The organism is Proteus sp. PR00224 (assembly GCF_016238105.1).
Classification (GTDB): domain Bacteria; phylum Pseudomonadota; class Gammaproteobacteria; order Enterobacterales; family Enterobacteriaceae; genus Proteus.
This window is the reverse complement of record NZ_JAEHQU010000007.1, coordinates 57,672-173,014: the sequence shown is the minus strand read 5'-3', so window position 1 is coordinate 173,014 and position 115,343 is coordinate 57,672. Positions and strand designations below refer to the sequence as shown.

The following is a 115,343-nucleotide window of genomic DNA, read 5'->3' as shown; positions in this document are numbered from 1 at the left end:
GTGGCTAATTTTTTAGTTAACCGAGCAGAACAAAGTCAATCTGAAAGAAATAACTATGCGGTATCAACAGGTAAATGGTTTCCACTGCCATTTATCCTTAATGTGTTAACACATAGCCATGAGCGATATCGCCGGTATTTACGTTATTATGCTGATTTTCCAGAACTACGATTAGGCGGACCGACTTATCATTGGATGGGAGAAAGTCTAAAAATGGGAGATTGGTTAATTGAACATGCGGGAGAGATTAATACCCCTCTATTAGTGCTCGAAGCAGAGCATGATAAGGTGGTAGATAATCAAGAGCTAAGGGCTTTCTGTGAACGTTATAGTCAGTCCAGAACAAGAGAAGAAAAGCAAAAATTGCCACTGGTGATTGAGGGTGCGCATCATGAAATCTTGTTCGAAATAGATAAGCTACGCTCACAAGCATTAAATGAAATCTGTGAGTTTTATGATAAGCATTTATTTTAATCAGGAATGTGTATGTATTCGATAGTCGCTTCAGATCTTGATGGCACACTGTTATCACCTAATCATGTATTAACTCCCTATACGCAAGAAACCCTGCATCTACTTATTAATAAAGGCGTGCATTTTGTATTCGCAACAGGTCGTCATCATGTTGATGTTGCTCAAATTCGTGATGGATTAGGCATTAACGCTTATATGATAACCTCTAATGGTGCACGAGTGCATAACACTCATGGCGACCTTATTTTTAGCCAAGATCTTGAGCCTGAAATTGCTTATGACTTGTCTTTGTGTGTTTTTGATCACCCTGAAATTGAAACTAATATTTACGCTGGCGACTATTGGTATGTTAATAAAGAAATGCCAGGAGCTTGTGAGTTCTTCCGAGAATCGGATTTTAATTATGAGCTGTTTTGTAAAACAGGGTTTCCGACCACCAATGTCTGTAAGGTCTTCTTCACCTCTGATGATCATGAACTGTTGCTGACACTGGAAAGTGAAATTAATCAGCGCTGGGGTGATAAGGTCAATGTGAGTTTCTCACTGCGTAATTGCTTAGAGGTGATGGCGGGTGGTGTATCTAAAGGTGAAGCTCTCGAGAAAGTGGCTAAATTGATGCAACACACTGCCAAAGATGCGATTGCGTTTGGTGATGGTATGAATGACAAAGAGATGCTACAGATAGCTGGTAAAGGTTGCATTATGGAAAATGCGCATCAGACATTAAAAGATTTACTCCCAAATATGGAAGTGATCGGAACTAATGCTGATGAAGCTGTGCCTCATTATTTACGTAAATTATACCAAGTGTGATCCTCCCTAAAAGAAAAGGCGAACAACGTGATATTGTTCGCCTTTTTTATATTCCAATGGAATAGATTAATTACAATCCACCGACTTCTCTTGGTGTTGCACGCATAGAGCTGCGGATTGTATTGCCCATCATATCCACTCTGGCTTGGAATGGTGGGAACGGTAATGGGATGCCATGCTCTGCAAAGGCTAAGAGAATATTTTGATGAATTTCATGTCTTGCTGGCATTCTGTGTCCCATCTCTGCGGCATAAACACGTAATTCAAAAATCTGAATACCTTGCTGTAAATCGACCAGATAAACCTCTGGTGCTGGGTTTTCTAAAATCATTGTAGAGCGTTTTGAGGCTTCTAATAACACATTTGTTACTTGCTCACTGTTACAGTCTGCTGGAGCAGGGATGGTCATTACGATACGAGTGACTGAATCTGAGAGTGACCAGTTAATAAATTGCTCTGTAATAAAAGCTTTGTTCGGTACGATAATTTCTTTTCTATCCCAGTCGGTTAAGGTAGTTGCCCGAGTGTTGATCTTAGAAATATTTCCAGTCAAATTCCGAATAGTGACGGTATCGCCAATACGGATTGGTTTTTCAAATAAGATCATCAAACCTGAAATGATGTTGGCAAAAATTTCTTGTAAGCCAAAACCTAATCCAACACCCATTGCCGCCACTAGCCACTGTAATTTTGACCACTCAATCCCTAATAAAGAGAAACCCACAATACTCCCAATTAAGGTGATGGTGTATTTGGTCATCGTGGTAATGGCGTAACCTGTACCCGGTGTTAAATCAAGGTGCTGTAAAATGGCCAACTCAAGTAAAGCAGGGAGATTTCGTACTAATTGGGTTGTAATAATAATGACAAGGATTGCCACTAAAATAGAACCCATCGTAATAGGTTGCACCGTGTTAACACCATTTACCGATGAGGTGACGTCCCAAAGTCGGATATTATCAACGAAAGAGAACGCGGTGTTTAATTCAGACCACAATAAGATCATCGAGACTAATGCAATCATCGTTAGAATAGAGCGAACTAAACCAATGGATTGCGCACTGATAGTATCAAGGTCTATTTCTTGAGCTTCAATTTCAAGCCCTACTGTGCTCTCACCACTGCTCCCAACAATCGTATTTTCATCTTCACCTTTTGCACGCTGAGCCAGAATTTCTGCACGCTTTTGTTTAGCTCGTTCAAAGGCTAATTTTCGGCGCTGAATAAGCATCCATCGCTGAATAATGTGGTAGATAATCAGTAGAGCAAACCAAATGGCGACAGACATTTCTAAACGACCGAGTAAGACAATCGATGTAGAAAGGTAACCTAAGACGGCGGCTAAACCTGCAATAACCGGAGCAAGCAGTAAGAACCACCATAAAATGGTATTGATAAGGTTATCGCCAGATCCATGTTTATCTAGATAAAGTGGGACGTGAGCTTTTTTAAGGCTAGAGGTAATAAAGCTTAGGGCGATACAGAGCAGTAAGAAACAGAAACGACCAACCGTTGGCGCAAATTCTCTATCGCTATAATATTCAAAGGTAACTAATGACATCATCAGCGGAACGATGACAAAAATAGAAAGCTGGTAAAAGCGCATCGCTTTTTTAACACGGCTCTCTTTCCATTTAAATTGAGCAATAAATAGACCGTTATGACGTGCAAAGGTTGCACTTATCATAAATAACCACAGCACAGGTGCTGCTGCTGTGACTCCATATCCAATCGCTCCCGCCATTGGATAACGCCATTCAACACTTTGTAAGCCATAACCTACAGCAGACCATAACAGAGGTAATGGCAACGCAATTAAAATAGACCAAAAAACCGTGCGTATCGTCAGTGAAAAGTGATCTTGTGTGACTTTACCAATACGGTTGCTGACTCTTTCAAGAAATGCGTTGTAGTGTTTTCGAGTGCGCAGACTAAAGCCCACAATAGATAAAGTGACAAATAGGAACAAAAAGGTATCTTGATTTTTAAGCATGCTGACAGCCGCATGACCTAACTGTGAAAAGGTATCTAGCGAAAGCAATCGAGTGATATCTTTGACTAATAAAACCGGATAATTAAATTTGATGGGGCTGATATCAGCAACCCAGAACATATAACGGTTTGTGGCGTCTTTTGTCTCTTTTAATGCATCCGCTAATTGTGTTGTCGCCACTTTTAGTTTTGTTAACTCAAGAATTTGAGAGTCATAACCGGATAACAACGAATTCAATAATTCATGACGTGCTTGGATAAGAGAATCAAAAATATATTGCTGAGCTTCAGGCAATTTAGAGCCATCTGCGGTTTCTGGCGGCTGGATCTTACTTAAGTTTTCCAGCATATCCTCATAGCCTAAACGCTCGACACGTAACTGAATAATATCTCTATCAAGTTCTTGTGAACGAGGCATTTCAGGTAAGCGGGAAAGCTGTGTTCTTAATGCTTCGCCTAATGCTGTTGAGCCACTTAACCACTGTGCTTGCTCTCGAATAGTGGTAAGCGTTTGGCGAACTTGTTGTGTCTGCTGGGTGGTAATGCGTTGTTTTTCTGATAACTCACTCATTTCCTGTGTTTGTTTATTCAGGATTTGAGAGAGTTCACGGTTAGTTTGGATCTGTTTTGTCAGAAACTCAGGGAGCTCACCACCTTTCTCCGCTAACATCTCTGTTTTTTCTAATGCCAGATCAGCCACTTCTTGGCGCTTTATATTTAATAAGCTACGCAATTGTTGTAGTTGCACATCAAGACGCTGATAGCGTTTTTTAAATAATTCTAAGCGAAGGCGAGCAATTTCTTGGCGGTTATTAGCCGAAAGTTGTGCCATTTCAAGCTCATTAACCATTGCTTTACGTGCGGTGACTTCAGCTTGTGTTAGCTTATTTTGTGCCTCTGTTAACGGTGTTGTTGACGCACTGGCAGCCGCGAGTCTTGCTGTTGCATCGCTGAGTAAACGGCGCGCTTCAGAAAGCTGTTGGGGTAATAAGTTTAAAGATTCGCTAATTTCTCGGCTTTTATCTTGCTCTTGTTGCTGAAGCCTTGCTTGTTCCATTAATTGGCTACTGATTTGAATAATTTTCTGTTCTAAATCAGGGATGCTAATTTTTTCTGGAATAGTAGGAACAGCATGGCTTTCTTCTAGAAGTTTAGTTCTTAGCTCTTGCGTGATTTGAGGGTAATCATCAATGGTTTTTTGATAATTATCTGCATTCGTTTGCGCTTTTTCACCATCATTAATCCAATTGATAGTGCCTTGTAGCGCCTGAACTGCCTCAATATCTTGAGGATTGGTACTTCCTTCAAGTTGTTTAATATCTTGACGTAATTTCTCTACATCCGCTGATATTGCAGATGTGCTTAACGAAAGCGTCAAAAAGAGCGAGAAGAAAAGACTGATTATCAGGCGCACAAAGGTTACTCCGAATTACGTGTTATTCACTGATGGCATTATTGTCATTACCAGCGACATTGATGATGGAACCCAATTGTTCCCCCATTAATGTAACGGAGCCATTCATAAGATCTTTATTCAGTTGAACGGTATTTTCTGGGAAAAGGTTGATGACCGTTGAGCCTAACTTAAATCGACCCATTTCTTCACCTTTTTTCAAGAATATCGCTCCTGCTTTATCCGCTTGAGGATATGTCCAACGTTTAATAATACCTTCACGAGGTGGCGTTACCATGCCACACCAAACCGTTTCAATACTACCAACAATTGTTGCACCAACTAGAATTTGTATCATTGGACCAAATTGAGTTTCAAAGAGGCAAATAATACGTTCATTACGTGCAAATAAGTTAGGGACATTAGCCGCTGTTAATGGATTAACAGAGAAGAGATCGCCTGGAACATAAATCATCTCTTTTAATAAACCATCACAAGGCATGTGAACGCGGTGGTAATCACGAGGTGAAAGATAAGTCGTAATAAACTGACCATTACGGAATTTATCTGCCAGCATAAAATTACCTGCAAGTAACGCTTCAAGGGTGTAATGATGTCCTTTGGCTTGCAGAATTTGATCGTCTTGAATAAGACCGAGTTGGCTTACTGCGCCATCAGCAGGCAATGCGAGTTGGTCATCACCTTCGATAATAGGACGAGCGCCGTCTTTTAATGCACGAATAAAGAAATCGTTGAATGAAGAATAAGCTTGGAACTGGCTATCTTTTGCTTCATTCATATCGACTTTATAGGCTTTAGCAAAGGCTTTGATCGCAAATTGGGTAATTACACCCGCTTTTTTGTTTGCAAACCAACCTGCTAGCTGTGTGAGCCATAATTTAGGCAATAAATACTGTAGTTTAATTTTTAGCTTGTCCAAAATGGCAACCTCTGGGATTGAACGATAAAAAATAGACAAAAGGGGTCTATTGTACCTACCCTTAATAGGGTTGTCAGTGAATCAATTATTAAGAGTCTAAATTAATGTTCTTACGAACTTTCACCTGACTCATACTTTCTAAAATACGATGGTAATTTTCAAAGCGCGTTTCTGAGATCTCACCGTTATTTACGGCTTCACTAATTAGGCAACCTGGATCGTCTAAGTGCTTACAATCGCGGAATTTACAACCACCAAGGTACGGTCTGAATTCAATAAACCCTTTTGTTACTTGCTCTGGCGTTAAGTGCCATAAACCAAATTCACGTACACCTGGAGAGTCAATGACATCTCCTCCTTGTGGGAAATGGTAAAGGCGTGATGCTGTTGTGGTATGCTGGCCTAAACCCGAGTTATCAGACACCTGATTAACTAGAATACTTTCTTCCATTGGTGGTAATAAGGTATTGAGTAAGCTTGATTTTCCGACCCCAGATTGCCCCGCAAAAATGGAGATACGGTCAATCAACTCTTGTGTCAATGCATCAAGACCTTCTTTGGTGTAGCTAGAGACTTCAAGAACACGATAACCAATATCTTTATAAGTTTGCATCCATTCACTGACAGTCTTACGGCTTTCCTCGTCTAACATATCGATTTTATTGAGTACAATCAGAGGCTCAACGTTTAAAGTCTCACATGCGACAAGGTAACGGTCGATAATATTTAAAGAAAGTTCAGGCAAAATAGCCGAAACGATAATAATTTGATCAATATTAGCAGCAATAGGCTTAATGCCATCATAATAGTCAGGACGAGTAAGTACTGAAGTTCGTTCGTGTACAGCTTCTACAATACCATTTACGCGGACATTTTCTTGTGTTTGTAGCGCAGGACGCCAAACAACTTTATCACCCGTTACCAGTGATGAAATTGTGCGTCGAATATTGCATCGTGTAATAGTGCCGTCAGTAGCTTCGATATCTGCATGTTGACCAAAACGGCTGATCACTAAGCCTTCGGTCGCTTCGCCTAATTGCGTATCGTCTAATTCAACGTGGTTTTTTTTCTCTTTGCTCTGCAAACGCTTTTTATGATTTTCTTGTACTCGGCGTTGCTGGCCTTTAGATAATTTACGTTTTGTCACCGATCCTCACTTGTATTATTCGGTTAGATGTTCTTCTGTCGTGCTTATTGAGTAAACGCGCTATGATAAACGCTAAAATATCATGTCTCACACTTAGAAACAGCTAGGATATATTATGTCAAAAAGCGAGAACAATCTGATCTGGATAGATCTGGAAATGACAGGTCTTGATCCTGAATGTGACCGTATCATCGAAATTGCCACTATCGTGACAGATCCTCAACTTAATATTTTAGCCGAAGGCCCTGTAATTGCAGTACACCAATCTGATGAACAATTAAGTTTAATGGATGAATGGAATACACGTACCCATACTGGTAGTGGCTTAATTGAGCGCGTAAAAAACAGTTCATATGATGACAATTCAGCACAAAAAGCGACAATTGAATTCCTAGAAAAATGGGTACCAAAAGGCGTATCACCTATCTGTGGTAATAGTGTGGGGCAAGATAGGCGTTTTCTATACCGTTACATGCCAGAGCTAGAGCAATATTTTCACTACCGTTATCTTGATGTGAGTACATTAAAAGAATTAGCACGTCGTTGGAAACCTGAAATTTTAGAAGGTTTTGAGAAAAAGAATACTCATCAGGCATTGGATGATATTCGTGAGTCCATTGCAGAGCTAGCTTATTATCGTAAAACCTTTATTAAAGAGTAAAAAGCGTGCATTCATGATTGATATTGCATCATTGTGATGATTTTATCGGCATGTAATCAAAAAAACGTATTTTTTTGTTGATAAGGGCTTGCGGTTAAGCATTTTTCTCGTATAATGCGCTTCCCGTACCGATGAAGAATTTCGTTTGTACGGGTGTAAGAAAGACGCGGGAATAGCTCAGTTGGTAGAGCACAACCTTGCCAAGGTTGGGGTCGCGAGTTCGAGTCTCGTTTCCCGCTCCAATCTTTCTTAGACAGTTATGAGTAGTGTTATGCGACGCGGGAATAGCTCAGTTGGTAGAGCACAACCTTGCCAAGGTTGGGGTCGCGAGTTCGAGTCTCGTTTCCCGCTCCAAATCTTTCACTTATAATTGTCAAAACTTACCAAATGCGGGAATAGCTCAGTTGGTAGAGCACAACCTTGCCAAGGTTGGGGTCGCGAGTTCGAGTCTCGTTTCCCGCTCCAAGTTTTTCTCTTCTAGTTTTATTCTTCTAATCAAAAATCAATACGTTATCCTAATAGTCTACGGCTAAGTAGCGCTTTCATATCTCGTCTACCATCAGTAATAACGTAAATAATAATTTGCCGAAATTTATGAATACCTAAAGTTTGTAACTCATAAGGTACAGTTGCTTTATTCGCTAGTCTAAAATATAACCAAAAAATCTTTATTTTTTCTCTCGCTTTTTTAAATATCGACTACACTGTTTTAGGGTGCAGATTAGGGAATTTTACTTAATACTCGTAAAGAGAGTGTGTTGGATTATTGTTCAAAAAAGAAAATGTCATTAATACATGTAAGATCAAGCTATTTTTTTGTGATCTATCTTTGATCTTTGCTTGCATTTCTATTTTGACAGCACTAGAATGTGCGCCTTTCCTCATTTAGAGGGGAAATTAGAGGCAAGATCATTTTTTAGGTTTTAGGCCTTTATTCTGTTAAACATGCATTGAATAGTATTTTAGAAAAAGAAAAGGGTTTCTCAGGCTTTTCTTTAAAAAAATGTGATATATATTCTACTATTCTTAAAATCTTCCCAAATCGATTTATCCACAGTGAGATGCTAATAACCACCGCATCTAAGCACTATTTATTTTTTTACTGCACAGAGTTATCCACAAGCACGTATCCTTAAGTGATAAGGATATTATTCTCTTCAACAAATTGATTGGATTTTATATCTAATTGATAACTAAGTTTATTTTAATTTTTTTAAATTTTGAGTCTTAGTTCGCTTGAATTTTTTTTTCATGTTGATAGGCAAGGGATTTTTATTTTATTCACAGAGGAAATTAATGGTTATTCGTAATGCGTTTATCCTGTTAAAAATTAAGCGTCACGAGGTAAGCCTTTAGTTATCGCCCTTACTAAGCGTTTTTGTTGTGAAGTCTGTATTTTTACTTCTTTTTCATTTCTCTTCGCTGTCTGCTGTGCAATCGCCCAGTTTAAATGTTCATCTAAAACATCACTCAATCCAAAGCGTTCTTGCAAGGCAAGTATAATTTTATCTTGATAAGGTGCATTTCCTAACGCCACGCTAATATTTCTAAGCCAACGTAAATAACCAATACGACGGATCGGCGAACCTTCAGTGATACGCAAAAATTTATCTTCATTCCATTGAAAGAGATCGAGTAATTCTGGAGTATGAAGTGCTCTTCTTGGTGAAAAATCTTCTTCGTCAGTCAGTGATGAAAAACGATTCCAAGGACAGATAAGCTGGCAATCATCACAACCATAAATGCGATTACCCATTAGAGGGCGAAATTCTTCAGGAATAGCACCATCGAGTTCGATAGTGAGATAAGAAATACAGCGACGAGCATCAATAGTATAAGGTTCAACAATGGCACCTGTCGGACAGGTTGTCATACAGGCGACACATTTACCGCATTGCTCTTCAACTGGGCTATCAATAGGTAACGGCAAATCAATCAGTAGTTCACCAAGGAAAAACCAAGAGCCTGCTTGATTATTAATAACAAGTGAGTGTTTACCAACCCAGCCAAGTCCTGCCTTAACAGCTAATGGGCGTTCCATAATAGGGGCTGAATCAACGAAAGGACGAAAGTTGACTACCCCTTGATATTCAAATTGCTGACAATATTGTGAAATTTTTTCGCCGAGTTTTTTAAGACGCTGCCTTAATACTTTGTGATAATCCCGACCAAGCGCATAACGGCTGATATAGCCTTGTTCTGGGTTATTTAAGGTTCGTGCAAAAGCCGCATCCGTGGGGAGATAATTCATTCTGACACTGATAACGCGTAATGTACCCGGAACCAGTTCATGAGGTCTGGCTCGAGTCATTCCATACTTTTCCATCCATGCCATTTCACCATGATATTGCTTATCTAACCAAGCTTGCAGGCGAGGTTCTTCAAGTGATAAGTCAGTATCACATATCCCTGTTTGTTGAAAACCTAGCTCAGAACCCCATAATTTAATGTTTTGAGCGAGAAGATTAAGATCGAGTGATGACATGAATAAACCGAATCAGTAGGTAAGAGGTGAGTCCTAAGAGCGCGCAGTGTATCATAGTGAGGCGGTAGGAAAAATCCTCGCAATAAATAGATTTATGGTATGGTTATTTGATAGTAATTTCGATAACTATTTGCCTTAAGAAAACATATAAAGCTTAGTATTTGATGTTCTCCAACGATCTCTCTTTATTAAGCCGTTATAACTTAACAATAGATTATATAAATATGAAAGAATGGGTTGTTACATTAGAAGATGAAGCGGCAACAGTTGAACTAGGGCGTACTGTTGCAATAGCGACGGATCATAGCGGATTGATCATTTATTTATATGGCGATCTTGGTGCTGGAAAAACAACCTTTAGCCGAGGCTTTTTACAAGCGCTTGGTCATCAAGGGCATGTTAAAAGCCCAACATATACATTAGTTGAGCCTTATATGCTTTCGCCAAATCCCGTTTATCATTTTGATCTCTATCGTTTAGCTTCCGCTGAAGAGCTGGAATTTATGGGAATACGCGACTATTTTGAACAAGATGCGTTATGTCTTGTTGAATGGCCATCTCAAGGCGAAGGCTTTTTACCTAACGCAGATTTAGAACTTCATTTAAGCTACGAAGATGAAGGTCGAAAAGCGCGTTTTGTTGCCCTTTCACCAAGAGGGAACACTGTTTTATCCCGTATTCAGTCTGCATAAAGGAATATTGATTATGTCGAGTCTCATCACTACTGTGAGTCAAAGTCAGCGCTATGTTGTTGCCTTTCTGTTGGTTGTTTTGTCTTTATTTTTTGTGCAAATAGCACAAGCCGCTACTGTGACAGAAGTAAAAGCAGAAAACGGTATTTCAGCAACAACCCTTACATTTACTTTTAGTGATGGGAAGCCTAGTTATCGATATTACTCATTAAAAAGTCCTGACCGTTTGGTGATGGACTTTAAACAGAGCACAAAAATCACGGGATTACCAGTAACATTAGGCAATGGGCAGTTAGTCCATAAAATTCGCTCAACGCAATCAAAAGATAGCCAATACCAAAGTATGGTCGTGGAGCTTGCTCAGCCTGTTGTGGTGACTGAAAGTTTGATGAATGTAAGTGGTGGCTATAAGTTAGTGCTTACTATCAAAGCTATGAATGCTCGACAAAATAGCAATGCCCAATCGACAGTAAGTGTTGTTGCGTTATCACCAACTGCAACTGCAACTGCAACTGCAACTGCAACTGCAACTGCAACAGCAACGACATCACATTCAAGTGCAAATACAAATCGGGAAATGGCGCCTTTAATGACTAAGCCAGTAACCGAGGTTACGCCTGTTGTTCCCATTGCAAAACCACGCACCACACCTTCAAAACCGCAAGCAGGCTCTCGCCAAATTATTATTGCGATAGATGCGGGTCATGGTGGGCAAGATCCCGGTGCGATTGGTCAGAAAGGTAATCGTGAAAAAGACGTGACGCTAAGTGTGGCAAGAAAGTTAGAAGCTCGCTTACGTAATGATCCTATGTTTAAGCCTGTTCTAACACGCAGCGGCGATTATTTTATCTCAGTTGCGGGGCGTTCTGAAGTCGCCCGTAAGCAAAGTGCAAATATGTTAGTGTCTATTCATGCAGACTCAGCACCCAATCGTAGTGCAAGAGGCGCTTCTGTATGGGTGCTTTCTAATCGTCGTGCAAACAGTGAATTAGGTAAGTGGCTTGAGCAAAGCGAGAAACAATCTGAATTACTCGGTGGTGCTGGTGATGCATTAGACGGGGCTGATCCTTATTTAAGCCAAACAGTACTCGATTTACAGTTTGGTAATTCACAGCGAGTGGGTTATGACGTTGCCGTTGCTGTATTGTCTGAACTAAGAAAAGTGGGTTCACTACATAAGAAAACACCAGAGCATGCAAGCTTAGGTGTTTTACGTTCACCCGATATCCCTTCAATTTTAGTTGAAACAGGCTTTATCAGTCATGCGTCAGAAGAGCAATTACTGATTTCTGATGCTTATCAAGAGAAACTTGCGGCATCTATTCACGCTGGTTTAAGAAATTATTTTCTGGCTCACCCTTTACAAAACGCGCCTAATTGATTGAGTAGAATGGAATAAAGGTAATGGCGATAAATTTATTACCTCCTCAGCTTGCAAACCAAATTGCCGCAGGGGAAGTTGTTGAAAGACCCGCCTCTGTTGTTAAAGAGTTGCTGGAAAATAGTTTAGACGCAGGCGCGACCTCAATTGATATTGATATCGATAAAGGTGGCGCCAAGCTAATTCGCATTCGTGATAATGGATGCGGTATCAATCGTGATGATTTGAAGTTAGCACTTGCTCGCCATGCAACTAGCAAAATATCAAGTCTTGATGATCTCGAAGCCATAATGAGTATGGGTTTTCGTGGAGAAGCATTAGCGAGCATTAGCTCAGTTTCTCGTTTAACGCTGACATCGCGTACTCAAGATCAAGAAGAGGCATGGCAAGCTTACGCCGAAGGCCGAGATATGGCTGTGACGGTTAAGCCTGCGGCTCATCCCGTAGGAAGTACGGTTGAAGTCCTTGATCTGTTTTATAACACGCCAGCAAGGCGTAAGTTTTTACGTACTGAAAAAACAGAGTTTGCACATATTGATGAAGTGGTGCGCCGCATTGCGTTATCGCGCTTTGATGTCTCCATCAATCTTACTCATAACGGTAAACGTGTTCGGCAATACCGTGCAGTGAAAGATGAAAGTCAGCAAAATCGCCGTTTGAGTGCGATTTGTGGTAATAATTTTGTCAACCAATCAATGCAGTTATCGTGGGAACATGGTGATTTAGCGATAAAAGGTTGGGTAGAACATCCTTTATCACCTGTGCAAAGTAGTGAAATTCAGTATTGTTATGTGAATGGACGAATGATGCGTGATAGATTGATTAATCATGCTATTCGTCAAGCCTATGATGGGTATTTACAAGGAGAGCAGCAACCCTCTTACATCTTGTATTTAAGCGTTGATCCTCACCAAGTTGATGTTAACGTCCATCCTGCTAAACATGAAGTTCGCTTCCATGAGTCTCGTTTGGTTCATGATTTTATCTATCAAGGTGTGCTGAGTGTTTTACGACAAGCAACGCAAGAGTCTTTATCACTCACTTCAGATGATGAAGAAGAACACGAAACAGCGTTAAACTTTCCTGAAAATCGTCAAGTTGCGGGTGAAAACGTATTTTCTCAGCCTTATCAAGCACCCGTAGCTCAAACTCCGAAAAATACATCATCATCACACCAATTCAGTGAACGAGAGCACAACAATAACTCACCTCAAAAGCAAGCCTCTCAATTTGGAGATCGTCGTCAGTTTGGTGAGAGCTATCAACGGACACAAGGCGCGCTTTATCAAAAAATGATGCAAGAAAGTATCTCTACATCAAAAGATAAAGAGAAAATACCACTATTTCCTGACCGTGCCCCATTGAATTTAGGTGAAATCGTTCATACAACTAATAATATCGAAGAAGATACTATTTCGGTGATGCCTCGTTCTGTCAATGCGAAAGATGGACGAACTGATTATACTTTTGGGCGAGTATTGGCAATTTATCAGCACAAATATGCGTTAATAGAATCTTCACAAGGTCTTGGGTTGTTATCATTGGAAGAAGCAGATTTTCTGTTAAAATGTGCGCAATTACTGCCTAAAGATGAAACATTGAAGCCACAACCTTTGCTAGTGCCTTTAAAGTTGGCATTGAGTAAAGAGGAGATTAGCGTATTCAATCAGTTTCAATCGCTAATCAGTCATTTCGGGATCGTTATCGAAATTTCTCACGGTAAAGCAACAATACATGCTGTGTCGTTACCTTTGCGCCAGCAAAATTTACCTGTGTTACTGACAGCATTATTAGCCTATTTGTCAGCAGAGCAATCTTGTACCGAGCAACAACTTGGACAGTGGTTTGCAAAACAATTAGGTGCAGAGCAAGCACAGTGGTCGCAAGCTCAAGCAGTAGGACTATTGGCTGATATTGAAAGACTTTGTCCGCAATATGTCAGACGGCCAGCAAAAAACTTATTACAATTAATAGAATTACAACCGGTGGTAGCGGCATTAAATAATGAGCGAAGTAAACACGCAAATAAAACCTAAAGCAATTTTCCTAATGGGGCCTACAGCGTCAGGTAAAACGGCATTAGCAATTGCACTAAGACAAAAGTTGCCTGTAGATATTATTAGTGTGGACTCTGCGCTTATCTATCGTGGTATGGATATTGGTACTGCAAAGCCAGATGCGACAGAGCAATCGCTTGCGCCACATCGATTAATTGATATTCTAGACCCCGCATTACCCTATTCCGCAGCTGATTTTCGACGTGATGCATTAAATGCCATGGAAGAAATTACCGCAGCTGGGCGAATTCCACTATTAGTGGGCGGGACTATGCTATATTTTAAAGCGTTACTTGAAGGTCTATCGCCTTTACCCAGTGCAAATCCTGATGTTCGTGCTGAAATAGAGAAAAAAGCAGCAGAACAAGGGTGGGAGGCAATACATAAAGAGTTAGCATTAGTTGATCCTGTTGCAGCACAACGGATCCATCCTAATGATCCTCAACGACTTTCTCGTGCACTAGAAGTTTACCTGATTTCAGGTAAGACAATGACAGAATTGACAAAAATATCAGGCGAGTCTTTGCCCTATGATGTTTATCAATTTGCGATTGCTCCGAAAGATAGAAATGTTCTTCACCAACGCATTGAAGCTCGTTTTAAACAGATGTTAACGTGTGGATTTGAAGATGAAGTAAAATCATTATATGAACGGGGCGATCTGCATGAAGATTTACCTTCTGTACGTTGTGTCGGTTATCGCCAGATGTGGTCATATTTATCTGGCGAAATAGATTATGATGAGATGGTTTATCGAGGGATCTGCGCTACCCGGCAATTAGCGAAGCGACAAATCACCTGGTTAAGAGGTTGGAATGACATTCACTGGCTTGATAGTGAAGATCCAAAACAATCTCTTGACACTGTTTTGCAGGTAGTTAGTGCATAGATGGTAGGTTTGTGTAAAATTGATAGTTGCCAAAGCGCAATTTTTGAGTAGTTCATTTTTCGAACCAATTGGGTTCTAATATAAAACAACAAAATAAGGAAAACATAGAATGGCTAAGGGGCAATCTTTGCAAGATCCTTTCCTGAACGCATTACGTCGTGAAAGGGTTCCCGTTTCTATCTATTTGGTAAACGGCATTAAATTGCAGGGTCAGATCGAATCTTTTGACCAATTTGTTATTTTGCTGAAAAACACAGTAAGTCAGATGGTATACAAACATGCTATCTCTACCGTGGTACCTTCGCGTCCTGTTTCTCATCATAGCAATACAGGCTCGAACCAAACTGGTACAGGCTACAATGGTGGCGCTGCTCAGCAGGATGATGTTGCAGAGTAATAATTCAATATTATTCTTGATATAAGAAAAACATAGGTAGGGAGACTTTACCTATGTTTTTTCCTGTTTTTATAAAGTCCAAGAGGTTTCGCCTTTGTTTGATCGTTATGAAGGTGGCGAATTAGCCGTTTTAGTGCACGTCTTCTTTTCTCAAGAAAAGAACGTTGATGATTTGCAAGAATTTGAATCTTTGGTGACATCTGCGGGTGTTAAACCGGTTCAGATTATTACAGGAAATCGTAAAGCACCTCATCCTAAATATTATGTGGGTGAAGGTAAGGCAGAAGAAATTGCCGAGGCTGTAAAAGCAAGTGGTGCAGATGTTGTTTTATTTAATCATGCACTGACACCTGCACAAGAGCGAAATCTGGAGAGACTTTGTGAATGCCGTGTGGTTGATCGCACGGGAGTTATCCTTGATATCTTTGCTCAAAGAGCAAGAACTCATGAAGGAAAGCTACAGGTAGAACTCGCCCAGTTACGTCACTTATCAACCCGTTTAGTCAGAGGGTGGACTCACCTTGAAAGACAAAAAGGGGGGATCGGGTTACGAGGACCAGGCGAAACTCAGCTAGAAACAGACCGCCGCTTACTCCGAGGTAAAATTAGTCAAATTCTAATGCGATTGGGTAGGGTTGAGCGTCAGCGTGAACAAGGACGGCAAGCGCGGAGTAAAGCTGATATTCCAACATTATCCCTTGTTGGTTACACGAATGCAGGGAAATCGAGTTTATTTAATCACATTACCTGTTCTGATGTGTATGCAGCAGATCAGCTCTTTGCAACATTAGATCCGACACTAAGACGTATTCAAGTTGATGATGTGGGAACCGTTGTATTAGCCGATACTGTTGGATTTATTCGACATTTACCTCACGATCTTGTTGCTGCTTTTAAAGCGACTTTGCAAGAAACACGAGAAGCGACCTTACTTCTTCATGTTATTGATGCAGCAGATAGCCGTTTTGAGGAAAATATTCATGCCGTTGAAAGTGTATTAGAAGAGATTGATGCTCAAGAAATACCAACACTGCATGTTATGAACAAAATTGATCTTCTTGAAGACTTCACTCCAAGAATTGATCGAAATGAAGAAAACTTACCCGTTAGGGTTTGGGTTTCTGCACAAACAGGCGAAGGTATTCCTCTGTTGTATCAGGCGTTGACAGAACGTCTTTCAGGTGAGATCGCACACTTTGAATTACGTTTACCGCCAGAAAATACAGGGCGCTTACGTAGTCGTTTTTATCAATTACAGTCGATAGAACGTGAATGGATTGAAAAAGACGGTAAAGTTGGGCTAATCATACGTATGCCTATGGTAGACTGGCGCCGCCTTTGCAAGCAGGAACCAAATTTATTGGATTACGTGGTCTGAAACTCGGCCATAATAATGAACATTAACTGAGAGCTGGCGACGAAATCGGCTCTTAAGCCTGATAAATCTAATCATAATAATGGAGCTAGAACATGGCGTGGAATCAGCCCGGTAACAACGGACAAGACCGCGACCCGTGGGGTAACCGAAACAGCGGCAATAATAATGGCGATGGCAACGGTAACTCTAACGGCAATCAAGGAGGTCGGAATCGCGGAGCATCAGATCTCGATGATATGTTCCGTAAACTGAGTGAAAAGCTTGGTGGTTTCGGCGGTAAAAAAGGTGGAAACTCCTCTTCTGGGCAAAATGGCGGTCCTCGTAGTAATGCTGGAAATCTTTTGATTTCTCTTGCATTAGGTGCGGTAGTCGTGGTTTGGGCTGCAAGTGGTTTTTATACCATCAAAGAGGCAGAACAAGGCGTAGTGACTCGTTTTGGTAAATTTTACCAAATCGTTGAACCTGGTCTGAACTGGAAACCGACTTTCATTGATGAAGTTCAGCCTGTTAACGTAAAAACTATCCGTGATTTAACTACGGGTGGCATGATGTTAACGTCAGATGAAAACATGGTTCAAGTTGAGATAAACGTGCAGTATGTTGTCTCCGATCCAGAAACATTCCTGTTTAACCTGACAACACCAATTAACAGCTTAGGTCAGGCAACTGACAGCGCAGTACGTGGCGTTATTGGTCGTTCAGAAATGGAAAAAATTCTGACTTCTAACCGTTCAGAAATTCGTGACCAAACACGTCAAGAATTAGAAGAGACTATCCGTCCTTATAACATGGGTATCTCGATTGTGGACGTCAACTTCCAAGTTGCTCGCCCACCAGAAGCGGTAAAAGCGGCATTCGATGACGTAATCGCTGCCCGTGAAGAAGAACAAAAAACAATTCGTCAAGCTGAAGCGTATAAAAACGAAGTGTTACCGTTAGCAAAAGGTAACGCGCAACGTATGATTGAAGAAGCGACGGCTTATAAAACCAGTGTGGTGATGAAAGCAGAAGGTGAGGTAGCAAGCTTTGCTAAAATCTTACCTGAATATCGTGCTGCTCCTGAAATTACTCGCGAGCGTCTTTACATTGAAACGATGGAAAAAGTGCTATCAAAAACACGTAAAGTTATCGCTAATGATAAAGGTAACAGCATGTTAGTGCTGCCTTTAGAGCAAATGTTACGTCAGCAACCTCAATCTACACCATCGAATACGTTTGAGGCGCCAGCTCGTGTAACGGCACCTGCTCCAGCTGCAAATCCAGCACCGACACAAAAACCAGCGACAACGACTTATGGTAATGGTGGATATGGTAGTAATAATGGCGGTTATGGTCAGCCTTACGGCAATAATCAAGGAGGACAATAATCATGCGTAAAGTTATCGCTGTTGTTGCAGTTATTATTTTAGCGTTGTTGTACTCTTCTGTATTTGTCGTTCAACAGTATGAGCGTGGTATTATTTTACGCTTTGCGAAAGTTGTACGTGATGCTGAAAATAAACCTGTTGTTTATGAACCTGGTCTTCACTTTAAAATTCCATTTATTGAGAATGTGAAAAAACTGGATGCGCGTATTCAAACTATGAATATCCAGCAAGACCGTTTCTTATCAGGCGAGAATAAAGACTTATTAGTCGACTCTTATCTGAAATGGCGTATCAGTGATTTCAGCACCTACTATCTGGCAACAGGTGGTGGTAATACAACGCAAGCGGAAACATTACTGCGTCGTAAATTCAGTGACCGCTTACGTTCTGAGATTGGTCGTATGAGCGTAAACCAAATTATTACGGATTCTCGTGGTCGTTTAACCATTGATGTTCGTAATGCACTGAATGAAGGTACTCCATCTCGTGATTCAAGTGCTGCTGATGATGCGATTGCCATTGCTGCGAAGAAAGTAGCTGAAGAAACCAAAGGTCAAGCGCCTGCTATCAATATGAACAGTATGGCGGCTTTAGGTATTGAAGTGATTGACGTTCGAATCAAGCAAATCAACTTACCTATGGAAGTTTCTGAGGCGATTTATCAGCGTATGCGTGCAGAGCGTGAAGCCGTTGCTCGTCGTCACCGCTCACAAGGTCAAGAGCAAGCTGTGAAAATTCGCGCAGCTGCGGATAAGACCGTAACAGAGACACTTGCTGAATCTGAGCGTGAATCATTACGTCTTCGCGGTGAAGGTGATGCTCAAGCGACTAAACTGTTTGCTGATGCGTTCAACCAAGATCCAGACTTCTATGCCTTCATTCGTAGCTTACGTGCTTATGAAAAGAGCTTTAACCAAGATGGCAATGACGTCATGGTGTTAAGCCCAGATAGCGATTTCTTACGCTATATGAAAGCACCAACAAAAGCGCGAGCGATTGAAGAGTAATTTCCAAACGTATTAAACCGTTTGAGTAAATAATAAAATCCTCCACCTTAAAAAGTGGGGGATTTTTTTTGATATCAATAAGATAAAGCGAGTAATCTAGCTAAGAAATAAATAATTGTGCATAAAAAGATGAAAATTTACGCTTAATGGTTTCCAAAATGGTTTTAGCTGGGATAGTATAAAGTGAAAATTGCATTTCAAGATAAACCTTCGGCAATTCCGAAGCGTCTTCTTCGCCATTTTCACTTTTATGTCACTCTGCTTCCTGTTTTTGCGATCAAAACTGTTGATAAAATTCACAATACGTTTGTGATGCGGATTTTTCGGGCAAAAATATTGACAATGGCAAGGTAATCTATTGCTTAAAAGCGGGGATGACATAATTAGATAAAATCTACTGTAACTCTTGAATTGAGATGGTAGAATCCTTTTTTAAGCAACCGAGTGTATTTTGAAATGAGTAATAACGTTGTCGTATTGGGCACCCAGTGGGGTGACGAAGGCAAAGGCAAGATAGTCGATTTGCTGACAGAACGCGCTAAATATGTTGTTCGCTACCAAGGTGGCCATAACGCAGGCCACACTCTAGTCATCGACGGTGAAAAAACCGTTCTTCATTTAATCCCATCAGGCATTCTCCGTGAAAATGTTGTTAGCATCATAGCAAACGGTGTCGTTTTATCGCCAGAAGCCCTGATGAAGGAAATGACTCAACTTGAAGATCGTGGCATTCCTGTTCGTTCTCGTTTACTTCTGTCTGAAGCTTGCCCATTAATCCTTCCTTATCACATCGCATTAGACAATGCGCGTGAAAAAGCGCGTGGCGAAAAAGCTATCGGTACAACAGGTCGTGGTATCGGTCCTGCTTACGAAGATAAAGTTGCTCGTCGCGGTTTACGTGTTGGCGATCTGTTTGATAAAAAAGCGTTTGCACAAAAACTCAAAGAAATCATCGAATACCATAACTTCCAACTGGTGAACTACTACAAAGTTGAACCTGTTGATTACCAAAAAACCTTAGACGATATCATGGCAATCGCTGATATTCTGACAGGTATGGTTGTTGATGTTTCAGACTTACTGTACAAAGCAACACAAAACGGTGAGTTAGTGATGTTTGAAGGTGCACAAGGTACTTTATTAGACATCGACCACGGTACTTATCCGTATGTAACCTCTTCAAACACAACCGCTGGTGGTGTGGCAACAGGTTCAGGTTTAGGCCCTCGCTATGTTGGTTACGTATTAGGGATCATCAAAGCTTACTCTACTCGTGTAGGTGCAGGTCCATTCCCAACTGAATTGTTTGATGAAGTGGGTGACTTCTTACGTGAGAAAGGCCAAGAATTTGGTGCAACTACAGGCCGTAGCCGTCGTACTGGCTGGTTAGATATCATCGCTATTCGTCGCGCTGTTCAAATCAACTCACTGTCTGGTTTCTGTATGACTAAACTGGATGTGTTAGATGGTCTGAAAGAAGTGAAACTGTGTGTTGGTTATCGTTTACCAAATGGTGAAGTGATTGATACAACACCTTTAGCAGCTGATGATTGGGAAGGTATCGAGCCTATCTACGAATCAATGCCAGGTTGGAACGAAAGTACTTTTGGTGTGAAAGATCATGCTCAACTGCCACAAGCAGCGCTGAACTACATCAAACGTGTAGAAGAACTGACAGGTGTTCCTGTTGATATCGTTTCTACTGGTCCAGACCGTTCAGAAACCATCATTCTCCGTCATCCATTTGATGCATAATTTGCATTAAATTGGTTTGATGTGAACATCGTCCCTGAAAATGACAGGGGCGATTTTTTCGTATCTGTTTGTTGGTTAAATTGAGATAAAAATACGTGTTACACATAAGATAAGACAGCTTTACACTCGGTTTTGCTTCTGTTCTATCAGTAACGCGTAAAAAACAGTAAGACAATGTTATTGTTGTAATATCAGAAATAAGAAAGCGATCTGTTGAAAATCGACAGTATCGCTTTTTCTTTGTCTGTGATATCGCTATTATTTTGTTAATAGTCAAGTGAGAGACGGAAATAACTCACTTTTGAGCATATCTTTGCTAAATGTCCAAAAATTAAACATAATATTGCTTAATAAAATGATATTCTCATTAATAATTACTGATCCCTTAACGACTTTAATAGGGAAAACCACTTTTCAGAGGTCATTGTGCAATTAACCAGTTTTACAGATTATGGATTGCGGGCATTGATATATATGGCTTCACTGCCAGAAGGCAAAATGACGAGTATCACTGAAGTGACACAAGTCTATGGTGTCTCGCGTAACCATATGGTGAAAATTATTAATCAACTTAGCCATTTAGGTTTTGTTGAGGCTATTCGCGGTAAAAATGGAGGGATCCGTTTAGGCAAGCCTGCAACAAACATCATCGTGGGTGAGGTTGTTCGTGCTTTAGAGCCACTTTCATTAGTAAACTGTAGTGCTGAGTTTTGCCACATTACCCCAGCTTGTCGACTAAAACTGGTGTTAAATCAGGCAATTGAGCAGTTTTTGAAAGAGTTAGACCGTCACACACTCGCCGAGCTAGTTGAAAATAATAGCTCCTTATATAAATTGTTATTAGAAGATGTTTGAGTCTACTATTTCATCAAATCTGATAGCTTGGAGGTCATAATGTCAAAAGATCCTTTTCAGGATAGAGAAGCAGAGAAATACGCCTCTCCAATTGCTAGTCGCGAATATATTTTAGAAGAAATGAAAAAACGCACGGCACCAATGAGTCGTGAAGATTTAGCACAGGCGTTAAAAATTTCTGGTGAAGAAGACTTAGAAGCGTTGCGTCGCCGTTTAAGAGCAATGGAACGTGATGGCCAATTAGTTTTTACCCGTCGCCAATGCTACGCATTACCTGAACGCCTTGATTTGTGGAAAGGCAAGGTAATCGGTCACCGAGATGGTTATGGTTTTTTACGTGCAGAAGGTCAAAAAGATGACCTCTATCTTTCACAAGATGAAATGAAAAAAACTATGCATGGCGATGTGATCCTTGCTCAACCTTTAGGTATGGATAGAAAAGGTCGCCGTGAAGGTCGTGTTGTTCGTGTTATTGAACCACGAAATAACCAAATTGTAGGTCGCTATTTTATTGAGTCAGGTATGGGATTTGTTGTACCTGATGATAGCCGTTTAAGCTTTGATATTCTTATTCCTAAAGAAGATATCATGGGCGCACGAATGGGAAATGTGGTTGTTGTTGAAATCACAACAAGACCTACTCGTCGCACTCAAGCAGTAGGACGTATCGTTGAGATCCTAGGCGAAACGATGGGAACAGGTATTGCAGTAGAAATCGCCCTGCGTACTCATGAGATCCCTTATACATGGCCTGAAAAAGTTACAAAAGAAGTTGCTGATTTAAAAGAAGAAGTTCCAGAATCAGCTAAGCAAGGACGTGTTGATTTACGCAAATTACCATTAATTACCATTGATGGTGAAGATGCACGAGATTTTGACGATGCGGTTTATTGTGAACGTAAGAAAGGCGGTGGCTGGCGTTTATGGGTCGCAATTGCGGATGTGAGCTATTATGTGCGTCCACAAACGGCATTAGATACAGAAGCGCGTAGCCGAGGAAACTCTGTTTATTTTCCTTCTCAAGTAGTGCCGATGTTGCCAGAAGTTCTGTCTAATGGATTGTGTTCATTAAATCCACAAGTTGACCGCTTATGTATGGTTTGCGAGATGACGATTTCTGAACAAGGGCGTCTTTCTTCTTATAAATTCTATGAAGCAGTCATGAGTTCTCATGCACGAATGACTTACACCAAAGTGTGGAAAATCATTCAAGGTGATGAGGAACTGCGTGAACACTATAAACCTATCGTTCAAGATATTGAGCATCTATATGAATTGTATCAAGTGCTAGATAAAGCGCGTGAGCAACGTGGTGCGATTGGTTTTGAATCAGAAGAAGCGAAGTTTATCTTTAATGCAGAGCGTCGTATTGAGCGTATTGAGCCAGTGGTTCGTAATGATGCACACAAATTGATTGAAGAGTGCATGATCCTTGCTAATATCGCAGCCGCTCGCTTTGTTGAGAAAAATGAAGAACCTGCACTTTATCGTATTCATGATAAGCCCAAAGAAGAGAGCGTCCTGAATTTGCGTTCAGTCTTTAATGAATTAGGGTTAACGTTGCCAGGAGGCTTAACGCCAGAGCCAGCAGACTACGCGCGTGTTATGAAAGAGGTTGAAGAGCGCCCTGATCGTGAAATGCTGCAAACCATGATCTTACGTTCTATGAAGCAAGCGATTTACGATCCTGAAAATCGTGGACACTTTGGTTTAGCATTGAAATCTTATGCTCACTTTACCTCGCCAATTCGTCGTTATCCTGACTTAGCCTTGCATCGTGCAATTAAATATCAAATTGCGAAACAAGCAGGTCACGGTTCACAGCGTTGGACACCAACAGGTGGCTACCATAGTGATATGGACACCATGTTGCAATTAGGCGAGCACTGCTCTTTAACGGAGCGCCGTGCTGATGAAGCAACACGAGATGTCGCTGATTGGCTGAAATGTGACTTTATGCTGGATCAAATTGGTCAACAATTTACAGGTATTATCACCAGCGTAACGGGCTTTGGTTTCTTTGTCCGCTTAAACGATCTGTTTATCGATGGTTTGGTGCATGTTTCCACATTAAATAATGATTACTATCAATATGACAATGTTGGTCAGCGCTTGATTGGTGAGTCTTCAGGGCAAGTTTATCGCCTTGGTGATGAAGTGGAAGTGAAAGTGGAAGCAGTGAGTATGGATGAACGTACTATTGACTTCTCTTTAATTTCAACAACACGTACCGCGCGTAATCCGGGTAAAACAGCCCGTGTTCGTGGCCTAAAAGGTGAAAAAGACAAGAAAAACGCAAGTTCTAGTAAGTCTCGTCGTCGTGATGCAAGCAAAGACAAAAACTTTGAGCCAGATAGTGCTTTCAAAAAAGGCAAATCATCAGGTCGAGGTAATGCGAGCAAAGACAAAGCTGTAAAAGACCAAGTTGCGAAAGATAAAGCAAGTAGCAAACGTAAGAAAGCATCATCACAAACCAAAAAGATAGAGGCAAAACTTAAAGCTAAACGCGCAGCCAAACGCGATAACGCATAAAGTTTCGTTCTTCTGGTTCTTTTTTAAAAGGCGGAGACTCCGCCTTTTATCTGTTTTGTGCCTTTTATTTTTTAATGAGTAAGCACCGCTATGAGCGAAGAAATTATTTATGGTATTCACGCAGTAACCGCATTACTTGAGCGTGATCCTGCACGTTTTAAAGAAGTTTATGTATTAAAAGGGCGCGAAGACCGCCGTTTAACACCTGTTATTCATGAATTAGAAGCTCAAGGTATTCTGGTTCAAGTGGCTAATCGTCAATGGTTAGATAGCCAAACAGAAGGTGCTGTTCACCAAGGTATTATTGCTAAAGTAAAACCCGGTCGTCAGTATCAAGAACAAGATTTACCAGACTTATTAGCTAAAGTCGGCACACCTTTCTTATTAGTGCTAGATGGTGTTACTGATCCCCATAATTTAGGGGCTTGTTTACGTAGCGCAGATGCAGCTGGTGTGCATGCTGTTATCGTTCCCAAAGATCGTTCTGCACAATTAAACGCAACAGCCAAAAAAGTGGCTTGTGGTGCAGCAGAAAGTGTTCCTTTAATTAAAGTGACTAACCTTGCTCGTACATTACGTTTCCTGCAAGAAGAGAACGTTTGGATTGTCGGCACAGCAGGCGAAGCAGACCATACTTTATATCAAAGCAAACTCACTGGCCCAATGGCATTAGTGATGGGCGCTGAAGGTGAAGGTATGCGTCGTTTAACTCGAGAGCATTGTGATGAGCTGATTAGTATCCCAATGGCGGGTACGGTGTCTTCACTCAACGTTTCTGTGGCAACCGGCGTTTGCTTATTTGAAGCGATGCGCCAGCGTATTATTGTTAAATAATCGCTGAGTTTATTTTATTCTCTATACTCCCTTGAGTTTTATTGGCCGCGGGGGTATAGTTACGCGTCAATTTTTTCAGTCACAACTTAAACAAGTTCCTTGCCTCCATGGGTGGTGACTGACCCTGACAGGAGGCTGATAAATCCGTAAGGAGCAATATCAAATGCGTCATTACGAAATCGTTTTTATGGTTCATCCTGACCAGAGCGAACAAGTTCCGGGCATGATCGAGCGTTATAAAACCGCTATCACTAATGCAAATGGTCAGATCCACCGTCTAGAAGACTGGGGTCGTCGTCAATTAGCTTATCCAATCAACAAACTGCACAAAGCACATTACGTTCTGATGAACGTTGAAGCTCCGCAGGAAGTGATTGATGAACTGGAAACTACTTTCCGTTTCAACGATGCCGTTCTCCGCAACATGATTATGCGTACTAAACACGCAGTAACTGAAGCTTCTCCAATGGTTAAAGCAAAAGACGAACGCCGTCGTGATATCGCTGATGACCTCGATGATGAAGATGAAGTTGATGATGTAGCAGAGGATTCTGAAGAGTAATTAGTGCTGTGACGGCTAATAATCATTTGGTGCTAACTGGCACAGTGTGCAAAGCATTAATTCGAAAAGTTAGCCCCGCTGGGATCCCGCACTGTCAATTTGTTATTGAACATCGTTCAATACAAGAAGAGGCGGGATTAAAAAGACAATCATGGTGTCGAATGCCCATTATTGCTAGCGGGAAAGCGTTACAAGCAGTTACTCACAGTATAACGGTCGGCAGCCAAATCACCGTTTCTGGATTCATTAGTAGCCATCAGGCGCGAAATGGATTGTTTAAATTGGTGCTTCATGCCGAGCAGATTGAATTGATAGATTCTGGAGACTAGCCATATGGCACGTTATTTCCGTCGTCGTAAGTTCTGCCGTTTCACAGCAGAAGGCGTACAAGAGATCGATTATAAAGATATCGCTACGCTGAAAAACTATATCACTGAAAGTGGTAAAATTGTACCAAGTCGTATCACCGGTACTCGTGCAAAATACCAGCGTCAGCTGGCTCGTGCTATCAAGCGCGCACGCTACCTGTCTTTATTACCTTATACTGATCGTCATCAGTAATAGGTATATAGTCCATTAATGACTTGTAGAGGATAAGGTAATGCAAATTATTCTGCTTGATAAAGTAGCGAATCTGGGTAGCCTGGGTGATCAGGTTAACGTAAAATCGGGCTATGCTCGTAACTATTTAATCCCACAGGGTAAAGCTGTTTCTGCGACTAAGAAAAACATCGAGTTTTTCGAAGCGCGTCGTGCTGAGTTAGAAGCTAAATTAGCTGAAACTTTAGCAGCAGCTGAAGCTCGTGCAGCGAAGATCAATGCACTGGGTTCTGTCACTATCAGCTCTAAAGCGGGTGACGAAGGTAAACTGTTTGGTTCAATCGGTACTCGTGACATCGCTGATGCAGTAACTGCAGCTGGCGTTGAAATGTGTAAGAGCGAAGTTCGCCTGCCAAATGGCGTTCTGCGTACTACTGGTGACCACGAAGTTCACTTCCAAGTTCACAGTGACGTATTCGCTGAACTGAATGTTATCATCGTTGCTGAATAATCTCTGATTAAACAGTTAATGTTGATAAAAAAGAAAAACGCCAGCTTAGCTGGCGTTTTTTTTTGGATAAATAAAGGCTTTTTTACTATGGTGTACGGTAATAACTTCCATCACTCAAACGAGTGTAAGTGATAACAGTACCGGCGCTATTTGTCACTTCTAGCATACTGACATCACCTTGTGGATTACGCTGTAAGCGAATAGCTTGCCCTGAGCGCAATTGGCTTAATGATTTCTGTTGGTCTTCTGATTTCGCCATAGAAAATGCATCATTGACAGGAAGTTGATTGTCTCTAAAAAGCTGCGCTAAGGTTTGCCCCTCTTTAATGGTGTAAGTCTGCCATGTTTGCGCTGGTGTTGATTGAGTGTCTTGTTGCGGTGTTGTTTGAGCAATATTTCCCTCAGGATCATTTGTCGTTGGAGCCTCAATTGATGGAGAAATCCCAGGTTCGGCATTTGAGTTTATTTGTGCTTGAGGGATCGGTGTTTGATACGCTGGATCATTGGTAGATGCTATTGGCACAGGAAGATCATGCGTTGATGATGATGGTTGAGGTGGCTCACTAGTGTTTTCACTTGTCGGCCAAAAAAACACGACCAATAAAGCAATAGCAATAGCCAGTATTGCTCGACGATGTAAGCCAGGGAATTTGCCCATATTCACCTCATTATTGATCTGTGAATCAGTATTATGAATTGCTGTAACATCTTTTTTATTCCTTGTAGCCATACTAGCACGAACCATGATCCTAACCTGCTCCCTGAATTCTTTTCAGAATTATCTATTCGCTCTAACCGTTAATGTTCTTTATTCCCTTGATGGTTAACTAAAAACAGTTTCATACGTTGATACACATTTTTATCAGTTTCTATGGTTAAAGCCTGCGTTAATTCACCATAAAGATCATGAGGCAATAATGTGTCAGACCATGTTGAAAGAACATTCAGCGCCATATTTCTATCACGCAATGTTGGACTGCGTAATTGCCTTTTGATAAGTGACCAGCCGATACCAGGAAAACCACCAAGATCTTGCATAATATATTCAACGGCATGATGAGACTGATATTCAGAGTCGGTAGTTATTAATGGATCATCTATGCTATCTAATGCTGTTAATTCAATTTGTTGTTCTGCAAGTTTAACTACTCTTTCTATTTTGTGAGAAGCATCTGTTTGCATTAATTGGTGCCACCAATCCGCATTGGGGTTGTCTTTTTGTAGTGAAAAGAGTAATTCCCAAATATCAAGGCGAAGAGATTTAGCGACAAGGCTTGCTTGGTAATTTTTTGCGCGAGAAGGATTTTGTAATGCTTCGATAATGAGTGTCGACCATTCTGGTTTTTGAATAATATTTTGCGAAGCAGAGATAATTTGTTGTTGGCATTGATCGTTCCAGCCGAGAGACTCAAGTAATAACCAATCTTCACCACTATTTTGCACAAAATCAGCGATTTCACAGACACAATAAAGGAGCTTTAACTCTTTTGGTGGCAAAGTATCGACTTGTGAAATAAAAGCATTACACGCTTGGGTGCCCTCTACATAATCATAGATATCTTTTGCAGGACCTCCATTAAGCAGTGCGCGTAAAAGATCACTACAACCAAGTAGTAACTCATTATCTAAAGGATGCGTGTTCAACATCGCTAATAATGCCCCTTTTGTGACACAGTCATAGGCCACATATTCTGTCATCACATTATTTTTATACCCTTCAGTCAGCAGCCAATAGCGATTATTAACAGACAGTGTTGAAGGCAGATGTTCGATAAATTGAATACGTCCCCAGCCTTTAGTTCGTTGACCTAGGGAATATAAAAAAGGCTCAAATTCTTCACAGGAGAGACGCTGTTTCAGCGATCGAATAGCATAAAGTGTAAATTCAGGGTGAAGAGCAAACAATAAAAGTAAACGTTGAGAAGTACTATCGTGAAACGATCCTAATAGCCCTAAGGCGATTTTGATCGGATTCTTATCAGGACTTAACTTCAAGATCCATAAAATGAGTTGAAAATAGATCTCATGATTAATCAGTGTTTCATCTTGTTCTATTTTCTCTATCAGATGTGAAAGATAGGTAATAGGCGCGAGTTTATCTTGGCAGGCCATTAAATAAAAAGAATCGACATGCTCTTTATCAGGCAAAAGAACGACATGCTTTATTGCATGATAGAGCGACAAGGCAAATTCTTCACATACTTTTTGAGAAGGCTGTTGTTCAATCGCTCGACCTATTCGTTGGTGCAAAATAATACCTTCGCGAGCACCTGCTGACCAACTAAAAGGGATTGAATCATAATCAGATTTTATTTTTAGGTGAGAGTCTGACAATAGATTTAATTCATCAGGTAAAGGTGTATCACCTATTTCATAAGGAGCTAATTGTGAAAGAATTGAAGGAACAGAAGAAGGACAAACCTTAGGAAAGTCTATTGTGAGGTCGATAGACAGAGGTGACTTACTGAAAAGCTTATCGCGCCAATTAGTCATAATAGATCCTATTTGTTTTGCCGTCTTAGTATAACTTTAGCGGAAAATAGGAAAGCTGGACAAAAAAAGCCAGAAAATCCACTTATATCACTTAAAAAATCCCTACCCGAAACATACCTCCCTTCTTGAGATAAAAAACAAATCAAAAAAAACTGGTCAATAAAATTAAAAAGCGGTACATTAGCGCAATTCTATATTTGTTATATTATAACATTACAAATAAATGGGGTTTATTATGAAACTAGGTATCCACCCTCAATATCGAACAGTGATTTTCCATGACACTAGTGCAGATGCTTATTTTAAAGTGGGTTCAACCATCCAAACGGAAAAGACAATAGAGTATGAGGGGCAAACATACCCTTATGTGACATTAGATGTCTCCTCTCAATCACACCCATTTTATACCGGTAAGCAGAAGACTCATTCTCAAGAAGGTAATGTGGCACGCTTTAATAAACGTTTTGGTCAATTTATTAAGTAAGGAAGAAAAAATGCAGGTATTAAGTTCATTGAAAAGCGCTAAACAACGCCATCCAGATTGTAAAGTGGTGCGTCGCCGTGGTCGCCTTTATGTAATTTGTAAGTCAAATCCACGTTTTAAAGCTGTTCAGGGGTAAGATCATGCAAAAACCAATTCTTTCTTGTGTTTTGATTATGGGATTATTGGGTAGTGCAATGTCGGTTTTAGCACATGGTCACCATCATGAAAAAGTACAAACACAAGCACAGCGAGATGCAGCGAATGGGATTTTCGAGGACAAGGATGTTCTCGATCGTAAACTCAGCGATTGGGAAGGGGTATGGCAATCTGTAGAGCCTTATCTTCTTAGTGGCGAACTCGATGTTGTTTTACAGAAAAAGGCAGAGACGAAAAAAGATAAAACTGTTGAAGAGTATCGTGCCTACTACGCACAAGGCTACAAAACAGATGTGGATATGATTGGTATTGAAAATAATATCATTGAATTTCATCAAGGTGAGAAAGTAGAGAGTTGCGAATATCACTATGATGGTTATCGTATTTTACATTATGAGTCTGGTAAAAAAGGGGTTCGTTATTTATTTAGATGTGACGATGCTACAAGCCAAGCACCTAAATTTATTCAATTTAGCGACCATATTATTGCACCAGAGAAAGCAGGGCATTTCCATTTATATATGGGCAATACATCGCAAGAGGAATTACTTAAAGAGTTGAGTAATTGGCCAACTTACTATCCTTATTCTATGAAGGCAGATGATATTGTTCATGAAATGCTTTATCACTGATAACTAATTGATAAAAATATTGGGCTAACACCTTATACCCTTGGTTATTACCGAGGGTATTTTTTCTTAACAATAATGATAAAAAAGGAAAAAGCAGTAGCATCCATGCTGACTTACTTTTATAAGTTGGGTTAACGATTATTTATAACCCTTGGCAGAGGTATTTCATTTCCATATAGTCTTCAATGCCGTGTTCAGAGCCTTCACGACCTAAACCTGATTGTTTAATGCCACCAAATGGTGCAACCTCATTGGAAATTAAACCTGTATTAATGCCCACCATGCCGTATTCTAAATTTTCAGCGACACGCCAAATACGTTGTGGATTTTCACTATAAAAATAAGCGGCTAAACCATAAATCGTGTTATTCGCTAAATGCACTACTTCATCTTCATTTTCAAAGATAACTAAAGGTGCCACAGGGCCAAAGATCTCTTCTTCAAGAATATGACTATCTGCGGGAACATTACCCACAACAGTAGGTTGGAAGAAATTTTCACCCGCTTTATCGCTTTCACCACCACAAAGTAGTGTAGCGCCACGTTTTAGTGTGTCAGCCAGTAAAGATTGTGATTTTTCAACTGCTTTGCGATTAATAAGAGGCCCAATAGTGACTCCTTCTTTAAAACCGTTACCCACTTTGAGTTTTTTAACAGCAGCAACAAAGCGTTCACTAAATTGTTGATAAACATCTTTATGAATATAAAAACGGTTAGCACAAACACAGGTTTGTCCTGCATTGCGGAATTTAGCGCCCATAGCCCCTTCAACGGCTTTATCTATATCAGCGTCGTCAAACACGATAAATGGTGCATTGCCGCCCAATTCTAAAGAGACTTTTTTTACGCTATCAGAACATTGGCGCATTAATAAACGTCCAACGCCTGTTGAACCCGTAAAACTTAATTTACGAACGCGATTATCAGAGGTGAAGACTTCGCCAATTTTAATGGCATCACCTGTAACAATATTAATAACACCCGCAGGAATACCTGCTTGAGCTGCTAATTCCGCTAAAGCCAATGCGGTATAAGGTGTTTCATTGGCTGGTTTAATCACCATGGTGCAACCCGCGGCTAATGCTGGTGCGGCTTTTCGGGTGATCATAGCAGCAGGGAAGTTCCAAGGCGTAATGGCAGCACAAACACCAATACCTTGTTTAATCACCATCAAGCGTTTATCAGCAGAAGGTGAGGGAATAATTTCACCGTTGGTTCTCTTACCTTGCTCTGCAAACCACTCGATAAAAGAAGCAGCATAAGTAATTTCACCTTCAGCTTCAGCAACAGGTTTACCCTGCTCAAGGGTCATTAATTCAGCAAGTTTTCTTTTATTTTCAGTGATTAATCTAAACCAGTTTTGCAATAATGCTCCGCGCTGATGTGCTGTAAGTGCACGCCATTTTGGTAAGGCTTTTTGTGCAGCATCAACAGCCATTATTGCTTCTTGTGTTGCCATATTGGGTACAGTACCAAGTAGAGCACCTGTAGCAGGATCGATAACATCAACGGTTTCGTTATTTTTAGCATTACACCAAAGACCATCAATATAGCCTTGTTCACGGAAATAGGGATTTGTCGTTATCTTCACTTAATACCTCTCTGAACATATTATATATTGATATTTATAAGGCTAGGCAGTTCGGTGCCTGCTTATAATTATATGCCTGTGTTGCGATGTTGTGAAAATAAGTATGACAAATGCCAAGAAAAAAATGTCAAATTGAGGTGAATAGGGTCAATTGCTTATGTTTTTAATGAATAATCCCCATTACTCAAGACTGAAGGTTTACGCTGTACCTTACCACTGTTATTCTTGGGTTTAACTTTCATAAAAAACAGGTATTTTTCATGTCAAAACCATCATTTGATTCTATTGAATCACAGGCAAGTTACGGTATTGGTCTGCAAGTCGGTCAACAACTGACTGAATCAGGTCTTCAAGGATTAGAGCCCGCAGCACTGTTAGCTGGCTTGACCGATGCATTAGAAGGTAATGCGCCTTCTGTACCTGTTGAAACATTACACAATGCCTTACGTACTATGCACGAGCGTGCTGAAGCTGTTCGTCAAGAACGCCAAGCAGAGCTGGCTGATGCTGGTAAAGTTTTCTTAGAAGAAAATGTGAAAAATGAAGGCGTTCAGGTTACAGAATCAGGTTTACAGTACAAAGTACTGACAGCGGGTGAAGGTGCAATCCCTGCGCGTACTGATCATGTTCGTGTTCATTACACGGGTCGTTTAATTGATGGTACTGTGTTTGATAGCTCAGTTCAACGTGGCCAACCTGCTGAATTCCCAGTAAATGGCGTTATCGCAGGCTGGATTGAAGCATTAACATTAATGCCAGTAGGTTCAAAATGGGAATTATATATTCCTTACCAATTAGCTTATGGCGAACGTGGTGCGGGTGCAGCTATTCCTCCATTCGCGACATTAGTATTTGAAGTAGAATTATTAGAAATTTTATAATTTCTTATTCTGCGGTAAATCAGAGTAAAAAATAGCTGGTTTTTGCCAGCTATTTTTGTCTCTATACTAAAATAAAGAGATAGTCGGGTAATTAATTTTTATAAGGGGCGTTATCTGCTTATAAAAATAAGAGAGGTGCATGATGTTAGAACAAGTCAGCAAATTAGCCCGCCAAGCAGGTATGGCGATAATGCAAATCTACCAGCAATCAGAGCCTATCCAAGTACAGGAAAAAAGTGATAATTCACCTGTCACAGAGGCTGATTTGGCCGCTCACCAAATTATCAAACAAGGACTTGCTTCTATTGCCCCAGATATACCTCAATTATCTGAAGAAGATCCCCCTGAATGGGAAGTTCGCCGTCATTGGGATCGCTATTGGTTGATTGATCCTCTAGATGGAACTAAAGAATTTATTAGCAAAAATGGTGAGTTTACGGTGAATATCGCCTTAATTGAAAAAGGTATTCCCGTTTTAGGCGTTGTTTATGCACCGGTTCAAAATGTGTTATATGCGGCTGCCAATAAACAAGCATGGAAAGAAATGTGTGGTCGGAAATTACCTATTCATGCGAGCCGTGCTGAACCACCAGTGATTGTGATTAGTCGTTCTCATCAAGATGATGAATTAAAAGAGTATTTATCTCAACTTGGCGAACATCAAACGGTTGCCGTTGGCTCTTCTTTAAAATTTTGTCTTGTGGCGGAAGGTAAAGCGCAACTTTATCCTCGTTTTGGACCAACACACACATGGGATACTGCCGCAGGTCATGCCATTGCGATTGCCGCTGGTGCGCATGTCACCGATTGGAAAGGGATCACGTTAGATTATTCCCCTAAAGAATCGCTGATAAACCCAGGATTTAGAGTTTCTATTTTTTAAATAGACCAGATGAAGTTGGAGCCCTTGATGTGAAAGGGCTCTGACATGGTAAGCTATTCTTTAATTAAATCGTTGATAAGGTTGATTGCCGTCGTAATCTCCGCACCGCTTAATACACCTTCTTTGACGAAACGAACCTTACCTTGCTTATCTAAAACAACAATAGTTGAACTCTCTTTTTCTAATCCCCAGCCTTTTAATGCTACGCCATCGGCATCAACAATAAACTGTGACCAAGGAAATTCTTTTTTACTGTCTTCAACACTGCTACGAACAAATGGACCTGTGCCAAAGACTGCATCATCAGTATTAATAATCGTTGTAGTTTGATAACTGGTATGTGGGAATTTAGCCAGTTTTACGGCTTCAATAAACGGTGCATTCATCCCCTTAGCCTTGCTACGTCCTGCTATATGCTGAACAGTACGTACTTTTCCACTGAGCAGACCACTATTCCAATTTTGGTAGCTAAACTTATCTTTGGTTGTGTCATAAAGTAGCTCACCTTTGTCATTGATTGTGACAGCAGGAAGTACTGTATTTTCAGTGATGTTATGTGCAAACGCCCATGTGGATGTGCTGAGTAAAAGAGCAGCTAAGGTTATTTTGTGCATAGCCATTGTCCTATTATTGAAATCGACGTTAGATTCTATCTAAGCATAGAAGCTAGTGAAGAATAATACCTCATCACTGATACATTTATTTAACATTGAGTGGGTAAAATAACACACACACTATCTTTATTTATATTCTTTACTGTCAATAAATGTAAAAACAGATAAGAAAATCAAATAAGTTGAACCTAGTACTTATAATTAGGTCTTTAAATTTGATATATAAAGATAAGTCTTTATGACTTATTAAACTCAACAACGAGCATGGGAGACTAACTGAAAGATGAAAATCTTCAATCGCTATAACCCTGAAAAAATTGCTCTCTACGTTAAGACGTTATTTCGTGGACGGTTTTACATCAAAGGAATGGGTGCATTTGAATTCGATTATGGCAAAATACTACTGCCTAAAATAAAAGATAAGCTACATTTTAATGTGATGAGTGAAGTGAACCAGCAGGTGGTTTTACTGAAAGCAGAACTGGGCTAACTTTTATCTGATAGATAACTGAGTCTTTCTCGTGAAAACTTTCGATAAGACTCAGTTATTAATTTCAATTTGTTACTAGTTAACTTGTCGTTTTATTTTCATCTACTTTGATATCGACTTCGGTTGTTGTCTGTACAACAGGAACGTGTTCTTGCAAAACAGGTTTAACCGGTGGAATATCATCAACTTTAGTTACGAGTAATTGATCTATTTTGTAATTATCAATATCGACAACTTCAAATTTATACCCTGAGAACTTCACATAATCAGTACGTTTTGGAATTTTACGTAAACGGTACATCATAAAGCCCGCAATGGTTTCGTAGTTACTTGAATCAGGGAAATCATCAATATCAAGAACGCGCATTACATCATCAATTGGCGTACCGCCTTCAACTAGCCATGAGTGCTCATCACGGCTCACAATTTGTTCTTCTTGCCCTGGTCCAATTAAATCCCCCATCAAGGTTGTCATTACATCGTTTAACGTAATCACACCCATCACCATCGCGTATTCATTAAGGATGATGGCAAAGTCTTCACCAGATGTTTTAAAGCTTTCCAGCATATCTGAAAGCGTTAATGTATCAGGAATAATCAGCGCTTTACGGATATGAACACCTTCATTGAGGTTTAAGCTTTGTCCGTTAATAACGCGATTAAGAAGCTCTTTAGAATCAACATAACCAATAATATGGTCGATATCGCCTTCACAAACCAAGAATTTAGAGTGAGGCTGTGTGGCAATTTTTTCTTTGATATCACTTTCTGTTTCTTCACGATCAAAATAGACCACATCTTCTCGTGGTGTCATGGCCGAAGGGACAGTGCGTGACTCTAACTCAAAGACGTTTTCAATCAGTTCATGTTCTTGTTTACGTAAAACACCAGCAACAGCCCCCGCTTCTACAATGGCAAAAATATCATCAGAAGTAATATCTTCATTTCTCACCATCGGGATTTTAAATAATTTAAAGATAAGATCAGCCATGCCATTGAATAACCAAACCAGCGGGCGAAAGAAGGCAAGGCAGAAACGCATTGGGTTCACAATTCTTAATGCGATAGCTTCTGGTTTTATCATACCAATGCGTTTTGGCGTTAAGTCAGCCAGTAAAATAAACATTGATGTGACAATAATAAAAGAGCAAATCGATCCTAATTGTTGTGAGAGTGCTTCATCAAAAAATTGTAGGAAAAAGCTTTTTAATGAAGGCGAAAATGCAGATTCACCCACAATACCCGCTAAGATAGCGACAGCATTTAATCCAATTTGCACAACGGTAAAAAACATGCCCGGCATTTCTTGCATTTTTAATACACGAGCAGCGTTAATATTGCCCTCATCAACAAGTTGTTTGAGCTTAATTCGACGAGAAGCAGCAAGAGAGATTTCAGACAGCGAAAAAAAGGCGCTGATAGCACAGAGCAAAAGCACAATGAGTAAACTATTAAGCATATAAGGCTCACACCACCCCAAGTATTTAGTCCAAAGGGTAATACTAGAGTGTTAAAATAGAAGATAAATCAATATATTGTGATGAAATTATTCACAAAGAAAGATAAGAGGGCGCAATTATATCATCGCCCTGCTATTTTCTGCTAGTTTTACTTTTCAGGAGGATAACAGATACCTATCCCACCTAATCCACAATAACCTTGTGGGTTTTTATAGAGATATTGTTGGTGATAATCTTCAGCAAAATAAAAAGGGCCCGCTGGCTGAATTTCTGTGGTGATTACTTCAGTAGCACCTTGAGTATTCATAGCTTGTTGATAGCGTTTTTTGGACTCAATAGCTTGCGCATATTGATCTGCATTAACCGTGTAAATTGCCGAGCGATATTGGCTGCCAATATCGTTACCTTGACGCATACCTTGTGATGGATTGTGATTTTCCCAAAAAAGAGCCAAAAGTTGTGAATAGCTAATCACTGAGGGATCAAAAACCACTCTCACGACTTCACTATGACCTGTTAATCCTTGGCAAACTTGTTGATAGGTTGGGTTTTCTGTTACACCACCGCTATAACCCGCACTTGTTGAGTAAACGCCCTGTTGTTGCCAAAACAGACGTTCAACTCCCCAAAAACAGCCCATCGCAAAATAAGCGATACTCATCTTTTCAGGAATATCATTAATAGAATGCCCATTTACTGCATGATTAGCAGATATTTCTAATGGCATCGAAGTACCCCTTAAGGCATTCTTTGGTTGGTAAGCTTTATGTTGCAAGGTAGACTCCAGTTTTTATATTTGTAAACGCTTTACTATGGTAAAGGCTTAATATTGTTATAAACTAAATCTACAATAAAGCTTAAAATAGTTTGTCGTCAATTCATCACATGGATTAAATCATATTGAGGAGAAAACGTGCCGAGATACTCCGTTATCTACGTTCTCTGTCTGTCTTTTATCGCACCTGTTGCCTATGGGGCAAATTTGCGTTTAAAAGTAGAAGGTTTAGAAGGGCAACTCGAAAAAAATGCGCGAGTCCAGCTATCAAACATTACAACAGAAGAAGTTGCACCTGACGGGCGTTTTCGTGCGCGTGTTGAAAAGGCAATTCAAGAAGGACTTCGCCCATTAGGCTATTATCAGCCTACTGTGACATTCTCTTATCAAGAAAATACACCGCCAGCACGTTCGATATTAACGGCAAAAGTAGAGCCGGGTATTCCTATTTTACTCAAAGGTGTGGATATTGTTCTTGAAGGTGGCGCTAAAACCGATGAGCAATATGCTAAGGTCATTAAAGAGAACACCCCGCCACTTGATAGCGTGTTAAATCATGGTGATTATGAAAAACTCAAAGGTTCGTTAACAGGGCTTGCCGTTCGCCGTGGCTACTTTGATGCTGAAATGGAAAAAAGTCAGCTTGGTGTTTCTTTAGATAATCACGCCTCTTATTGGGATTTTGTCTTTAATAGCGGTGAACGTTACCGTTTTGGTAAGGTGAATTATACTGGCTCTCAAATCCGTGAAGACTATCTACAAAATATTGTTCCTTTTAAAGAAGGGCAATATTACTCCTCAGAAGAGCTTGCCGAATTTAATCGACGTTTAGCGGCAACAGGTTGGTTTAACTCAGCACTTGTGACGCCTGATATCGCAAAAGCACGCAGTGAACATTCTTATTTGCTACCTATGGATGCGGTTGTCACTCCTCGCTCTCGTAACTACGTTGAATTAGGGGGAGGTTATGCAACTGATGTAGGGCCTAGGTTGAATATGCAGTGGAATAAACCTTGGATGAATTCTCGTGGTCATAGCCTGACGTCAGATCTTAGTATTTCTCAACCCGAACAATCTATTGGTGCAAAATACAAAATCCCATTAAAAATTAATCCATTAGAGCAATATTATGCGGTAGACGGTGGTTTTAAGAGAACCGACTATAATGACACGCGTTCTGATACTACAACGCTGAACCTTTCTCGAAATTGGGATATGTCTACAGGTTGGCAATATAGCGTAAATACCCGCTGGAGCCTTAGCCACTTTACTCAAGGGCAAGACACTTATACTACCATGCTGTTATACCCAGGGGTTAATGCGAGTCGGGTTCGTCAACGTGGTGGCATGATGCCTTATTGGGGAGATAGCCAACGTTACTCTATAAATTACTCAAATAAAATTTGGGGTTCTGATGTTGAGTTCTTAGCTTTCAATGCTCAACAAGTGTGGATACGCACGCCTTGGGAAGGACATCGTTTTGTTGTCAGAGGCAATTTTGGTTGGATTGAAACCAATGCTTTTGGGCAAGTGCCACCTGAACTTCGTTTCTTTGCGGGTGGTGATAGAAGTGTTCGTGGTTTTAAATACCAAAGCATTTCACCTGAAGATAGCAAAGGTAACTTAACGGGTGCCTCAAGAATGTTAGTTGGTTCAGCCGAATACCAATATAACGTGACAGGAAACTGGTGGGGTGCAGTCTTTATTGATAGCGGTGAAGCAGTCAATGATTTTACTCGAAGTGATTTTAAAACAGGTGCGGGTGCGGGTGTTCGTTGGGCATCACCTGTTGGTCCCATTAAATTTGATTTAGCATTACCTGTTAGTGATGTAGATAAACGTAGACTCCAGTTTTATATCGGGTTAGGAGCAGAGTTATGAAGAAGTGGTTGAAATGGATTGCACTTACCCTCCTTATCCTTATTTTGCTTACTTTCGGTGCTGTAGCTTGGATTTTAGGCACACAGTCAGGCTTACATTTTGCCATTAACAGCGCAGCGCGTTGGGTTCCCGGTTTAGCCATTAAAGAGGTTAACGGAGGCTGGCAAGATCTACGTTTAACCGGTGTTGAATATCAAATGCCTGGTGTTGACGTTAATGTGGGTGAATTGTCATTAGGATTACGTTTAGCGTGCCTGACTGATAAACAAGTTTGTGTCGATACATTAGGCACGCGAGATGTTGTTGTTAATATTGATACTAGTGCTTTCCCTCCTTCTGAAGAAACGCCACCTTCAGAGCCTTTAACTGAGCTTAATGCACCATTACCTATCTATTTAAATTCACTTTCATTAGAAAATACGCATGTGAAGATTGACGATATGGCGATCTCACTTGGTGAATTTAAAACAGGCGCACAGTGGGAAGGTCGTCAAGTTACATTAAATCCAACACTCATTAATGATTTGCTGGTGGCATTACCAAAGGCACCAGAAGAAGGAAGTGTTGAAGCAACGGCTCAAGATGTAAAAGAAGTTGCTACGGCAAAACCTCAAGCTGAACCCACAACACCAGAAGAAAAAGAACAGGCATTAGCCGACACGATTAAAGCGATTTTTGCTAAACCTCTGTTAGCTGATTTACCCGAAATTATTATTCCTGTTGATGTGAATGTTGAAGGTATTGAAGGTAAGCAGTTACAAATAACAGGGGATACACCTGTTACGATTAACCAATTATCTTTTGAAGCCAATACGAAAGGTAAGCAAGTTAATCTCACTAAATTAACTGTTGATGCACCAGAAGGTGAAGTTAGTTTAAATGGGGGAATTACCTTAGATAAACAATGGTCTGTTAATTTAGATGTGAATGCGACTATTCGTGATGTTGCAGGGCTTGAAGATTTTAAAGATCAAAAAGCGACGCTTTCTTTGCAAGGCGCATTACTTGAAGAGCTTAAATTAGCACTCTCTTTAACAGGAACGGTTACAGCAACTTTAGACGCTCAAGCTGAACTGGCAAAACCACACCTTCCATTAAAATTAACCTTAGAGAGTCAAAAAGTCCGCTGGCCGTTAACGGGGGATGTGCAGTATCAACTCAATGATACTCGGTTGCGTTTAAATGGTCAGACAGATAACTACGATCTTTCATTACGCTCAGATATTGAAGGTCAAGAGATCCCACCTGCGAAATTAATGCTGGATGCAAAAGGTAATGAAGAAAAAATTGAATTAACACGTCTGCGTTTAGCTGCATTACAAGGTCATGCTGATATCACGGGGATTGCCGATTGGAGTAAAGCAATTAGCTGGAATGCGTTATTAACCATTTCAGGTATTAATACCGTTAAACAATACCCAAATATGCCCGCGAAATTAGATGGGCGCATTGCTACAACGGGCAGTTTATATGGTGGCAGTTGGCAATTACGTGTTCCTGAAATCACCTTAGATGGTAATTTCAAAAATAATTTGATTAAGGCGAGAGGGAACGCGTATGGCAACGATTCTGGTCAATGGAATATCCCGCAACTAAAGCTCATTCTAGGTAAAAATAATCTCGATATTGAAGGACATTTAGGCGACAAGTGGGCATTAGATGCCAATATCAATGCACCTGGTTTAAATGGTTTAGTACCAGGATTAGCAGGTGTGATTAAGGGCAAAGTGAATATTCGAGGTGATATTAATACACCTAAGATTATCGCTGATATCAATGCTCATGGTATTAAATGGCAAGATCAAGTTAGTGTTGAATCCATCACTATTAAAGGTGATGTTCAATCGGACAAAGAAATTGGCGGCAAGCTAGCGATTACTGCTCGTCAGTTAAAACAAGCCGATTTAATTATTCGCAATTTAACGCTGGATGCTGCTGGTACAGAAAAACAGCATAAACTGACGTTAAAAATGGAGGGTGAGCCTGTTTCTGGTGGACTGACATTAGCGGGTTCATTTGATAAAGAAAAACAGCAATGGAAAGGAACGCTAAATAATACAGCATTTGATACTCCTGTAGGGGAGTGGCGTTTAAATAAAGCTATTGCATTGAATTTATTGGCTGAGAAGCAAGAAGTTACCATTGGCTCTCATTGTTGGATAAATCCAAATGCACAAGTTTGTGTGCCAAAAGCGATAACGGTTGGTGAAAGTGGCAGTGCAGCTATCACGCTAACGCGTTTTGATTTAGCGATGATCAAACCTTTCTTACCGCCTGAAACGTCTGTTAGTGGTGTATTTACGGGTGATGCAACTGCAACGTGGAATTCAAAAGGCGGATTACCGAAAGCATCTGTAAACCTTAAAGGGCAAGGTGTTGGCGTAAAACAGAATATTGATGGAACTGTTTTACCAATTGATTTTGATACAATTACTTTAAATGCTGGCGTAAATAATGGCAAAGCCACATTGCAATGGCTGATTAGTATCGCGGGCAATGGTGACTTCAAAGGTAATGTGCATGTTGCTGATCTTGAGAAAAAACGCCAACTGTCTGGTACGGTTGATATTGATAATCTGACATTAGATTTAATCAAACCGTTCTTAGGGAAAGGTGAAATAGCTCAAGGAAGCGTGGGTGCTCAATTACGTTTAGGAGGAAGTGCGCAATCACCACTGCTATTTGGTCAATTCGGTATTAATCAATTAAAAGTGGTTGGACATTGGATCCCATTTGATATCACCAAAGGAAATGTTGATATTAGCTTTAATGGTGCAACCTCTGACTTAAGTGGCAGAATCGAAACACCAGAAGGTTATTTAAATCTTACGGGTAATGCAGATTGGCGTAAATTAGATGAATGGCGCGCTGTTGTGGCTGCAAATGGTAATAAGTTACGAGTGGCACTACCGCCAATGGTGCGTATCGATGTCAATCCTGATTTGGTGTTTGAAGCAAGCCCGCATTTACTGAAATTAGACGGTCGCATTGATATTCCTTGGGCGCGTATTGTGGTGCAAGATTTACCAGAATCTGCGGTATCAGCGTCTTCTGATGAAGTGATGCTGGATAAAAACTTGCAACCTATTGCGCCAAAAGAGACATCCATTCCAATTCAAAGTAATTTAGCGATTAATATTGGCAATGATGTGACACTGGACGCATTTGGGCTTAAAGCAAGATTGACGGGCATGCTGAAAGTCAATCAGAATAAACAAGGGCTTGGTTTAAATGGTCAAATTGATATTCCTAAAGGGGAATTCAAAGCCTATGGACAAGACTTACAAGTGCGTAAAGGACAAATCTTGTTCTCTGGGCCTGTTGATCAGCCTTACTTAAATATTGAAGCGATCCGTAATCCTGAAAACACAGCAAATAATGTTATTGCGGGTGTACGAGTGACAGGGCTTGCAGATAAACCTAAAGTTGAAATTTTCTCTGAACCTGCATTTACCCAGCAAGAAGCGTTATCTTACTTGCTAAGAGGGGAAGGGTTAGATAAAAGTGGTGATGCAGACTCATCACAAATGACGGCAATGCTGATAGGATTAGGTGTTGGTCAAAGTGGTCAGCTTGTAGGGCGCATTGGTGAAACCTTCGGTGTTTCAGATTTAGCATTGGATACGCAAGGTGTGGGTGATAGCTCACAAGTTGTGGTCAGTGGCAAGATAACCAATGATCTACAAGTAAAATATGGAGTGGGTATATTTGATTCGCTAGCGACGTTAACTTTACGTTATCGCTTGATGCCCAGGTTGTATTTACAAGCAGTGTCTGGTATGAATCAGGCAATAGATCTGCTTTATCAATTTGAGTTTTAAATTATATGCGAATTATTGTTTATGGTAGTTTACGTCAGAACCAAGGTAACCATCACTGGATGACCTATGCGCAGCTATTAGGCGAGCATAAATTAGTGGGGTATAAACTTTATGATTTAGGGTTTTATCCTGCTGTGGTTGAAGGTGATGGCGAAATAGAGTGCGAAGTTTATCGGATAACGCCTTCTATTTTGACAGAGCTTGATGAATTGAAAAAGAACGATCAAGATTACAAGCGCCAACTGATTTCAACGCCTTATGGCAGTGCTTGGATCTACCTTTATCAAAAGCCTGTTGATGGTTTACGTGAAATAAAAAGCGGTGACTGGTTAAAACGTCACGAAGAAGAGTAATTGGTCAGATTCACCTTTTACTGAAAAGATGTCTGAAAACGGCTCGATAGTGATATCGAGCCGTTTTTATTGATGGAATAGTCAGTATTTTTTTAATTCAATAATATTTTTAATTATATTAAGTTTATAAAAAATATTAGTAATAATTATTTTCAAAAATTGAAATTAAAATAAATACTTTTTTATTTATCTATATAGATATGAATTTTATTAATGGTGTGGCTAATTGACAATAAAATTAACTTAATGTTAAAACAGTAATTGAGTTTTTGGGTAAAAGAATGAAAAATATTTTATTGTATGCGAATAATTAAATAAATTTTAATAAGGTACTTTTATGGATGAATTAAATGAGATTTCTCGCCTTTATAAAACCCCTCCCAAAGAAGTAAAGCAAAATCAAAATATAGAAAATCATCACTTTACTGATATGATTTTACAAACAAAAGTAACTGCAAAAGATGCATTTGATAAATTAGCTTATCTTGCTGGCATTAAAAATGCACCCGCTGATGATAAATATTCAAAATTGAATACATCTAATCTAGATTCACTTCTAGAAAGCGCAAATTTATTAGGTTATGACATTGAAATAGTCAGTGTTTAATTAAAATAAAGCAGCCTTCTGGCTGCTTTATTAACTCAAGGAGAAAATAATGAATAAGGATATTATTGAGTTAAATAAAAATATTAATATAGTAGGATTACATTGGATCTCTCGGTGGCGAGTTAATAATGGAAAAAAAGATTCTTATGTTATTCCTTTCGCGACGACCTATCCGATTAATATTATTTATCATGGTGAAAATGAATTTAAATATGGGCAATATGGTATTCATCTAGGGCAACAAGATACATTAACTTTTTTAGGCGATAAAAATAAAAAAATACTCGCTAAGTTTATCGATTGTCGTAAAAATTCACCAACTTTCAAATCAAGATTAAGCTTTTATATTACGCCCTCATCGGCAAGAACGTTGATTATTCCTCCTGGTGTTGCTCATACTTTTCATCACTTAGAAAATATATTTACTTTAAATAGTTACACTTTACTTTTACCTCCGATAGATAAATTAGCGAGTAAAGCACTGATGTGGTCACCAAATAATGACGTTATTAATCTTCCTGAAGATATTGATATTAATGATATTGATGGTTATGAACCTATGACAGAGGAAGCCTCTGATCTGGTCTACCATCGAATAGCAGATATACAACATGAGATCTTAAGCCAACATGCTTTTTTACATTCAGAAACACGAAAAATTCGTTTAGATGATGGCGATGAAGTTAATTTAAGATTCAGAGAAAAAATAACAGAAAACCAGAAACGGCAATTACCTATATCAAAAATTTTAGGTGTGGCGTTTCGTGACATACCTACCATGCAAACAGGCAAAGAGAGTGGCATCGTTCCGTTAACACGAAAATCGCCTATGTATCTTGTCGAACATGGTAATGAAGATTACAACTTTGACTCTTATGGCTTACACCTAGGGCAAGAAGACCATTTAACTTTTTTAGGGGATGCTTCTAGTGAGATAACATTAAAACTTGTCGACATGCGAGAAGGCTCCGCCACTCTATTTTGTGAAGATGAAATAACGTTCAAGCCTTTACCTAATATGGAATTAGTGATCCCCTGTGGGGTAGCTCATGCATTGTTTAATATGGCTAATATTATTACAGTTAATCGGCCTGTTATCTATTTAGATGAAGAAAAAGAGTATATTCCAGGGCATGATGTTATCGACTGGGAAATTGCTAATAAAAATTATCAAGCATATTGCACTAATAAAATAGAGGCTGACTTAGGTTATTATCAATTTATTGTCTCTAAACAAAAAGAGATAATTAAACAGAAACCTACTCATCATACACCAAAGTCAATTATTATATATGACAAGAATAATAAACCGATTAAAGTCTTAATTAAAGAAAAGGTTTAGTTATTATTATGCGTATTATCTTTTTTTATATGCTTTTTTTTGTTTTAACAGCTGATGGATTAATGGTATTTCTTACCCCCGTTATTGTTTATCAGTTAACAACAAGTATTGAATATTCAGGATTAACATACGCATTATGGTGGTTACCTCGACTTTTTTTAATACCACTTATTGGTAAGTATATTGATGGTCTAGGTATTCGTCCTATCGCTGTTATTTCTGATAGTTGTAAAATAGTAGGGTGTTTATTTTTATTAATTACTCATTTTACATCTGATTTGATGATAGCGATAAGTTTTGGTTTGATTGGTAGTTTAATTTCTATTGGAAATTCACAAACATTGATTTCTTATGAAAAAATTATTGCGTTGATAAGTCATCATAAAGAGCATCATATTAATCTAATGTCTAGAATGGATTTCTTAGGTATGGTCATTGGACCATTATTGGGGATTGTTCTTATTGATTTTGGCTACAAGTATTTACTTGTTATACCGTGTCTATTCTATTTTATTAATGCTATTTTCTTTTTATTCTTTTATGCAAGAAAAGAGATTAACCCTGAAAATATAAATAACCCGGAAGAGAAAATCTTTTTTACTAAAAAATTTATTTATATTTTTTCCTCACCCATACTGATATTTTCTGTTTTTATTGCTATTGGTAATAATATGTTTGATGGTTTAATTGAATCAAGTGGAACGGCGTTAATTGATCAGGTTATGAATTTACCGATTAAATACTATGGTTTTATTGATATTGCTGCGGGGATCTTCGGTGTATTTGGAACATATTTATATGGCTGTTTAAATCAGTACATAAGTAGAGTGTTGTTAACGATTATTTCAATTGCTATTATTACTATAAGTTCCTCTTTGCTTGTGTTTTTTCAAAGCTCAATAATTATATTTATTATTTGCTATGCGGTTTCAATTATTGGAAAAGTCTTTTCAGGTAATATACTGAGAATATTAAGAATAGAAATTATTCCCATAAATCAGCTCGCTAGCGTTTCATCATTGATTATTTTATTAAATCAGATGATATTACCCATTGTTGGTGGGCTTTTGTTTTTCTCTATGGGGGAGGTCACCGTTATTTACACACTGATGATTATTTCTATAGGAATAACATTGATAAGTGGTGGATTGCTTGTAATACGCTTAAAAAAGAGACGTCGTTATCATAAAAAAAGCCCTTCAATAAAATGAAGAGCTTATTTATTAGTAAATTATTAAGTTATAATTCACTTAGTTATTCTGAGTGGGTCAGAATTATTTTTTAGCGCGTTCGAAAGAAGACAGAATTTCAGCTTTAGCTGCTTCTACGCCTTCCCAACCGTCAACTTTAACCCATTTGCCTGCTTCTAAATCTTTGTAGTGTTCAAAGAAATGTTTGATTTGTGCTTTTAAAAGCTCTGGCAGATCAGTCACATCTTTAATGTGATCGTATTCTTTGCTCAGTTTAGTGTGTGGAACTGCAACCAGTTTCGCATCTTCACCTGATTCGTCAGTCATTTTCAGTACGCCAACAGGGCGGCAACGAATAACTGAACCTGGTTGTAATGGATATGGAGTTGGAACCAGAACGTCTACTGGGTCACCATCTAAAGATAACGTGTTGTTGATGTAACCGTAGTTGCATGGGTAGAACATTGCAGTTGACATAAAACGGTCAACGAACAGTGCGCCACTTTCTTTATCAACTTCGTATTTGATAGGATCAGCATTTGCTGGGATTTCAATAACAACATAGATATCTTCTGGTAGTTCTTTACCAGCAGGAACATGATTCAGGCTCATAAAAAATTTCCTATAAAAAAATTAATTTTACGTGGGCTTTAGTATAGCGAAAAGTTTTTAACAATACCCGTTTTTTGCCGAACATGTTGCGTTCTGACGTAAAAATAAGCAGCAAATAAAAGAAAGAGTTATTTTCAAAGATGAAAAAACCGGACGAATAAGAAGTCCGGTTTATCTATGTTAGTGCTAAACGAATGGATTATTCTTCGTCTGGATATTGCGCCATAAAGCTTTCAGCTTGTTCAACCATCGATTTAGTCCCTACAAAGAAAGGCATACGTTGGTGAAGTTCTTTTGGTTCGATATCAAGAATACGCTCTTTACCGTTACTTGCTTTACCGCCAGCTTGTTCGGCTAAGAACGCCATTGGATTGCATTCATAGAGTAAACGTAATTTACCAGTAGGGTGGCTTGCAGTACTTGGGTAAATATAAATACCGCCCTTCAGTAAGTTGCGGTGGAAATCAGCAACTAAAGAGCCAATATAACGTGTGGTATAAGGGCGATTTGTTGCTGCGTCTTGTTCTTGGCAATACTTAATGTATTTTTTTACACCTAATGGGAATTTGATGTAGTTACCTTCGTTGATTGAGTACATGTTTCCTGTTGGTGGGAAATGTACGCTTTCATGAGATAAACAGAATACACCTAAAGATGGATCGTAAGTAAAGGCATGAACACCACAACCTGTTGTATAAACTAACATGGTTGATGAGCCATAAACGACATAGCCCGCGGCTACTTGGCGATGACCTGGTTGTAAGAAGTCATCTAAAGTGACAGATTGGCCAATAGGCGTAATACGGTGGTAAATAGAGAAAATTGTTCCGACGGAAACGTTTACATCAATATTCGACGAACCGTCTAAAGGATCCATTAGTACAACATACTTAGCATTTTCAGCACGATCACCTTCAAAGATAACAATATCATCTTCTTCTTCTGATCCGATACCCGCAACTTCACCACGCGCTTTTAATGCAGCTTTTAGTTTCTCATTCGCGTAAAGATCCAGTTTCATCTGGGCTTCACCTTGAACATTAGAAACACCGTTAGTACCAAGGATATCGACTAACCCTGCTTTGTTAATATCACGGTGGATAATTTTAGCCCCAAGCTTAATCGCCGAAAGTAATGCAGTAAGTTCGCCAGTTGCATGGGGAAAATCTTGTTGTTTCTCGACGATAAATTCGCCTAATGTTTTCATGACGCAGGTCCTGAATGTGAGTGGGTAAAGTAAAAAAGGAGAAAAATCTCCTTGGTGGTGGCAAGTTTAGCCAAAGAATCGCACGATTCAAAGGTTAATCCGTTTCTTATCTGCTTTTTGATCGTTAGAATAGTGACCAACTTCATGCTATTGGACAGAAATTCATGCACATTCATATTCTTGGTATTTGTGGCACCTTTATGGGAAGTCTTGCCATTTTAGCTAGAGCGAAGGGACATAAAGTCACAGGCTCAGATGCTAATGTCTATCCACCCATGAGTACTTTATTAGAAAATCAGGGAATCGAACTGATTGAGGGATATGACCCAAAACAATTAGAACCTGCCCCTGACATGGTGATTATTGGTAATGCGATGACACGAGGAAATCCTTGTGTTGAAGCTGTACTTGAAAAAGGTTTACCTTATACCTCAGGCCCTCAGTGGTTACATGATTATATTTTACCTGAACGTTGGGTGTTAGCCGTTGCTGGAACCCACGGTAAAACCACAACAGCAGGTATGCTGGCTTGGGTTTTAGAAGACTGTGGTTATAAACCTGGTTTTTTAATTGGTGGTGTACCGGGTAATTTCCAAGTATCTGCACAGTTAGGCGAAAGCCCTTTCTTTGTGATTGAAGCTGATGAATATGATAGTGCTTTCTTTGATAAACGCTCTAAATTTGTTCATTATTCTCCACGCACACTGATTTTAAATAATCTTGAGTTCGATCACGCCGATATTTTTGATGATTTAGCGGCAATTCAAAAACAATTCCATCATTTAGTTCGTATCGTCCCAGGCACAGGAAAAATCATCATGCCTGATAGCGATATGAATTTAAAACAGACCATTGGTATGGGATGCTGGAGTGAACAAGAATTCACAGGTGAAACAGGAGATTGGCAAGCTAAAAAACTCAGTAATGACAGTAGTCATTTTGAGGTATTTCACAAAGGTGAGCGAGTTGGTGAAGTGTGTTGGGGACTTTCTGGTGAACACAACATGCAAAATGGCTTAATGGCGATTGTTGCAGCGCATCATGTTGGTGTTTTACCTGCTGATGCTTGTGAAGCGTTAGATAAGTTTATTAATGCGCGTCGTCGCTTAGAGCTACGTGGTGAGGTTAACCAAATAAGTGTTTATGATGACTTTGCACATCATCCCACAGCGATTTTGGCAACGCTTGAAGCGTTACGCAGTAAAGTCGGTGGAACTGCTCGTATTATTGCGGTGTTAGAGCCTCGTTCAAATACCATGAAAATGGGAATTAGCAAGGATGATATCGCACCTGCATTAGGTCGTGCTGATGAAGTCTTTTTATTTCAGCCACCTAATATTCAGTGGTTAGTGAGTGACATTGCAGAGCATTGTGTACAACCTGCTCGTTGGAGTACGGATCTTGATACATTAGTCGATATGATTGCGAAAGAAGCTCAAGCGGGCGATCATATTTTGATTATGAGTAATGGCGGTTTTGGTGGTATTCACGAAAAACTGCTCGCAAAATTAGCACAGCCTAAAGATCTTGATAGCCAGTATTAAAAATAAATAAGCCACTGAAAATTCAGTGGCTTATTTTTTGAAGCTGTAGAAAGGCTAATTATAATTCCTGATCAAAAAGATTCAGAATAGCGTCTCGTAATTCTTCTGTGGAAAATCCTGGTGCCGGTGTTGAAAAAATGGTGTCATCACCCGCAATACTGCCAAGGATCCCTTCTGCTTTGCCTAATGAATCTAATAAACGTGCAATAAGTTGTGCCGCACCCGGACTTGTTCTTATCACCACAACAGAATGGTTATGATCGATATCGAGTACCAGATTTTTTAGTGGGCTGCTTGCTGTTGGTACGCCAAGCTCAGTAGGAAGACAATAAACCATTTCCATTTTGGCGTTACGGGTTCTTACTGCACCAAATTTTGTTAGCATACGAGAGATTTTGGACTGATTAATATTATCAAATCCAGCCTCTTGTAATGCAGTCACAATCTCGCCTTGTGAACTGAATTTTTCTTCTTTCAGCAGGGCTTTAAACGCTTTAACCAAGTCTTCTTGCTTAGAAGGAACGCGCATAGTTCACCTTTAGTGAGTTATCAATAACCTGTGTATTATGCAGAGAAGTGAATTTTTATGCAACAAAAGACGAAGAAAGGCGCGTGATAGCCTCCTCAAAATTGTAAAGTAGAATGTACTGCAAAAAAAATTTATTTACGGCGCGTGAATGTGATAATTTAAGGAAGGTAAAATATTTGTTAAATAAATGATAAGGTTAAATGATTATCATAAGGATGATGGTGTACTTAACACTTTGTCATGTTTATTGAAATTATTTATCAAAAGAGTGTCCACTATCTCATTAACAGATAAGCAATTTGTTTAGAATAACCAAGGTATTATTTTTCACTGTAAATGCCTTATTATGCAATATTGCTGTTAAATAATTGTTTTTTACAAGGTGAATTGCGTAATAGTGAATATCTCTAAGGCGTTCCACTATCTTGTAAACTAAGGAGTATCAGAATGAAAGTAGCAGTTCTCGGTGCAGCAGGTGGTATTGGTCAAGCACTGGCACTTCTTCTTAAAAACCAGCTTCCTGCTGGTAGTGAACTCTCTTTATATGATATCGCTCCCGTCACGCCGGGTGTCGCAGCTGACTTAAGCCATATCCCGACTCAAGTTACTGTAAAAGGTTTTGCGGGTGAAGATCCTTCTCCTGCACTAAAAGGCGCTGATGTTGTTCTGATTTCTGCGGGTGTTGCCCGTAAGCCAGGCATGGATCGTTCAGATCTTTTCAATGTTAACGCGGGTATTGTGCGTAACTTAATTGAAAAGGTTGCACAAAACTGCCCTAAAGCACTTATCGGTATCATTACTAATCCAGTGAATACAACGGTTGCTATTGCCGCTGAAGTACTCAAAAAAGCAGGCGTTTATGATAAAAAACGTCTCTTCGGAATTACTACACTCGACATTATTCGCGCCAATACCTTTGTCGCTGAACTAAAAGGTAAAGATCCACAAAAAACCAATGTTCCTGTAATCGGTGGACACTCTGGTGTGACTATCCTTCCTCTATTATCTCAAGTTGATGGCGTTTCATTTACTGATGATGAAATTGCTGCACTGACTAAACGCATTCAAAATGCAGGTACTGAGGTAGTAGAAGCAAAAGCTGGTGGCGGATCAGCTACATTATCAATGGGCCAAGCAGCGGCTCGTTTTGGTCTTTCATTAATTCGCGCTCTAAATGGCGAGAAAAATGTTATTGAATGTACCTATACAGAAGGTGACGGAGAATATGCCCGTTTCTTTGCACAACCTATTCTTTTAGGTAAAAACGGTGTAGAGGAATATTTATCTATTGGTAAATTAAGTGATTTTGAAAAGCAATCTCTTAATGGCATGTTAGATGTATTGAAAAAAGATATAATTCTTGGTGAAGAATTTATTAATAAATAAAGAAATACTTTTTTTGCTATAAAAATAATGCAAATTTAAATAAAAACCGCTGATACTATATCAGCGGTTTTTTTTATTAATTATAATGTCTGTAATTATTAGTTAATTATTAGTTTTGGTACGAATCTTTCGCTCAAGTAATTCTCCTGTTTCAGGGTGAAAATAACGGCTAGGCCAAATTTCAGAGGGGGAGATACCAAGATAATCAGCAATGATTTTTTCTCCTTTAGGCCAAGGGCGTGATAGCGCATTAGCGAGTGTTGAAGAGCTTAACCCTGCTTGGCGAGAGATGGCAGCAAGTGTTGTTCCTCGTTTTCTAAGTGCGGCAATAATATCGGCAGGATGCCAATCAGATTTCCTTGAAATCATTTTTAATCCTTTTTCTATAAAATTAATTGCTGTGTTAGTGGTATAAATAACAGTTTATTAGAAATGTCCTAAAGCATTTAAACTGATTATTTAGAAAATAAAATAACATTATTTTTCTAAAAAGATTTCTGATTTTTTTCTTAATAATTTCTTTTTTGAAGTTGATAACAATTTTAGAGAAACATAATGAAAAAAGAGTGGTATACGGCAAAGGAATTGACGGGTATAGGTGGATTACCTAAATCACCACAAGGTATAAATTCAAAAGCAAGACGCGAATCTTGGCAAAAACAGAATGTAAAAAATAAGCAAGGTAATGGTGTTGAATATCATTATTCTTGTTTACCAGAAGAAACTTTAATTGCTCTAGAACTTTATGAGCCATTAGCACATTACAAATTAAATAAAAAAGAGGAGCCACTCGTTATCTGGGTGAAAGCATTCCAACAACTAAATGATGGTGAACAAAAAACCTTAACAGAGCTGATATTGCGGGATGGTATTAGAAGTTTTTTAGAAAAAGTCGTCAATGATTAAGCGATTTTAAAGAATCTATTATTGCGTTATCCGCAACAGATATCTATCTGACTAACCTCTTAGTTGAATGTGAGATGAGATCATGAAAAAAGAATGGTATACAGCGAAAGAATTAGTGGGGCTTGCGGGGTTACCTAACTCACCGCAGGGAGTTAACTTGATGGCGCGTCGTGAAGGATGGGAAAACCGTCGTAAACGTGGTGTGCAGGGAAAAGCTGTTGAGTATTCTGTAAAAAGTCTGCCTGATGAGGTGATCAGTGTGCTCGCTGCACATGAACCTCCGGCTGAGTATTTATCGAAACGTCAGGATGCCTTTTTGATTTGGGTTGAAGCCTATTATCAACTGACTAAATCAGAACGAGAGAAAATTGTAAAATTTGTGCTCCGTGAAGGATTAGCAAAGCTCATTAGTTATATTGATGCAGATAATCAAGATGCTATTGAACGAGAAAACGAAGAAGTTCTCAATAAATTAAAAAGCCCACCAGAGTCGACGTAGTTGCTCTAGCGGGCTTCTTTACATAACTAATAGGGATTATATATCAAAGTTATGATTGACGTTGTACAGCGACGTGAGCAAGCCCAATAAGCGCATCTTTATACGGTGAGTCAGGTATAATTGATAAAGCTTCAATCGCTTTGTCTGCTTCTTCTTCTGCTTTTTGGCGGGTATATTCCAAAGAGCCACACTGTTTCATAGTATTTAAAACAGTATCCAATAAATGGCGGCCATTACCTTGTTCAATGGCTTGGCGAATTAATTGGGATTCTTCTTCATTGCCGTTATGCATAGCATGAAGTAATGGCAACGTTGGTTTACCTTCATCAAGATCATCACCAGTGTTTTTACCCAACTGGTTGTTATCTGCATCATAATCAAGTAAATCGTCAATGAGCTGGAAAGCAGTCCCAAGATAACGACCATAATCTTGGAATGCTTTTTCTTGCTCAGGTGTCGCACCTGAAAGGATCGCTGATGCATGAGAAGCCGCTTCAAAGAGACGAGCTGTTTTGCTGTAGATAACTTGCATATAGTCATCTTCAGAAATGTCGGGATCGTTACAATTCATTAATTGTAAAACTTCACCTTCAGCGATCACATTGGTGGCGTTAGACATTAATTTTAATACACGCATCGAATCAAGATCCGTCATCATCTGAAAGGATCGTGTATAAATAAAGTCGCCAACAAGTACACTGGCAGCATTTCCAAAGACGGCATTTGCCGTTTGTTTTCCTCTGCGCATATCAGATTCATCAACAACATCATCATGTAACAACGTTGCAGTATGAATAAATTCGATAAGCGCTGCGACCGAGATATGTTTGTCACCTTGATAGTCCAATGCTCGTCCAGTGAGCACTGCGATCATTGGTCGGATCCTTTTACCACCACCACTAATGATGTAGTAACCAAGTTGGTTTATCAAAGAAACATCTGAATTAAGCTGGTAAAGGATTGCCTCATTTACCGCAGTCATATCAGCGGATGTTAGTTTTATAATAGATTCTAAATTCATGTTTTTTCGACTTTGGCTCGCCAATGAGCGCGTTATTATTAATAAAAAATGATCATGCCATAGATTTTACTCTCTTATAATTTAGATTGTACTTTAAAAATGGCTGAAATAAATATCGTGTAAAAAACTCTTTTTTTTAACGCTAGTTTGCGATCTGTACTTGTCATCGGCACTAAATTTGCGTAGAATTCGCGCCCTATGTGAATATTTTAATTGTGCACTCAAATTATACATATTGGGAGTGTGCGGAAAGCGGAGTTTATATGTACGCGGTTTTCCAAAGTGGTGGTAAACAACACCGAGTCAGCGAAGGTCAAACTATTCGTTTAGAGAAGCTGGAAGTAGCTACTGGCGAAACAATCGAGTTTGATACTGTAATGATGGTCGCTAATGGCGATGACATTCAAATTGGCGCTCCAATCCTTGCGGGCGTTAAAGTTAAAGCGGAAGTGGTTGCTCACGGTCGCGGCGATAAAGTTAAGATTGTTAAGTTCCGTCGTCGTAAACACAGCCGTAAACAACAGGGCCACCGTCAGTGGTTTACTGATGTTAAAATCACTGGTATCGCTTAAGGTTTAGGAGAGTAGTTCAATGGCACATAAAAAGGCTGGCGGCTCGACTCGTAACGGTCGTGATTCCGAAGCAAAACGTCTGGGTGTTAAACGTTTCGGTGGTGAAGCTGTATTAGCAGGTAGCATCATCGTTCGTCAACGTGGTACTAAGTTCCATGCAGGTACTAACGTTGGTTGTGGTCGTGACCACACCCTGTTTGCATTAGCTGACGGAAAAATTAAGTTCGAAGTTAAAGGTCCAAACAACCGTAAATTTATCAGCATCGAAGCTGAATAATTACTGGTCCTTTAAGCACCGAGTCAAAAGCCCTGCAAATCTGTTGCGGGGCTTTTTATATTTAAAAAAGGCCATCTCTGGGTAATTTCGGCCATCCAGCACGTTAATGGCTACTATACGGAGTAAAATCATGAAATTTGTTGATGAGGCCAAGATCCTAATCGTCGCGGGCGATGGTGGTAACGGCTGTGTAAGCTTTCGTCGCGAAAAATATATCCCTAACGGGGGACCAGACGGTGGTGATGGTGGTGATGGTGGTGATGTCTACATGATTGCAGACGAAAACCTTAACACCTTAATTGATTACCGTTTTACTAAATCTTATCGTGCAGAGCGTGGTGAAAATGGCCACAGCCGTGATTGCACCGGTAAGCGTGGTCAAGATATTACTATCAGTGTTCCTGTCGGAACGCGTGTCCGTGATTTAGCAACAAATGAAGTCATTGCTGACTTGACTGCTCACGGTCAAAAGCAAATGGTTGCTAAAGGTGGTTTCCACGGTTTAGGTAATACGCGTTTTAAATCGTCGGTGAACCGTGCTCCACGTCAACGTACAATGGGAACGCCAGGTGAATCTCGCGAAGTCCTATTAGAGCTAATGTTATTAGCTGATGTGGGTATGCTTGGTATGCCAAATGCGGGCAAATCTACATTTATTCGTGCAGTATCAGCAGCAAAACCTAAAGTTGCTGATTATCCATTTACAACATTAGTACCAAGCCTAGGTGTGGTGCGTATGGATAATCACCAAAGCTTTGTGGTTGCAGATATTCCCGGATTAATCGAAGGCGCTGCTGATGGTGCAGGTCTTGGGATCCAATTCTTAAAACACTTAGAACGCTGTCGTGTGTTATTACACTTGATCGACATTGATCCTATTGATGGATCGGATCCTGTGGAAAATGCAAAAATTATTATCTCTGAATTAGAGAAATACAGCGAAAAATTAGCACAAAAACCACGTTGGTTAGTGTTCAATAAAGTTGATCTTCTTGATGCTGAAGAAGCAAAAGAGAAGGCAAAAGCAATTGTTGAAGCGCTAGGTTGGGATGAAAACTATTACATGATAGCGGCAATCAACCAAGAAGGTGTGAAAAAACTTTGCTGGAATATCATGGAATTCCTGAATGTTACTCCGCGTGAGCAAGATATTGTTGCAACAAAAGCAGAGCCAGGAAAAGTTGACTTTATGTGGGATGATTACCATAAAGAACAACTAGAAAATCCTGATTTCGAAGAAGATGACGATGATGATTGGGATGAAGAGGATGACGACGGTATCGAGTTTATCTACCAACGTTAATCATTATTTTCATCATGATAAAATAAAAACGCCTGATTAATCAGGCGTTTTTCATATACATTGACTACATTTACTGAGTGTAAATCTAGCGGTTGTTGTACATATCTTTATACAGATTAGTTTCAAAACGCACTAAATAAGCACGTCCAGCATTGCGATTCTGTGTAGGAGGTGAATACGCCGAAACGTATTGTACAAACGCAACTTTTTGCCCATTTGCCGTGGTCATAAAGCCCGCTAGATTGTAAACCCCTTTTAATGATCCCGTTTTGGCAGAAACCTTGCCATCCACACCCGCTTCATGAAAACCGCCTCGATATTGTAATGTACCGTCATGTCCTGCAAGGGGAAGCATAGTGATAAAGTTTAATTCACTTTCATGTACTCCAATATATTGAAGGATTTGCATCATGGTTGCAGGTGAAATGAGGTTATGGCGAGAAAGACCAGAGCCATCAACTATAACGGTATTTGCTAAATCAATTCCGGCTTTTTGTTTTAAAATAGCGCGGGTTGCTTCTGCGCCAGAGCGCCAAGTACCTGCAACGCCATAATACTCACGACCAATAGTTCTAAATACGGTATCTGCAATCATATTGTCAGACTCTTTTAGCATGGTCGTCAGTAAGCTATGTAACGGTTTTGATTGTGTCTGTGCCAGTACAGTAACAGGCGCTTTTAGTTGAGATCGACGTTTGATATATCCATCAAGTTCAATATTGGCGCGTTGTAACTCTTCTTTTAAAATTGTACCCGCCCAATGAGCACCATCTTGAATAGAAAACATTAAAGGTACTGCATCATCACGTTTAGGAATACAACCTGTGATTACATAGGTATTTAAGTCACGAACCGTGACATCTAATTCACAAAAACGGGTACGAGTTGATCCTTTCTCATAAGTTTCAACTTCACTTAAAACAGTGACAGGATAGAAAGAAGCTTTACGTATTGTGGCAATATCACCTTCTTTTTTGCCACTTTGCAGTAAGACGGAAAAGCAGTTCTTATCAACAATTGCAGCACTAGGAGGGGCACTAAAGCATTGTGTCAGATCATTCCAAACCCAACCTGGGGCCTTGTCGTGGCTTGAAAAAGCAGAAGTATCAATAAGCAAATCACCATGCACTTTTGTAACACCTGATTGCTTTAATATGGCAACCATTGCTCTTAATTGCTGACGGGTTAATGTAGGATCGCCAGTAAAACGAAAGATCAAATCACCATTAAGCTGATTGTCTTTTATCTTGCCTTCTGTTTCCATTGTTGTGGTGAATTGATAATTTCCACCTAATTGAAGTAATGCAGTAAGTGCAGTCACCACTTTCTGAGTACTTGCTGGAAGTGCTAATTGCTCGGCATGATAGTTAAGATTAGGAGAAGCCGCGCCAACGGGTTGAGTTATTAAACCTACTTGTGTTCCTTCAGGAAGAAGGGATGTGTAGTTTTCAACAGGTATTGCTTGGGTTGAAAAACTAATGATACTTAATGTGTAAAGTATCCGTCGAAATGTTGATAGTAAGTGCATAATTTCTCTATCCGTGACTATAGCGTGTAACGTTACAGTATTGATTGCCAGAGGCTAATACTAAAGGGCAATGAGGGCAAAAGTAAACGGTAACAAGCAGGATTAGCTCATTATCGGAAAAAGTCTGTTTATCTCTTTATAAAGAGAGATAAGGCGTGAAGCAATGCGTCTGTTGTGTTAGATTTAGTTTTAAGTATGGGAGGTTTAGTTTACGTCCCAATAGCATGAGTTGGGAATATAATAGCGTCCCCTCATTTACCGAATATATGTAGAGACAGGCCCAATTTAAGGTTGCCTGTGTCTTTTTTTGTCTTGAGAAGAGTAAATAGATCCTTTTCTCTGTGTTGTTAGTATAAAAAATCAGGATGATACCTATTTTTTATTAGGAATAGTATTGAGGTATTAACACATGAATCAGATCCCTATGACAGTTCTAGGTGCAGAAAAATTACGCGAAGAGCTGGAATATTTAAAAGGTGTTCGTCGTCCCGAGATTATTGCTGCTATCGCTGAAGCTCGTGAACATGGAGACTTAAAAGAAAACGCGGAATATCATGCTGCAAGAGAGCAACAAGGTTTCTGTGAAGGCCGCATACAAGAAATTGAAGCAAAATTATCAAATGCTCAAGTCATTGATATTACAAAGATGAATAACAATGGTCGTATTATTTTTGGTTCAACAGTGACACTATTGAATGTTGAGACTGAAGAAGAGCAAACTTACCGCATTGTGGGTGATGATGAAGCGAACATTAAAGAAAACTTAATCTCTGTTAACTCACCGATTGCGCGTGGGTTAATTGGTAAAGAGTTAGATGATGTCGTGGTTATCACAACACCTGGTGGACAAGTCGAGTATGAAGTTTTAAACGTAGAATATATTTAATTTGTAATTTACGTTTCTATAGAAAACTAGACTGTTATCCTGTGGTAATATAAAAAAGGCCTTAAAAGGCCTTTTTTGCCATAGAGTTACTTATGGCATTTTTATATAAAGATACAAGTTTTATTTCGGTAAAATGATCTTACGTGCTTCTGAAGGACGATAAAGAACAAGAATTTTTCCGATAACTTGTACATTCTGTGCACCGCTTTCGCGTACAATCGCTGCTACGATCAAGTTTTTAACATCTCGGTCTTCGCCTGCGATTTTGACTTTGATAAGCTCATGGTGTGCCAGAGCGAGTTCAATTTCTGCAAGAACGCCTTCAGTCAGCCCGTTGTTACCAATCATAACGACTGGATTCAGGTGATGAGCGAGCCCTTTCAGGTGTTGAATTTGTTTTTTGTTAAGAGTCATCATTAATTTTTGCTTTGTTGGGATTGAAAACGATCTATTCTAACGCCATCTCTCACTTATCACCATAAAATGTCGTTAAGACGAGGTTAAATGAGTGAAAGAGTAAAAATTTTGATAGCTAAGTGTATGATAGTTGGAAAACGCAATGGCCAATAAGAAACGTTCGGCAAGCTCTAGCCGCTGGTTACAAGAACATTTTAGTGATAAATATGTTCAGCAAGCAAAGAAAAAAGGGTTTCGCTCTCGTGCTTGGTTTAAACTGGAAGAAATTCAGCAAAGCGACAATATCTTTAAACCAGGTATGACCGTTGTCGATTTAGGAGCAGCCCCAGGTGGGTGGTCTCAATATGTTGTACAGCAGTTAGGAAGCAAAGGTCGAATTATCGCATGTGACCTTTTACCTATGGATCCTATTGTTGGAGTCGATTTCCTTCAAGGCGATTTTCGTGATGAACTTGTGTTGAAGGCGTTGCTTGATAGAGTAGGTGAAAACAAAGTCCAGGTTGTCATGTCTGACATGGCTCCAAACATGAGCGGTACACCCGCGGTCGATATCCCTCGATCCATGTATTTAGTAGAGTTAGCGCTTGATATGTGTCGTGATGTACTGGCTCCCGGGGGAAGTTTTATTGTCAAAGTGTTTCAGGGAGAAGGCTTTGATGAATACCTGGGGCAAATACGCTCCCTGTTTACGAAAGTGAAAGTTCGTAAACCAGACGCTTCGCGGTCTCGTTCTCGTGAGGTATATATTGTAGCCACAGGGCGTAAACTTTAGTACCCTAAAGCTATTTGTTAACACAGTTGTAATATGAGGTTAATCCCTTGAGTGACATGGCGAAAAACCTGATCCTCTGGCTAGTTATTGCAGTCGTTTTGATGTCATTATTCCAGAGCTTCGGACCCAGCGATTCGAATAGTCGTAAGGTGGATTACTCTACCTTTATCAATGAGTTAACTAATAACCAATTACGCGAGGTCAGCATAAGTGGTTATGATATTAATGTAACTAAAACAGATAACTCAAAGTACAGCACGTATATGCCTATGCGTGATGATAACCTGCTGACCACTTTAATGAACCGTAATGTAAAAGTAACGGGTGAACCACTTGAAGGCCAAAGCCTTCTGACTCAAATTTTTGTGTCTTGGTTCCCAATGCTATTACTGATTGGTCTTTGGATTTTCTTTATGCGCCAAATGCAAGGTGGTGGCGGTAAAGGTGCGATGTCTTTCGGTAAAAGCAAGGCGCGCATGTTGACAGAAGACCAAATCAAAACAACCTTTGCTGATGTAGCGGGTTGTGATGAAGCGAAAGAAGAAGTAAGCGAATTAGTTGAGTATTTACGTGATCCAGGTCGTTTCCAGAAGTTAGGGGGTAAAATCCCTAAAGGTATTCTGATGGTAGGGCCTCCAGGTACAGGTAAAACATTATTAGCAAAAGCCATCGCGGGTGAAGCTAAAGTCCCATTCTTTACCATTTCAGGTTCTGATTTCGTTGAAATGTTCGTGGGTGTGGGTGCTTCTCGTGTTCGTGATATGTTTGAACAAGCTAAAAAAGCAGCACCTTGTATTATCTTTATCGATGAAATCGATGCGGTTGGTCGTCAACGTGGTGCTGGTTTAGGCGGTGGTCATGATGAACGTGAACAAACACTGAACCAAATGCTAGTTGAAATGGATGGTTTTGAAGGTAATGAAGGAATTATCGTTATCGCGGCAACGAACCGTCCAGATGTGTTAGACCCAGCATTACTTCGTCCAGGTCGTTTTGACCGTCAAGTGGTTGTTGGTTTACCTGATGTGCGTGGACGTGAGCAAATACTTAAAGTCCATATGCGTCGCGTACCTTTATCACCAGATGTTGATCCAGCAATTTTAGCGCGTGGTACTCCAGGTTTCTCTGGTGCTGACTTAGCTAACTTAGTTAACGAAGCGGCTTTATTTGCTGCTCGTGGTAATAAACGTGTTGTCTCAATGGTCGAGTTTGAGAAAGCGAAAGATAAGATAATGATGGGTGCAGAGCGCCGTTCAATGGTGATGACTGAAGAACAAAAAGCATCAACCGCTTATCATGAAGCTGGTCACGCAATTATTGGTCGTTTAGTACCTGAACATGATCCTGTGCATAAAGTGACGATTATTCCTCGTGGACGTGCATTAGGTGTGACTTTCTTCTTACCTGAAGGCGACCAAATTAGTGCGAGCCGTCAGAAGTTAGAGAGCCAAATTTCAACACTTTACGGTGGCCGTTTAGCTGAAGAAATTATCTATGGTGTAGAGCATGTTTCTACGGGTGCTTCTAATGACATCAAAGTTGCAACCAATATTGCACGTAACATGGTGACACAGTGGGGTTTCTCTGAAAAATTAGGGCCATTGCTGTACGCAGAAGAAGAAGGTGAAGTGTTCTTAGGTCGTTCTGTTGCTAAAGCGCAACATATGTCTGATGAAACAGCTCGTACAATTGACGAAGAAATTAAAGCTATCGTTGATCGTAACTATGTTCGTGCTCGTCAGATCTTAATGGACAACCTTGATATTCTACACTCAATGAAAGATGCACTGATGACTTATGAAACTATCGATGCGCCTCAAATTGATGATTTAATGAATCGTCGTGATGTTCGTCCACCTGCGGGTTGGGAAGGCAATAATGGCAATAGTGGTGCAACGACTACTGCCCAGCCAGCACAAACGCATGTAGCGAGTGAGCCAAAAGACAAGCCTGAGTCAGAAAGTGATACGCCTTCTGATAACAATACTCACTAATCCTTATTGGGTTACGCATATTGAGTAAGCTATAAATACAAACCCCAGGCTTCTGGGGTTTTTTTATGAAGGTATCAATGAAATGAAATTAATGGCTAGAGGAACCGAACTTAACTTATCAACACCTCAAGTTATGGGGATTTTGAATGTCACTCCAGACTCTTTCTCTGATGGTGGCACTCATAATTCACTTAATGATGCAGTTGATCATGCAGCAAAATTGATCGCTGAAGGGGCTTCTATCATCGATATTGGTGGTGAGTCTACCAGACCTGGTGCAAGTGACGTCTCTATTGATGAAGAGTTACAGCGTGTTGTTCCTGTTGTTGAGGCTATTCGTCAGCGTTTTGATGTTTGGATCTCTGTTGATACATCTAAAGCTCAAGTCATTACTGAATCCGCAAATGTAGGTGCTTCAATTATCAATGATATTCGCTCATTACAAGAACCTGGCGCACTTGAAGCAGCCGCTAAAACAGGTTTGCCAGTGTGTATTATGCATATGCAGGGTGACCCTAAAACCATGCAACAGTCACCACATTATGAGAATGTGATGATGGATGTTGATCGTTTTTTACAAGAAAATATTCAACGTTGTGTTGATGCAGGTATCGAAAAAAATCAAATTATTCTTGATCCAGGATTCGGCTTTGGTAAAAATTTAGCGCATAATTACCAACTATTAGCACACCTAAGTGAATTTCATCACTTTGGTTTACCCATACTTGCCGGAATGTCACGCAAATCAATGGTTGGACAACTATTGAATGTACCACCACAAGAGCGTGTTGCTGGTAGCGTGGCATGCGCAGTCATTGCAGCGATGCAAGGCGCACAAATTATTCGTGTACACGATGTTAAAGAGACGGTTGATGCGATGAAAATCGTACAAGCGACTCTTTCTGCAAAGGAAAATAATGAATGAGCGAACGTAAATACTTTGGAACAGATGGTATCCGTGGAAAAGTAGGTGATAGTCCAATTACACCTGATTTTGTATTAAAACTGGGTTGGGCTGCGGGCAAAGTATTAGCACGTCATGGCTCTCGTAAAATCATTATTGGTAAAGATACACGTATCTCAGGCTATATGCTGGAATCTGCATTAGAAGCGGGTTTAGCAGCGGCAGGTTTATCCGCCTCATTTACAGGGCCAATGCCAACACCTGCTGTTGCTTATTTAACGCGTACATTCCGTGCTGAAGCAGGGATTGTTATTTCAGCTTCTCATAACCCTTATTACGATAACGGGATCAAATTCTTCTCTATTGATGGTACAAAATTACCAGATGAAGTAGAAGAAGCCATTGAAGCTGAAATGGAAAAGCCAATTACCTGTGTTGAATCAGCAGAGCTTGGTCGTGCAAATCGTATCGTGGATGCGGCAGGTCGTTATATTGAATTCTGTAAAGGGACTTTCCCAAATGAAAACAATCTTAATGGTCTAAAAGTGGTTGTCGATTGTGCTCATGGTGCAACATACCATATTGCACCAAACGTATTTCGTGAATTAGGTGCTGAAGTGATCACTATTGGCTGTGATCCAACGGGTATCAATATCAACGAAGAGTGTGGCGCAACAGATGTTCGTATGTTGCAAAAACGCGTCTTAGAAGAAGGCGCTGATGTTGGTTTAGCTTTTGATGGTGACGGCGACCGTATCATCATGGTTGACCATCAAGGCCTAAAAGTTGATGGTGACCAAATTCTCTACATTATTGCGAGAGAAGCGTTACGCCAAGGTCAATTACGCGGTGGTGCAGTTGGTACTCTAATGAGCAATATGGGATTAGAGATTGCACTTAAACAACTGGGTATTCCTTTTGTAAGAGCAAAAGTGGGCGACCGCTATGTGCTTGAAAAATTACAAGAGAAAGGCTGGCGTTTAGGTGCTGAAAACTCAGGCCACATTATTTTATTAGATAAAACGACTACAGGTGATGGTATTGTTGCAGGTTTACAAGTTTTAAGTGCAATGGTGCGTAACCATATGAGTCTGCATGATCTATGTAGTGGTATGAAACTATTACCACAAATTTTAGTGAATGTTCGCTTTACCGGTAGCCACGATCCGCTACAAACACCTGAAGTTCAGAAAGTCGCTAAAGCGGTTGAAGAAGAACTGGCTGGTAAAGGTCGTGTATTACTGCGTAAATCAGGAACAGAACCTTTAATTCGTGTCATGGTTGAAGGTGAAAATGAAGAGCAAGTCACTGCGATGGCAAATCGTATTGCTGACGCTGTGAAGCACGTTGGTTAATTGATGCTTTTTTCTTCAATCAATCACTTTGTAGAAAAATAACCTTGCTTGTCAGTTCAGCTTTGGTTAGTATTCACACCCGCTTAGTAAGGTCTTGAACTAAAGCGGGTGAAGCAATCGAAGGTTATCGTTAAGACGATAAGTTCCATAGAAAAGGTAACGCAAATGTATACGGCACTCATTGTTATTCTTATCATTGTAGCAACAGGGCTAGTTGGTCTGATCCTGTTACAGCAGGGTAAAGGTGCTGATATGGGCGCTTCTTTTGGTGCAGGTGCTTCTGGTACAGTATTTGGTTCAAGCGGTTCAGCTAACTTTATGACCCGTATGACCGCTGTTTTAGCGACAGCTTTTATTGTACTTGCCCTTATTTTAGGTAATCTAAGTGCCAATAAAACTGTGCGTGAAGACAGCAAATGGATGTCTATCGAGCAGACTACAGAAGAAGCTAAAAAAGCTGAGCAATTAGCAGCGCCTGTAGCGCCAGCAAATACAGATATTCCGCAGTAAACTAAGTAAAGATTTAAATGAGATTGTTAATTTTTACGCAGTAACAGTCTCATTAAGTGCCGAGGTGGTGAAATTGGTATACACGCTACCTTGAGGTGGTAGTGCCTATAAAACGGGCGTACGGGTTCAAGTCCCGTTCTCGGCACCATTATTCCAGATAGCTTGCGTTTTGCTTGTTATCAGCGTAAAATTTGCCACGTTTTTCGAACGCGGGGTGGAGCAGCTTGGTAGCTCGTCGGGCTCATAACCCGAAGGTCGTCGGTTCAAATCCGGCCCCCGCAACCACTTCTAACAATACAGCACTTTTCTCATTAATCATCTTGTTGAACCGATTATGATCCTGAGTGGAATGTGCCGTAAGAAGAGGTTATTCTCGAATGGCAAGTTACAGGGTCCAGTTGCATAAAGCCCCGAATTTCGGGGTTTTTTGTTATCAGAGAATAGAATACTGGGCTATAGGCCCTTTTTTTATGCCTTGGGGGTGGGTTTGTCCACATTAGAGCAAAAATTAACAGCGATGGTTTCAGCACCAGTAGAAGCATTAGGCTTTGAATTTGTCGGTCTTGAGTTTATTCGTGGCCGAGAATCAACATTGCGCATCTATATTGATAGTGAAGACGGTATCACTGTTGATGATTGTGCTGATGTTAGCCACCAGGTCAGTGCTGTGCTGGATGTTGAAGATCCAATTCAAACAGTTTATAACCTTGAGATTTCTTCTCCTGGTTTAGAACGACCTTTATTCACTGCAACGCATTATGAGCAATTTATCGGCGAAGAAGCCGCTATCGTATTACGAATTGCAATGCAAAACCGCCGTAAATGGCAGGGCATTATTAAGTCTGTCGCTGGCGAAATGATCACGGTTACTGTGGATGGTAAAGACGAAGTGTTCGCACTGAGCAACATCCAGAAAGCTAACCTGGTACCCCACTTTTAAGTTTTGAAGAGGCAACTAGGATGAACAAAGAGATTCTGGCTGTTGTGGAAGCGGTCTCTAACGAAAAATCTCTTCCTCGTGAAAAGATTTTTGAAGCACTGGAAACCGCACTAGCGACAGCAACTAAGAAAAAGTACGAGCAAGAAATTGACGTTCGTGTATGTATCGACCGTAAAACGGGTGACTTTGATACATTCCGTCGTTGGGTTGCCGTTGATGAAGTCACTCAACCTACTCGTGAAATCACACTTGAAGCTGCTCAATATGAAGATCCTAGTATTGAACTAGGTGGTTATATTGAAGATCAGATTGAATCTGTCACTTTCGACCGTATTACAACACAAACCGCTAAACAAGTTATCGTACAAAAAGTACGTGAAGCTGAAAGAGCAATGGTTGTTGATCAATTCCGCGAACAACTCGGCGAAATTATCACGGGTGTTGTGAAGAAAGTGAACCGTGAAAATATCACTTTAGACTTAGGCAACAACGCTGAAGCGGTTATTTTACGTGAAGATATGTTACCGCGTGAAAACTTCCGTCCAGGTGACCGTTTACGTGGTGTTTTATACGACGTACGTACAGAAACCCGTGGTGCACAACTTTTCGTGACACGCTCTCGCCCTGAAATGCTGGTTGAACTTTTCCGTATTGAAGTACCAGAAATTGGCGAAGAAATTATTGAAATTAAAGCTGCAGCGCGTGATCCAGGTTCTCGTGCCAAAATCGCAGTAAAAACTAACGACAAGCGTATTGACCCTGTGGGTGCTTGTGTTGGTATGCGTGGTGCGCGTGTACAAGCCGTTTCCAGTGAATTGGGCGGCGAGCGAATTGATATTGTTCTGTGGGATGATAATCCTGCACAATTCGTCATTAATGCAATGGCTCCGGCAGATGTTGCTTCTATTGTTGTCGATGAAGACAAATGTACAATGGATGTTGCAGTTGAAAGCAGTAACCTTGCACAGGCAATCGGCCGTAATGGTCAAAACGTTCGTCTGGCAGCACAGTTACTGAAAAAACATCGTGGTGATGACAAGTGGGAATTAAACGTCATGACTGCTGATGAACTGAATGCAAAACATCAGGCAGAAGCAAACGCAGCCATTGAAATATTTACTAAGCATCTCGACATTGATGAAGACTTCGCAACTGTTTTAGTTGAAGAAGGTTTCTCTACCCTTGAAGAGTTAGTTTATGTGCCAATCAGTGAACTGCTGGCTATTGACGGATTAGATGAAGATACCGTTGAAGCTCTACGTGAAAGAGCAAAAGCTGCACTAACAACGATTGAGTTGGCTCAAAAAGAAAGCCTAGGCGATAACCAGCCAGCCGAGGACTTATTAGCTCTCGAAGGATTGGAGCGCTCTTTAGCATTTGATCTAGCTGCCCGTGGTATCTGCACACTGGAAGATCTTGCCGAACAGGGTATCGACGACCTAACTGATATTGAAGGTTTAAATAGTGAGCGCGCAGGCGAACTCATTATGGCCGCACGTAATATCTGCTGGTTTGGGAATGATGCGTAACAACTGAGCAGGAAGGAACAGAATGACAGATGAAACAGTAAAATCACTGGCAGAAGAGATTCAGACACCGGTTGAACGTTTGGTACAGCAGTTTGCTGATGCCGGTATTAAGAAGACCGTCTCTGATTCTGTCTCCCAAAAAGAGAAAGAAACCTTACTGGCTTGGTTGAATCGTGATAAAGACGTATCAACCAACCAACCAGAAAAATTAACGTTACAACGCAAAGTGCGTAGTACGTTAAGTGTTCCTGGTACAGGTGGCAAAAGTAAATCAGTAGCCATCGAAGTCCGCAAAAAACGCACTTATGTGAACCGTGACGCCGTTGAAAAAGCGCAAGCGGATGAGCAAGCTCAGCGTGAAGCGGAAGAAAAGGCGCATCGCGAAGCCGAAGAAAAAGCCCAGCGCGAAGCACAAGAGAAAGCACAGCGCGAAGCTGAAGAAAAAGCAAAACGTGAAGCTGAAAAGGCGAAGAAAGACGCCGAAGAAAAAGCGAAACGTGAAGCTGAAGAAGCAAAACGTGAAGCAGCGGAATTAGCTAAGCGCGAAGCAGCGGAAAAAGATAAAGTGAAACAAAACGATAAACCAAAAGCTGATAAAGCAGCAGATCAGGAAAAAGCACGTCGCAATGCTGAACAGGCTGAACTGAAGCGTAAAACGGAAGAAACACAGCGCCGTAAAGCGGAAGAAGAAGCACGAGTTGCAGCAGAAAAAGCACGTCGTTTAGCTGAAGAAAATGCTGAAAAATGGACTGCTGAACCTAAAGCGCCAGAAACTGAAGGCTCAGACTATCATGTAACAACATCACGTTATGCTCGTGATGCAGAAGATGAAAGTGATGCTGAGGTTGAAGGTGGTCGCGGTCGTGGTCGCAACGCTAAGGCTCCTCGTCCTAAGAAAAACAACCGCCATTCTGAAAAAGCAGATCGTGAAGAAGCACGTGCTGCTGGCCGTACTAACAAGAAAGGTAAACGTAAAGGTAGCTCATTACAGCAAGGCTTCAATAAGCCAGCTGCTGTTGTAAACCGTGATGTTATCATCGGTGAGACTATTTCTGTTGCCGAACTTGCTAACAAAATGGCAGTAAAAGGGTCTGAAGTTATCAAAACTATGATGAAAATGGGTGCTATGGCGACCATTAATCAGGTTTTAGACCAAGAAACTGCACAGCTTGTTGCTGAAGAAATGGGCCATAAAGTTATCTTACGTCGTGAAAACGAGTTAGAAGAACAAGTCATGAGCGATCGTGATACTGGCGAAGAAAGCGCAGTATCTCGTGCACCAGTTGTAACTATCATGGGTCACGTTGACCACGGTAAAACATCATTACTGGACTACATTCGTTCAACGAAAGTAGCATCAGGCGAAGCGGGTGGTATCACCCAGCATATCGGTGCTTACCACGTTAAGACTGACAAAGGTGAAATCACCTTCCTAGATACTCCAGGTCACGCCGCGTTTACTTCAATGCGTGCTCGTGGTGCTCAGGTAACGGATATCGTTGTTCTGGTTGTTGCGGCAGATGATGGTGTAATGCCACAAACTATCGAAGCAATCCAACACGCAAAAGCGGCAAACGTACCCGTTGTTGTTGCAGTGAACAAAATTGATAAACACGAAGCTGATCCAGATCGCGTTAAAACTGAATTGTCTCAATATGGCATCTTGCCAGAAGAGTGGGGCGGCGAAACTCAGTTTATGCACGTATCTGCAAAACAAGGTTTAGGTATTGACGAACTGCTGGATGCTATTCTTTTACAAGCTGAAGTTCTTGAACTGAAAGCAGTTAAAGAAGGTATGGCAAGCGGTGTTGTTATCGAATCTTACCTTGATAAAGGCCGTGGCCCAGTTGCTACTATTCTTGTTCGTGAAGGTACACTGAATAAAGGTGACATCGTTCTGTGTGGTTTCGAATACGGTCGTATTCGTGCGATGCGTAACGAATTAGGTCAAGACGTTCAATCTGCTGGTCCATCAATGCCAGTTGAGATCTTAGGTCTGTCTAACGTTCCTTCTGCGGGTGATGAAGCAACGGTTGTTCGTGACGAGAAGAAAGCGCGTGAAGTTGCATTATACCGTCAAGGTAAATTCCGCGATGTTAAACTGGCTCGTCAGCAGAAATCTAAACTGGAAAACATGTTCGCTAACATGGAAGAAGGTAAAACTTCTGAACTGAACATCGTTCTGAAAACAGACGTTCAAGGTACTTGTGAAGCGATTACTGATGCCTTAGTTAAACTGTCTACTAATGAAGTTAAACTGAAAATCATCGGTTCAGGCGTAGGTGGTATCACCGAAACTGACGCAACATTAGCAGCGGCTTCTAACGCAATCATTCTTGGCTTTAACGTTCGTGCTGATGCATCTGCTCGCCGTATCATTGAACAAGAAAGCGTTGATTTACGTTACTACTCTGTTATCTATAGCCTGATTGACGAAATCAAACTGGCAATGAGCGGTATGTTGGCACCTGAATATAAACAAGAAATCATGGGTCTTGCAGAAGTCCGTGATGTGTTTAAATCACCTAAATTCGGCGCGATTGCGGGCTGTATGGTGGTTGAAGGTAACATCAAACGTAATAACCCAATTCGTGTTCTACGTGATAACGTGGTTATCTATGAAGGCGAACTTGAGTCACTGCGTCGCTTTAAAGATGATGTCAACGAAGTACGTAACGGCATGGAATGTGGTATCGGTGTGAAAAACTACAACGATGTTCGTGTTGGCGACATGATTGAAGTCTTCCAAGTTATCGAAATCAAACGTTCTATTGATTAATTTAGTCCGTTTTGTTTTAAAAGGGAGCTCAAGGGCTCCCTTCTTATTCCTTTCTTTGCTGTATTCTCCTTTTATTTCCTCTCCATTTTTCAACATAACCGAAATAGATTGCCTTTCAGTAATTTATGAAAGTGAAATAACAGGGTAAAATAGCACCAAAGAAACATTTTATTTCTAAAGAAAGAAATCAGAGAAAGCGGTTGTTAAATATCACTTCATGTATACTCTTTAGATATCATTGATTTTAGATTTGAATTAACAATGACAATCAGGGCGATACCCTATTGTCAGGGAGAGATAAAATGGCAAGAGATTTTAGCCGTAGTCAGCGTGTTTCTCAGGAAATGCAAAAAGAAATCGCCATCATTTTACAACGTGAAGTCAAAGATCCACGTATTGGAATGGCAACGGTTTCTGGCGTTGAAATTTCTCGTGATTTGGCTTATGCCAAAGTATTTGTCACCTTTTTAAACTTATCAGGTGGTGAAAAAAGCGAAGAAGAGATGGTTGCAGAGGGTTTAACTGCACTTAATGAAGCCGCTGGTTTTATTCGTTCTTTATTAGGTAAAGCGATGCGTTTACGTATTGTGCCTGAACTGACATTTGCTTATGACAACTCATTAGTTGAAGGTATGCGTATGTCTAACTTAGTTTCTAACGTCGTTAAAAGCGATGAAGAGCGTCGTCATAAAGAGGATAAATAATGGGGCGTCGTCGTAAGGGGCGTGAGATTAACGGCGTATTGCTACTCGATAAACCCCAAGATATTTCCTCTAACGATGCACTCCAAAAAGTCCGCCGTATGTTTAATGCCAGTAAGGCTGGGCATACAGGGGCATTGGATCCTTTAGCAACAGGTATGCTCCCTATTTGTTTAGGTGAAGCAACAAAATTTTCACAGTTTCTATTGGATTCTGATAAGCGTTATCGTGTTATTGCACGTTTAGGGCAACGAACAGATACCTCCGATGCACATGGTGAGGTTATTCAAGAACGCCCAGTACAATTTACACAGCAGGCTTTAGATGACGCCTTAGAGAGTTTTCGCGGTGAAACATTGCAAATCCCTTCAATGTACTCCGCTTTAAAACATCAAGGTAAACCGCTTTACGAATACGCTCGACAAGGTATTGAGGTTGAGCGTGAAGCAAGACCCATCACGGTTTATGAACTTCAGTTTATTCGCTGGGAAGGTGATGAGCTAGAGCTAGAAATTCATTGTTCTAAAGGTACTTACATTCGAACAATTATTGATGATCTTGGTGAGAAATTACAATGTGGTGCTCACGTTATTTTCTTACGTCGATTAGAAGTCGCAGATTATCCTAAAGAGCGAATGGTCACATTAGAGCAATTAAGAGCGATGATAGAGAATGCACAAGCTGCTCAAGAAGATCCTTTCTTAGCACTTGATGCACTGTTATTACCTATGGATACCGCTGTTGCACATTTTCCTGTTGTGAATTTGACCACGATTATTGCGGGTTATCTCAAGCTGGGGCAACCTGTTCGTGTTAATCATGACATCAATGAAGGCGAATGGGTAAGAGTAACTGAAGGCGATGAAAAAAAATTCATTGGTCTTGCTATCATTAAAGATGGCCTAGTTGCTCCGAAAAGAGTGGTTGTAGACTATAGCGCACAAGATAACACTTAATAGCAATCTTGCGCTAAAAGTGTTTGAAGCGTAGAATAATGCGGCTATCTGTTTAGGTGGCTGAGTTGGATAGCTGAATTAGAGATTGGCTATCTGAAAATTTTACTTAATTTGGAGTTTATTATGTCTCTAAGTACTGAAGCGAAAGCACAAATCGTTGCTGAATTTGGTCGTGATGCTAACGATACTGGCTCAAGCGAAGTTCAGATTGCACTGCTGACTGCAGAAATCAACCACCTGCAAGGTCACTTTTCAGAGCACAAAAAAGATCACCACAGCCGTCGTGGTCTGCTGCGTAAAGTTTCCAGCCGTCGTAATCTGCTGGACTACCTGAAACGTAAAGATGTTGCTCGTTACTCTGCACTGATTGAACGTTTAGGTCTGCGTCGCTAATCAAGCGAGTTTCAGTGGAAAGGGGCCTGTTGGCCCCTTTTCTACTAAAAAGTGCTATTTTTAATATTAGTCGTTATGTTTTAATGTGGTGATTGTTATTTAATCTCTCTAGTTACGACAATTCGCGCGGCTAATGAAAGTATTTATCATTAAATGGTTAATATTTTCATTAGTCGCGAGGGGACGTAGCGGAGAAAAGATCATTCATCGTCGCTAAACATCTGGCGACAATAAGATAAAGGATATTATTTTGCTGAATCCTACAGTTCGTAAATTTCAATACGGTCAACATACTGTTTCGTTAGAAACAGGCATGATGGCTCGTCAAGCAACAGCCGCTGTTATGGTTGACATGGACGGCACTGCTGTTTTTGTTACCGTTGTTGCAAAGAAAAAAGTTAAAGCTGGACAAGATTTCTTCCCATTAACTGTTAACTACCAAGAGCGTTCATACGCTGCTGGCCGTATCCCAGGTAGCTTCTTCCGTCGTGAAGGTCGTCCTGGTGAAGGCGAAACGTTGATTGCACGTTTAATTGACCGCCCTTTACGCCCATTATTCCCAGAAGGTTTCTTAAACGAAATTCAAATCGTTGCTACCGTTGTTTCAGTTAACCCACAAGTTAACCCAGATATCGTTGCAATGATTGGTGCTTCTGCGGCATTAGCGCTGTCAGGTGTTCCATTTAATGGTCCTATCGGTGGTGCGCGTGTTGGTTTTATCGATGGACAATATGTTCTAAACCCAACTGTTGATGAGCTGAAAGTTAGCAAATTAGACTTAGTGGTTGCAGGTACTGCGGGTGCGGTACTGATGGTAGAATCAGAAGCTGATTTATTATCAGAAGAAGAAATGTTAGGTGCAGTAGTATTTGGTCATGATCAACAACAAGTCGTGATCGAAAACATCAATGCATTAGTTGCAGAAGTTGGTAAAGAGAAATGGGATTGGGCGCCAGAAGCCATCAACCAAACTTTACATGACCGTATTGCACAATTAGCACAAGCTCGCATTGGTGATGCTTACCGTATCACTGAGAAACAAGAGCGTTATGAACAAATCGAAGCTATCCGTGATGAAGTTATTGCGACGTTAGTAGCTGAAGATGAAACTTTAGATGAAGCTGAAATCAGCGAAATCTTCTCAGGTCTTGAGAAAAACATCGTTCGTGCTCGCGTATTAGCTGGCGAACCACGTATTGATGGCCGTGAAAAAGACATGGTACGTGCATTAGACATTCGCACTGGCTTATTACCACGTACTCACGGTTCAGCACTGTTTACTCGTGGTGAAACTCAGGCTCTGGTAACTGCAACATTAGGTACTGCGCGTGATGCTCAAACTATTGATGACATCATGGGTGAGCACACTGATACATTCTTGCTGCACTATAACTTCCCTCCATACTCTGTTGGTGAAACAGGCATGATGGGTTCACCAAAACGTCGCGAAATCGGTCATGGCCGTTTAGCAAAACGTGGTGTGTTAGCAGTAATGCCAACAATTGAAGAATTCCCATATACCGTTCGTGTGGTTTCTGAAATCACTGAATCAAATGGTTCATCTTCAATGGCATCTGTTTGCGGTGCTTCTTTAGCACTGATGGATGCAGGTGTACCAATTAAAGAATCTGTTGCAGGTATTGCAATGGGTCTAGTAAAAGAAGGCGACAACTTTGTTGTTCTTTCCGATATTCTGGGTGATGAAGACCATTTAGGCGATATGGACTTTAAAGTTGCGGGTAGCCGTAACGGTGTCAGCGCATTACAGATGGATATCAAAATCGAAGGTATCACTCGTGAAATCATGCAAGTTGCATTAAACCAAGCGAAAAGCGCACGTCTACACATTTTAGGCGTAATGGAAGATGCAATTAGCCAACCTCGTGCTGATATTTCTGAATTCGCACCGCGCATTCACACTATCAAAATTAATCCAGACAAGATCAAAGACGTTATCGGTAAAGGCGGCTCTGTTATCCGTGCATTAACGGAAGAAACTGGCACAACTATCGAAATCGAAGATGATGGTACAGTGAAGATTGCTGCAACAAGTGGCGATCAAGCAAAACAAGCTATCGCTCGTATCGAAGAAATTACTGCTGAAGTTGAAGTGGGTCGTATCTACAACGGTAAAGTAACTCGTATTGTAGATTTCGGTGCATTCGTTGCTATCGGTGGCGGCAAAGAAGGTCTGGTTCATATTTCTCAAATCGCAGACAAACGCGTTGAGAAAGTGAGTGACTACTTGGAAATGGGTCAAGAAGTTCCAGTTAAAGTACTGGAAATTGACCGTCAAGGCCGTATTCGCTTAAGCATGAAAGAAGCTCAAGCTAATCAGCAGGAAGCAACAGAAACTTCTTCTGAAGATTCTGCGAATTAATGATATTCTACTACCGATATCTAGACATAGGTATCGGTAGAGACTTATTATGATTGACAAGTAGGACGTCTAGAACGCTTTTTGTTGAAAGGTCTGACTTTGGGAGTGAGAAATGAAAACATTTCTGCGCAGTTGTTCTATTGCTGTTTTCATCTTTATTTCCGGATGCAGCACTAGTCCAGAGTGGCGTCAGAATGCGATTTTTGCCACACCATTGCAGCCTTCTTTACAACAAGAAGTGATATTGGCTCGTATAGAACAAATCTTAGCGAGCCGCTCATTAACTGAAGATGAATACGCACAGCTTTTATATGAGCGTGGTGTGCTGTATGATAGTCTCGGTTTACGAGCTTTAGCGCGCAATGATTTTTCAATGGCGCTATCAATACGACCAGATATGCTAGAAATTTTTAATTTTCTAGGTATCTATTTTACGCAGGCAGCGAATTACGATGCTGCTTATGAAGCGTTTGATTCTGTTTTAGAGCTTGATCCAACTTACAATAATGCGCGTTTTAATCGTGGTATCGCTTCGTACTACGGTGGCCGATTGAAATTGGCGCAGGATGATCTGCAGGCGTTTTATCAGGTCGATCCAAATGATCCCATTCGTTCGCTTTGGTTATATCTTGTAGAAAAAGAGATAAACACTGATTTGGCTAAACAACAGCTAAAACAGCGATACCAGCAGGCGGATAAAACGGGGCAATGGGGATGGAATATAGTTGAGTTTTATTTAGGCGATATTAATGAGAAAACATTAATGTTGAAACTAAATGAGGCTTCAACCGATAACACTTCGCTCGCTGAGCATCTTAGTGAAACTAACTTCTATTTAGGTAAGTATTACCTAAGTCTGGGGGACATGGATAGCGCAGAAGCGTTATTCAAGCTGACGGTTGCCAACAACGCACATAACTTTGTTGAGCACCGCTACGCATTGTTGGAATTAGCACTGTTAGGCCAACAAGAAGACCTAGCGGAATCGGACCAGCAATAGCTGACGAACATTTCTCTGATCAGTTTGAAAGCCATCATCTACATAGGATGAGGGCTTGTTTGTTCGTTTAATAATATAATTTGAGCCAGTTCACATTTTAGATGATAAAGACCGACAAACCATGCGGTATGTTATGTCAACTGGCTGCCATAATGAATGAGGCACAGTGACATGACTACTGAAACCGATATGACTTTTGCTGATCTAGGTTTATCAGCACCTATTTTGACTGCACTGAATGACTTAGGCTACGAGAAGCCTTCTCCAATTCAGCAACAATGTATTCCTTTCCTTTTAAACGGCAATGATGTTTTAGGTATGGCACAGACAGGTAGTGGTAAAACTGCCGCATTTAGCCTGCCTTTATTACACAATCTTGATGAATCATTAAAAGCACCACAAATTTTAGTTTTAGCACCTACTCGTGAACTTGCGGTTCAGGTTGCTGAAGCAATTGAAGATTTTTCTAAACACTTACCAAAAGTAAATGTTGTTGCACTGTATGGTGGTCAGCGTTACGACGTGCAATTACGCGCGTTACGTCAAGGTCCACAAGTTGTTGTGGGTACACCAGGTCGTTTATTAGACCATTTAAACCGTGGCACATTAGATTTATCTAAACTGAAGGGCTTAGTATTAGATGAAGCTGATGAAATGTTACGTATGGGCTTTATTGAAGATGTTGAAAACATTTTAAGTAAGATCCCAGCAGAACACCAAACTGCACTGTTCTCTGCAACAATGCCAGAAGCAATTCGTCGTATTACACGTCGCTTTATGAATGATCCTAAAGAAGTGCGCATTCAAAGTAGCGTAACGACACGTCCAGACATTAGTCAAAGCTATTGGATGACATTCGGCGCACGTAAAAATGAAGCGTTAATTCGTTTCTTAGAAGCTGAAGATTTTGATGCGGCAATTATTTTCGTTCGTACTAAAAACGCAACATTAGAAGTTGCTGAAGCTTTAGAGCGTAACGGCTATAACAGCGCAGCGTTAAATGGTGATATGAACCAATCACTGCGTGAGCAAACATTAGAGCGTCTGAAAAATGGTCGTTTAGATATTTTAATTGCAACTGACGTTGCTGCTCGTGGTCTTGACGTTGACCGTATCAGCCTTGTTGTGAACTATGATATCCCAATGGATTCAGAATCTTATGTTCACCGTATTGGTCGTACTGGTCGTGCGGGTCGTGCTGGCCGTGCAATTTTATTCGTTGATAACCGTGAGCGTCGTTTACTGCGCAATATCGAACGTACAATGAAGATGACTATTCCTGAAGTAGAACTGCCAAATGCAGAGCTTATCAGCCAACGTCGTCAGGAAAAATTTGCACAGCAAATCGCACAACAATTAGAAACTAGCAACCTTGACCAATACCGTGCTCTGTTACCTAAATTAGCTCCACAAGGTGAAGAAGCGCTGGATATGGAAACACTGGCTGCGGTATTACTGAAAATGGCTCAAGGTGAGCGTGCACTTATTCTGCCACCAGATCCAGTTCGTCGTCCTCGTCGTGAATTTAACGATCGTGACGATCGTCGTGGTGATGATCGCCGTCGCGGTGATAACGATCGCGAGCGTTCTCCTCGTCGTGAACGTCGTGATGCTGGCGAGATGGATTTATACCGTATCGAAGTGGGTCGTGATGATGGTGTTGAAGTGCGTCATATCGTTGGTGCGATTGCTAACGAAGGCGATATCAGTAGCCGTTACATTGGTAATATCAAACTGTATGGTTCTCACTCAACCATCGAATTACCAAAAGGTATGCCAACAGATTTATTAAGCCATTTCACACGTACGCGTATTATGAACAAACCACTGAATATGCAATTAGTGGGTGATGCTCAATCTCAGCCTTTCCGTGAGCGTCGTAATAACAGCCGTCGTGATGGTCAGCCACAAGGTGGTCGTCGTTTTAACAATGGTGATCAACCACAACGTCGTGGTAATAACGACCGTGGTGGTGAGCGTAGCAACGATCGTGGTGGCGAGCGCGGTAACTTCCGCAGTCGTAACAACGAAGGTACACCACGCCGCCGTAGCAGCTCTCATAACCAATAAGAGTTGGTAATTAACTTAATTTTTAATTGAGTTGATGACAAAAAAATAAAACCAGTCAATGAAAGTTGACTGGTTTTTTTATCATTTGATTAGTAATATAAAATTTATTACGACACATTTCTGTCAATATAAACAATAGGAAAGCTTATTCAAGTAAATCGGTTAGATTTACGTGCAGATTTTAATTTATAACAAATTAGCTTAAGCCAATCGCTTCTTTTAATGGCTTTAAATATCGACGGCTGACAGGAATTTGGCTGTTATTGTGTAATATCAACTCCGCTTGCCCATTATCGCCAAAAACAATCTCATTAACATAATCCATATTCACTAAATATTGGCGATGGCAACGGACCAGCTGTGTCCGTGTTTCTAACGTGCGTAATGTTAATTCTGTAAAGCCTTCTTGACCTTGATTATTGGTTACATAAACCCCACTGAGCCTTGATGTGGCAAATACCGCTTCATCAATGGGCATTAACCAAATACGGCTATGACCTGTACAAGGAATACACTTTAAACGTTCTTCAGGAGGCGTTAAGAGATCAATATTCTGCTTATTACCTTGGCGTAAACGGTTTAATGTTTTTGTTAGGCGTTCTTGCTCTAAAGGTTTGAGTAGATAATCAAAGGCGTGCTCTTCAAAGGCTTGGATTGCATACTCTTCAAATGCGGTTAAAAAGACGATATACGGGCGATGTTCAGGATCAAGCATTGTGACCATTTCAAGCCCTGTAATGCGTGGCATTTGAATATCAAGAAAGACGACATCGGGTTTCTTACGGTGTATCTCTCCTATGGCTTCAATTGCATTACTGCATTCACCAACAATATGAATATCCTTTTCGACTTCAAGTAAACAACGTAAATTTTCACGAGCTAACGGCTCATCGTCAACGATTAATATATTCATTGTTATGCAACGTTATCCATGCTTTTTTCTAGGGGTAAGCAAATTTTCACCTTTGTATATTCATCAGCTTGGCATTCCACTAAAACACCATAAAGTTCGCCATAGCGTAATTTTAATCGCTTATCCACCAGCCTCATTCCTAACCCTAATTCATGAGAAGGGCATTGGGGTTGATAAAGCCCCGCATTATCACAGATTTCAATAATGATTAAATGGTGCTCTTGGTGTGCTCTAATTGTAATCTTTCCTGTATCTAATAACTGTGATGTTCCATGTTTAATTGCATTTTCGACCATTGGTTGAAGCGAAAAAGCAGGCAAACGGGCATTAGCTAGGCTTTCAGGAATTTGAATATCAATCTGTAATCGTTCCTGAAAACGGGCTTTTTCGATTTGCAAATATGCATTCACATGTTCAATTTCATCACTTAATGTCACAACTGCTTCAGGTCTTTTTAAATTTTTACGAAAGAAAGCAGAGAGAAATTGCACTAATTGCTTTGCTTGTTCGCTATCTCGTCGAATAACTGCTTGTAGTGTATTTAATGCGTTAAAAAGAAAGTGGGGATTCACTTGCGCATGGAGAAGTTTAATCTCTGACTCTAAAAGAGATTGCTTATTTCGCTCATATTGTCCAGCCAGAATTTGTGCAGATAATAGACTTGCAATCCCTTCACCTAGGGTTCGGTTAATAGAACTAAATAGGCGATTTTTAGCTTCATAAAGTTTTATTGTGCCAATGACTTGGTTATTTTCGCCTCTTAATGGAATAACTAAGGTTGAGCCAAGTTTGCAATGGGGTGAAAGCGTACAACGGTAAGGTGTTTCATTACCATCTGCATAAACAACTTCATTATTATTGATGGCTTGTTTGGATTGTTCTGATGAAATAGGTGTACCCGGTAAATGATGATCAGCGCCAATACCAATAAAGGCGAGGAGTTTTTCTCTATCTGTAATCGCAACAGCACTGACTCTTAGTTCTTGATAAATGACTTTTGCCACTCGAGTGCTATTATCTTGATTAAACCCTTTACGCAAAATACCTTCGGTGCAAACGGCAATTTTTAATGCTTGAGCTGAAAATGCACTGGTATATTTTTCAAATATTGCCCGTCTATCTTGTAATATTCGAATAAACATCGCCGCACCAACGGTATTTGCGACAATCATTGGGGCAGCAATATCTTTCACTAAGGCAAGCGCTTCATTAAATGGGCGAGCTAATAATAAGATAATGCTCATCTGTATTATTTCGGCAAAGAAAGTCACAGCTGCTGCGGTCCATGGATTAAATATGCGGTGCATTTGCCCGCGTTTGACGTAATAACGGTGAACTAATCCGCCAATTAATCCCTCTACAATAGTAGACACCATACAGCTAAATGCGGTCATACCGCCCAGAGAATAACGGTGTAAGCCTCCCGTAAAACCGACAAGGAAGCCGACATAAGGGCCACCTAGTAATCCGCCTAATACCGAACCAATGGCACGCGTATTGGCAATAGAATCATTAATATGTAGCCCAAAATAGGTGCCCATAATACAAAAAATAGAGAAAATGACGTAGCACATCAACTTATGCGGAAGCTTTATCGTGACCTGTAGAAGTGGCGTAAATAAAGGTGTTTTGCTTAAAAACCAAGCAATGATTAAATAAACGCACATTTGCTGTAATAACAGCAAAATAAGATCAAATTCGTACATAAGTATCGAGTACCGTTCTCTTCTTTATCTGATAAATATAAAAATACCAGATAAAACAGGGCTATTAATGAGGCGATAAAGTTTGATATAAGAATAACTTAATCGCACTTTCAAAGAAAATATTCCTTTGCGTCAGTGATCTGGCGCACAAAATTCTTAAAGAAATTCTGAGTTATTGTGTAATATAACTCCGTCAGTGAGTGTTCTACTTCACTATTAAGGTCTAATCGTTATATGAAAAAAAGAGCCATCTATCTTATTTTATTAATGCTAATACTAATTGCATTAGCCATACTTTTCCGCGCGCATAATCAATATTTATTACTGCAAGGCGAAGTGGATGCACCGGAAGTGATTGTCGCCTCTAAAGCCAAAGGCCGTGTGATTGAGCGTCATATAGAGCGAGGTGATGATGTAAAAGCGGGGCAATTGATGATCACATTAGAAAGCCCCGAACTCAATGCGCAAGTTGCTGCACTTGAAGCCGCTAAAGCACAAGCACAAGCTCAATTAGATTTGTCATTACATGGCACAAGAGAAGAGAGTATTCGTAACCTAGAAGCCGTGTTATCTCAAGCAAAAGTGGAAGCTGCAAATTCAGCAAGAGATTATCAGCGTATCAGTGCTGTGGCGAATAAAGGCTATGTATCAGCGACAGAACTTGATAATGCACGCCGTAGCCGTGATGTTGCTTCACAACGTGTAAGAGCCGCGCAAGCTGAGCTTGATGAAGCCCAAAATGGTGATCGTATTGAATTACGCCACAAATATACGGCGGCGGTGCAACAAGCAGAACAACAACTTATTGAGTTGAAGATCCAACAAAACGATCTACAAGTTAAAGCGCCAGTGGATGGAGAAGTTGGTCCTATTCCTGCGGAAATTGGTGAGCTTTTTAACGCGAATAGCCCACTTGCTACACTGATCCGAATTCCTGATGCTTATTTTGTTTATAACCTCCGCGAAGATATCTTAGCGGATATACGTAAAGGTGATCGCATTACTATCACGGTTCCCGCATTAGGCAATAAAGAAGTAGAAGCTGAAATTCGCTATATCGCCCCAATGGGCGACTACGCAACAAAAAGAGCAACAAGAGCAACAGGTGATTTCGATTTAAAAACATTTGAAATCCGACTGTATCCTGTTACGCCAATTGAAGGGCTACGTCCTGGTATGAGCGCATTATGGCGCTGGGATAAATAAGGACGAATAATGAGAGTAAAGGCAGCTTGGCGTGGCTTTAGTAGCGCATTTTCACGAGAAACTCATATGGCAGTTCGTAGCCCCGTTTTTCACTGGCTAAGCTGGCTGTTTCCATTGATGTTGTTTACGTTAATTAGTGCTAACTTTTCTGAAGGCACATTGCTGAACTTGCCTGTTTCCGTGATTAATAATGACAATAGTCCATTATCAAGGACCCTGATTAGAGACCTAAATGCAGGCTCTCATGCACAATTAAATACGCTAGATGGTAATCCTCGCACAGCAATGGAGCGATTAGGTAGCGCAAAAGATTACGCGATACTGACCATCCCTCGACACTTTGAAAGTAAGGTATTAGCAGGAAAGCAACCTACCACACGGATGTATTACAACGGATTGTATTATGCGGCGGGGAGTTATGCGATTCAGGACTTTAGCGGACTCATTGTAGAGCTTAATGCGCAATATCGCACTGTTTTAGCGCAAGAGATGAATAAGCCCGTTCCACCATTGGCAAAAGTTACGCTCTCTTATGACAGTTTGTTTAATGCCAGCGGGAGTTATATTTATTACCAGCAATTTGCGGCTACGATCCATATGCTCCAACTGTTCGTCGTGACTTGTACTATTTATTCTTTGTCACGAGGAAATATGCTCCTGAATATTAAGCCTTTTACTTTTGCGCTTATTGGGAAGCTTACACCTTATACGCTGTTTTTCTTAACCTTATTAATTGTCGAACTCGCGGCATTAGTGCATTTTTCAGGGGCAAAGGTGAACGGTAATCCGCTATACATGGTGTTAGTGGGATTCTTCTATATTATTGCAGCTCAAAGTGTGGGGTTGCTGCTCTTTGCGTTTACCAATAGTGCGATAACGGCATACAGTATGATAGGTATGTTGGTGAGTATCGCATTGGCATTTTCAGGCATGGCTGTGCCCGAGCTTTCGATGATATTGCCTGCAAGGATCATCTCTAACTTAGAACCATTAACGCACGCCTTAAATGCGATGTTTGATATCTTCTTAAGAGAAGTATCACTACAAGGCATTTTATATGTGTGTTCACTTTTGCTGATTTATCCTTTTGCTATCGCCTTTTTAGTTCGTAAACGTATTTTTAAACGATTGGAATTACAGGTAGGTGTTGCATGATGCAAATGTATTTCCAAACCTTCAAGCGTGTTCTATTGGGTATGTTAGAAAAACCCATGTGGATGTTACTTATTGTTTCTCTGTGCATTATGAGTTTGGTTTATGCCAAGCCTGTACTGTGGGATCTTCCTGTGGCTGTTATCAATCAAGATCACAGTCCCGCAAGTTATTCACTGATCCGCGCATTAAACTCCACACCAAAATTAAGCATCAAGAATTACGATAATTTAGATGAAGCCCGCCACGATATGATTATGCGAGAGTTATTTGCCATTATTATTGTTCCAACCGATTTTGAGAAAAAACTACTCAATGGTAAAGATGTTACTGTGCCTGTATTTGGTGATGCGACAAACCGTCTGGCTAGCGGGCAAATTCAACAAGAGTTGATGTTGGCTTATCAGCAGTTATTAGATGCTTACAATGGACGTATTTTGAGAAATGCAGGCTTTAGTGTTGAACAATCAAAAATCCTATTAAAGCCTATTCAAGGCGAAACCATTGCGATGTATAACCCCGGGGTAAGTTTTGCTGCGATTATTTTTCCTGGCTTATTAGTGATGCTATTACAGCACTCACTTCTAATAGCTTGTGTCCGCGTCAGTATCGCGGTGAGAAGTACCCCGAAAGGAAAGCCACCTTTAGCGGTTTATCTAGGGGCATTATCTGCACTTATTCCGATTTGGTTATTTTTATCTGCGGTATTCTTTGCATTGTGGCCGTGGGTATTGGGTTACCGCCAGGAAGCGCCGCTTTACCAGATTTGGATGCTGACTTTCCCATTCTTATTGGCGGTCTTAGGGTTAGGTAAGTTAATTACAGAATGCTTACGCAGTGTTGAGATGATTTATCTGACACTAGCCTTTGTGACAACACCAGTGTTCTATATTTCTGGCACAATCTGGCCATTACAAGCAATGCCAGATTGGGTATTTGCCATTTCATCTGCATTACCTTCTACATGGGCTGTAAACGCCATGGCGGGAATTAACCAAATGGGGCTGTCATTCCAAAGTATATTGGGTGATATCGTGATGATGCTCGTTTTAGGCGTGATTTATACGGTATTAGGTGTGCTGGTGGGTATGCTACGTAATGGTGAGTTAAGACATATTACGCATCAGTTTAAGCATTGGTTACATCATCGTGGTGAGTCAAAATAAAAAGCCCTTAAGGGCTTTTATTTATCAATATTGTAGATCTTATCTTTACTAATAATATTTACTATGTGGTGGCAACAATCCATTGATAATTTTCTTGGTTCCCATTTTGAAATATCTATTAATGAAAGACCGTGGTAACTCCAAGGAATAATACCGCTTACACCACATCCATAATGATTTAATTGATCTATAAATGTTTTGTTAAGTGTATCATATATCTTTACTTCACCAATTCTAATCCTGCCAACTTACGCCAATAACCATTACAGTCATGATGATGAATCGTTGTAAGAGGTTGTTGACCTTGCTCATTTTGGCGAAATTGTTGCAAGGTATCAAAAATAGCGTCAGATTCAGGTGAAAGGCGAATAATATCCACTAAACCTGCCATTGAAGCTTGATCGTTACCCAAGTTATAGCAATAACCACTTTGTGTTTGAATGCCATTAAGCACAAACACTCGCTGATTTTCTTGTGATAATACTTCACGGCCTTGAGGGTATTTTTGACAACAGGTTTCACAATCATCTTTAGAGCGATTTTCAGAACGCGCAGTAAAACAACGTGCTGAATAAGCGAGAGGAAGATGCCCATAAGCCAATACTTCAACTTCAAACTTATTGCGAATGCCTAATTTTTCACATTGATTTAAAAGATTATTTAACCACTCGCGAGAAAGCTCAACAGGCATACACCAACGCATCATGCCTTGTTTATGCAACAAACGTAGTGCATAAGCGTTGTAGCAGTTAAGCCCGTGGCCTGCAACAAAAGGAAGATTGCGCTCGTAAAGCATATTAATCACGCCAAAATCATGTGCTTCAACTAAAAACTCACCGTTATCAACCAGCTTAGCAATTTCTTTCAATTCAGAAGGTGCTTGTAATAACGCTAAGGTAGAAAGAACCACTTGTTTGCCACTTTTAGCGACTTCTTTGGCGAGGTTTATCCAATCTTGAGGTTTGGTTTCTCGGCGTTTACTGCAAACAGTTTCGCCTAAATAAATAATATCAGCGTCGCATTGTTTTGCTTTTTCGTAGAACGCTTCAAGTGTCTCTTTTTGCCAATAATAAAGTACAGATCCTAATGCATATTTCATTTTTGTATCCTTATTATTGCCATTTACGGTGATAAGCACCCAGTGTTGTTTGTGTTCCTTCTGAAATCTTTCCTAGCGCGTTCATCCAACGTGGATTAGTACTAAAACCTTGAGGATCTTTCTTACATTGATCAATGGCTGCACGCCAAACTCTCGCCACTTCTGTCACATAGGCAGGGCTACGTTGACGACCTTCAATTTTAACTGACGCAATATTCATCGCCATTAATTCAGGTAAGAGTGAAAGAGTATTGAGGCTCGTAGGCTCTTCTAATGCGTGATAACAGTGATCATCAACAAAATAGCGACCTTTACACAGTGTTGGGTAGCCTGCATTTTCATCAGGTGAATAGCGGTCTATCAAGACATCATTAAGGCGAGATTCCATCCCTTGTGGTGTTTGTTGCCAACGTACAAAACGTGCAGGAGAGCAAGCACCTACCGTATTTGGCGATTCACCTGTTAAATAAGAAGAGAGATAGCATCTACCTTCAGCCATAATACATAAACTGCCAAAGGCAAAAACTTCTAAAGGTACAGGGCTAGTTTGTGCTAATTGTTTGACTTGATGAATAGATAGAACACGAGGAAGAACAATACGAGCCACATCGAAGTTACGTTGATAAAACTCAATAGCTTGTGTATTGGTTGCTGAGGCTTGTACTGAAACATGACGTTCAATATGAGGATAACGCTCTGCAGCGTACTCTAACATGGCGATATCCGCCAAGATAAGAGCATCAGCCCCTAAAGATGCCGCCATATCAACGGCTTTTTGCCAGCGTTCAAATCCATCAGGGTGAGCAAAGGTGTTTATTGCAATATGCAATTTTCGCTGGTGGCGATGAACATAATTAACCGCTTCTTGTAACTTCTTTTCTGTGAAATTTAAACCAGCAAAATGTCTTGCATTAGTATCATCTTTTAAGCCGATATAAACGGCATCCGCACCATTATCTATGGCCGCTTTTAAGGCAGGTAAATTACCCGCTGGGCACAGCAATTCCATCTTCACTTCCCTTTAGAAATTAAGAATGATCAGAAATTGTAATGAGCAGGATAAAAAAAGGTTTTGATTTAGGGCAGAGAACTTCGTTTTTTGCTTAAGTAAAATCAAAGAACACAAAATGTGAGCAACGGATTAACCGAATATTGATATAGGATCGCAGAATATCTGTCTATATCTGGCACAATAGCCCGTAATTTTATTTATAGGAGTCCGAACGTGTTTAACAAAATTCGTACCCATTTGGTTAAAGAGGGACCTCGTTTTTTACGTTACCCTTTACAAGTTACCCCATTTGCTCTGCAACGCGATATTTTAGAACAGTTTTTAAGCTGGCAATTTCATGAATCTTTAGCGGAAGGCGATTTGCACTTTCTAGAAAATAAATGGCTAAAAGTTGAGATAAGAGACTTACATTTACAGTGGTTTATCAGTGTTTGTGATGATAAATTAGTGGTCAGTCGCTTAGAAAAAGAAGATGTCAGCTTTAGTGGAAATGCAAATGATCTTATTTTAATTGCTGCGCGCAAAGAAGATCCTGACACCTTATTTTTCCAACGCCGTCTACAAATTGAGGGTGATACAGAACTCGGGTTATATGTTAAGAACCTGATGGACGCAATTGAATTAGACTCAATGCCATCTGTGTTGCGTTTTGGTTTATTACAACTGGCTGAGTTTGTAAAAAGTGGGCTTCAAGAAGAAACCGAAGACACTCTACACAGCCATGAACTGAGCTCAACTTCATGCTAATACGTGTTGAAATTCCCGTTGATATTCCAGCTATTGATAACCTTTTACGTCAAGCGTTTCCTACAGGTGCAGAAGCTGATTTAGTGGGACATTTACGAGAAGAGGGACTGCTGACATTAGGTATGGTCGCAGTCGATGATGAAGGCCACGTTATGGGTTACATTGGCTTTACACCCGTTGATGTTGATGGTGTCGATTGCCAATGGGTAGGGCTTGCGCCTCTTGCTGTTGCACCTGATTTCCAGAACCAAGGTATTGGACGCCAACTGATTAATGAAGGGTTAGATAGCCTAAATGAATTTGGTTATGGCGCCGTGGTGGTATTAGGTGAGCCAGAGTACTATCAAAAATCAGGCTTTATTCCTGCAAAATCACAAGGGTTACATTGCAAATGGCCTGACACCGAAGAGGCATTTCAGTTCTATGCTCTCGATAATGGTAATGTTGAAAATATTCATGGTTTAGTGAATTTCTCGCCATTATTTGATGAGGTTTAATCGAACAGATTGTCTATCGTGTTAAATACAACGCAATGTCTGAAGGCTGGTCTTTGATCAGCTTTTCTTTTTGCGTTTTCTTCAATTGTTTTAATTGGTATTCAAGTTGAGAAGCACGTTGCCGAGAGCCTATTTGGCAATGAAACTCTAATAATAAAGGTCCTTTTCCTTTCAGTGCTTTAGCACCGGTTCCATTCTGGTGTTGAGTAAAGCGTCGCTCAACGTTTGTCGTTATCCCTGTATAAAGATAGCCAAGACGATTTCTGACAATATAGAGTGACCACACTGTATCAGCCATCATTTTTTCCTTTTCGTGCTACTTTTTTTTGATAAATAATATTTCTTAATTTTTGAATTGAGTAATTTATCGTTTTATCAAAATGAAATCTATTAGATATATCAATATGTTGTGAAATATTTGTGACAGAATGCTTTGTTATTTATAAAATGACATTCAATTTTTTTGAAAATGAACAGCAATTATTGCTAATTTTAAAGTTAAATTAAAGCGCATAGTATGATCCATATCACAGAGAGACACTCCGCGATACCTAACAAAATTAGAATTTAATTGGAGTTTATTATGAAAAAATCTACATTAATCGCTGCAACATTAGCTTTAAGTGCTATTTCATTCGGTTCGATCGCATCTGATAGCGTATCAAAAAGCCCTTCTGTTAATGGTGAGTATATCACAATCACAGGTAGCGATACTTTAGATGGTTTAACCACTAAAATTGCTCAAATTGCAAAAGATGAAGGTGCAAAAGGCTTTAAAGTTGTTGGCGCAACAGGTGACGATTACCTCACTGTAAATGCTGAAATTTATCGTTAATTTTAATTATTTTCGATAAATAACCTGTAATAAGAGACACGCGGTAAGACGCTCGTTTTGATGATATAATTATCAGCTAAACAGCGTCTCTTTTTGTATCTATACAGGTGTATTATGTCTTCTTTAGACTCGATCAAAATAATTAAACAATACATTCGAGATAACCATGTGTTTACCTTATGTACAACTCGTTCATTAGGTGATGTTTGGTGTGCAAATTGTTTTTATTGGTTCGATGAAAGCCAGATGAGGCTTGTTTTTCTTTCTGAAAAGAAAACGCGTCATGCTCAAATGATGCAGGAAAATTTATTAGTTGCAGGAAGTATTAGTACGCAAGAAATTGCAGTATCCGATCTACAAGGTATTCAATTCACGGGTTCTGTTGCTTTACTGGCAGGTAAGGACGACATCCACGCAAGAAAACATTACTGTTTACGCTTTCCTGTCGCATTAGCCGCCATCCATGTGCCTTTATGGGAATTACAATTACAAGAAATTAAGATGGTCAATAATCAGTTAGGTTTTGGGACTAAGCTGTATTGGCAACGTGATTAAGCTGATTATTTTTTCTCAAATTTCTTTTATTCCCAAAAATAATGATTTTTCTGTTCCCACCCTTTTAAAGACATACATGAAGTATAGAAGGTTCTTCTGTCTTCTTGATTAATGTCCTCAACATAACTTTCTGTCATTGGTACGCGTTCAGTGTAGGTTTTTTTATCACCACAATGGTCTTTATCATCTTTACGACACGTTCTTTGTACATCACGATAAACAGTACGTTGTAGCACTTCTTTGCGGATAGGGTAACGAGTATTGGCATCGAGATCACAAATTAGCTTTGCTTCTTGTAATGTGTAATCTGATGCGCCTTTGGGTTCCCAAGTACTACTGCAACCCGAAAGTAAAATTATTGAAAATAAAGGGAAGAGTACTAATTTCATATCAAATATCATCATAAAAAGAATAGTCAAGAGCGTTAATAATAAAACAAAACTAATCACTTTGACCATCTTTTTTGAAAATGATTCGCATTTGATAACGGAGGTGATTAAGTAAGAATGGTAAGAAAAAAGCCCATTATATAAATGGGCTTTTAGGGATTACTCAAATGATGAAAGATTTTTTTCTATCTCAGCATCTATTTCAGTATGCTGGAGATGTTTAGCACCGAGTTTCTTTTTCAATTCGGTGCCTAGCTTCACGAGTTGTTCTCGATTCGCTTTAGACTGCTTTTTACCCCATTTTTTTAAATGGTAGTTCAGTTCATGATCTTCAGAAAAGCTTACATATTTATTATCACTTAAAGGCATACATCCTCCAGTTAATTTAATTCAATGTGTATTACTTCAATTTATGGATCACCTGATTACTACTACCACGCCACAGTAATGCGGGATCATAAAGTTCTTGTACGAACTTCCCATCAATCAGTACGTTAATAAAGTTAACGACTTCTTGCTGCTCTGGGGTTAAGTCAGCCAGTAAGTAGCCAGTCCAAACCCAAATATCTTTCTCAGGGCATTCCGTTTTAACGCGTTTTACCAATTTTAATATAGCAGAAAGATTTTGAGGGTGTAGTGGATCTCCACCTGAAAGTGATAATCCTTGTCGTTTAATCCGACTGTCTTGAAGATCAGCAATGATCTGATCTTCCACTTCTTGTGTAAATGGCTTGCCCGACGTTAATGACCACGTTGATTTGTTATAACAGCCTCGGCATTGGTGTATGCACCCTGCAACAAACAGGGTGCAACGAGTACCAGGACCATTTACCACATCAACAGGATAATATTGATGATAATTCACTCTGTTAGCCTAACTGACCATTTGCCAGATGTTTAACTCGACGTTTAACTTCTTCCTGTTTACCCGCATTAAATGGACGTGAATCGGGGCTACCTAAATATCCACACACACGGCGAATAACAGAGACTCTAGCAGGGTTGTGATTACCACAACGCGGGCAAGTAAAGCCTTTACTGGTGCAAGAGAATTCACCGGTATAACCACAGTCGTAACATTCGTCTATTGGAGTGTTTGTTCCATAGTAAGGAACTCGGGTATAGCTATAGTCCCACACATCCTCTAACGCTTTAAGGTTATGCTGTAAGTTTGGATATTCGCCATAGCAGATAAAACCGCCACTTGCTAATGGAGGATAAGGCGCTTCAAAATCCAGTTTGTCGTATGGGTTTACTTTTTTCTCAACATCTAAGTGGAAGCTGTTGGTGTAATAACCTTTGTCGGTAACACCAGGAAGAATACCGAACTCTGCGGCATCTAAACGACAGAAACGGTCACATAAGTTTTCGCTTGGTGTGCTATAAAGGCTAAAGCCATAACCTGTTTCAGCTTTCCATTGATCTGTGGCTTCACGTAGACGATTAATAATCGCTACCGCTTTTTCTCTTAAGGTTTCGTCGTCAAAAACGTGTTTTTGAGTACCAAACAGTGCATTAATGGTTTCATGAACACCAATATAACCAAGAGAAATTGAGGCTCTACCATTTTTAAAGATTTCAGCCACATTATCATCTGCTTTCAAGCGAACACCGCAAGCACCTTCCATATAAAGGATAGGGGCAACACGCGCTTTGACGTTTTCTAAACGAGCAATACGTGTCATCAGTGCTTTTTTCGCTAATTCAAGGCGGTCATCAAGTAGTGACCAGAATGTCGCTTCATCACCTTGAGCTTCAATAGCAATACGCGGTAGATTCAGGCTGATAACGCCTAAGTTATTACGCCCCTCGTGGATCATTTCGCCATTTTCTTCGTAAACACCTAAGAAACTACGGCAACCCATTGGAGTTTTAAATGATCCCGTCACTTTCACAACTTGATCGTAATTTAAGATATCGGGATACATGCGTTTACTTGCGCATTCAAGAGCAAGTTGTTTGATATCGTAATTAGGATCACCAAACTTATGGTTTAAGCCATCTTTAATGGCAAAAACGAGTTTAGGGAAAACAGCCGTTTTACGGTTTTTACCTAAACCTGCCATACGGTTTTCAAGAATAGAGCGTTGAATTAAACGCGCTTCTTTTGATGTACCAAGACCAAAGCCAAAAGTGACAAATGGGGTTTGTCCATTAGCCGTATGCAGCGTATTGACTTCATACTCTAAAGATTGGAATGCGTCGTAACACTCTTTTTCAGTGCGTGCAGTGGCATAGGCTTCTTTGTCAGCAATTTGCCATTCTTCTGCCACTTTATAGTGTTTGTCATAACTTGCTTTTACAAATGGCGCTAATACTTCATCGATACGATTTATCGTTGTACCGCCATAAATATGGCTTGCCACTTGTGCGATAATTTGTGCAGTTACTGCTGTTGCTGTTGAAATAGATTTAGGGGGTTCTATTTCTGCATTTCCCATTTTAAAGCCATTGTTTAACATGCCTTTAAGGTCAATTAGCATACAGTTAAACATAGGGAAAAACGGTGAATAATCGAGATCATGATAATGAATTTCACCACGCTCATGAGCGAGTACCACATCTCTTGGCAGGATATGCAATTTTGCGTAATGTTTAGCCACAATACCCGCAAGTAAATCACGCTGGGTAGGGATAACCTTACTGTCTTTATTCGCATTTTCATGAAGAATAGAGACATCACTTTGTTCGATAAGACCTCGGATTTCCTGAGTTAGTCTTCCACGTTGCTCACGAGCAACATCTCGGTCATGACGGTATTCAATGTAGGCTCTGGCGACATCTTTATGTTCGCCAGCCATCAGCTGATTTTCTACGGCGTCTTGGATCTCACGGATATCGACATTCGAACGTCCTGCGAGAGATTGTGAAACGGATTGCGCGACAGAATCGCAATAATCATCATCAGTGATCTCACAAGCTACGGCGGCTCTTTTGATAGCATCGCTGATGCGGGTTTGGTCAAAAGAGACTTTACATCCGTCTCGTTTTATCACTATGGTTTTCACAATCTTGCTCCTTAACTATTTATCCACAGGCTCAAATCCCATAAAAACAGGTGATGGCACAGCATTCAGGCTTATTGTGGATAAGATGTGTATAATTACTATATGTTGTAGGTCGGTATGTATTAAAGCACAATATATAGTTATTGGAAGGGAAATAATCTTCATTAAAACTGATCTATATCAAGGTATTTTTGCTACGTCAGGTATCAAGAGGGATTAGCCGAATTGTAAATATGTGCCAAAAACAGAAGTGATAAATTATTCATCAAAAAGTGAGAACATAAAAAAAGCAAAGTGCTCATTAAGAGACCTTTGCTTTTTTATGACTCATTATTGAGACGAAATTAACGGATAGCGATAACTTCGATTTCTACTTTTGCATCTTTTGGTAAACGTGCAACTTCAACACATGAGCGAGCTGGGAATGCGGCATTATGCTCTTTAAAGAACGCTTCATAAGCCGCATTGATTGTACCAAAATCATTTAAATCTTTTACGAAAACAGTAGTCTTGATGATGTTAGCAACGGTTAAACCCGCTTTTTCAATGATTGCTTTTACGTTTTCTAAAGATTGACGAGCTTGCTCTGCAGCATTATCAGAAACAAATTCACCGGTTGCAGGATCAACAGGTAATTGACCTGAAGTGATCACTAAGTTACCTAAATCAACACCTTGTACATAAGGGCCGATTGCTGCAGGGGCTTTATCGGTATTAATTTCGTAAGACATGTAGAACTCCTGTTTTTATAAGATTAACGCTAACATTCGATTAGTGTGGCGCTATTATAGCCAGTGCTTTAGGTTAGCAATATGACAGATGTCAGGCTTTATCATAAAGTTTGTCAGTGTAAAAAGAAAATGAATGTAGAGTTATACTGCATCTTGACGCTACTTTTAGTCCATAAAAATAGTGAAATTGTAGTAATATTTTTTATAAAAAAGAGGAAATAAACTATTTCTATTTTTAGTAAAAATAGTCTTGGGGCTTTTAAGAGATAATTATTCTTTTTTATAAAAAAACTATCTGCCCTTTCGAGCAGATAGTTAAAAGAATTAACGAATTACCGCATGGCGTTCGAACTCTTTTTCACAGTATTTGCAGGTTAATACAACATCTGAGGCCAGTTTTTTCACACGGAAACTACTTTGTACTGGCTCGTTATGGCTAATACAGTTGCTGTTCGGGCAAGGCACCACATCTTCAAGTAATTCAGGTAAGCTTAATGCCATCTTATTAATCACTTGATAATCATCGATAATATTTACCGTTGCTTGCGGTGCATACATTGCTAAACGGTTTGCTTGTTCTGGGGTTAAAAAGACATTCTCAATTTTAATTAAGTCTTTTTTACCTAAATTTTCTGAAGGTAAATTAAAACCCACTGTTATTCTTTCATCAGTTTCAGTTAAACGAAACAGTGAAAGAATTTTAAAGCCCACCTGCGCTGGAATATGATCAATAACAGTCCCACGTTTGATAGCTTCAACTTTTAGTTTGTGATCATGTGTCATGGTGTGCTCCTTATTAAAGAACTAAGTTTTTATTCAGAACTAAGGCAAGTAATGCCTGACGTGCGTAGATACCATTGCCCGCTTGTTGGAAATAGTAAGCGTAAGGTGTTTTATCTACATCAGTAGTGATTTCATCAATACGTGGCAGTGGGTGTAGGATCTTGAGGTTATCTTTCACATTCACAAGATCTGCACTGGTTAAGATAAATTGTGCTTTCACATTCGCATACTCAGATGGATCTAAACGCTCTTTCTGTACACGAGTCATATAGAGAATATCCAGCTCAGGCATGACTTCATCTACTGTTTCATGCTGGCTATATTCAACACCATTCTCTTCCAGTAAGTGAAGAATATGTTCTGGCATAGCGAGTACTTTAGGGGCGATAAAATAGAGATGATTACCTTTAAATTTCGCTAATGCTTGTGCTAGTGAGTGAACTGTTCTGCCATATTTTAAGTCACCGACCATCGCGATATTAAGATTATCTAAACGACCCTGTGTCTCTTGAATGGTAAACAAATCCAGTAAAGTTTGTGTTGGATGTTGGTTTGCGCCATCACCCGCATTAAGTACTGGAATATCGCCAGCAAACTCAGAAGCTAAACGCGCTGCACCTTCTTGAGGATGGCGAATAACAATGGCATCAGCATAAGTGCGAAGAACCGAAATGGTATCCGCTAAAGTTTCACCTTTTTTACCCAGTGAAGTGTTGCTTCCATCAGAAAAACCGACAACAGATGCGCCTAGGCGATGAATCGCAGTTTCAAATGATAGGCGAGTACGTGTTGATGCTTCAAAAAAGCAACTCGCAATCACTTTATCTTTTAACAATTCGTTATTAGGTTGCTGTTTTAATTTATTAGCAACGTGAAGAACAGCTTCCAAATCTTCCCTGTCCAGATCATTGATGGAGATAATATGCTTTTGGTAGAGCGGATTAGTCATTTGAGTTCTCCTTTAGCGATGAATTGTGCGATAAGTGGTTTTTTACAGGCCAAAAAAAACCCCTCAATAAGAGGGGTTTTAAAAAATTGGGCTATTGGAAAAAAGAGAATGCGCTTGCGACCGGTTAAGGTGCTTGTTTTAGTAACAAATTGGAATAGGCGCTGTTTCATCTTTCCTCCTGACAAATTGTGGCGCATTATACGCATCTTAGATTTGCACGCAAGCGTTTGCTTTTGTTTTTTTCTAAAAATTTTTTTTTGATTTAAAAATCAATAAGCTTGGGATAAGACAAAGAAAACACCTATTTTTTGATAAATAAAAAATAGGTGTTTTGCATGATTATGTATTTTAGAAAGGATTTGCAAGGGTAGCGACCATCACTGCTTTTATGGTGTGAAGACGATTTTCTGCTTCATCAAACACAATGCTGTGTTTTGATTCAAAAACCTCATCAGTGACTTCAAAACCACCATATAGGTTAAATTCTTCAGCTAATGCTTTACCCATCGTTGTTTCTTCATCATGAAAAGCGGGTAAACAGTGAAGGAATTTAACATCTGTATTTCCAGTTAATTTTATAACATCCATATTGACCTGATAAGGCTTGAGTAAAGCAATACGCTCTTTCCAAACCTCTTTCGGTTCACCCATAGAAACCCACACGTCAGTGTAAAGAAAATCTGCATTTTTAACGCCTTCAGCGACATTTTCAGTGAGTGTGATTTTTCCACCATTTTTTGTTGCAATTTCTTGGCATTGAGCAACTAAACCTGCTTCAGGCCAACATGCTTTAGGGGCAACTAAACGTAAATCCATACCTGTTAATGCTGCCGCTTCCAGCATGGTATTTCCCATGTTATTACGAGCGTCACCAAGGTAAGCAAACACAGTTTCTGATAACGGTTTAGTTTGATGTTCAGTGATAGTGAGTAAATCTGCTAGTAGCTGTGTTGGGTGAAATTCATTGGTTAAACCATTCCAAACAGGTACACCTGAATATTGTGCAAGTGCATCTACCGTTTTTTGCCCGTAACCCCGATACTGAATACCATCATACATACGACCTAATACTCGAGCGGTATCTTTTATCGATTCTTTATGCCCAATTTGGCTTCCTCCTCCTAAATAAGTCACTCTTGCGCCTTGATCAAATGCAGCAACTTCAAATGCACAACGGGTACGTGTTGAGTCTTTTTCAAAAATCAGTGCGATATTTTTTCCAGTAAGATATTGAGTTTCTTGACCTGATTTTTTGGCTTTTTTCAATTGCGTTGACAGTGTAAGCAGTTGCTGAATTTCCACAGGTGAAAAATCAAGCAAACGTAAGAATGATTTTTGATAAAAAGGGTTCATAGAGTGATATCCTGTTATTGAATTTATATTCAATTTATATTAATAAATATTCATCATCAACCCTTAAGGCAAAACTTTTAATTTAAACAGTCTGCGATAAGGGCATCATATTAAGTATGGAGTGTTGATCCTGCCTGTGGGAGAATGAACGAGATACCTTTTCAGACTATTGCGGAGCATGATTATGGCGGACAGCAAAGAGTTAGCAGAACAACGTGAAGAAACACGTCTTATTATTGAAGAGTTACTGGAAGATGGCAGTGATCCTGACGCACTGTATGCCATTGAGCACCATATTTCTTGTGAAAACTTTGAAACACTAGAAAAAGCAGCAGTTGAAGTCTTTAAGTTAGGTTATGAAGTGACTGAGCCTGAGGAAATTGAAGTCGAATCAGGTGAGATCCTAGTTTGTTTTGATGCTGTGAGTGAAAGTGGTTTGAATGCTGAACTTATTGATGCCCAAGTTGAGCAATTAATGAATTTAGCTGAAAAAATGGGTGTCTATTACGATGGTTGGGGGACTTATTTTGAAGATCCTGACGCAGAGTATGATGATGAAGAAGGTGAAGACGAAGACGACGAAGAAGAAGAGTCTGATAAGTCATCTCGCTTACATTAATTTTTGCTAAATGTTGTCCTTTTGTACCTGATTTATCAGTGCAAAATAATAGCACCAGCCACAAAATAGTTACTTTGTGACTGGTGTTATTGGTTTTAAGATCGAGCGATTAGTTCATCACCCCAAATCTACCATTGTCATAATCATCAAAAGCTTGTTGTAACTCTTCTTGCGTATTCATCACAAAAGGTCCTTGTCCAGCAATCGGCTCATTAATCGGCTCACCTGTTAGAATTAAAACAAGGGTGTCACCCATTGATTCTAATGTCAGCGTATCGCCATGATTATCTAACACGACCATGTCATGTTGGCGTGCTATTTCACTGTCATTGATATGTACAGCACCTTTTACTACAAACAGCATTGCATTATGGCCTTCGGGAATACTGTAATGTGAAACACCTGCGTGATTTAAATGCAGATCCCACACATTCAGTGGTGAATAGGTCATTGCGGCACCTTGGGTATTGGCATAATTACCCGCAATGACTCTGACATAACCCTGACCATCAGGTAATTCAACATGAGGGATATCCTCTGCTTTTAGCGCCTGATAACGAGGCTGTGTCATTTTGTACGCTGTCGGCAGATTCACCCAAAGTTGCACCATTTCCAATACACCGCCTTCTTTGGTCATTTTTTCAGAGTGATACTCTTTATGCAAAATGCCAGAAGCAGCAGTCATCCATTGCACATCACCTGCGCCGATGGTTCCAGCATGACCTTTAGAGTCATGATGAGAAACTTCGCCTTGATAAGCGATTGTCACGGTTTCAAATCCACGATGAGGATGCGCTCCTACACCACGGGCATTAGTAACAGGCTTAAATAGTGTTGGCTCGGCATAATCCATCAGCAGAAACGGGCTATGTTTTTCACCATTTTCCTGATAGGAAAATAAGGTGCTGACTGGAAAGCCATTACCTACCCAGTGTGAATTTGGCGCCGAATAAATATGATTAATCTGTCTGATAGTCATGATTGTTCTCCGAGTTAAGGAAAGAAACCGCAATAACCAAGACACAGAAGGAGGTAATACAGATTATCGCGATTTCTTAATGAAGCTGATCATAAAGTGTTCGCGAGATGAACAAAATAGGGGGAATTTGTTGATGGTGTTCAAAAAAAATGAATGATTTTAATAGATAGAAATAAAAGAGATGTAATAAAGAAAATAGAAATAATAAATAGGCTATATTTAAATAATTGAATAAATAGTTTTTAGTGTAATAGATTTAATTTTTTTTCATTTCTTTTCAAGAAATGAAAAATAAAAAACTACATTCTTTCTTAGCAACAATAAGTCAGAATGCAGTTTATTAATATGTTTATTTTTTAGTTCTTATTTGCTTGTGTCGCCACAGCCGCCAATAATTTTAGAAATAGAAACTGCTGGGTGCAGTAAGTAGTCGTAGTTACAGTCTTTTTCTTTATTGTATACGCTACCAGTACAACCAGTCATTACGGTAATTACAGAAGCAATAAGTGCAATTTTAACAAAGTTTTTCATGAAAAAATTCCTTTTAAATTTTAGAGTTATAAAAGCCATCACATGACTTTATCTGCATAAAGATATTAAATTAGCGATAAATAGCAATATAAAAAAGAAGGAGAATTAAAATAAAATAGAAGCTAAGAGATATTTAATTTAAGAAGTTAAATAGAGTTATCTAGAGTGAAATGAATAATAAATTAAACTTGTAGATTTTAATAAAATATAAGATAAGAATTTCATTAATAATACTTTGATAATAATTAATTAAGAAATTAATTGTGAGAATAAGTATAAAATATACTGTATTTATATCATTTTGATAAACAGAATTTGTGTTAGTAGGTGCTATTTTTGACAATAAAAACCCGTATCAGAAATACGGGTATTACTTAGGGAACAGCAAGAACGCTTAAAGTGGCTTCACCATACGGATCTCACAATCACTATGTCCAGTGTTGCCTAATGCTTCATCAATAAATTCGAATCCTAGCTTTTCGTATAAACCGACAGCCGCTTTTAAGATATCTGTGGTTTCTAAATAGCAACGGTTAAAGCCTTGCTCTTTACCAAATTCAAGAGATTGTAGAACGATTTTTTTCGCAATACCTTTGCCTCGTAGTTTGGATGAAAGGTATATTTTTTGTAATTCACAAGTATTGCCATCACCTCCAGCAAGTGGTGCGACACCGCCGCCGCCAACAACTTCTCCATCCATCTCAACAATCCAGTAAGCACTGCGTGGCTGATGATAAACTTCATAAAGGGTATCTAAAATTGGGTCGGCAACAGCAAAGCCTTTATCGGCAGTTAAACCGTGCTCTGCGGAGACTTCACGAATAACGCGTGCAATACCTGCGTTGTCTTTTTCTTCAATTGCTCGGATAACAATATTTGAGGTTATAGATTGGGTTGCAGTCATAGTTGCACTCATCGTTTTCACTTATTAGTAGAATACTTTTTGATTATTTATTGAGAGAGCACCGGAAAGGAACTTCTTCATTGAAAGTAGCGCGGGTGGCTACAAAAACTATCTTAATTGATTAAGCGTGTTTGTAAACCGTTAACCCTTTTTCTTTGCTTACTTATCCCCTTTATTTCTAGCGTTATATTTTAGCGAGTGATTAAATTTAAGCGAAAATAAGGGGGAGAAAGGCGGATTGACGAGAATAGAACCGAGAATAACAAGAAATGAAGTGAAAAATGGTTTTATTTTTTAGCTGAATGATATTAAGTCAAAACCCGCGATAAACGCGGGTTTTTATTATTAATCTCAGTGTCTTTAAAGCGACTATGCTTATAAAGAGGCGATAGAGATTTTTTGTGCGATTAGTTTTTCTTTTGCACTTAAGCATGTTGCTAAGCGTTCACGCTCTTTAGCAACAACCGCTTCTGGCGCACGGCTAACAAAGCCATCGTTAGATAATTTGCTGTCTAAAGTTGTGATATCTTTTTCTACTTTTTCAAGCTCTTTATCTAAACGTGCAAGCTCCGCATCTTTATCGATAAAGCCCGCCATTGGGATCAGCAATTCTGCACCGTTAACCAGTTTATTAACTGATAATGGCGCTTCTTCGCCTTCTGCTAATGGACGAATATCCGCTAAACGACCCATTGCTTTTAAGAAACCAATATTGTCACTAACGCGACGTTTAGCATTGTCGTCGGCACCACGTAAGATAACTTCAAGTGGTTTACCTGGGGCAATATTCATTTCAGCACGGATATTACGTACAGCAACGATAACTTCTTTGATCCACTCAAGATCGTTAAGTGCAGCTTCATCAACAAGTGATGCATCGAATTCAGGGAAAGCTTGTAGCATGATGGTTTCACCTTCGATGCCTTTCACTTCCTTCACACGTTGCCAGATTGTCTCTGTGATAAATGGAATAATTGGATGAGCAAGGCGCAGTAAGCCTTCTAACACTTCAATCAGTGTATGACGCGCTGCGCGTTTTTGTGCATCATTACCTTTGTGTACCGCAGGTTTTGATAGCTCAAGATACCAGTCACAGAATTGGTTCCAAGTGAACTCATATAAAATACCAGCAGCGATATCGAAACGATAGTTGTCTAACGCTTCACGATAGGCTTTAACGGTATTGTTAAATTCAGCTAAGATCCAACGGTCAGCCAGTGAGAATGTCATCTCACCACCTTGGTAGCCACAATCTTGATCTTCTGTATTCATCAGCACAAAGCGGCTTGCATTCCACAGCTTGTTACAGAAGTTACGGTAACCAGATAGACGTTTCATATCCCAGTTAATATCGCGACCCGTTGAGGCTAACGCGGCTAAGGTAAAGCGCAGGGCATCTGTACCGTGTGCTTCAATACCTTCTGGGAACTCTTTGCTAGTACGTTTAGCAATTTTTTCAGCCATTTGTGGCTGCATCATATTACCAGTACGTTTTTCTAACAGGTTCTCTAATGAAATACCGTCGATCATATCCAGAGGATCAAGTACGTTACCTTTAGATTTTGACATCTTCTGGCCTTCTTCATCACGAATAAGACCTGTCATGTAAACCGTATTAAATGGCACTTGCGGTTTACCGTCTTCGTCTTTGATAAAGTGCATGGTCATCATGATCATGCGAGCGATCCAGAAGAATATAATATCGAATCCACTGACTAAAACATTTGTTGGATGGAATGTCTTCAGTGCTTCAGTATTTTCAGGCCAGCCTAATGTTGAGAATGTCCATAGTGCAGATGAGAACCACGTATCCAGTACGTCATCATCTTGGCGTAATGCAACATCAGCTGCGATATTGTTTTCACGACGAACTTCTTCTTCGTCACGACCAACATAAACGTTGCCTTCATTATCATACCAAGCTGGGATACGGTGACCCCACCACAGTTGACGAGAAATACACCAATCTTGGATATCATTCATCCATGAGAAGTACATATTTTCGTACTGCTTTGGTACAAATTGGATATCGCCATTTTTAACAGCTTCAACTGCTGGTTTCGCTAAAGGTGCTGCGCGAACATACCATTGGTCTGTTAATAAAGGCTCGATAACGACACCACCACGGTCGCCGTAAGGTACGGTTAAATCGTGAGGCTTGATCTCTTCTAATAAACCTAGACGTTCAAATTCAGCGACCATTGCTTTACGTGCAGCAAAGCGTTCCATACCTTGGTAGGCTGCTGGAATTTCAGTGCTATAAACATCAGATTCAACACCATTGGTGTCTAAGACTTCTGCGCTTACACGGATATTGCCGTCAAAATCCATGATATTAATCATTGGTAATTGATGACGACGTCCAACTTCATAGTCATTAAAGTCGTGAGCAGGGGTGATTTTTACGCAACCTGTACCTTTTTCCATATCAGCGTGTTCATCCGCTAAAATAGGGATACGGCGGTTAACGATTGGTAGAATAATTTCTTTACCAATTAAATCTTTATAGCGAGGATCTTCTGGGTTAACAGCAACACCTGTATCACCTAACATGGTTTCAGGACGTGTTGTTGCAACAATGAGGTAGTCTTTACCTTCGGCTGTTTTCGCCCCATCCGCTAAAGGATAACGCAGATGCCACATAGATCCTTTAACTTCACGGTTTTCGACTTCAAGATCAGAAATCGCTGTGTGTAATTTAGGATCCCAGTTTACAAGGCGTTTACCACGGTAGATTAGATCTTCTTTATGTAAGCGAACAAAAGCTTCTTTAACCGCTTTAGATAACCCTTCATCCATTGTGAAACGTTCACGTTCCCAATCAACAGAGTTACCTAAACGACGCATTTGGTTAGAAATGTTACCACCTGATTCTGCTTTCCATTCCCAAATTTTGTCGATAAATGCATCACGACCATAGTCATGACGATTTTTACCTTCTTCAGCGGCAATTTTTCGCTCAACAACCATTTGCGTTGCGATACCCGCATGGTCAGTACCTGACTGCCATAAGGTATTTTTACCTTGCATACGCTGATAACGGATCATGGTATCCATAATAGTCTGCTGGAAAGCATGACCCATATGTAGGCTACCTGTGACGTTTGGCGGTGGGATCACGATACAGAAGCTTTCTTTCGTTGTATCGCCATTGGCTTTGAAATAGCCATTTTTTTCCCAATGCTGATACAGAGGTTGTTCAATCTCTGCTGGATTATATGTTGTGTCGAGCGATGGCTCTTTCGGTGCGGATTTATTTTCCATATTTTTTACGTATTCAATAGGTTGGCGGCGTAGCCATTGTCAAAGTAAAGCCGACGCTACGATAAATTTTATATCGTTCACGCGCCAACTGTTTCAATTGTTCATCAATAGGTACAAAGTCTATCACTTCATGGAAAGCTGTGGCAAAGTCTACGAATTGCGATTGCAAATTAATCAAGAGATCACGAGGTGCATTACCACGTTTTCCAGGCCAACATAACTCAACAGGAGAGCCATAACGAGGACCTTCACCTGCAAGATTATGAGGAACAAACTGATGAGGTTCTCTTGCCCATAATGCCTCATCAAGCAATTCAGCTTGAGCTTGAGACTCACAAACCAACAAAATACGTTTGCCTAATCGCCAATGTTCAGCAGTAAGTTGACAGGCAAGCCACTCATGAGCCTGTAAATCATCGTGTATTGATGGGTGTTCCATTAAATAAAACGTGGCGTTTTTCATGATATCCCGATAACAGAAGGGTATTGCGTTGCAATACCCTTCTTGGAGTCTGCTCTATTTACCATAATAATAGGGTAATACCTTAACCCTGATAATTATGCGGTATTACTCGTCGCTATTCAAACCCGCGCGATTAAGTAAGAACTGAGACAATAAAGAAACAGGGCGGCCTGTCGCGCCTTTTGCTTTACCAGAACGCCATGCTGTGCCTGCAATATCCAAGTGAGCCCAGTTATATTTAGTCGCAAAGCGCGCTAAGAAACAACCCGCAGTAATTGCGCCACCTAAACGGCCACCAGTATTAGCTAAATCAGCAAAATTAGATTCGATTTGTTCATAGAACTCATCGCCTAATGGTAAACGCCAAGCGCGGTCACCTGCTTGTTCTGATGCATTCATTAATTCATGTGCTAATGGATTATGATTAGACATTAATCCGCTGTAGTGATGTCCTAAAGCCACCATACAAGCACCTGTTAATGTAGCGATATCGACAACTAATTCAGGCTCAAAGCGCTCAACATAAGTTAACGTATCACACAGCACTAAACGACCTTCAGCATCGGTGTTTAATACTTCAACGGTTTGTCCTGACATGGTTGTTAAAATATCACCTGGGCGATACGCTTTTCCACCAGGCATATTTTCGCAACCCGCAAGTACACCAATGACATTGATTGGTAACTGGAGTTCAGCAACAACACGCATCACACCGTAAACCGTTGCCGCACCACACATGTCGTATTTCATCTCATCCATGCCATCAGCAGGCTTGATGGAAATACCACCCGAGTCAAATGTCAGCCCTTTACCTACTAACACAATTGGGCGAGCTTCAGGATCTTTATTGCCTTTATATTCGATAATCGACATTAAAGATTCATTTTGAGAGCCTTGTCCTACTGCGAGGTAAGCATTCATATTTAGCTCTTTCATTTGTTCTTCGCCAATAACACGCGTAGAAACATTTGAAGATGAGTCTGCTAGTTGACGAGCTTGAGATGCCAAATAAGCGGCATTACAGATATTTGGTGGCATGTTAGCTAAATCTTTACATGCTTTAATACCTGATGCGATGGCTAAACCGTGTGCAATTGCACGTTCACCACTTGGTAGTTCACGACGAGTAGGTACATTAAAGACCATCTTACGTAATGGGCGACGTAATTCTGTCTTATTGCTTTTCAGTTGATCAAAGGTATAGAGGCAGTCTTTTGCAGTCTCAACCGCTTGACGCACTTTCCAGTAATTATTACGACCTTTAACATGTAACTCAGTCAGAAAGCATACGGCTTCCATAGATCCAGTTTCATTGAGTGTGTTAATGGTTTTTTGAATGATCTGTTTATACTGGCGTTCATCCAATTCACGCTCTTTACCGCAACCAATTAGTAAAACGCGCTCAGAGAGAACATTTGGTACATGATGTAACAGCAATGATTGTCCGACTTTGCCTTCCAGTTCACCTCTGCGTAACAAGGCGCTGATATAGCCATCACTGATTTTATCAAGTTGCTCCGCGATCGGAGATAAACGACGAGGCTCAAACACCCCCACGATAATACAAGCGCTGCGTTGTTTCTCTGGGCTGCCGCTTTTTACATTAAACTCCATGCGTTCTCCTGAATATTAAAGACAAAAACGGAAAGTATCGTTTAGAATAGTGATCCGCATTAATCTACCCCATAGAAAGTTTACTTTTTATGTTAAGCTAAATGCATTAATTGAACACAACTAATTTAGCTAACTTATAAGCTTGTTCTTATTGGGAACCTGTTTATAGCATGTTTTGATATCATTTGGGCTGCAAGAATGTCTAACTGAGATGCACAAATGATAGATATACAACGAAGTTAGCGATTTTCCTGCAAAAAGACAAGTTTTCACAGGCATAACTAGCGTGATTATAATTCGATATTTAGCTCGGGAAACCCTTAAAAGTCAGATAGCCATCTTATTTATTTTGATGCTTATCTTTTTTAGCCAGAAACTGGTTGAAATTTTAGGGGCTGCTGTTGAAGGTAACATTCCTACAAACCTCGTGATTTCTCTGCTGTGGCTGGGAATTCCTGAGATGGCACAGCTTATTCTTCCATTAAGCCTTTTTCTTGGGCTTCTGATGACTTACAGCAAACTTTATGTTGAAAGTGAGATAACCGTCATGAATGCGTGCGGAATAGGTAAAAAAGCATTAGTGCAAGCTGCACTGTTGCTTTCATTACTCACCAGCGCATTAGCCGCAGGAAATGTCATTTGGCTTATTCCTTGGTCTTCGGTGCATCAAGAGCAAGTTCTTGAGGATGCTAAAGCAAACCCAAGTTTAGCTGCATTGATGGAAGGGCAATTTAAAATGTCCAGTGACCGCAATATGGTGCTCTATCTTGGCAGTGTAAAAGGGAATCAATTCCAAGATGTATTCCTTGCACAGTTGCGTCCAACACAAGATCAGCGTCCTTCTGTCGTGGTGGCAGATAAAGGCTATACCAAAGAATTACCTAACGGGAATCAGATAGTCGTATTAAGTGAGGGTACTCGCTATGAAGGTACGGCTGTGTTACGTGATTTTCGTATTACCGATTTTAATGATTACCAAGCTGTTATCGGGCACCGTGAATCTACCATTAGCAGTAATCGTGTAGAACAAAAAACGATGACTGAACTTTGGCATTCAAATGAAACAGAGTCTATCGCTGAATTCCATTGGCGTTTAACTTTGATTTTCTCTGTTATCATTATGGCGGTGATGGTCGTGCCTTTAAGTGAGGTAAACCCACGTCAAGGTCGCGTATTAAGTATGCTACCTGCCATGTTGCTTTATCTGGTGTTCTTCTTACTACAAAGTTCATTGCACTCTAACGGTGAAAAAGGAAAACTGGACCCTCTAATTGCAATGTGGAGTGTTAATGGCGCTTATCTTGCCTTGGCTATCTTATTGAATATTTGGGATACCTTGCCTATGCGTAAATTCCGCGCTCGCTTTAAGAAAGGAGTTGCCTGATGTTTGGTGTACTAGATAGATATATCGGGCGTACTATTTTACAGTCGATTTTGATGACACTGTTTTTGCTAGTTTCACTATCTGGCATTATCAAATTTGTCGATCAACTCCGTAAAGTAGGGCAAGGGGATTTCACCACACTGGATGCGGGTATTTACGCCATTTTAAATATCCTTAAAGATGTGCAGATTTTCTTTCCTATGGCGGCATTACTTGGTGCGTTATTAGGATTAGGCGCATTAGCAACGCGTAGTGAGTTGGTGGTGATGCAAGCATCGGGATTTACCCGTTTGCAAATTGCAGGCTCGGTAATGAAAACCGCTATTCCCTTGGTACTATTAACTGTACTGATTGGCGAATGGGGCGCACCACAAGGTGAACAGTACGCACGTAACTACCGTGCCGAAAAAATCATGGGTAACTCTTTAGTCTCGACTAACCGCGGTATGTGGGCTAAAGATGGCAATCAATTTATTCATATCAACCGAATAAAGAGCCAAAATGAGATGCAAGGCATCACACTCTATGATTTTAATAATGATAGAAAACTAGAAACGGTACGTTATGCATCAAGTGCAACCTACGATGTGAATAAAAAAACGTGGATGTTGAAACAAGTTGAACAGTCAGATTTAACTGATCCACAAAAAATCACAGGTAAAAAACAGGTATCACTTGAATGGCCAACACGGCTAACGCCAGAAAAATTAAGCGTTGTGGCGTTAGATCCAGATGCATTATCGATCAGCGGGCTTTATCAGTACGTTAAATATCTAAAACAGAGTGGGCAAGAGTCAGCAAACTATGAGCTGAATTTCTGGAAAAAAATCTTTGCTCCAATCTCTGTTGCTGTAATGATGTTAATGGCATTGTCATTTATTTTTGGCCCATTGCGTACTGTACCAATGGGATTAAGAGTTTTAACGGGTATCTCTTTTGGTTTCTTATTCTATATCGTCAATGAAGTTTCAGGACGATTAAGTTTGGTTTATGGCATACCCGCAGTGATTGCCGCATTAGTACCGGGAATACTCTTCTTAACGTTGAGTTTATGGTTATTGATGAAGCGTAATCGCTAGATAACATCAGACTGAAAAATAAAAAAGCGCCTTATTAGGCGCTTTTTTATTGCTATTGAGTATGCGATCACTGATAAAAATCTTTTGCCAGCGCACGAACCAGGGCATTAGTACCCTGAGTTACTTCACTAAATTTAGTGCCGTTAGGTTTACGAGTGATCACCACAAATACACCAATATTTAATTCGGGAATGGTTGCCATATAAGTATTAAATCCACCGCCACCCCCTGTTTTTTGGTAAATCGCTGGAATACCATTAGCAGGAGCCATATAAACCCAGCCTAGACCCACGCCATCAGCACGACCCGCAACATCCATTCCTTCTATTGAAGAGAGTCGATTACGCGGAAAGTAAACAGACTGCTCTTTACTTGCTGTTGCCTTTCGCATGGCATTATGAGAAGTCAAAAAGCCTTGCATCCAACGTTGCATATCGGCAGGCGTCGAGTACACACCGCCACTTCCAGCTGCTGCAATGGTGTCAGAGCATGGGCTTGGTTTATATCCTACTAATAGTCGTTGGCATTGTGCTGGAGTCGGCGTCAATGTGGTATTCGTCATGCCTGCGGGCTGAGTGACATATTGTTGTAAAAGTTGAGGATAACTTTTACCTGATGCTTTCACCAAGGCATCCGCTAATAGATCGTAAGCGAGGTTTGAATAAGCTGCTTGTTCCCCAGCGGTAGATGTCAATGTCGCCTTTTTCAACCAGTTCCAGCGGTCGCCATGCGTTGGCCATATAAAAACAGGTCTTCCCCATTTTCCACCGGGTTGTTCTCGTGGAAAACCACTGGTGTGACTCGCTAAATGATAAAGACGGATAGGGGATTGAGCGCTGACTAATGGAATGTCTACACCATAGTAACTGTATTTTTGTAGTGGATCGGTGACTAATAATTTTCCATCATCTTGTAACTTTAATAGCACTTCACTTGTCATCAACTTAGTAATTGAAGCGATACGAATAAGCGAGTTCATTGATGGTGCATTGCGGCTTTCAGGTGTTGTCGTCCCAAAAGAACGATTTAAGGTTTGAGAGTTATTGATCATGACAATAACCATGCCTTGAGGATTACTCTTTTGATAAATCTGTGAGGCATATTTATCAAACAGCGCGCTTGCATTGCTTACATTAGGGCTTAATGCCGTAGGCCATTGCGTTAACTCAGGCACACTGTTCTGTTGATTTAACATAGAAGGTTGTGTCGCTGGTGGTAATGACGAACGTTGGCTACACGCATTCAATGTCAGTAAAGCGATTGGGATCATAAGATATTTTAGAAAATGTTTTTTCATTTTTACTTTCAACAGAAGTCAGTGAGGTGAAAGGAATGCGATCAACATAAAATGGTTTATGTTTTAATTTGGTGCCTTTCTTATCGCGTTATTTTTTCTTTATCATTTTTAATACGGCACCTAAGATAATACCAACAAATATGCCCGTTATAATCCAGCCAACAATGCCCATAACACCGCCTTCTAATCAGATTTAAACCAAATTTTGATTATATTATCAGAAATAAGAATGTCTATCAGTGCAAGAGTCAGTTATCAAAAAGTTGGCATTAAATGTGTCAAATTGTCTCTAAGAAAAGGATAGTGGAGAAAAACTGCATCATAAAAAGACATTTTTCTCATGTTTCTCCTCTAAAAGTGAGGTAAGTATTACCGTTAAGTTACAATCTTCCTCAGTTACCCTAGTTTTTAACCCTATTATTAGATTTTCTTTATTATTAAGTTAGGATATGTATATCAAGAAAATGTTAATGAATGGTTTTTTTATTCAATAAATCGCTTTTAGATAACGTATTCATCTTTAATTTATCTTATTTTGATGAAATTACGGTATTATGTAAAGATAATATAAGAGTGTGACATATTTTGTAATAATTTATTGATTGTGAGATTGTGAAATTAAACTTATTATAGCTTCATCAAGTCGAGAGACTGAGAATATAAGAGTTACAGAGCAAAGATAACACAGCAATAATAGAGTGAAGTAATAAGAAGGCATATTATAAAATAGCCTCTTCAATAATAAATAAGTTATATATTAGTCGTAATATTTCAACACCATTATATTAAATAGTAGTGCTTTCGTTTTAGATGTAATAAATGCCTTTATATTAGATAGTAGTACCTTTGTTATAGTAGTAAATAAGTACCTTTGTGTTAAATAGTAATTTCCTATGTAGTAGTAAGAAGTATCTTATTAAAGTAGTAAATCCTTTATATCAATAATATGCAGTATAGATAAAGAAGTACATTATATTAATAAAACATAACTACCTTCTTCCTCACACCAGGGAAGAAAAGGGCAGTGACGCTACAAAAATAATTTATAGTCATTAAAATAAAATTAAGCCCTCGTTTAGCAGTACTGTCGGATCAAAACACTAACCCAAGTTTTGATCCTTTTTTTATTTATCGATATATAAATTAAAATACATCGTTTAAATAAGTTAGTTTTAATGAATTTATATAATGACGATATAATCTTTAAAAGAGAAAAAGATAAGATAAGAAAAAAGTAGAAATAAGATGACGAATAAACTTAGATACAAGAATAACAAGATAATTGATTTATCGATACAACATGATTAAATCATTAACGATAGATACCTAGATGCAACTTATAAGTCGTGTTTTATGATAGCAACAAACCCCAAATGCACTTTTTTTCGCCAATCAAACTGAAAACTAACAATAATTGTTGCGAGGGTTCTTCACGCAAGTATAATGGGCAGGTTTTCCAGACACACTTCAGTGCCGGAGTGGCGAAATTGGTAGACGCAGTTGATTCAAAATCAACCGCCTTCGGGTGTGCCGGTTCGAGTCCGGCCTTCGGCACCAAAAATCAGACGCTAAAAGCGTCTTTTTTTATGCCTAAAGTTTATGATTTATAGGGCGTTACCTACCTTTTGGTTTTTCAAAGCATCCTTCTGCTGAATGTGAGGAGATAAATACTTACATCACGATTCAAAAATGCATACTCCTCACTGAGTGCCTTTAAGCAGACAAGCCATTGAGATCTTAAAACAGATCTATCAATTCAGTGGTAATCATAAATTGATCTTTATCGGTGACCATAATCCTAGAAAGCCTATGAGTGAAAACACGGTAAACAATGCGTTACGTGTGATGGGCTATGAAACTAAAACGAAGTTTGCGGACATGGATTTAGAACAATGGCGTGTAGCTCGTTGATTGAGTCTGGATTACCCAATCAAGTCCTGAAATAACTGAGTCAAAAGTATTATAGAAATAGCCATTAGGATTACGACAGCCTTTGTTAAGTGCTATTTCTAGCTCGCCAATTTTTTCCATATTGCCACAGTACTTTTGCTTTTTATTCATATACATAAGGTCTATTTCTGAGTAGATAATAAAAAAATACAGCAGAGCCACATAAACTCGTTCCACCTTGATTGGGATAATCGAAATGGTCTAAACGCATTTTTAATTCCATCTAAAATAGGCTTTTTTAAAAGGGAACTTTAATGCTTCCCACTAGATACTCTTTTGCAATAAATTGCCTCTCAGGTTCAGTGAATTGTAATTTTATGGTGTTATCATCTTCATTAACTGGTTTTGTTTGTCCACTTGATTCGAAATAACAGGAAAATTCCCTTTTTCGATTAATAGCATACAATGCGCAGTAATAACTAATTAAACTCCAATACAAAATTTGCAGTGGCATTAAGTTTGCCGGGTTTAATATCATCACCATAACGATAATATTCTGCTTTTAGTGGTACGCTATTGCTGCCACTGGTTAAATCAGCCAGTGGAACAAACTGGTTATTAATTAACACAGTATCACCACTTGAAGGGGATGAAACAACAAACCCTACGCCTTTGGCATTATTACTGTCGCCTTCATTATCAGGTTTGATAATGGTTTTTTGCCCGTCGTAACTTGTGGTGTTATGCGCCATTAGTTTAATTTTAGCGGAAGCATTACCTGTGCAATTTATTCTCAGATTATCTTCAGCATATTGATTATCACGAGGAAACCCAATGCTAGAAAATGCAGTAATAGGCATTTTAGGCAAATTCATTTCAAGGTTCGTATTTTCTGCACTACAAGATGTTGGCGCGCTAATAATATTTACGGATAGGCGATAACTAAAACCAACAGCTGTTGTACCGCCACCTGAATTAAAGCGATTAATTAATATAGAGCCAATATATTGAGTCGTAAAACGCTGGGATTTAGGGTTATCTTTGGTGGAGTAAACAATAACGGTAGCATCCCTTGTATTAAGTTTAGGGCTGTTAACAGGAACTTCTTGTCCTGGCTGACTTCTAAATGACAAACCTGACTCATTTTCAATTAAAACATAAGCATAATCATCTAAGCCTGTAATATGACCGTTACGTACAACATAATAAGCAGGTCTGCCATCGATATCCATATAATAGGTTGGCATTACGCCACTGGCTTCGCTATATGTTGCATAAGCATAGAACTCAGCGCCATCTGGGCAATCAGCAACGGCGACATCAGAGCCATCACGCTTAAATGTAAAACGTGCGATCTCTTGATTCTTTTTAATCATTCCTTTTAGTTCAATGGTGCCACCTCTCGCATCCATCGTGCCATGTTTAATACCGCCATTATTGACACAATCAGGCGCGGCATGACTGTAAAAAGAGAGGGTAGATAAACTAAGAATAAAAATTAGAAATAATAATTTATTCATTTTATTTTTTAAGTTAGTCATTTTATTTCCTTATTTACACTCAGTATCTAAAATATATAAACCATTAACTGGCGCTTTATTATTAATGTCATAAATTGCATGGCAGGTTTTTTGCTCACCATTAATTATCCACGAAACTTGAATATTGCCTTGTGGTTTATTGGCAACAAAATAGAGTTGATGGAAGCTTGCGACTAATTGCGTATCATCGTTATCAATTTCAGCTTTAGCACCCATAGGGATGGTACTTTTATCTGGTGTTTGTAATGTCAGTAGGAATTTAAAGCCTTTTTTAGCATCGAAATCAGCCAGTACTAAAGCACCTTTTGTTGGAACAATATTACTAATAATATTATTCGAAATTTCAGTATCACTCGGAATAGAATTGGTATTAACACTAATGCTATTTTTTTGGTAAGGTGACATTCCAGAAACAACTGCTAATCCACTATTATTCGTTTTAATAGACTGACCATTAATGACTTCTACACCAGAGGTATTTTTAGTCAGTATTAATGCATTCGTCTGTTGCAATGAAGGGGCAAATACTGCGCCATATTGTGTTGCAACTAATGCACCACTAATACCGTAGTTAATATTTTGCTTATCTTGAGTATACGAATAACCCGCATTAAAAACAGCGCTTTGTGTTTTGTAAGAGCCATTTAAACCACCGCTATAATTAACACCTTTATTACCATAGCCTTGATAAACATCCCAGTTTGCTTGGTTTTTATCACCATAGGTTCCACTTAAACGTGCGGTCTGTAATACTTGGTTATCATTGTTCGTTGATATACCGTAATTAGCCCAAATGTAGTTTTCATTCCATGAAAAAGGAATACTGACATTCATACTCAAATCATGGCTATTTTTTTTATTACTCTCGTTATAACGACTACCATCGTAATAAGTGTAATAAACGCTATAGTTAACTTTATTAATAGCGCTATTAAAACCCATATTATAAGAATGAACGGTTTTACCACTAACGTACTTATAAATAACTGAATTTAAATTAATCGAAGCGTTATTAGAAAATAAAGGTTGATTAATCGAGAGCGTATATTCATTTTTTAACCCATTGCTTGGATGGTATTTGCTGTCTTTGTATTCCATCGTTTGAGTAAAATTGAGAAAATTGGCATCGAAGTGACGATAACCGACTAACGAAAGAGTCGTATCTGTGACTGATATATTTTTAGAATAATTAACTCTAAAAGCATTGCCATGTAATGAATCATTGCCATTGTTAGTGGAAGATTTCGCATACAATAAATCAGTGGTGATCGCGCCGTAGCTACCTAAATTTACCCCAGTACCCACACCAACAGATTGATATTTTTCACCAATAAGTACGCCGCCATAAAGGGTGACATAGTCAGTTAAACCATAGAAAGCTTCGGTCTGAACAACATAAGCGCCATCCCCGCTATTATTACCGTCGTATTTACCCGTTGAGAAGCTATATTTTAATTCACCTTTTCTTTCTAGATTGGCAATAGAGGAGAAAGGCACAATAAAATTCTTTTCAGAGCCATCCGCTTCAGTAACGCTGACATATAAATCTCCGCCGCTGTTCATCGGATAATAATCAGTAATATTAAAAGGCCCAGCGGGTACACTGCGTTTATAAATAACTTGGTCATTTTGGGTGATAGTGACGATAGATTCTGTATTAGCAATACCCGAAACGCTAGGTGCATAGGTTCTATTTTGTGTCGGTGTCATTAGTCTATCGGTGACTAATTTAATTCCTCTAAATTTTACTGAATCAAAGAGTTGTGAAGAGGTATAGAGATCACCCATCATTAATTCACTATTAATACTGATGATCGCTCTGGAAAGAACATTACTCAATGTATTCCATTTTTTCTCGCCATTTTCATTCTTTGTCCAGGTTGAATAGTTATTAAAACGCCAAGGACCTAAATTAACTTGGGTTTGAATGTTGCCATAATAGCTATCCGTCGTATTACCCTGACTACGACTATTAAATGAAGATAATGCGTAATTAACTAATAATGCAGGAATACCTGAATCCCAGTTTTTTATTTCATTTTCTTTTAATCTATCTTCATTAACATATAATTGTGGTAATGTTAGAATATATTGTTTTTTATTTAAATCTAAATAGCCGTTCGCATTATTGATCTCGTTGAGATTAATAAAATCATTATTTTTGTTTTTATTAATCACATCATAAGGAAGATCAACACCAGCTTTATACCACTCTTCTGCTGAAGGACGTGGCGCTAATATTGGGTTACCCTCTTTATCTTCCATCAAAATAAAATCAAAGTCGCGTGTTAATACGCGATTATCATTGATAAAAAGAGTAACTTTATAGTGACCTGGGGCGATATTATTCTCTCTAAAGACATTTAGATCTTCATTTGTCACTTGTTGAGCGCTTCCTTCAATATTTAATAGATTAGCAGGATAATAGTCATTTGCTGATGTATTAAAAGAAGTGAATAAAGCGCCAGCAATAAATAAATAGAGTGGTGATTTATTAAAATAATTATCCTTTATTTTTTTCATATTGAATAATATCTCTTATTATAATGCGAATTCCATTGGAAGGCTTTTTCCAAAATCGTCGATATAAAATAATTTTATTTTTTCTTTACCCGATAATGTTTTGTTAACGCTAATAGTGGTTTCTGATTTTGGCGAAAGAAAACTGGGTAATTGTTCAATCTCTCTTCCATCAATAAAGAGTTTGCTAATATTAATAAAATAAGGTGAGCTATTTGATACTACAAGATCGTTATTCTTTGGTGACCATTTTAACTCTTTGATTTCTTTTTCAATATTGTCATTTTTTAGAGATTGTGGTCTGTAAATCAACTTAATTCTATTTGTCATTGAATAACGTAGAACATTTTCTAAATTTTCATTGCTTGGTGCGACAAACTTAACATTGATCCAATACATGGATTCAATATCATTAGGCAGTGTTGTATTTTTAGTGACTTGTAGTGTATTTTTTTGTTGCGACATTAATTTAATTAATGGTGGAGTGATCACAAAATCTTGAGTGAGTTTGCCATTAAGATCTTCAACCCAGGATTGTAATAAATAATTAGTATTTTTATCACTGTTAAATGCAACGAAACCTTCATTTTTATTTGTTTCATTATAAACAACGCGAGTTGTTTCTAAACCAAATCCAGCAAAGCTTGATGTTATTGAGCTGAATATTAATCCCAGTCCTAAAAGTGTTTTTTTAAATTTCATCGGTAAATACCTTTTTAATAAAAGCAGGTTAACAGAGTTATTAACCTGCGATTTTTTATTATTGATAAGTCAATGTATAATTCAATGTTGCATCAGCACGGCCAGCTTCTACGTTATTGCTTGTACTAACGTATTTAGCAACAAAATAAAGTGTTTTAGATTTAAGAACACCCGTATCTTTAATTTTATATTCTCTCGTTATATTGAGATCGAAAGGTGTGCTCAAATCATCTCTATCATAAATATGGATACCAACATTTTTTGCTGTATTCGAACCATTAGGATCATCTAAGGCTAAGATTTGATCTGAGCTACTATCTGTTTTACCTTCTAGCTTTAATTTTACAGTACCTTGTGGTGGGCAATTAATTAAAGAGATATCTAATTTACCATTACCATTAGCTCCGCCAACTTCACTACCGGTACGATCAAATTCACTTGTTGCATAACGTCCCATATTAACGTTACCGTCAGAACCGGAGCCATTAATATCAATGGTGCAAGTAGATGAATAAATTAAACCTGAAAAAGAAATTTGTCCTGTTTGCTCATCAGCGAAAACTGTTGCACTTGCCGTTATTGCTGAAATAAGAAAAGCCATTGGAAGCAGTTTTTTTGTTAAAATAGGCATTTTTAACCCCTAGTGATTGATATAAAAAGTATTTAATAAATCATATTAATCGCTATTTTTTTACAATTAGTCTGTTATTACTATTTCTTAATCAATTAAAGGTATACTGCAATATAAGCACGTTGAACAGATTAACTTAATAGTAAATATAATCTTAATAAAATAGGTTTTTAGTATTAATCATAAAATTTGCAAAGCATTTTCATTATTTTGCTTTTTATCATTAATATTAAAATTTAATATGAAAATTCACTTCAGTTTTTGTGTAAACGGATTATATGTAGTTTATTTTTTGGTGTCTCATGCACAGTGTTACAAAATTTGCTTATGTAATATGAAAAAATCATTAATAAGATAATAGATTTAATTTTTTTTATTATTTATTTTCAATTGGTTATGCTTTTGTGGGGAGTTATGGATAAAACGTGATAGTTTAAATTTACTTTATGGAAAATATATTTAGTTACAAATTCTATTAAGTTTAAAATATTATGATGACAATACTTTATAAAAGCTAGTCATTAAAAGAATGGTTTCTA

At 39.6% G+C, this 115,343-nt stretch carries 105 protein-coding genes, 6 tRNA genes and 1 pseudogene (1 of these 112 only partly in view); 70 read left to right on the top strand and 42 right to left on the bottom strand.

Going from position 1 to position 115,343, the window contains the following annotated elements:
* Both pldB and yigL read left to right on the top strand, forming a co-directional pair.
* Window positions 1–474 carry the 3' portion of a lysophospholipase L2 gene (gene pldB / locus JEP71_RS13275; RefSeq protein WP_198620238.1) on the top strand. It extends 531 nt beyond the left edge of the window, so only the last 474 of its 1,005 coding nucleotides appear in the window; its start codon lies off the left edge, out of view; it ends in the stop codon at window positions 472–474.
* Window positions 475–486: 12 nt separating this feature from the next.
* Window positions 487–1,287: a sugar/pyridoxal phosphate phosphatase YigL gene (yigL, locus tag JEP71_RS13270; protein ID WP_198626366.1), complete on the top strand. Its 801-nt coding sequence runs from the start codon at window positions 487–489 to the stop codon at window positions 1,285–1,287.
* Window positions 1,288–1,357: 70 nt separating this feature from the next.
* Here the strand turns inward: yigL and mscM are convergent, their stop codons facing one another.
* From mscM to rsgA, 3 genes are all read right to left on the bottom strand, one after another.
* The gene (mscM, locus tag JEP71_RS13265; RefSeq protein WP_198620237.1) at window positions 1,358–4,693 is read right to left on the bottom strand and encodes a miniconductance mechanosensitive channel MscM; all 3,336 of its coding nucleotides are present in this window, start codon (window positions 4,691–4,693) and stop codon (window positions 1,358–1,360) included.
* A gap of 22 nt (window positions 4,694–4,715) precedes the next feature.
* A complete protein-coding gene (asd, locus tag JEP71_RS13260) occupies window positions 4,716–5,612 on the bottom strand; it encodes an archaetidylserine decarboxylase (protein WP_151436684.1) in 897 nt (298 codons plus the stop codon).
* 88 nt (window positions 5,613–5,700) lie between these two features.
* A complete protein-coding gene (gene rsgA, locus JEP71_RS13255) occupies window positions 5,701–6,759 on the bottom strand; it encodes a small ribosomal subunit biogenesis GTPase RsgA (protein ID WP_198626365.1) in 1,059 nt (352 codons plus the stop codon).
* A gap of 115 nt (window positions 6,760–6,874) precedes the next feature.
* On the opposite strand from rsgA, the gene orn reads away from it, so the two are divergent.
* The 4 genes from orn to JEP71_RS13235 all read left to right on the top strand — a co-directional run bounded on the left by orn (window position 6,875) and on the right by JEP71_RS13235 (window position 7,885).
* Window positions 6,875–7,420, top strand: coding sequence for an oligoribonuclease (orn, locus tag JEP71_RS13250; protein ID WP_198626364.1), 546 nt, complete (start codon window positions 6,875–6,877; stop codon window positions 7,418–7,420).
* A 166-nt stretch (window positions 7,421–7,586) separates the two neighbouring features.
* A tRNA-Gly gene (locus JEP71_RS13245) sits at window positions 7,587–7,662 on the top strand.
* Between the two features lie 36 nt (window positions 7,663–7,698).
* Window positions 7,699–7,774 (top strand) — tRNA-Gly (locus tag JEP71_RS13240).
* A 35-nt stretch (window positions 7,775–7,809) separates the two neighbouring features.
* Window positions 7,810–7,885 (top strand) — tRNA-Gly (locus JEP71_RS13235).
* An 865-nt stretch (window positions 7,886–8,750) separates the two neighbouring features.
* Here the strand turns inward: JEP71_RS13235 and queG are convergent.
* The gene (gene queG, locus JEP71_RS13230) at window positions 8,751–9,905 is read right to left on the bottom strand and encodes a tRNA epoxyqueuosine(34) reductase QueG (RefSeq protein ID WP_109372709.1); all 1,155 of its coding nucleotides are present in this window, start codon (window positions 9,903–9,905) and stop codon (window positions 8,751–8,753) included.
* Between the two features lie 224 nt (window positions 9,906–10,129).
* On the opposite strand from queG, the gene tsaE reads away from it, so the two are divergent.
* The 16 genes from tsaE (at window position 10,130) to rplI (ending at window position 26,662) form a co-directional block, all read left to right on the top strand.
* Window positions 10,130–10,597, top strand: coding sequence for a tRNA (adenosine(37)-N6)-threonylcarbamoyltransferase complex ATPase subunit type 1 TsaE (gene tsaE / locus JEP71_RS13225; RefSeq protein ID WP_198620234.1), 468 nt, complete (start codon window positions 10,130–10,132; stop codon window positions 10,595–10,597).
* A 13-nt stretch (window positions 10,598–10,610) separates the two neighbouring features.
* Window positions 10,611–11,978, top strand: coding sequence for an N-acetylmuramoyl-L-alanine amidase (locus tag JEP71_RS13220; protein WP_198626363.1), 1,368 nt, complete (start codon window positions 10,611–10,613; stop codon window positions 11,976–11,978).
* A 23-nt stretch (window positions 11,979–12,001) separates the two neighbouring features.
* Complete coding sequence (gene mutL, locus JEP71_RS13215; protein WP_198626362.1) at window positions 12,002–14,014, top strand: DNA mismatch repair endonuclease MutL; 2,013 nt, start codon at window positions 12,002–12,004, stop codon at window positions 14,012–14,014.
* Window positions 13,983–14,924, top strand: a complete 942-nt coding sequence (miaA, locus tag JEP71_RS13210) for a tRNA (adenosine(37)-N6)-dimethylallyltransferase MiaA (RefSeq protein ID WP_196533568.1) — start codon at window positions 13,983–13,985, stop codon at window positions 14,922–14,924. Before mutL ends, miaA begins: the two co-directional genes overlap by 32 nt.
* A 109-nt stretch (window positions 14,925–15,033) precedes the next feature.
* Window positions 15,034–15,321 (top strand): RNA chaperone Hfq, encoded by a 288-nt coding sequence (gene hfq, locus JEP71_RS13205; protein ID WP_198626361.1) that lies wholly within the window; start codon window positions 15,034–15,036, stop codon window positions 15,319–15,321.
* Between the two features lie 94 nt (window positions 15,322–15,415).
* Entirely contained in the window at window positions 15,416–16,699 is a 1,284-nt protein-coding gene (gene hflX, locus JEP71_RS13200; protein ID WP_088495974.1) for a ribosome rescue GTPase HflX, read from the top strand.
* A 92-nt stretch (window positions 16,700–16,791) separates the two neighbouring features.
* The gene (gene hflK / locus JEP71_RS13195) at window positions 16,792–18,066 is read left to right on the top strand and encodes an FtsH protease activity modulator HflK (protein WP_198620231.1); all 1,275 of its coding nucleotides are present in this window, start codon (window positions 16,792–16,794) and stop codon (window positions 18,064–18,066) included.
* A 2-nt stretch (window positions 18,067–18,068) separates the two neighbouring features.
* The gene (gene hflC, locus JEP71_RS13190; protein WP_075672791.1) at window positions 18,069–19,073 is read left to right on the top strand and encodes a protease modulator HflC; all 1,005 of its coding nucleotides are present in this window, start codon (window positions 18,069–18,071) and stop codon (window positions 19,071–19,073) included.
* A 456-nt stretch (window positions 19,074–19,529) separates the two neighbouring features.
* Window positions 19,530–20,828 carry an adenylosuccinate synthase gene (locus JEP71_RS13185; RefSeq protein ID WP_099076371.1) on the top strand — a complete coding sequence of 433 codons (1,299 nt, stop codon included), beginning with the start codon at window positions 19,530–19,532 and terminating at the stop codon, window positions 20,826–20,828.
* Between the two features lie 426 nt (window positions 20,829–21,254).
* Complete coding sequence (gene nsrR, locus JEP71_RS13180; RefSeq protein ID WP_109372704.1) at window positions 21,255–21,683, top strand: nitric oxide-sensing transcriptional repressor NsrR; 429 nt, start codon at window positions 21,255–21,257, stop codon at window positions 21,681–21,683.
* Between the two features lie 39 nt (window positions 21,684–21,722).
* Complete coding sequence (gene rnr / locus JEP71_RS13175; RefSeq protein ID WP_198620230.1) at window positions 21,723–24,215, top strand: ribonuclease R; 2,493 nt, start codon at window positions 21,723–21,725, stop codon at window positions 24,213–24,215.
* Window positions 24,216–24,317: 102 nt separating this feature from the next.
* On the top strand, window positions 24,318–25,049 hold the full coding sequence (gene rlmB / locus JEP71_RS13170; RefSeq protein ID WP_164996193.1) for a 23S rRNA (guanosine(2251)-2'-O)-methyltransferase RlmB: 732 nt from the start codon (window positions 24,318–24,320) through the stop codon (window positions 25,047–25,049).
* 163 nt (window positions 25,050–25,212) lie between these two features.
* Entirely contained in the window at window positions 25,213–25,611 is a 399-nt protein-coding gene (rpsF, locus tag JEP71_RS13165; RefSeq protein ID WP_023583607.1) for a 30S ribosomal protein S6, read from the top strand.
* 8 nt (window positions 25,612–25,619) lie between these two features.
* Complete coding sequence (gene priB, locus JEP71_RS13160) at window positions 25,620–25,940, top strand: primosomal replication protein N (RefSeq protein WP_006535746.1); 321 nt, start codon at window positions 25,620–25,622, stop codon at window positions 25,938–25,940.
* 4 nt (window positions 25,941–25,944) lie between these two features.
* Complete coding sequence (rpsR, locus tag JEP71_RS13155; RefSeq protein ID WP_000135199.1) at window positions 25,945–26,172, top strand: 30S ribosomal protein S18; 228 nt, start codon at window positions 25,945–25,947, stop codon at window positions 26,170–26,172.
* A 40-nt stretch (window positions 26,173–26,212) separates the two neighbouring features.
* Window positions 26,213–26,662, top strand: coding sequence for a 50S ribosomal protein L9 (gene rplI, locus JEP71_RS13150; protein ID WP_023583606.1), 450 nt, complete (start codon window positions 26,213–26,215; stop codon window positions 26,660–26,662).
* A gap of 85 nt (window positions 26,663–26,747) precedes the next feature.
* Here rplI and JEP71_RS13145 read toward each other — a convergent pair whose 3' ends face one another.
* The gene (locus JEP71_RS13145; protein ID WP_232797616.1) at window positions 26,748–27,392 is read right to left on the bottom strand and encodes a LysM-like peptidoglycan-binding domain-containing protein; all 645 of its coding nucleotides are present in this window, start codon (window positions 27,390–27,392) and stop codon (window positions 26,748–26,750) included.
* A 68-nt stretch (window positions 27,393–27,460) separates the two neighbouring features.
* Window positions 27,461–29,155: a hypothetical protein gene (locus JEP71_RS13140; RefSeq protein ID WP_198626359.1), complete on the bottom strand. Its 1,695-nt coding sequence runs from the start codon at window positions 29,153–29,155 to the stop codon at window positions 27,461–27,463.
* A 235-nt stretch (window positions 29,156–29,390) separates the two neighbouring features.
* Between JEP71_RS13140 and JEP71_RS13135 the strand changes: the two genes are divergently transcribed.
* The 3 genes from JEP71_RS13135 to zinT are packed head-to-tail and all read left to right on the top strand — an operon-like array spanning window position 29,391 to window position 30,427.
* The gene (locus JEP71_RS13135) at window positions 29,391–29,639 is read left to right on the top strand and encodes a type B 50S ribosomal protein L31 (RefSeq protein WP_023583603.1); all 249 of its coding nucleotides are present in this window, start codon (window positions 29,391–29,393) and stop codon (window positions 29,637–29,639) included.
* A gap of 10 nt (window positions 29,640–29,649) precedes the next feature.
* Entirely contained in the window at window positions 29,650–29,775 is a 126-nt protein-coding gene (ykgO, locus tag JEP71_RS13130) for a type B 50S ribosomal protein L36 (RefSeq protein ID WP_006535739.1), read from the top strand.
* 4 nt (window positions 29,776–29,779) lie between these two features.
* Complete coding sequence (zinT, locus tag JEP71_RS13125) at window positions 29,780–30,427, top strand: metal-binding protein ZinT (RefSeq protein ID WP_198626358.1); 648 nt, start codon at window positions 29,780–29,782, stop codon at window positions 30,425–30,427.
* 142 nt (window positions 30,428–30,569) lie between these two features.
* Here zinT and JEP71_RS13120 read toward each other — a convergent pair whose 3' ends face one another.
* Window positions 30,570–32,018, bottom strand: a complete 1,449-nt coding sequence (locus JEP71_RS13120) for an NAD-dependent succinate-semialdehyde dehydrogenase (protein WP_198626357.1) — start codon at window positions 32,016–32,018, stop codon at window positions 30,570–30,572.
* Window positions 32,019–32,278: 260 nt separating this feature from the next.
* Here JEP71_RS13120 and JEP71_RS13115 point away from each other — a divergent pair, with 260 nt between their 5' ends.
* Together JEP71_RS13115 and cysQ are read left to right on the top strand one after the other, a co-directional pair.
* Window positions 32,279–32,899: a peptidylprolyl isomerase gene (locus tag JEP71_RS13115; protein WP_006535733.1), complete on the top strand. Its 621-nt coding sequence runs from the start codon at window positions 32,279–32,281 to the stop codon at window positions 32,897–32,899.
* Window positions 32,900–33,041: 142 nt separating this feature from the next.
* A complete protein-coding gene (gene cysQ, locus JEP71_RS13110) occupies window positions 33,042–33,782 on the top strand; it encodes a 3'(2'),5'-bisphosphate nucleotidase CysQ (RefSeq protein WP_196533595.1) in 741 nt (246 codons plus the stop codon).
* A 53-nt stretch (window positions 33,783–33,835) separates the two neighbouring features.
* On the opposite strand, the gene JEP71_RS13105 is transcribed toward cysQ, so the two are convergent.
* On the bottom strand, window positions 33,836–34,396 hold the full coding sequence (locus JEP71_RS13105) for a YtfJ family protein (RefSeq protein WP_198626356.1): 561 nt from the start codon (window positions 34,394–34,396) through the stop codon (window positions 33,836–33,838).
* Window positions 34,397–34,679: 283 nt separating this feature from the next.
* On the opposite strand from JEP71_RS13105, the gene JEP71_RS13100 reads away from it, so the two are divergent.
* A complete protein-coding gene (locus JEP71_RS13100) occupies window positions 34,680–34,886 on the top strand; it encodes a DUF1107 domain-containing protein (protein WP_100159789.1) in 207 nt (68 codons plus the stop codon).
* A gap of 79 nt (window positions 34,887–34,965) precedes the next feature.
* Here the strand turns inward: JEP71_RS13100 and JEP71_RS13095 are convergent, their stop codons facing one another.
* A complete protein-coding gene (locus tag JEP71_RS13095; protein ID WP_109372696.1) occupies window positions 34,966–36,345 on the bottom strand; it encodes a hemolysin family protein in 1,380 nt (459 codons plus the stop codon).
* Between the two features lie 149 nt (window positions 36,346–36,494).
* Window positions 36,495–37,073: a peptide-methionine (S)-S-oxide reductase MsrA gene (msrA, locus tag JEP71_RS13090; protein WP_232797615.1), complete on the bottom strand. Its 579-nt coding sequence runs from the start codon at window positions 37,071–37,073 to the stop codon at window positions 36,495–36,497.
* A 186-nt stretch (window positions 37,074–37,259) separates the two neighbouring features.
* Between msrA and tamA the strand changes: the two genes are divergently transcribed.
* The 6 genes from tamA to JEP71_RS13060 all read left to right on the top strand — a co-directional run bounded on the left by tamA (window position 37,260) and on the right by JEP71_RS13060 (window position 46,336).
* On the top strand, window positions 37,260–39,002 hold the full coding sequence (gene tamA, locus JEP71_RS13085) for an autotransporter assembly complex protein TamA (protein ID WP_198620223.1): 1,743 nt from the start codon (window positions 37,260–37,262) through the stop codon (window positions 39,000–39,002).
* On the top strand, window positions 38,999–42,823 hold the full coding sequence (gene tamB, locus JEP71_RS13080; protein WP_198626354.1) for an autotransporter assembly complex protein TamB: 3,825 nt from the start codon (window positions 38,999–39,001) through the stop codon (window positions 42,821–42,823). The genes tamA and tamB overlap by 4 nt, the downstream gene beginning before the upstream one ends.
* Before the next feature lie 5 nt (window positions 42,824–42,828).
* The gene (locus tag JEP71_RS13075) at window positions 42,829–43,176 is read left to right on the top strand and encodes a gamma-glutamylcyclotransferase family protein (RefSeq protein ID WP_109372692.1); all 348 of its coding nucleotides are present in this window, start codon (window positions 42,829–42,831) and stop codon (window positions 43,174–43,176) included.
* Window positions 43,177–43,513: 337 nt separating this feature from the next.
* The gene (locus JEP71_RS13070) at window positions 43,514–43,783 is read left to right on the top strand and encodes an XRE family transcriptional regulator (RefSeq protein WP_198620221.1); all 270 of its coding nucleotides are present in this window, start codon (window positions 43,514–43,516) and stop codon (window positions 43,781–43,783) included.
* Between the two features lie 49 nt (window positions 43,784–43,832).
* Window positions 43,833–45,125: a dTDP-4-dehydrorhamnose 3,5-epimerase family protein gene (locus JEP71_RS13065; RefSeq protein ID WP_198620220.1), complete on the top strand. Its 1,293-nt coding sequence runs from the start codon at window positions 43,833–43,835 to the stop codon at window positions 45,123–45,125.
* Window positions 45,126–45,133: 8 nt separating this feature from the next.
* Entirely contained in the window at window positions 45,134–46,336 is a 1,203-nt protein-coding gene (locus JEP71_RS13060; protein ID WP_198626353.1) for an MFS transporter, read from the top strand.
* Window positions 46,337–46,399: 63 nt separating this feature from the next.
* Here JEP71_RS13060 and ppa read toward each other — a convergent pair whose 3' ends face one another.
* Entirely contained in the window at window positions 46,400–46,927 is a 528-nt protein-coding gene (gene ppa, locus JEP71_RS13055; RefSeq protein ID WP_072069581.1) for an inorganic diphosphatase, read from the bottom strand.
* Window positions 46,928–47,126: 199 nt separating this feature from the next.
* Window positions 47,127–48,134 (bottom strand): class 1 fructose-bisphosphatase, encoded by a 1,008-nt coding sequence (fbp, locus tag JEP71_RS13050; protein WP_023583589.1) that lies wholly within the window; start codon window positions 48,132–48,134, stop codon window positions 47,127–47,129.
* A gap of 164 nt (window positions 48,135–48,298) precedes the next feature.
* On the opposite strand from fbp, the gene mpl reads away from it, so the two are divergent.
* Window positions 48,299–49,678 carry a UDP-N-acetylmuramate:L-alanyl-gamma-D-glutamyl-meso-diaminopimelate ligase gene (gene mpl, locus JEP71_RS13045; protein WP_109372688.1) on the top strand — a complete coding sequence of 460 codons (1,380 nt, stop codon included), beginning with the start codon at window positions 48,299–48,301 and terminating at the stop codon, window positions 49,676–49,678.
* Between the two features lie 58 nt (window positions 49,679–49,736).
* Here the strand turns inward: mpl and argR are convergent, their stop codons facing one another.
* Window positions 49,737–50,207, bottom strand: a complete 471-nt coding sequence (gene argR / locus JEP71_RS13040) for a transcriptional regulator ArgR (RefSeq protein ID WP_006535714.1) — start codon at window positions 50,205–50,207, stop codon at window positions 49,737–49,739.
* 447 nt (window positions 50,208–50,654) lie between these two features.
* Between argR and mdh the strand changes: the two genes are divergently transcribed.
* On the top strand, window positions 50,655–51,593 hold the full coding sequence (mdh, locus tag JEP71_RS13035) for a malate dehydrogenase (RefSeq protein WP_196533556.1): 939 nt from the start codon (window positions 50,655–50,657) through the stop codon (window positions 51,591–51,593).
* Window positions 51,594–51,695: 102 nt separating this feature from the next.
* Here the strand turns inward: mdh and JEP71_RS13030 are convergent, their stop codons facing one another.
* A complete protein-coding gene (locus JEP71_RS13030; protein WP_198620218.1) occupies window positions 51,696–51,962 on the bottom strand; it encodes a helix-turn-helix domain-containing protein in 267 nt (88 codons plus the stop codon).
* Window positions 51,963–52,148: 186 nt separating this feature from the next.
* Here JEP71_RS13030 and JEP71_RS13025 point away from each other — a divergent pair, with 186 nt between their 5' ends.
* Both JEP71_RS13025 and JEP71_RS13020 read left to right on the top strand, forming a co-directional pair.
* The gene (locus tag JEP71_RS13025) at window positions 52,149–52,499 is read left to right on the top strand and encodes a DNA-binding protein (protein ID WP_109372684.1); all 351 of its coding nucleotides are present in this window, start codon (window positions 52,149–52,151) and stop codon (window positions 52,497–52,499) included.
* Between the two features lie 82 nt (window positions 52,500–52,581).
* Complete coding sequence (locus JEP71_RS13020) at window positions 52,582–52,998, top strand: DNA-binding protein (RefSeq protein WP_023583583.1); 417 nt, start codon at window positions 52,582–52,584, stop codon at window positions 52,996–52,998.
* Between the two features lie 49 nt (window positions 52,999–53,047).
* Here JEP71_RS13020 and ispB read toward each other — a convergent pair whose 3' ends face one another.
* Entirely contained in the window at window positions 53,048–54,019 is a 972-nt protein-coding gene (gene ispB / locus JEP71_RS13015; RefSeq protein WP_196571106.1) for an octaprenyl diphosphate synthase, read from the bottom strand.
* 263 nt (window positions 54,020–54,282) lie between these two features.
* On the opposite strand from ispB, the gene rplU reads away from it, so the two are divergent.
* From rplU to cgtA, 3 genes are all read left to right on the top strand, one after another.
* The gene (gene rplU, locus JEP71_RS13010; RefSeq protein WP_006535707.1) at window positions 54,283–54,591 is read left to right on the top strand and encodes a 50S ribosomal protein L21; all 309 of its coding nucleotides are present in this window, start codon (window positions 54,283–54,285) and stop codon (window positions 54,589–54,591) included.
* Between the two features lie 19 nt (window positions 54,592–54,610).
* Window positions 54,611–54,868: a 50S ribosomal protein L27 gene (gene rpmA / locus JEP71_RS13005; RefSeq protein WP_006535706.1), complete on the top strand. Its 258-nt coding sequence runs from the start codon at window positions 54,611–54,613 to the stop codon at window positions 54,866–54,868.
* A gap of 130 nt (window positions 54,869–54,998) precedes the next feature.
* Window positions 54,999–56,171, top strand: coding sequence for an Obg family GTPase CgtA (cgtA, locus tag JEP71_RS13000; protein ID WP_036914694.1), 1,173 nt, complete (start codon window positions 54,999–55,001; stop codon window positions 56,169–56,171).
* 85 nt (window positions 56,172–56,256) lie between these two features.
* On the opposite strand, the gene dacB is transcribed toward cgtA, so the two are convergent.
* On the bottom strand, window positions 56,257–57,699 hold the full coding sequence (gene dacB / locus JEP71_RS12995) for a serine-type D-Ala-D-Ala carboxypeptidase (protein ID WP_198626352.1): 1,443 nt from the start codon (window positions 57,697–57,699) through the stop codon (window positions 56,257–56,259).
* Between the two features lie 409 nt (window positions 57,700–58,108).
* Here dacB and greA point away from each other — a divergent pair, with 409 nt between their 5' ends.
* Window positions 58,109–58,585, top strand: a complete 477-nt coding sequence (gene greA / locus JEP71_RS12990) for a transcription elongation factor GreA (protein ID WP_088493984.1) — start codon at window positions 58,109–58,111, stop codon at window positions 58,583–58,585.
* Window positions 58,586–58,705: 120 nt separating this feature from the next.
* Here the strand turns inward: greA and yhbY are convergent, their stop codons facing one another.
* A complete protein-coding gene (yhbY, locus tag JEP71_RS12985; protein ID WP_036914752.1) occupies window positions 58,706–58,999 on the bottom strand; it encodes a ribosome assembly RNA-binding protein YhbY in 294 nt (97 codons plus the stop codon).
* Between the two features lie 145 nt (window positions 59,000–59,144).
* On the opposite strand from yhbY, the gene rlmE reads away from it, so the two are divergent.
* The 16 genes from rlmE to JEP71_RS12905 all read left to right on the top strand — a co-directional run bounded on the left by rlmE (window position 59,145) and on the right by JEP71_RS12905 (window position 77,285).
* Window positions 59,145–59,774, top strand: coding sequence for a 23S rRNA (uridine(2552)-2'-O)-methyltransferase RlmE (rlmE, locus tag JEP71_RS12980; RefSeq protein ID WP_036939360.1), 630 nt, complete (start codon window positions 59,145–59,147; stop codon window positions 59,772–59,774).
* 47 nt (window positions 59,775–59,821) lie between these two features.
* Complete coding sequence (ftsH, locus tag JEP71_RS12975) at window positions 59,822–61,768, top strand: ATP-dependent zinc metalloprotease FtsH (protein ID WP_198620216.1); 1,947 nt, start codon at window positions 59,822–59,824, stop codon at window positions 61,766–61,768.
* A gap of 82 nt (window positions 61,769–61,850) precedes the next feature.
* Window positions 61,851–62,693 carry a dihydropteroate synthase gene (gene folP, locus JEP71_RS12970; RefSeq protein WP_198620215.1) on the top strand — a complete coding sequence of 281 codons (843 nt, stop codon included), beginning with the start codon at window positions 61,851–61,853 and terminating at the stop codon, window positions 62,691–62,693.
* Window positions 62,690–64,027 carry a phosphoglucosamine mutase gene (gene glmM, locus JEP71_RS12965; RefSeq protein ID WP_088493982.1) on the top strand — a complete coding sequence of 446 codons (1,338 nt, stop codon included), beginning with the start codon at window positions 62,690–62,692 and terminating at the stop codon, window positions 64,025–64,027. The genes folP and glmM overlap by 4 nt, the downstream gene beginning before the upstream one ends.
* A gap of 165 nt (window positions 64,028–64,192) precedes the next feature.
* Window positions 64,193–64,537: a preprotein translocase subunit SecG gene (secG, locus tag JEP71_RS12960; protein ID WP_036914692.1), complete on the top strand. Its 345-nt coding sequence runs from the start codon at window positions 64,193–64,195 to the stop codon at window positions 64,535–64,537.
* Between the two features lie 58 nt (window positions 64,538–64,595).
* Window positions 64,596–64,685: transfer RNA gene (locus JEP71_RS12955), tRNA-Leu, on the top strand.
* Between the two features lie 60 nt (window positions 64,686–64,745).
* A tRNA-Met gene (locus JEP71_RS12950) sits at window positions 64,746–64,822 on the top strand.
* Window positions 64,823–65,024: 202 nt separating this feature from the next.
* Entirely contained in the window at window positions 65,025–65,477 is a 453-nt protein-coding gene (gene rimP / locus JEP71_RS12945) for a ribosome maturation factor RimP (RefSeq protein ID WP_036914691.1), read from the top strand.
* A 20-nt stretch (window positions 65,478–65,497) separates the two neighbouring features.
* On the top strand, window positions 65,498–67,006 hold the full coding sequence (gene nusA / locus JEP71_RS12940; RefSeq protein WP_006535691.1) for a transcription termination factor NusA: 1,509 nt from the start codon (window positions 65,498–65,500) through the stop codon (window positions 67,004–67,006).
* A 22-nt stretch (window positions 67,007–67,028) separates the two neighbouring features.
* Window positions 67,029–69,785, top strand: coding sequence for a translation initiation factor IF-2 (gene infB / locus JEP71_RS12935; protein WP_196533553.1), 2,757 nt, complete (start codon window positions 67,029–67,031; stop codon window positions 69,783–69,785).
* Window positions 69,786–70,087: 302 nt separating this feature from the next.
* Window positions 70,088–70,489, top strand: coding sequence for a 30S ribosome-binding factor RbfA (gene rbfA, locus JEP71_RS12930; protein ID WP_006535687.1), 402 nt, complete (start codon window positions 70,088–70,090; stop codon window positions 70,487–70,489).
* A complete protein-coding gene (gene truB / locus JEP71_RS12925) occupies window positions 70,489–71,442 on the top strand; it encodes a tRNA pseudouridine(55) synthase TruB (RefSeq protein WP_198620213.1) in 954 nt (317 codons plus the stop codon). Before rbfA ends, truB begins: the two co-directional genes overlap by 1 nt.
* A gap of 123 nt (window positions 71,443–71,565) precedes the next feature.
* Window positions 71,566–71,835 carry a 30S ribosomal protein S15 gene (rpsO, locus tag JEP71_RS12920; RefSeq protein ID WP_023583571.1) on the top strand — a complete coding sequence of 90 codons (270 nt, stop codon included), beginning with the start codon at window positions 71,566–71,568 and terminating at the stop codon, window positions 71,833–71,835.
* Window positions 71,836–72,085: 250 nt separating this feature from the next.
* Window positions 72,086–74,215, top strand: coding sequence for a polyribonucleotide nucleotidyltransferase (gene pnp / locus JEP71_RS12915; RefSeq protein WP_109419174.1), 2,130 nt, complete (start codon window positions 72,086–72,088; stop codon window positions 74,213–74,215).
* Window positions 74,216–74,327: 112 nt separating this feature from the next.
* Window positions 74,328–75,215, top strand: coding sequence for a lipoprotein NlpI (gene nlpI / locus JEP71_RS12910; RefSeq protein ID WP_098941350.1), 888 nt, complete (start codon window positions 74,328–74,330; stop codon window positions 75,213–75,215).
* Between the two features lie 171 nt (window positions 75,216–75,386).
* The gene (locus tag JEP71_RS12905) at window positions 75,387–77,285 is read left to right on the top strand and encodes a DEAD/DEAH family ATP-dependent RNA helicase (protein ID WP_160229903.1); all 1,899 of its coding nucleotides are present in this window, start codon (window positions 75,387–75,389) and stop codon (window positions 77,283–77,285) included.
* A 196-nt stretch (window positions 77,286–77,481) separates the two neighbouring features.
* On the opposite strand, the gene btsR is transcribed toward JEP71_RS12905, so the two are convergent.
* The gene (btsR, locus tag JEP71_RS12900; protein ID WP_109372676.1) at window positions 77,482–78,198 is read right to left on the bottom strand and encodes a two-component system response regulator BtsR; all 717 of its coding nucleotides are present in this window, start codon (window positions 78,196–78,198) and stop codon (window positions 77,482–77,484) included.
* Between the two features lie 2 nt (window positions 78,199–78,200).
* On the bottom strand, window positions 78,201–79,904 hold the full coding sequence (locus tag JEP71_RS12895; protein WP_109372675.1) for a sensor histidine kinase: 1,704 nt from the start codon (window positions 79,902–79,904) through the stop codon (window positions 78,201–78,203).
* Window positions 79,905–80,138: 234 nt separating this feature from the next.
* Between JEP71_RS12895 and JEP71_RS12890 the strand changes: the two genes are divergently transcribed.
* The 3 genes from JEP71_RS12890 to JEP71_RS12880 are packed head-to-tail and all read left to right on the top strand — an operon-like array spanning window position 80,139 to window position 83,428.
* Window positions 80,139–81,110, top strand: a complete 972-nt coding sequence (locus JEP71_RS12890) for an HlyD family secretion protein (protein ID WP_198620212.1) — start codon at window positions 80,139–80,141, stop codon at window positions 81,108–81,110.
* Between the two features lie 9 nt (window positions 81,111–81,119).
* Complete coding sequence (locus JEP71_RS12885) at window positions 81,120–82,265, top strand: ABC transporter permease (protein WP_198626351.1); 1,146 nt, start codon at window positions 81,120–81,122, stop codon at window positions 82,263–82,265.
* Window positions 82,265–83,428 carry an ABC transporter permease gene (locus tag JEP71_RS12880; protein ID WP_196533589.1) on the top strand — a complete coding sequence of 388 codons (1,164 nt, stop codon included), beginning with the start codon at window positions 82,265–82,267 and terminating at the stop codon, window positions 83,426–83,428. The genes JEP71_RS12885 and JEP71_RS12880 overlap by 1 nt, the downstream gene beginning before the upstream one ends.
* A gap of 220 nt (window positions 83,429–83,648) precedes the next feature.
* Here JEP71_RS12880 and JEP71_RS12875 read toward each other — a convergent pair whose 3' ends face one another.
* Both JEP71_RS12875 and ubiU read right to left on the bottom strand, forming a co-directional pair.
* On the bottom strand, window positions 83,649–84,527 hold the full coding sequence (locus tag JEP71_RS12875; protein ID WP_198620211.1) for a U32 family peptidase: 879 nt from the start codon (window positions 84,525–84,527) through the stop codon (window positions 83,649–83,651).
* A gap of 13 nt (window positions 84,528–84,540) precedes the next feature.
* Entirely contained in the window at window positions 84,541–85,536 is a 996-nt protein-coding gene (gene ubiU, locus JEP71_RS12870) for a ubiquinone anaerobic biosynthesis protein UbiU (RefSeq protein ID WP_088493968.1), read from the bottom strand.
* A 216-nt stretch (window positions 85,537–85,752) separates the two neighbouring features.
* Between ubiU and ubiT the strand changes: the two genes are divergently transcribed.
* Window positions 85,753–86,286, top strand: coding sequence for a ubiquinone anaerobic biosynthesis accessory factor UbiT (ubiT, locus tag JEP71_RS12865; protein ID WP_198626350.1), 534 nt, complete (start codon window positions 85,753–85,755; stop codon window positions 86,284–86,286).
* Window positions 86,280–86,783 (top strand): GNAT family N-acetyltransferase, encoded by a 504-nt coding sequence (locus JEP71_RS12860; RefSeq protein WP_196533542.1) that lies wholly within the window; start codon window positions 86,280–86,282, stop codon window positions 86,781–86,783. The genes ubiT and JEP71_RS12860 overlap by 7 nt, the downstream gene beginning before the upstream one ends.
* A 13-nt stretch (window positions 86,784–86,796) precedes the next feature.
* Here the strand turns inward: JEP71_RS12860 and JEP71_RS12855 are convergent, their stop codons facing one another.
* Complete coding sequence (locus JEP71_RS12855) at window positions 86,797–87,081, bottom strand: GIY-YIG nuclease family protein (RefSeq protein ID WP_109372668.1); 285 nt, start codon at window positions 87,079–87,081, stop codon at window positions 86,797–86,799.
* Window positions 87,082–87,366: 285 nt separating this feature from the next.
* On the opposite strand from JEP71_RS12855, the gene JEP71_RS12850 reads away from it, so the two are divergent.
* Together JEP71_RS12850 and JEP71_RS12845 are read left to right on the top strand one after the other, a co-directional pair.
* Entirely contained in the window at window positions 87,367–87,618 is a 252-nt protein-coding gene (locus JEP71_RS12850) for a YdgH/BhsA/McbA-like domain containing protein (RefSeq protein ID WP_075673608.1), read from the top strand.
* A 114-nt stretch (window positions 87,619–87,732) separates the two neighbouring features.
* Window positions 87,733–88,173: a YhbP family protein gene (locus JEP71_RS12845; protein WP_198626349.1), complete on the top strand. Its 441-nt coding sequence runs from the start codon at window positions 87,733–87,735 to the stop codon at window positions 88,171–88,173.
* 26 nt (window positions 88,174–88,199) lie between these two features.
* Here the strand turns inward: JEP71_RS12845 and JEP71_RS12840 are convergent, their stop codons facing one another.
* From JEP71_RS12840 to argF, 9 genes are all read right to left on the bottom strand, one after another.
* Window positions 88,200–88,562, bottom strand: coding sequence for a hypothetical protein (locus tag JEP71_RS12840; protein WP_232797614.1), 363 nt, complete (start codon window positions 88,560–88,562; stop codon window positions 88,200–88,202).
* A 159-nt stretch (window positions 88,563–88,721) separates the two neighbouring features.
* Complete coding sequence (locus tag JEP71_RS12835; protein WP_023583554.1) at window positions 88,722–88,931, bottom strand: hypothetical protein; 210 nt, start codon at window positions 88,929–88,931, stop codon at window positions 88,722–88,724.
* A 31-nt stretch (window positions 88,932–88,962) separates the two neighbouring features.
* Window positions 88,963–89,427 (bottom strand): anaerobic ribonucleoside-triphosphate reductase-activating protein, encoded by a 465-nt coding sequence (nrdG, locus tag JEP71_RS12830; protein WP_196533539.1) that lies wholly within the window; start codon window positions 89,425–89,427, stop codon window positions 88,963–88,965.
* A gap of 4 nt (window positions 89,428–89,431) precedes the next feature.
* Window positions 89,432–91,570, bottom strand: a complete 2,139-nt coding sequence (gene nrdD, locus JEP71_RS12825; RefSeq protein WP_198620209.1) for an anaerobic ribonucleoside-triphosphate reductase — start codon at window positions 91,568–91,570, stop codon at window positions 89,432–89,434.
* 344 nt (window positions 91,571–91,914) lie between these two features.
* Complete coding sequence (locus JEP71_RS12820; RefSeq protein ID WP_006535650.1) at window positions 91,915–92,301, bottom strand: RidA family protein; 387 nt, start codon at window positions 92,299–92,301, stop codon at window positions 91,915–91,917.
* Window positions 92,302–92,625: 324 nt separating this feature from the next.
* Window positions 92,626–93,084 carry an aspartate carbamoyltransferase regulatory subunit gene (pyrI, locus tag JEP71_RS12815; protein WP_109372664.1) on the bottom strand — a complete coding sequence of 153 codons (459 nt, stop codon included), beginning with the start codon at window positions 93,082–93,084 and terminating at the stop codon, window positions 92,626–92,628.
* 13 nt (window positions 93,085–93,097) lie between these two features.
* A complete protein-coding gene (pyrB, locus tag JEP71_RS12810) occupies window positions 93,098–94,033 on the bottom strand; it encodes an aspartate carbamoyltransferase (RefSeq protein ID WP_109372663.1) in 936 nt (311 codons plus the stop codon).
* Window positions 94,030–94,203, bottom strand: a complete 174-nt coding sequence (locus JEP71_RS12805; RefSeq protein WP_162558370.1) for a hypothetical protein — start codon at window positions 94,201–94,203, stop codon at window positions 94,030–94,032. Before JEP71_RS12805 ends, pyrB begins: the two co-directional genes overlap by 4 nt.
* A gap of 178 nt (window positions 94,204–94,381) precedes the next feature.
* The gene (gene argF, locus JEP71_RS12800) at window positions 94,382–95,386 is read right to left on the bottom strand and encodes an ornithine carbamoyltransferase (RefSeq protein WP_198620208.1); all 1,005 of its coding nucleotides are present in this window, start codon (window positions 95,384–95,386) and stop codon (window positions 94,382–94,384) included.
* 184 nt (window positions 95,387–95,570) lie between these two features.
* Here argF and rraB point away from each other — a divergent pair, with 184 nt between their 5' ends.
* On the top strand, window positions 95,571–96,005 hold the full coding sequence (gene rraB / locus JEP71_RS12795; protein ID WP_088493956.1) for a ribonuclease E inhibitor RraB: 435 nt from the start codon (window positions 95,571–95,573) through the stop codon (window positions 96,003–96,005).
* A gap of 109 nt (window positions 96,006–96,114) precedes the next feature.
* On the opposite strand, the gene JEP71_RS12790 is transcribed toward rraB, so the two are convergent.
* The 6 genes from JEP71_RS12790 to pepA all read right to left on the bottom strand — a co-directional run bounded on the left by JEP71_RS12790 (window position 96,115) and on the right by pepA (window position 103,760).
* Complete coding sequence (locus JEP71_RS12790) at window positions 96,115–96,984, bottom strand: pirin family protein (protein WP_198626347.1); 870 nt, start codon at window positions 96,982–96,984, stop codon at window positions 96,115–96,117.
* A 363-nt stretch (window positions 96,985–97,347) separates the two neighbouring features.
* Window positions 97,348–97,515, bottom strand: coding sequence for a YhfL family protein (locus tag JEP71_RS12785; RefSeq protein ID WP_036914671.1), 168 nt, complete (start codon window positions 97,513–97,515; stop codon window positions 97,348–97,350).
* A 394-nt stretch (window positions 97,516–97,909) separates the two neighbouring features.
* Window positions 97,910–98,431, bottom strand: a complete 522-nt coding sequence (locus tag JEP71_RS12780; RefSeq protein WP_442958814.1) for a GNAT family N-acetyltransferase — start codon at window positions 98,429–98,431, stop codon at window positions 97,910–97,912.
* A gap of 363 nt (window positions 98,432–98,794) precedes the next feature.
* On the bottom strand, window positions 98,795–101,683 hold the full coding sequence (locus tag JEP71_RS12775) for a valine--tRNA ligase (RefSeq protein WP_198626346.1): 2,889 nt from the start codon (window positions 101,681–101,683) through the stop codon (window positions 98,795–98,797).
* A gap of 13 nt (window positions 101,684–101,696) precedes the next feature.
* Entirely contained in the window at window positions 101,697–102,146 is a 450-nt protein-coding gene (locus tag JEP71_RS12770) for a DNA polymerase III subunit chi (protein WP_023583544.1), read from the bottom strand.
* Window positions 102,147–102,251: 105 nt separating this feature from the next.
* Window positions 102,252–103,760, bottom strand: a complete 1,509-nt coding sequence (pepA, locus tag JEP71_RS12765; RefSeq protein WP_006535637.1) for a leucyl aminopeptidase — start codon at window positions 103,758–103,760, stop codon at window positions 102,252–102,254.
* 286 nt (window positions 103,761–104,046) lie between these two features.
* Between pepA and lptF the strand changes: the two genes are divergently transcribed.
* Together lptF and lptG are read left to right on the top strand one after the other, a co-directional pair.
* Window positions 104,047–105,144 carry an LPS export ABC transporter permease LptF gene (lptF, locus tag JEP71_RS12760; protein WP_198620205.1) on the top strand — a complete coding sequence of 366 codons (1,098 nt, stop codon included), beginning with the start codon at window positions 104,047–104,049 and terminating at the stop codon, window positions 105,142–105,144.
* The gene (lptG, locus tag JEP71_RS12755; protein WP_196533526.1) at window positions 105,144–106,223 is read left to right on the top strand and encodes an LPS export ABC transporter permease LptG; all 1,080 of its coding nucleotides are present in this window, start codon (window positions 105,144–105,146) and stop codon (window positions 106,221–106,223) included. Before lptF ends, lptG begins: the two co-directional genes overlap by 1 nt.
* 67 nt (window positions 106,224–106,290) lie before the next feature.
* Here the strand turns inward: lptG and ampH are convergent, their stop codons facing one another.
* A complete protein-coding gene (gene ampH / locus JEP71_RS12750) occupies window positions 106,291–107,520 on the bottom strand; it encodes a D-alanyl-D-alanine-carboxypeptidase/endopeptidase AmpH (protein ID WP_198626345.1) in 1,230 nt (409 codons plus the stop codon).
* Window positions 107,521–108,992: 1,472 nt separating this feature from the next.
* Between ampH and JEP71_RS12745 the strand changes: the two genes are divergently transcribed.
* Window positions 108,993–109,077: transfer RNA gene (locus JEP71_RS12745), tRNA-Leu, on the top strand.
* A gap of 123 nt (window positions 109,078–109,200) precedes the next feature.
* Window positions 109,201–109,445 (top strand): annotated as a pseudogene (locus JEP71_RS17575) (tyrosine-type recombinase/integrase); the annotation flags it as partial.
* A gap of 444 nt (window positions 109,446–109,889) precedes the next feature.
* On the opposite strand, the gene JEP71_RS12735 reads toward JEP71_RS17575, so the two are convergent.
* From JEP71_RS12735 to JEP71_RS12720, 4 genes are read right to left on the bottom strand one after another with little or no spacing between them, the layout of a single operon-like run.
* Window positions 109,890–110,951: a fimbrial protein gene (locus JEP71_RS12735; protein ID WP_198626344.1), complete on the bottom strand. Its 1,062-nt coding sequence runs from the start codon at window positions 110,949–110,951 to the stop codon at window positions 109,890–109,892.
* 9 nt (window positions 110,952–110,960) lie between these two features.
* A complete protein-coding gene (locus JEP71_RS12730) occupies window positions 110,961–113,474 on the bottom strand; it encodes a fimbria/pilus outer membrane usher protein (RefSeq protein WP_198626343.1) in 2,514 nt (837 codons plus the stop codon).
* 18 nt (window positions 113,475–113,492) lie between these two features.
* Window positions 113,493–114,173 carry a fimbrial biogenesis chaperone gene (locus JEP71_RS12725; protein WP_198626342.1) on the bottom strand — a complete coding sequence of 227 codons (681 nt, stop codon included), beginning with the start codon at window positions 114,171–114,173 and terminating at the stop codon, window positions 113,493–113,495.
* A gap of 58 nt (window positions 114,174–114,231) precedes the next feature.
* Complete coding sequence (locus JEP71_RS12720) at window positions 114,232–114,804, bottom strand: fimbrial protein (RefSeq protein ID WP_198626341.1); 573 nt, start codon at window positions 114,802–114,804, stop codon at window positions 114,232–114,234.
* Between the last annotated feature and the right edge of the window lie 539 nt (window positions 114,805–115,343).

Excerpts from the sequence above, each read along its gene's own strand:
- yigL (WP_198626366.1), top strand. The coding sequence starts at position 487 with ATGTATTCGATAGTCGCTTCAGATCTTGATGGCACACTGTTATCACCT.
- orn (WP_198626364.1), top strand. The coding sequence starts at position 6,875 with ATGTCAAAAAGCGAGAACAATCTGATCTGGATAGATCTGGAAATGACA.
- queG (WP_109372709.1), bottom strand. The coding sequence starts at position 9,905 with ATGTCATCACTCGATCTTAATCTTCTCGCTCAAAACATTAAATTATGG.
- tsaE (WP_198620234.1), top strand. The coding sequence starts at position 10,130 with ATGAAAGAATGGGTTGTTACATTAGAAGATGAAGCGGCAACAGTTGAA.
- JEP71_RS13220 (WP_198626363.1), top strand. The coding sequence starts at position 10,611 with ATGTCGAGTCTCATCACTACTGTGAGTCAAAGTCAGCGCTATGTTGTT.
- mutL (WP_198626362.1), top strand. The coding sequence starts at position 12,002 with ATGGCGATAAATTTATTACCTCCTCAGCTTGCAAACCAAATTGCCGCA.
- miaA (WP_196533568.1), top strand. The coding sequence starts at position 13,983 with ATGAGCGAAGTAAACACGCAAATAAAACCTAAAGCAATTTTCCTAATG.
- hfq (WP_198626361.1), top strand. The coding sequence starts at position 15,034 with ATGGCTAAGGGGCAATCTTTGCAAGATCCTTTCCTGAACGCATTACGT.
- hflK (WP_198620231.1), top strand. The coding sequence starts at position 16,792 with ATGGCGTGGAATCAGCCCGGTAACAACGGACAAGACCGCGACCCGTGG.
- hflC (WP_075672791.1), top strand. The coding sequence starts at position 18,069 with ATGCGTAAAGTTATCGCTGTTGTTGCAGTTATTATTTTAGCGTTGTTG.
- JEP71_RS13185 (WP_099076371.1), top strand. The coding sequence starts at position 19,530 with ATGAGTAATAACGTTGTCGTATTGGGCACCCAGTGGGGTGACGAAGGC.
- rnr (WP_198620230.1), top strand. The coding sequence starts at position 21,723 with ATGTCAAAAGATCCTTTTCAGGATAGAGAAGCAGAGAAATACGCCTCT.
- rpsF (WP_023583607.1), top strand. The coding sequence starts at position 25,213 with ATGCGTCATTACGAAATCGTTTTTATGGTTCATCCTGACCAGAGCGAA.
- rpsR (WP_000135199.1), top strand. The coding sequence starts at position 25,945 with ATGGCACGTTATTTCCGTCGTCGTAAGTTCTGCCGTTTCACAGCAGAA.
- rplI (WP_023583606.1), top strand. The coding sequence starts at position 26,213 with ATGCAAATTATTCTGCTTGATAAAGTAGCGAATCTGGGTAGCCTGGGT.
- JEP71_RS13145 (WP_232797616.1), bottom strand. The coding sequence starts at position 27,392 with ATGGCTACAAGGAATAAAAAAGATGTTACAGCAATTCATAATACTGAT.
- JEP71_RS13140 (WP_198626359.1), bottom strand. The coding sequence starts at position 29,155 with ATGACTAATTGGCGCGATAAGCTTTTCAGTAAGTCACCTCTGTCTATC.
- JEP71_RS13135 (WP_023583603.1), top strand. The coding sequence starts at position 29,391 with ATGAAACTAGGTATCCACCCTCAATATCGAACAGTGATTTTCCATGAC.
- ykgO (WP_006535739.1), top strand. The coding sequence starts at position 29,650 with ATGCAGGTATTAAGTTCATTGAAAAGCGCTAAACAACGCCATCCAGAT.
- zinT (WP_198626358.1), top strand. The coding sequence starts at position 29,780 with ATGCAAAAACCAATTCTTTCTTGTGTTTTGATTATGGGATTATTGGGT.
- JEP71_RS13115 (WP_006535733.1), top strand. The coding sequence starts at position 32,279 with ATGTCAAAACCATCATTTGATTCTATTGAATCACAGGCAAGTTACGGT.
- cysQ (WP_196533595.1), top strand. The coding sequence starts at position 33,042 with ATGTTAGAACAAGTCAGCAAATTAGCCCGCCAAGCAGGTATGGCGATA.
- JEP71_RS13105 (WP_198626356.1), bottom strand. The coding sequence starts at position 34,396 with ATGCACAAAATAACCTTAGCTGCTCTTTTACTCAGCACATCCACATGG.
- JEP71_RS13100 (WP_100159789.1), top strand. The coding sequence starts at position 34,680 with ATGAAAATCTTCAATCGCTATAACCCTGAAAAAATTGCTCTCTACGTT.
- JEP71_RS13095 (WP_109372696.1), bottom strand. The coding sequence starts at position 36,345 with ATGCTTAATAGTTTACTCATTGTGCTTTTGCTCTGTGCTATCAGCGCC.
- msrA (WP_232797615.1), bottom strand. The coding sequence starts at position 37,073 with ATGCCATTAGAAATATCTGCTAATCATGCAGTAAATGGGCATTCTATT.
- tamB (WP_198626354.1), top strand. The coding sequence starts at position 38,999 with ATGAAGAAGTGGTTGAAATGGATTGCACTTACCCTCCTTATCCTTATT.
- JEP71_RS13075 (WP_109372692.1), top strand. The coding sequence starts at position 42,829 with ATGCGAATTATTGTTTATGGTAGTTTACGTCAGAACCAAGGTAACCAT.
- JEP71_RS13070 (WP_198620221.1), top strand. The coding sequence starts at position 43,514 with ATGGATGAATTAAATGAGATTTCTCGCCTTTATAAAACCCCTCCCAAA.
- JEP71_RS13065 (WP_198620220.1), top strand. The coding sequence starts at position 43,833 with ATGAATAAGGATATTATTGAGTTAAATAAAAATATTAATATAGTAGGA.
- JEP71_RS13060 (WP_198626353.1), top strand. The coding sequence starts at position 45,134 with ATGCGTATTATCTTTTTTTATATGCTTTTTTTTGTTTTAACAGCTGAT.
- ppa (WP_072069581.1), bottom strand. The coding sequence starts at position 46,927 with ATGAGCCTGAATCATGTTCCTGCTGGTAAAGAACTACCAGAAGATATC.
- fbp (WP_023583589.1), bottom strand. The coding sequence starts at position 48,134 with ATGAAAACATTAGGCGAATTTATCGTCGAGAAACAACAAGATTTTCCC.
- mpl (WP_109372688.1), top strand. The coding sequence starts at position 48,299 with ATGCACATTCATATTCTTGGTATTTGTGGCACCTTTATGGGAAGTCTT.
- argR (WP_006535714.1), bottom strand. The coding sequence starts at position 50,207 with ATGCGCGTTCCTTCTAAGCAAGAAGACTTGGTTAAAGCGTTTAAAGCC.
- mdh (WP_196533556.1), top strand. The coding sequence starts at position 50,655 with ATGAAAGTAGCAGTTCTCGGTGCAGCAGGTGGTATTGGTCAAGCACTG.
- JEP71_RS13030 (WP_198620218.1), bottom strand. The coding sequence starts at position 51,962 with ATGATTTCAAGGAAATCTGATTGGCATCCTGCCGATATTATTGCCGCA.
- JEP71_RS13025 (WP_109372684.1), top strand. The coding sequence starts at position 52,149 with ATGAAAAAAGAGTGGTATACGGCAAAGGAATTGACGGGTATAGGTGGA.
- JEP71_RS13020 (WP_023583583.1), top strand. The coding sequence starts at position 52,582 with ATGAAAAAAGAATGGTATACAGCGAAAGAATTAGTGGGGCTTGCGGGG.
- ispB (WP_196571106.1), bottom strand. The coding sequence starts at position 54,019 with ATGAATTTAGAATCTATTATAAAACTAACATCCGCTGATATGACTGCG.
- rplU (WP_006535707.1), top strand. The coding sequence starts at position 54,283 with ATGTACGCGGTTTTCCAAAGTGGTGGTAAACAACACCGAGTCAGCGAA.
- rpmA (WP_006535706.1), top strand. The coding sequence starts at position 54,611 with ATGGCACATAAAAAGGCTGGCGGCTCGACTCGTAACGGTCGTGATTCC.
- cgtA (WP_036914694.1), top strand. The coding sequence starts at position 54,999 with ATGAAATTTGTTGATGAGGCCAAGATCCTAATCGTCGCGGGCGATGGT.
- dacB (WP_198626352.1), bottom strand. The coding sequence starts at position 57,699 with ATGCACTTACTATCAACATTTCGACGGATACTTTACACATTAAGTATC.
- greA (WP_088493984.1), top strand. The coding sequence starts at position 58,109 with ATGAATCAGATCCCTATGACAGTTCTAGGTGCAGAAAAATTACGCGAA.
- yhbY (WP_036914752.1), bottom strand. The coding sequence starts at position 58,999 with ATGACTCTTAACAAAAAACAAATTCAACACCTGAAAGGGCTCGCTCAT.
- rlmE (WP_036939360.1), top strand. The coding sequence starts at position 59,145 with ATGGCCAATAAGAAACGTTCGGCAAGCTCTAGCCGCTGGTTACAAGAA.
- folP (WP_198620215.1), top strand. The coding sequence starts at position 61,851 with ATGAAATTAATGGCTAGAGGAACCGAACTTAACTTATCAACACCTCAA.
- glmM (WP_088493982.1), top strand. The coding sequence starts at position 62,690 with ATGAGCGAACGTAAATACTTTGGAACAGATGGTATCCGTGGAAAAGTA.
- secG (WP_036914692.1), top strand. The coding sequence starts at position 64,193 with ATGTATACGGCACTCATTGTTATTCTTATCATTGTAGCAACAGGGCTA.
- nusA (WP_006535691.1), top strand. The coding sequence starts at position 65,498 with ATGAACAAAGAGATTCTGGCTGTTGTGGAAGCGGTCTCTAACGAAAAA.
- infB (WP_196533553.1), top strand. The coding sequence starts at position 67,029 with ATGACAGATGAAACAGTAAAATCACTGGCAGAAGAGATTCAGACACCG.
- rbfA (WP_006535687.1), top strand. The coding sequence starts at position 70,088 with ATGGCAAGAGATTTTAGCCGTAGTCAGCGTGTTTCTCAGGAAATGCAA.
- truB (WP_198620213.1), top strand. The coding sequence starts at position 70,489 with ATGGGGCGTCGTCGTAAGGGGCGTGAGATTAACGGCGTATTGCTACTC.
- rpsO (WP_023583571.1), top strand. The coding sequence starts at position 71,566 with ATGTCTCTAAGTACTGAAGCGAAAGCACAAATCGTTGCTGAATTTGGT.
- nlpI (WP_098941350.1), top strand. The coding sequence starts at position 74,328 with ATGAAAACATTTCTGCGCAGTTGTTCTATTGCTGTTTTCATCTTTATT.
- JEP71_RS12905 (WP_160229903.1), top strand. The coding sequence starts at position 75,387 with ATGACTACTGAAACCGATATGACTTTTGCTGATCTAGGTTTATCAGCA.
- btsR (WP_109372676.1), bottom strand. The coding sequence starts at position 78,198 with ATGAATATATTAATCGTTGACGATGAGCCGTTAGCTCGTGAAAATTTA.
- JEP71_RS12895 (WP_109372675.1), bottom strand. The coding sequence starts at position 79,904 with ATGTACGAATTTGATCTTATTTTGCTGTTATTACAGCAAATGTGCGTT.
- JEP71_RS12890 (WP_198620212.1), top strand. The coding sequence starts at position 80,139 with ATGAAAAAAAGAGCCATCTATCTTATTTTATTAATGCTAATACTAATT.
- JEP71_RS12885 (WP_198626351.1), top strand. The coding sequence starts at position 81,120 with ATGAGAGTAAAGGCAGCTTGGCGTGGCTTTAGTAGCGCATTTTCACGA.
- JEP71_RS12880 (WP_196533589.1), top strand. The coding sequence starts at position 82,265 with ATGCAAATGTATTTCCAAACCTTCAAGCGTGTTCTATTGGGTATGTTA.
- JEP71_RS12875 (WP_198620211.1), bottom strand. The coding sequence starts at position 84,527 with ATGAAATATGCATTAGGATCTGTACTTTATTATTGGCAAAAAGAGACA.
- ubiU (WP_088493968.1), bottom strand. The coding sequence starts at position 85,536 with ATGGAATTGCTGTGCCCAGCGGGTAATTTACCTGCCTTAAAAGCGGCC.
- JEP71_RS12860 (WP_196533542.1), top strand. The coding sequence starts at position 86,280 with ATGCTAATACGTGTTGAAATTCCCGTTGATATTCCAGCTATTGATAAC.
- JEP71_RS12855 (WP_109372668.1), bottom strand. The coding sequence starts at position 87,081 with ATGGCTGATACAGTGTGGTCACTCTATATTGTCAGAAATCGTCTTGGC.
- JEP71_RS12850 (WP_075673608.1), top strand. The coding sequence starts at position 87,367 with ATGAAAAAATCTACATTAATCGCTGCAACATTAGCTTTAAGTGCTATT.
- JEP71_RS12845 (WP_198626349.1), top strand. The coding sequence starts at position 87,733 with ATGTCTTCTTTAGACTCGATCAAAATAATTAAACAATACATTCGAGAT.
- JEP71_RS12840 (WP_232797614.1), bottom strand. The coding sequence starts at position 88,562 with ATGAAATTAGTACTCTTCCCTTTATTTTCAATAATTTTACTTTCGGGT.
- JEP71_RS12835 (WP_023583554.1), bottom strand. The coding sequence starts at position 88,931 with ATGCCTTTAAGTGATAATAAATATGTAAGCTTTTCTGAAGATCATGAA.
- JEP71_RS12820 (WP_006535650.1), bottom strand. The coding sequence starts at position 92,301 with ATGTCTTACGAAATTAATACCGATAAAGCCCCTGCAGCAATCGGCCCT.
- pyrI (WP_109372664.1), bottom strand. The coding sequence starts at position 93,084 with ATGACACATGATCACAAACTAAAAGTTGAAGCTATCAAACGTGGGACT.
- pyrB (WP_109372663.1), bottom strand. The coding sequence starts at position 94,033 with ATGACTAATCCGCTCTACCAAAAGCATATTATCTCCATCAATGATCTG.
- JEP71_RS12805 (WP_162558370.1), bottom strand. The coding sequence starts at position 94,203 with ATGAAACAGCGCCTATTCCAATTTGTTACTAAAACAAGCACCTTAACC.
- argF (WP_198620208.1), bottom strand. The coding sequence starts at position 95,386 with ATGAACCCTTTTTATCAAAAATCATTCTTACGTTTGCTTGATTTTTCA.
- rraB (WP_088493956.1), top strand. The coding sequence starts at position 95,571 with ATGGCGGACAGCAAAGAGTTAGCAGAACAACGTGAAGAAACACGTCTT.
- JEP71_RS12790 (WP_198626347.1), bottom strand. The coding sequence starts at position 96,984 with ATGACTATCAGACAGATTAATCATATTTATTCGGCGCCAAATTCACAC.
- JEP71_RS12785 (WP_036914671.1), bottom strand. The coding sequence starts at position 97,515 with ATGAAAAACTTTGTTAAAATTGCACTTATTGCTTCTGTAATTACCGTA.
- JEP71_RS12780 (WP_442958814.1), bottom strand. The coding sequence starts at position 98,431 with ATGAGTGCAACTATGACTGCAACCCAATCTATAACCTCAAATATTGTT.
- JEP71_RS12775 (WP_198626346.1), bottom strand. The coding sequence starts at position 101,683 with ATGGAAAATAAATCCGCACCGAAAGAGCCATCGCTCGACACAACATAT.
- JEP71_RS12770 (WP_023583544.1), bottom strand. The coding sequence starts at position 102,146 with ATGAAAAACGCCACGTTTTATTTAATGGAACACCCATCAATACACGAT.
- pepA (WP_006535637.1), bottom strand. The coding sequence starts at position 103,760 with ATGGAGTTTAATGTAAAAAGCGGCAGCCCAGAGAAACAACGCAGCGCT.
- lptG (WP_196533526.1), top strand. The coding sequence starts at position 105,144 with ATGTTTGGTGTACTAGATAGATATATCGGGCGTACTATTTTACAGTCG.
- ampH (WP_198626345.1), bottom strand. The coding sequence starts at position 107,520 with ATGAAAAAACATTTTCTAAAATATCTTATGATCCCAATCGCTTTACTG.
- JEP71_RS12735 (WP_198626344.1), bottom strand. The coding sequence starts at position 110,951 with ATGACTAACTTAAAAAATAAAATGAATAAATTATTATTTCTAATTTTT.
- JEP71_RS12730 (WP_198626343.1), bottom strand. The coding sequence starts at position 113,474 with ATGAAAAAAATAAAGGATAATTATTTTAATAAATCACCACTCTATTTA.
- JEP71_RS12725 (WP_198626342.1), bottom strand. The coding sequence starts at position 114,173 with ATGAAATTTAAAAAAACACTTTTAGGACTGGGATTAATATTCAGCTCA.
- JEP71_RS12720 (WP_198626341.1), bottom strand. The coding sequence starts at position 114,804 with ATGCCTATTTTAACAAAAAAACTGCTTCCAATGGCTTTTCTTATTTCA.